Annotated in this window: 108 protein-coding genes and 2 pseudogenes; 43 read left to right on the top strand and 67 right to left on the bottom strand. The window is 64.9% G+C overall.

All coding sequences use genetic code 11. The features are described 5' to 3' along the window. Positions 1 to 311 precede the first annotated feature (311 nt). Positions 312 to 1,838, bottom strand: a complete 1,527-nt coding sequence (ltrA, locus tag L0963_RS17285; protein WP_234180809.1) for a group II intron reverse transcriptase/maturase — start codon at positions 1,836 to 1,838, stop codon at positions 312 to 314. A gap of 652 nt (positions 1,839 to 2,490) precedes the next feature. Here ltrA and traA point away from each other — a divergent pair. Both traA and L0963_RS17275 read left to right on the top strand, forming a co-directional pair. Further along, positions 2,491 to 5,376: a Ti-type conjugative transfer relaxase TraA gene (gene traA / locus L0963_RS17280; RefSeq protein WP_234180806.1), complete on the top strand. Its 2,886-nt coding sequence runs from the start codon at positions 2,491 to 2,493 to the stop codon at positions 5,374 to 5,376. Positions 5,377 to 5,386: 10 nt separating this feature from the next. Then, entirely contained in the window at positions 5,387 to 6,211 is an 825-nt protein-coding gene (locus tag L0963_RS17275) for a DUF6118 family protein (RefSeq protein ID WP_234180804.1), read from the top strand. A 237-nt stretch (positions 6,212 to 6,448) separates the two neighbouring features. Here L0963_RS17275 and L0963_RS17270 read toward each other — a convergent pair whose 3' ends face one another. The 9 genes and pseudogenes from L0963_RS17270 to L0963_RS17230 all read right to left on the bottom strand — a co-directional run bounded on the left by L0963_RS17270 (position 6,449) and on the right by L0963_RS17230 (position 13,031). Continuing rightward, entirely contained in the window at positions 6,449 to 6,697 is a 249-nt protein-coding gene (locus L0963_RS17270) for a helix-turn-helix domain-containing protein (protein WP_326490199.1), read from the bottom strand. Between the two features lie 29 nt (positions 6,698 to 6,726). Continuing rightward, positions 6,727 to 6,948: a DUF2274 domain-containing protein gene (locus tag L0963_RS17265; RefSeq protein ID WP_234180800.1), complete on the bottom strand. Its 222-nt coding sequence runs from the start codon at positions 6,946 to 6,948 to the stop codon at positions 6,727 to 6,729. Then, on the bottom strand, positions 6,945 to 7,193 hold the full coding sequence (locus L0963_RS17260; RefSeq protein WP_326490198.1) for a TrbI/VirB10 family protein: 249 nt from the start codon (positions 7,191 to 7,193) through the stop codon (positions 6,945 to 6,947). The genes L0963_RS17265 and L0963_RS17260 overlap by 4 nt, the downstream gene beginning before the upstream one ends. 232 nt (positions 7,194 to 7,425) lie before the next feature. After that, positions 7,426 to 7,992 (bottom strand): annotated as a pseudogene (locus tag L0963_RS17255) (ParB/RepB/Spo0J family partition protein); the annotation flags it as partial. 121 nt (positions 7,993 to 8,113) lie between these two features. Next, positions 8,114 to 9,307, bottom strand: a pseudogene (locus tag L0963_RS17250) (DUF932 domain-containing protein). Positions 9,308 to 9,443: 136 nt separating this feature from the next. Next, positions 9,444 to 10,205 carry an SDR family NAD(P)-dependent oxidoreductase gene (locus tag L0963_RS17245; protein WP_067185437.1) on the bottom strand — a complete coding sequence of 254 codons (762 nt, stop codon included), beginning with the start codon at positions 10,203 to 10,205 and terminating at the stop codon, positions 9,444 to 9,446. Between the two features lie 104 nt (positions 10,206 to 10,309). After that, positions 10,310 to 10,627: a 2Fe-2S iron-sulfur cluster-binding protein gene (locus L0963_RS17240; RefSeq protein ID WP_234180798.1), complete on the bottom strand. Its 318-nt coding sequence runs from the start codon at positions 10,625 to 10,627 to the stop codon at positions 10,310 to 10,312. Between the two features lie 18 nt (positions 10,628 to 10,645). Further along, positions 10,646 to 11,878, bottom strand: coding sequence for an NAD(P)/FAD-dependent oxidoreductase (locus L0963_RS17235; RefSeq protein WP_234180796.1), 1,233 nt, complete (start codon positions 11,876 to 11,878; stop codon positions 10,646 to 10,648). Between the two features lie 31 nt (positions 11,879 to 11,909). Then, positions 11,910 to 13,031, bottom strand: a complete 1,122-nt coding sequence (locus L0963_RS17230; RefSeq protein WP_067185444.1) for an LLM class flavin-dependent oxidoreductase — start codon at positions 13,029 to 13,031, stop codon at positions 11,910 to 11,912. A gap of 140 nt (positions 13,032 to 13,171) precedes the next feature. On the opposite strand from L0963_RS17230, the gene L0963_RS17225 reads away from it, so the two are divergent. Continuing rightward, positions 13,172 to 13,825, top strand: coding sequence for a TetR/AcrR family transcriptional regulator (locus tag L0963_RS17225; protein ID WP_234180794.1), 654 nt, complete (start codon positions 13,172 to 13,174; stop codon positions 13,823 to 13,825). A gap of 4 nt (positions 13,826 to 13,829) precedes the next feature. Here L0963_RS17225 and L0963_RS17220 read toward each other — a convergent pair whose 3' ends face one another. The 8 genes from L0963_RS17220 to L0963_RS17185 all read right to left on the bottom strand — a co-directional run bounded on the left by L0963_RS17220 (position 13,830) and on the right by L0963_RS17185 (position 21,005). Next, a complete protein-coding gene (locus L0963_RS17220; protein ID WP_234180793.1) occupies positions 13,830 to 14,240 on the bottom strand; it encodes a nuclear transport factor 2 family protein in 411 nt (136 codons plus the stop codon). After that, entirely contained in the window at positions 14,230 to 15,378 is a 1,149-nt protein-coding gene (gene ribB / locus L0963_RS17215; protein ID WP_067185449.1) for a 3,4-dihydroxy-2-butanone-4-phosphate synthase, read from the bottom strand. Before ribB (L0963_RS17215) ends, L0963_RS17220 begins: the two co-directional genes overlap by 11 nt. Next, positions 15,344 to 15,844 carry a flavin reductase family protein gene (locus L0963_RS17210; protein WP_234180792.1) on the bottom strand — a complete coding sequence of 167 codons (501 nt, stop codon included), beginning with the start codon at positions 15,842 to 15,844 and terminating at the stop codon, positions 15,344 to 15,346. The genes ribB (L0963_RS17215) and L0963_RS17210 overlap by 35 nt, the downstream gene beginning before the upstream one ends. Before the next feature lie 11 nt (positions 15,845 to 15,855). Further along, positions 15,856 to 16,626 (bottom strand): enoyl-CoA hydratase/isomerase family protein, encoded by a 771-nt coding sequence (locus L0963_RS17205; RefSeq protein ID WP_234180790.1) that lies wholly within the window; start codon positions 16,624 to 16,626, stop codon positions 15,856 to 15,858. A 1-nt stretch (position 16,627) separates the two neighbouring features. After that, positions 16,628 to 17,488 (bottom strand): enoyl-CoA hydratase-related protein, encoded by an 861-nt coding sequence (locus tag L0963_RS17200; RefSeq protein ID WP_067185454.1) that lies wholly within the window; start codon positions 17,486 to 17,488, stop codon positions 16,628 to 16,630. Continuing rightward, positions 17,485 to 17,928 carry a nuclear transport factor 2 family protein gene (locus L0963_RS17195; protein WP_234180788.1) on the bottom strand — a complete coding sequence of 148 codons (444 nt, stop codon included), beginning with the start codon at positions 17,926 to 17,928 and terminating at the stop codon, positions 17,485 to 17,487. The genes L0963_RS17200 and L0963_RS17195 overlap by 4 nt, the downstream gene beginning before the upstream one ends. Before the next feature lie 84 nt (positions 17,929 to 18,012). After that, on the bottom strand, positions 18,013 to 20,370 hold the full coding sequence (locus L0963_RS17190) for a TonB-dependent receptor (protein ID WP_234180786.1): 2,358 nt from the start codon (positions 20,368 to 20,370) through the stop codon (positions 18,013 to 18,015). Between the two features lie 122 nt (positions 20,371 to 20,492). Continuing rightward, entirely contained in the window at positions 20,493 to 21,005 is a 513-nt protein-coding gene (locus L0963_RS17185; protein WP_234180784.1) for a nuclear transport factor 2 family protein, read from the bottom strand. 102 nt (positions 21,006 to 21,107) lie between these two features. Here L0963_RS17185 and L0963_RS17180 point away from each other — a divergent pair, with 102 nt between their 5' ends. Beyond that, positions 21,108 to 21,755, top strand: a complete 648-nt coding sequence (locus L0963_RS17180) for a carboxymuconolactone decarboxylase family protein (protein WP_067185460.1) — start codon at positions 21,108 to 21,110, stop codon at positions 21,753 to 21,755. Here the strand turns inward: L0963_RS17180 and L0963_RS17175 are convergent, their stop codons facing one another. From L0963_RS17175 to L0963_RS17155, 5 genes are read right to left on the bottom strand one after another with little or no spacing between them, the layout of a single operon-like run. Beyond that, complete coding sequence (locus L0963_RS17175) at positions 21,756 to 22,583, bottom strand: SDR family NAD(P)-dependent oxidoreductase (RefSeq protein ID WP_234180782.1); 828 nt, start codon at positions 22,581 to 22,583, stop codon at positions 21,756 to 21,758. It lies immediately after the preceding gene. Next, the gene (locus tag L0963_RS17170; protein WP_067185461.1) at positions 22,568 to 23,815 is read right to left on the bottom strand and encodes a cytochrome P450; all 1,248 of its coding nucleotides are present in this window, start codon (positions 23,813 to 23,815) and stop codon (positions 22,568 to 22,570) included. Before L0963_RS17170 ends, L0963_RS17175 begins: the two co-directional genes overlap by 16 nt. Positions 23,816 to 23,830: 15 nt before the next feature. Beyond that, positions 23,831 to 24,916 (bottom strand): zinc-binding dehydrogenase, encoded by a 1,086-nt coding sequence (locus L0963_RS17165; protein WP_067185463.1) that lies wholly within the window; start codon positions 24,914 to 24,916, stop codon positions 23,831 to 23,833. A 53-nt stretch (positions 24,917 to 24,969) separates the two neighbouring features. Next, positions 24,970 to 26,070: an LLM class flavin-dependent oxidoreductase gene (locus tag L0963_RS17160; protein WP_234180780.1), complete on the bottom strand. Its 1,101-nt coding sequence runs from the start codon at positions 26,068 to 26,070 to the stop codon at positions 24,970 to 24,972. Between the two features lie 40 nt (positions 26,071 to 26,110). After that, positions 26,111 to 27,265 carry an LLM class flavin-dependent oxidoreductase gene (locus L0963_RS17155; RefSeq protein ID WP_067185465.1) on the bottom strand — a complete coding sequence of 385 codons (1,155 nt, stop codon included), beginning with the start codon at positions 27,263 to 27,265 and terminating at the stop codon, positions 26,111 to 26,113. 170 nt (positions 27,266 to 27,435) lie between these two features. Here L0963_RS17155 and L0963_RS17150 point away from each other — a divergent pair, with 170 nt between their 5' ends. Further along, complete coding sequence (locus tag L0963_RS17150) at positions 27,436 to 29,064, top strand: class I adenylate-forming enzyme family protein (protein ID WP_067185467.1); 1,629 nt, start codon at positions 27,436 to 27,438, stop codon at positions 29,062 to 29,064. A gap of 15 nt (positions 29,065 to 29,079) precedes the next feature. On the opposite strand, the gene L0963_RS17145 is transcribed toward L0963_RS17150, so the two are convergent. The 12 genes from L0963_RS17145 to L0963_RS17090 all read right to left on the bottom strand — a co-directional run bounded on the left by L0963_RS17145 (position 29,080) and on the right by L0963_RS17090 (position 40,092). Beyond that, on the bottom strand, positions 29,080 to 29,742 hold the full coding sequence (locus tag L0963_RS17145; protein WP_067185469.1) for a TetR/AcrR family transcriptional regulator: 663 nt from the start codon (positions 29,740 to 29,742) through the stop codon (positions 29,080 to 29,082). A 292-nt stretch (positions 29,743 to 30,034) separates the two neighbouring features. Further along, positions 30,035 to 31,204 carry a CaiB/BaiF CoA transferase family protein gene (locus L0963_RS17140; RefSeq protein WP_234180778.1) on the bottom strand — a complete coding sequence of 390 codons (1,170 nt, stop codon included), beginning with the start codon at positions 31,202 to 31,204 and terminating at the stop codon, positions 30,035 to 30,037. After that, complete coding sequence (locus L0963_RS17135) at positions 31,201 to 31,512, bottom strand: metal-sulfur cluster assembly factor (RefSeq protein WP_067185473.1); 312 nt, start codon at positions 31,510 to 31,512, stop codon at positions 31,201 to 31,203. Before L0963_RS17135 ends, L0963_RS17140 begins: the two co-directional genes overlap by 4 nt. Beyond that, on the bottom strand, positions 31,509 to 32,570 hold the full coding sequence (locus L0963_RS17130) for an amidohydrolase family protein (protein ID WP_234180775.1): 1,062 nt from the start codon (positions 32,568 to 32,570) through the stop codon (positions 31,509 to 31,511). Before L0963_RS17130 ends, L0963_RS17135 begins: the two co-directional genes overlap by 4 nt. Before the next feature lie 3 nt (positions 32,571 to 32,573). Next, entirely contained in the window at positions 32,574 to 33,374 is an 801-nt protein-coding gene (locus tag L0963_RS17125; RefSeq protein ID WP_234180773.1) for an enoyl-CoA hydratase/isomerase family protein, read from the bottom strand. 11 nt (positions 33,375 to 33,385) lie between these two features. Continuing rightward, positions 33,386 to 34,555, bottom strand: coding sequence for a thiolase family protein (locus L0963_RS19850; RefSeq protein WP_234180771.1), 1,170 nt, complete (start codon positions 34,553 to 34,555; stop codon positions 33,386 to 33,388). Continuing rightward, positions 34,552 to 36,138: a class I adenylate-forming enzyme family protein gene (locus L0963_RS17115; RefSeq protein ID WP_234180770.1), complete on the bottom strand. Its 1,587-nt coding sequence runs from the start codon at positions 36,136 to 36,138 to the stop codon at positions 34,552 to 34,554. The genes L0963_RS19850 and L0963_RS17115 overlap by 4 nt, the downstream gene beginning before the upstream one ends. Continuing rightward, positions 36,135 to 36,539, bottom strand: coding sequence for a Zn-ribbon domain-containing OB-fold protein (locus L0963_RS17110; RefSeq protein WP_234180768.1), 405 nt, complete (start codon positions 36,537 to 36,539; stop codon positions 36,135 to 36,137). The genes L0963_RS17115 and L0963_RS17110 overlap by 4 nt, the downstream gene beginning before the upstream one ends. Positions 36,540 to 36,541: 2 nt before the next feature. After that, positions 36,542 to 37,768: a thiolase family protein gene (locus L0963_RS17105; RefSeq protein WP_067185480.1), complete on the bottom strand. Its 1,227-nt coding sequence runs from the start codon at positions 37,766 to 37,768 to the stop codon at positions 36,542 to 36,544. Positions 37,769 to 37,772: 4 nt separating this feature from the next. Then, positions 37,773 to 38,246, bottom strand: a complete 474-nt coding sequence (locus tag L0963_RS17100; RefSeq protein WP_234180765.1) for a MaoC family dehydratase — start codon at positions 38,244 to 38,246, stop codon at positions 37,773 to 37,775. Between the two features lie 71 nt (positions 38,247 to 38,317). Continuing rightward, the gene (locus L0963_RS17095) at positions 38,318 to 38,947 is read right to left on the bottom strand and encodes a TetR/AcrR family transcriptional regulator (RefSeq protein ID WP_067185483.1); all 630 of its coding nucleotides are present in this window, start codon (positions 38,945 to 38,947) and stop codon (positions 38,318 to 38,320) included. Next, a complete protein-coding gene (locus tag L0963_RS17090) occupies positions 38,947 to 40,092 on the bottom strand; it encodes an acyl-CoA dehydrogenase family protein (RefSeq protein ID WP_067185485.1) in 1,146 nt (381 codons plus the stop codon). The genes L0963_RS17095 and L0963_RS17090 overlap by 1 nt, the downstream gene beginning before the upstream one ends. 101 nt (positions 40,093 to 40,193) lie before the next feature. Between L0963_RS17090 and L0963_RS17085 the strand changes: the two genes are divergently transcribed. Then, positions 40,194 to 41,888 carry a class I adenylate-forming enzyme family protein gene (locus tag L0963_RS17085; RefSeq protein WP_234180762.1) on the top strand — a complete coding sequence of 565 codons (1,695 nt, stop codon included), beginning with the start codon at positions 40,194 to 40,196 and terminating at the stop codon, positions 41,886 to 41,888. Between the two features lie 50 nt (positions 41,889 to 41,938). Here the strand turns inward: L0963_RS17085 and L0963_RS17080 are convergent, their stop codons facing one another. Both L0963_RS17080 and L0963_RS17075 read right to left on the bottom strand, forming a co-directional pair. Then, positions 41,939 to 42,718: an enoyl-CoA hydratase/isomerase family protein gene (locus L0963_RS17080; protein ID WP_234180760.1), complete on the bottom strand. Its 780-nt coding sequence runs from the start codon at positions 42,716 to 42,718 to the stop codon at positions 41,939 to 41,941. Between the two features lie 51 nt (positions 42,719 to 42,769). Continuing rightward, positions 42,770 to 43,516, bottom strand: coding sequence for a glucose 1-dehydrogenase (locus L0963_RS17075; RefSeq protein ID WP_067185491.1), 747 nt, complete (start codon positions 43,514 to 43,516; stop codon positions 42,770 to 42,772). 346 nt (positions 43,517 to 43,862) lie between these two features. On the opposite strand from L0963_RS17075, the gene L0963_RS17070 reads away from it, so the two are divergent. The 5 genes from L0963_RS17070 (at position 43,863) to L0963_RS17050 (ending at position 51,181) form a co-directional block, all read left to right on the top strand. Next, entirely contained in the window at positions 43,863 to 46,301 is a 2,439-nt protein-coding gene (locus L0963_RS17070; protein ID WP_234180758.1) for a TonB-dependent receptor, read from the top strand. A gap of 107 nt (positions 46,302 to 46,408) precedes the next feature. Continuing rightward, a complete protein-coding gene (locus L0963_RS17065) occupies positions 46,409 to 48,025 on the top strand; it encodes a spinster family MFS transporter (protein ID WP_234180756.1) in 1,617 nt (538 codons plus the stop codon). Beyond that, the gene (locus L0963_RS17060) at positions 48,022 to 48,450 is read left to right on the top strand and encodes an acyl-CoA thioesterase (RefSeq protein WP_067185496.1); all 429 of its coding nucleotides are present in this window, start codon (positions 48,022 to 48,024) and stop codon (positions 48,448 to 48,450) included. The genes L0963_RS17065 and L0963_RS17060 overlap by 4 nt, the downstream gene beginning before the upstream one ends. Continuing rightward, the gene (locus L0963_RS17055) at positions 48,447 to 50,117 is read left to right on the top strand and encodes a class I adenylate-forming enzyme family protein (RefSeq protein ID WP_234180754.1); all 1,671 of its coding nucleotides are present in this window, start codon (positions 48,447 to 48,449) and stop codon (positions 50,115 to 50,117) included. Before L0963_RS17060 ends, L0963_RS17055 begins: the two co-directional genes overlap by 4 nt. After that, on the top strand, positions 50,102 to 51,181 hold the full coding sequence (locus tag L0963_RS17050) for a zinc-dependent alcohol dehydrogenase (protein WP_067185498.1): 1,080 nt from the start codon (positions 50,102 to 50,104) through the stop codon (positions 51,179 to 51,181). Before L0963_RS17055 ends, L0963_RS17050 begins: the two co-directional genes overlap by 16 nt. 33 nt (positions 51,182 to 51,214) lie before the next feature. Here L0963_RS17050 and L0963_RS17045 read toward each other — a convergent pair whose 3' ends face one another. After that, positions 51,215 to 51,814, bottom strand: a complete 600-nt coding sequence (locus tag L0963_RS17045) for a TetR/AcrR family transcriptional regulator (protein WP_234180751.1) — start codon at positions 51,812 to 51,814, stop codon at positions 51,215 to 51,217. Positions 51,815 to 52,066: 252 nt separating this feature from the next. Between L0963_RS17045 and L0963_RS17040 the strand changes: the two genes are divergently transcribed. The 9 genes from L0963_RS17040 (at position 52,067) to L0963_RS17000 (ending at position 60,316) form a co-directional block, all read left to right on the top strand. After that, positions 52,067 to 53,224, top strand: a complete 1,158-nt coding sequence (locus L0963_RS17040; RefSeq protein WP_234180748.1) for an aromatic ring-hydroxylating oxygenase subunit alpha — start codon at positions 52,067 to 52,069, stop codon at positions 53,222 to 53,224. Between the two features lie 22 nt (positions 53,225 to 53,246). Next, positions 53,247 to 54,311, top strand: a complete 1,065-nt coding sequence (locus tag L0963_RS17035; protein WP_234180745.1) for a Gfo/Idh/MocA family protein — start codon at positions 53,247 to 53,249, stop codon at positions 54,309 to 54,311. 13 nt (positions 54,312 to 54,324) lie between these two features. Then, positions 54,325 to 54,894: a nuclear transport factor 2 family protein gene (locus L0963_RS17030; protein WP_067185504.1), complete on the top strand. Its 570-nt coding sequence runs from the start codon at positions 54,325 to 54,327 to the stop codon at positions 54,892 to 54,894. A gap of 121 nt (positions 54,895 to 55,015) precedes the next feature. Beyond that, positions 55,016 to 56,095 (top strand): LLM class flavin-dependent oxidoreductase, encoded by a 1,080-nt coding sequence (locus L0963_RS17025; RefSeq protein ID WP_234180743.1) that lies wholly within the window; start codon positions 55,016 to 55,018, stop codon positions 56,093 to 56,095. 92 nt (positions 56,096 to 56,187) lie between these two features. Continuing rightward, positions 56,188 to 57,444 (top strand): cytochrome P450, encoded by a 1,257-nt coding sequence (locus tag L0963_RS17020; protein ID WP_067185508.1) that lies wholly within the window; start codon positions 56,188 to 56,190, stop codon positions 57,442 to 57,444. A gap of 58 nt (positions 57,445 to 57,502) precedes the next feature. After that, positions 57,503 to 58,489, top strand: coding sequence for an NADPH:quinone oxidoreductase family protein (locus L0963_RS17015; RefSeq protein WP_067185509.1), 987 nt, complete (start codon positions 57,503 to 57,505; stop codon positions 58,487 to 58,489). A gap of 18 nt (positions 58,490 to 58,507) precedes the next feature. Continuing rightward, positions 58,508 to 59,029, top strand: coding sequence for a nuclear transport factor 2 family protein (locus tag L0963_RS17010; RefSeq protein ID WP_234180741.1), 522 nt, complete (start codon positions 58,508 to 58,510; stop codon positions 59,027 to 59,029). A 24-nt stretch (positions 59,030 to 59,053) separates the two neighbouring features. After that, positions 59,054 to 59,548 carry a VOC family protein gene (locus tag L0963_RS17005; protein WP_067185513.1) on the top strand — a complete coding sequence of 165 codons (495 nt, stop codon included), beginning with the start codon at positions 59,054 to 59,056 and terminating at the stop codon, positions 59,546 to 59,548. A 12-nt stretch (positions 59,549 to 59,560) separates the two neighbouring features. Then, complete coding sequence (locus tag L0963_RS17000; protein WP_234180739.1) at positions 59,561 to 60,316, top strand: alpha/beta fold hydrolase; 756 nt, start codon at positions 59,561 to 59,563, stop codon at positions 60,314 to 60,316. Here L0963_RS17000 and L0963_RS16995 read toward each other — a convergent pair. Continuing rightward, positions 60,303 to 61,091, bottom strand: a complete 789-nt coding sequence (locus L0963_RS16995) for an SDR family NAD(P)-dependent oxidoreductase (protein WP_326490197.1) — start codon at positions 61,089 to 61,091, stop codon at positions 60,303 to 60,305. The genes L0963_RS17000 and L0963_RS16995 overlap by 14 nt on opposite strands. A gap of 461 nt (positions 61,092 to 61,552) precedes the next feature. Between L0963_RS16995 and L0963_RS16990 the strand changes: the two genes are divergently transcribed. Continuing rightward, complete coding sequence (locus L0963_RS16990) at positions 61,553 to 62,269, top strand: TetR/AcrR family transcriptional regulator (protein ID WP_234180737.1); 717 nt, start codon at positions 61,553 to 61,555, stop codon at positions 62,267 to 62,269. 74 nt (positions 62,270 to 62,343) lie between these two features. On the opposite strand, the gene L0963_RS16985 is transcribed toward L0963_RS16990, so the two are convergent. The 3 genes from L0963_RS16985 to ribB (L0963_RS16975) are packed head-to-tail and all read right to left on the bottom strand — an operon-like array spanning position 62,344 to position 64,009. Beyond that, entirely contained in the window at positions 62,344 to 62,493 is a 150-nt protein-coding gene (locus L0963_RS16985) for a hypothetical protein (RefSeq protein WP_234180735.1), read from the bottom strand. A gap of 3 nt (positions 62,494 to 62,496) precedes the next feature. Next, complete coding sequence (locus L0963_RS16980) at positions 62,497 to 62,820, bottom strand: cupin domain-containing protein (protein ID WP_234180733.1); 324 nt, start codon at positions 62,818 to 62,820, stop codon at positions 62,497 to 62,499. Positions 62,821 to 62,872: 52 nt separating this feature from the next. After that, positions 62,873 to 64,009 carry a 3,4-dihydroxy-2-butanone-4-phosphate synthase gene (gene ribB, locus L0963_RS16975; RefSeq protein ID WP_234180815.1) on the bottom strand — a complete coding sequence of 379 codons (1,137 nt, stop codon included), beginning with the start codon at positions 64,007 to 64,009 and terminating at the stop codon, positions 62,873 to 62,875. Between the two features lie 171 nt (positions 64,010 to 64,180). Between ribB (L0963_RS16975) and L0963_RS16970 the strand changes: the two genes are divergently transcribed. The 4 genes from L0963_RS16970 (at position 64,181) to L0963_RS16955 (ending at position 66,966) form a co-directional block, all read left to right on the top strand. Continuing rightward, complete coding sequence (locus L0963_RS16970; RefSeq protein WP_234180731.1) at positions 64,181 to 64,720, top strand: flavin reductase family protein; 540 nt, start codon at positions 64,181 to 64,183, stop codon at positions 64,718 to 64,720. Positions 64,721 to 64,813: 93 nt separating this feature from the next. Continuing rightward, positions 64,814 to 65,497, top strand: coding sequence for a 3-oxoacid CoA-transferase subunit A (locus tag L0963_RS16965; RefSeq protein WP_234180729.1), 684 nt, complete (start codon positions 64,814 to 64,816; stop codon positions 65,495 to 65,497). A gap of 13 nt (positions 65,498 to 65,510) precedes the next feature. Further along, entirely contained in the window at positions 65,511 to 66,152 is a 642-nt protein-coding gene (locus L0963_RS16960; protein WP_442800567.1) for a 3-oxoacid CoA-transferase subunit B, read from the top strand. Positions 66,153 to 66,156: 4 nt separating this feature from the next. Then, on the top strand, positions 66,157 to 66,966 hold the full coding sequence (locus L0963_RS16955; protein WP_234180725.1) for an enoyl-CoA hydratase/isomerase family protein: 810 nt from the start codon (positions 66,157 to 66,159) through the stop codon (positions 66,964 to 66,966). A 42-nt stretch (positions 66,967 to 67,008) separates the two neighbouring features. Here the strand turns inward: L0963_RS16955 and L0963_RS16950 are convergent, their stop codons facing one another. The 8 genes from L0963_RS16950 to L0963_RS16915 form a co-directional block, all read right to left on the bottom strand. Then, positions 67,009 to 67,791 (bottom strand): enoyl-CoA hydratase-related protein, encoded by a 783-nt coding sequence (locus L0963_RS16950; RefSeq protein WP_234180723.1) that lies wholly within the window; start codon positions 67,789 to 67,791, stop codon positions 67,009 to 67,011. Continuing rightward, a complete protein-coding gene (locus tag L0963_RS16945; RefSeq protein WP_234180721.1) occupies positions 67,788 to 69,209 on the bottom strand; it encodes a 3-hydroxyacyl-CoA dehydrogenase NAD-binding domain-containing protein in 1,422 nt (473 codons plus the stop codon). The genes L0963_RS16950 and L0963_RS16945 overlap by 4 nt, the downstream gene beginning before the upstream one ends. Beyond that, positions 69,206 to 69,649: a biotin/lipoyl-containing protein gene (locus tag L0963_RS16940; RefSeq protein WP_234180719.1), complete on the bottom strand. Its 444-nt coding sequence runs from the start codon at positions 69,647 to 69,649 to the stop codon at positions 69,206 to 69,208. Before L0963_RS16940 ends, L0963_RS16945 begins: the two co-directional genes overlap by 4 nt. Beyond that, positions 69,646 to 71,013, bottom strand: coding sequence for an acetyl-CoA carboxylase biotin carboxylase subunit (locus tag L0963_RS16935; RefSeq protein ID WP_234180717.1), 1,368 nt, complete (start codon positions 71,011 to 71,013; stop codon positions 69,646 to 69,648). The genes L0963_RS16940 and L0963_RS16935 overlap by 4 nt, the downstream gene beginning before the upstream one ends. Continuing rightward, positions 71,013 to 71,531 (bottom strand): acetyl-CoA carboxylase biotin carboxyl carrier protein, encoded by a 519-nt coding sequence (gene accB, locus L0963_RS16930; RefSeq protein WP_234180715.1) that lies wholly within the window; start codon positions 71,529 to 71,531, stop codon positions 71,013 to 71,015. The genes L0963_RS16935 and accB overlap by 1 nt, the downstream gene beginning before the upstream one ends. Positions 71,532 to 71,595: 64 nt before the next feature. Further along, positions 71,596 to 74,112, bottom strand: a complete 2,517-nt coding sequence (locus tag L0963_RS16925; protein ID WP_234180713.1) for a TonB-dependent receptor — start codon at positions 74,110 to 74,112, stop codon at positions 71,596 to 71,598. A gap of 61 nt (positions 74,113 to 74,173) precedes the next feature. Continuing rightward, on the bottom strand, positions 74,174 to 74,920 hold the full coding sequence (locus tag L0963_RS16920; RefSeq protein WP_234180711.1) for a glucose 1-dehydrogenase: 747 nt from the start codon (positions 74,918 to 74,920) through the stop codon (positions 74,174 to 74,176). 2 nt (positions 74,921 to 74,922) lie between these two features. Next, complete coding sequence (locus tag L0963_RS16915; RefSeq protein ID WP_234180709.1) at positions 74,923 to 76,008, bottom strand: LLM class flavin-dependent oxidoreductase; 1,086 nt, start codon at positions 76,006 to 76,008, stop codon at positions 74,923 to 74,925. A gap of 547 nt (positions 76,009 to 76,555) precedes the next feature. On the opposite strand from L0963_RS16915, the gene L0963_RS16910 reads away from it, so the two are divergent. Next, positions 76,556 to 77,254, top strand: coding sequence for a TetR/AcrR family transcriptional regulator (locus L0963_RS16910; protein ID WP_234180706.1), 699 nt, complete (start codon positions 76,556 to 76,558; stop codon positions 77,252 to 77,254). A gap of 42 nt (positions 77,255 to 77,296) precedes the next feature. Here the strand turns inward: L0963_RS16910 and L0963_RS16905 are convergent, their stop codons facing one another. Then, on the bottom strand, positions 77,297 to 78,529 hold the full coding sequence (locus tag L0963_RS16905; protein WP_234180703.1) for a cytochrome P450: 1,233 nt from the start codon (positions 78,527 to 78,529) through the stop codon (positions 77,297 to 77,299). A gap of 167 nt (positions 78,530 to 78,696) precedes the next feature. Between L0963_RS16905 and L0963_RS16900 the strand changes: the two genes are divergently transcribed. Together L0963_RS16900 and L0963_RS16895 are read left to right on the top strand one after the other, a co-directional pair. After that, on the top strand, positions 78,697 to 79,443 hold the full coding sequence (locus tag L0963_RS16900) for an SDR family NAD(P)-dependent oxidoreductase (RefSeq protein ID WP_234180700.1): 747 nt from the start codon (positions 78,697 to 78,699) through the stop codon (positions 79,441 to 79,443). Then, a complete protein-coding gene (locus L0963_RS16895; protein WP_234180699.1) occupies positions 79,440 to 80,768 on the top strand; it encodes an MFS transporter in 1,329 nt (442 codons plus the stop codon). The genes L0963_RS16900 and L0963_RS16895 overlap by 4 nt, the downstream gene beginning before the upstream one ends. A gap of 83 nt (positions 80,769 to 80,851) precedes the next feature. Here the strand turns inward: L0963_RS16895 and L0963_RS16890 are convergent, their stop codons facing one another. Genes L0963_RS16890 through L0963_RS16850 form a run of 9 tightly spaced genes read right to left on the bottom strand, consistent with a single transcriptional unit; the run spans position 80,852 to position 90,101 of the window. Next, a complete protein-coding gene (locus tag L0963_RS16890; RefSeq protein ID WP_234180697.1) occupies positions 80,852 to 82,306 on the bottom strand; it encodes a pyruvate carboxylase in 1,455 nt (484 codons plus the stop codon). Positions 82,307 to 82,341: 35 nt separating this feature from the next. Further along, the gene (locus tag L0963_RS16885; protein ID WP_234180694.1) at positions 82,342 to 82,890 is read right to left on the bottom strand and encodes an acetyl-CoA carboxylase biotin carboxyl carrier protein; all 549 of its coding nucleotides are present in this window, start codon (positions 82,888 to 82,890) and stop codon (positions 82,342 to 82,344) included. 23 nt (positions 82,891 to 82,913) lie between these two features. Then, positions 82,914 to 84,041 (bottom strand): acyl-CoA dehydrogenase family protein, encoded by a 1,128-nt coding sequence (locus L0963_RS16880; RefSeq protein ID WP_234180692.1) that lies wholly within the window; start codon positions 84,039 to 84,041, stop codon positions 82,914 to 82,916. Between the two features lie 20 nt (positions 84,042 to 84,061). Then, the gene (locus L0963_RS16875; protein ID WP_234180690.1) at positions 84,062 to 85,252 is read right to left on the bottom strand and encodes an acyl-CoA dehydrogenase; all 1,191 of its coding nucleotides are present in this window, start codon (positions 85,250 to 85,252) and stop codon (positions 84,062 to 84,064) included. 3 nt (positions 85,253 to 85,255) lie between these two features. After that, positions 85,256 to 86,053 (bottom strand): enoyl-CoA hydratase/isomerase family protein, encoded by a 798-nt coding sequence (locus L0963_RS16870; protein WP_234180687.1) that lies wholly within the window; start codon positions 86,051 to 86,053, stop codon positions 85,256 to 85,258. 10 nt (positions 86,054 to 86,063) lie between these two features. Beyond that, positions 86,064 to 86,894, bottom strand: coding sequence for an N-acyl homoserine lactonase family protein (locus L0963_RS16865; protein ID WP_234180685.1), 831 nt, complete (start codon positions 86,892 to 86,894; stop codon positions 86,064 to 86,066). Beyond that, positions 86,891 to 87,817: an OB-fold nucleic acid binding domain-containing protein gene (locus tag L0963_RS16860; RefSeq protein ID WP_234180682.1), complete on the bottom strand. Its 927-nt coding sequence runs from the start codon at positions 87,815 to 87,817 to the stop codon at positions 86,891 to 86,893. The genes L0963_RS16865 and L0963_RS16860 overlap by 4 nt, the downstream gene beginning before the upstream one ends. Positions 87,818 to 87,828: 11 nt before the next feature. Next, positions 87,829 to 88,980, bottom strand: coding sequence for a thiolase C-terminal domain-containing protein (locus L0963_RS16855; protein ID WP_234180680.1), 1,152 nt, complete (start codon positions 88,978 to 88,980; stop codon positions 87,829 to 87,831). Between the two features lie 2 nt (positions 88,981 to 88,982). Further along, positions 88,983 to 90,101: a thiolase C-terminal domain-containing protein gene (locus L0963_RS16850; RefSeq protein WP_234180678.1), complete on the bottom strand. Its 1,119-nt coding sequence runs from the start codon at positions 90,099 to 90,101 to the stop codon at positions 88,983 to 88,985. A gap of 248 nt (positions 90,102 to 90,349) precedes the next feature. On the opposite strand from L0963_RS16850, the gene L0963_RS16845 reads away from it, so the two are divergent. The 9 genes from L0963_RS16845 to L0963_RS16805 all read left to right on the top strand — a co-directional run bounded on the left by L0963_RS16845 (position 90,350) and on the right by L0963_RS16805 (position 99,474). Then, complete coding sequence (locus L0963_RS16845) at positions 90,350 to 91,432, top strand: amidohydrolase family protein (RefSeq protein ID WP_234180675.1); 1,083 nt, start codon at positions 90,350 to 90,352, stop codon at positions 91,430 to 91,432. Further along, complete coding sequence (locus tag L0963_RS16840) at positions 91,425 to 92,954, top strand: class I adenylate-forming enzyme family protein (protein WP_234180673.1); 1,530 nt, start codon at positions 91,425 to 91,427, stop codon at positions 92,952 to 92,954. The genes L0963_RS16845 and L0963_RS16840 overlap by 8 nt, the downstream gene beginning before the upstream one ends. Next, positions 92,944 to 93,867, top strand: coding sequence for an alpha/beta fold hydrolase (locus L0963_RS16835; RefSeq protein WP_234180671.1), 924 nt, complete (start codon positions 92,944 to 92,946; stop codon positions 93,865 to 93,867). Before L0963_RS16840 ends, L0963_RS16835 begins: the two co-directional genes overlap by 11 nt. Continuing rightward, positions 93,860 to 95,065, top strand: a complete 1,206-nt coding sequence (locus L0963_RS16830) for a thiolase family protein (RefSeq protein WP_234180669.1) — start codon at positions 93,860 to 93,862, stop codon at positions 95,063 to 95,065. The genes L0963_RS16835 and L0963_RS16830 overlap by 8 nt, the downstream gene beginning before the upstream one ends. Before the next feature lie 14 nt (positions 95,066 to 95,079). Next, positions 95,080 to 96,027, top strand: a complete 948-nt coding sequence (locus tag L0963_RS16825; RefSeq protein ID WP_234180667.1) for an SDR family NAD(P)-dependent oxidoreductase — start codon at positions 95,080 to 95,082, stop codon at positions 96,025 to 96,027. 1 nt (position 96,028) lies between these two features. After that, entirely contained in the window at positions 96,029 to 97,093 is a 1,065-nt protein-coding gene (gene bioB / locus L0963_RS16820; RefSeq protein ID WP_234180665.1) for a biotin synthase BioB, read from the top strand. Positions 97,094 to 97,143: 50 nt separating this feature from the next. Beyond that, complete coding sequence (locus L0963_RS16815) at positions 97,144 to 97,935, top strand: enoyl-CoA hydratase/isomerase family protein (RefSeq protein ID WP_234180663.1); 792 nt, start codon at positions 97,144 to 97,146, stop codon at positions 97,933 to 97,935. 187 nt (positions 97,936 to 98,122) lie between these two features. Then, positions 98,123 to 98,830, top strand: a complete 708-nt coding sequence (locus L0963_RS16810) for a CoA transferase subunit A (protein WP_234180661.1) — start codon at positions 98,123 to 98,125, stop codon at positions 98,828 to 98,830. Continuing rightward, on the top strand, positions 98,830 to 99,474 hold the full coding sequence (locus tag L0963_RS16805; RefSeq protein ID WP_234180813.1) for a CoA transferase subunit B: 645 nt from the start codon (positions 98,830 to 98,832) through the stop codon (positions 99,472 to 99,474). The genes L0963_RS16810 and L0963_RS16805 overlap by 1 nt, the downstream gene beginning before the upstream one ends. A gap of 131 nt (positions 99,475 to 99,605) precedes the next feature. On the opposite strand, the gene L0963_RS16800 is transcribed toward L0963_RS16805, so the two are convergent. From L0963_RS16800 to L0963_RS16780, 5 genes are all read right to left on the bottom strand, one after another. After that, positions 99,606 to 99,923: a 2Fe-2S iron-sulfur cluster-binding protein gene (locus L0963_RS16800; RefSeq protein ID WP_234180659.1), complete on the bottom strand. Its 318-nt coding sequence runs from the start codon at positions 99,921 to 99,923 to the stop codon at positions 99,606 to 99,608. Between the two features lie 67 nt (positions 99,924 to 99,990). Continuing rightward, entirely contained in the window at positions 99,991 to 100,989 is a 999-nt protein-coding gene (locus tag L0963_RS16795; RefSeq protein ID WP_234180657.1) for an alcohol dehydrogenase catalytic domain-containing protein, read from the bottom strand. A 110-nt stretch (positions 100,990 to 101,099) separates the two neighbouring features. Beyond that, a complete protein-coding gene (locus L0963_RS16790) occupies positions 101,100 to 103,463 on the bottom strand; it encodes a membrane-bound PQQ-dependent dehydrogenase, glucose/quinate/shikimate family (protein ID WP_234180655.1) in 2,364 nt (787 codons plus the stop codon). 25 nt (positions 103,464 to 103,488) lie between these two features. Further along, positions 103,489 to 104,736, bottom strand: a complete 1,248-nt coding sequence (locus L0963_RS16785; RefSeq protein WP_234180653.1) for a cytochrome P450 — start codon at positions 104,734 to 104,736, stop codon at positions 103,489 to 103,491. 60 nt (positions 104,737 to 104,796) lie between these two features. After that, positions 104,797 to 105,174: a nuclear transport factor 2 family protein gene (locus tag L0963_RS16780; protein WP_234180652.1), complete on the bottom strand. Its 378-nt coding sequence runs from the start codon at positions 105,172 to 105,174 to the stop codon at positions 104,797 to 104,799. Positions 105,175 to 105,490: 316 nt separating this feature from the next. Here L0963_RS16780 and L0963_RS16775 point away from each other — a divergent pair, with 316 nt between their 5' ends. From L0963_RS16775 to L0963_RS16750, 6 genes are all read left to right on the top strand, one after another. Then, the gene (locus L0963_RS16775; protein WP_234180650.1) at positions 105,491 to 106,009 is read left to right on the top strand and encodes a nuclear transport factor 2 family protein; all 519 of its coding nucleotides are present in this window, start codon (positions 105,491 to 105,493) and stop codon (positions 106,007 to 106,009) included. Between the two features lie 100 nt (positions 106,010 to 106,109). Then, on the top strand, positions 106,110 to 106,883 hold the full coding sequence (locus tag L0963_RS16770) for an EthD domain-containing protein (protein ID WP_234180648.1): 774 nt from the start codon (positions 106,110 to 106,112) through the stop codon (positions 106,881 to 106,883). Positions 106,884 to 106,887: 4 nt separating this feature from the next. Continuing rightward, a complete protein-coding gene (locus tag L0963_RS16765) occupies positions 106,888 to 107,730 on the top strand; it encodes an SDR family NAD(P)-dependent oxidoreductase (RefSeq protein WP_234180647.1) in 843 nt (280 codons plus the stop codon). A gap of 35 nt (positions 107,731 to 107,765) precedes the next feature. Beyond that, positions 107,766 to 108,797 carry an NADP-dependent oxidoreductase gene (locus L0963_RS16760; RefSeq protein ID WP_234180645.1) on the top strand — a complete coding sequence of 344 codons (1,032 nt, stop codon included), beginning with the start codon at positions 107,766 to 107,768 and terminating at the stop codon, positions 108,795 to 108,797. A 223-nt stretch (positions 108,798 to 109,020) separates the two neighbouring features. Next, entirely contained in the window at positions 109,021 to 110,235 is a 1,215-nt protein-coding gene (locus L0963_RS19845; protein ID WP_234180643.1) for a cytochrome P450, read from the top strand. 84 nt (positions 110,236 to 110,319) lie between these two features. Further along, a complete protein-coding gene (locus L0963_RS16750; RefSeq protein ID WP_234180641.1) occupies positions 110,320 to 111,306 on the top strand; it encodes an NAD(P)H-dependent flavin oxidoreductase in 987 nt (328 codons plus the stop codon). Between the two features lie 115 nt (positions 111,307 to 111,421). Here the strand turns inward: L0963_RS16750 and L0963_RS16745 are convergent, their stop codons facing one another. After that, entirely contained in the window at positions 111,422 to 111,589 is a 168-nt protein-coding gene (locus L0963_RS16745) for a type IV toxin-antitoxin system AbiEi family antitoxin domain-containing protein (RefSeq protein ID WP_326490200.1), read from the bottom strand. 254 nt (positions 111,590 to 111,843) lie between these two features. Next, on the bottom strand, positions 111,844 to 112,065 hold the full coding sequence (locus L0963_RS16740) for a hypothetical protein (RefSeq protein WP_234180639.1): 222 nt from the start codon (positions 112,063 to 112,065) through the stop codon (positions 111,844 to 111,846). Between the last annotated feature and the right edge of the window lie 219 nt (positions 112,066 to 112,284).

Here is a 112,284-nt window from a genome sequence, read left to right as displayed (position 1 = left end):
CTACGCCCGCCCTCCGCCGCACGCAGCGCAAGGCCATCTTCAACAAACCAGCATCATATTATCCGAAAAGGGGGTCCCTCTTCGACGCCGATCGGGGGTCCCTTTTGAACGCCGTTTGACAATTTTATCATGGGAGGGCGCGCTTATACGTCGTGCCGACGTGCGCTTGGTGGCGTAAATGAAGAGTAGGGATGAAGCGCTCCCTCACCTTGCGGTGACGAGTCTCTTCATCCCTCTCACCGAACCGGACGTGCAAGTTTCCCTGCATCCGGCTCTCCATGCCCGCGCGCCTGACCACGCGAGGGTGGACGTCAACCCCAGTTGAGGCGACCAAATGCGTCCCAGAAGCCCGCCATGCTTTCGCGCTGATCGCGCCTCTGGACTGCATTCCATCCGTTCGGTTTCTCGATGCTGCGGTGTGGGTATCGCATCGTCCCCCCTTCCCGGAGGAGACGCAGCCGTCTGGACCCATCGGCCCATCGCAGCCGTTGCCCCCGAGCGTTGGTGGTGAAGCGATGCCGCAGCGTTCGCCACGACGTCTTTCGGTGCTTCTTCCTGAGCCAACGCCCTACGCGCTCCCATATCCATTTATCGAGCCGGGAGAAGTCCCGGCAAGCCTGTGTGGCGTAACGGTAATAGTTCCGCCACCCGAGCAGGATAGGGTTGAACTTGCCGATAACATAAGCGAGCGGGCGCCCGGTCGGGATGCCCTTCGCCATGACCTTGAGCCTGTGACGCAGGTCATTCAGCTTGCTCTTCGGGATGAAGAGGTTGCCGACCAGACGCCCCGTGCGGAGCGCCTTTGTTTGCGCCACCCGATAGCCGAGGAAGTCGAAGCCTTCCCTGACGTCGGTGACCCGGGTCTTTTCCATCGACAGCTCCATGCGAAGCTCCGTTTTCAGGAACTCCGCAAGCGCCGACTTTTCCGCTTCCGCCTGCTCCCTCGTGCCTTCGACGAGGACGACAAAGTCGTCCGCGTATCGGACCATGTAGAAGGTCGGCTTGCCGTTCGCGCGGTCAAGTGCCCGCCGGCGTGCCGCCCTCATACTTGGTTCAAGAGAGCGCATGGACCATCGCCCGTATCTCTCATCGATCGCTGTCAGGTAAATATTGGACAGCATCGGCGAGATGATCCCGCCTTGCGGCGAGCCGGTAACGGGATGACGAAGTGTCCCCTCGACCATAATGCCCGCCTTCAGGAATGCGTGGATCAGCATCAGCACCTTGCGGTCGCTGATGCGCCGTCGCACGCGCTCCATCATGACGTGGTGGTCGATTGCGGTGAAGCAGCCCTTGATGTCGCCTTCAATGACGAACCTGTAGACGGAGGATCCACGGATCGACGGATGAAGACATTTCTGGATGCGCTCCAGAGCATCATGGGTGCTGCGTCCCCTTCGGAACCCGTAAGAGGTCGGATAAAAATCCGCCTCGAAGATGGGCTCCAAAATCAGCTTCAAAGCCATTTGCACCACACGATCGATCAGCGTGGGTATGCCGAGTGGCCGGAACTGACCCGGTTTGCCGGGCTTCGGGATGAGCCGTTGCCTGACGGGTTCCGGGTGATAATTTCCGTTGCGAAGCGCCTCGCGTATTTCATCGAGGAGCCGCACGGCGCCACCGGCGCGCTGTTCGACCGAGCGCCGCGTCATCCCGTCCGTTCCCGGTGTCCGGCTGCCGCTGTTGCGGACAAGCTTTTGCCAGGCTTCGGAAAGGGTTCTGCGGTCGCATACGAGATTAAACAGATCTTCGAAGACCTTGTGCGGGTCTTCGTTGCTCCACCGATACAGCTTGCGCTGCATGTCGAGGACGAACGCGGCATTCACCGCGCCGGACATAAGCCCACCTCCTGCTTGCCTGCCATATCCACTGCCTCCCTTCGCCATGTGAACGGCTTTCCCGTTCTCGGACTACTACGAAGGCTCCGCCCCTCGTCACCACGGTCGCTGGTCGCTTCAGCCATCCGGCGTCCGAAAGCGCCGGAAGTGATGACAAGGTTCTCAGGTTCCCCCAATGATCTCTCGCTTGCTGTAGGCACCGACTATACCCCGTGTGAAGTCTGGCCTCGGCACCACGCAAACCCATGCCGGGGCTGGCGCGCGGCGAGCCGCGTGCCTCCAGTCCGCGTCAATCCACCGCAGACCAACGCTTCACCGGCCAGCGGCTTGCGCCGCAGACCGACCCGCCCACTTCCGAGTCGGCGAGTTCCATGTTTAAACGGGGCGTCCGCCATCGGTTCGGTTTCCCTTGCCATGGCAAGCTCGCTGGCCGGACCGCTCACGGGGTCGGAAGTCCCCGCCCGTCCGGCTTTGACGGGTTCTGCTGATTTATGGCTCCCCGGAAGCACCCGGTTCACCTCACCCATCTGCTTGTCGTCGCATGTTGCGTCACACGACGCGCGGGGCATCTCACCCCGCGAGATCATAAGGAGCATGAAATTGAAATACCTCCTTTCTTTCAACGTCAGAACCTGACGCACGGATTGCCGTCATGGCGATCTTCCACCTCTCTGTTAAAGTCATCAGCCGGTCGAGCGGGCGCAGCGCCGTGGCCGCCGCTGCTTATCGCGGAGCCGAGCGGCTGCATGACGAACGGCTCGGCCGCGACCATGACTTCACCAACAAGGACGGGGTCATCCATTCCGAAGTGCTGCTGCCGGAAGGCGCGCCGGAAGAATTTGCCGACCGCGAAAAGCTCTGGAATGCGGTCGAGGCCGCCGAGAAGCGCAAGGACTCGCAGCTTGCCCGCGATGTCGAATTCGCCATTCCGCGCGAGCTGACCAAGGAACAAGGCATCGAGTTGGCGCGCGAATTCGCCGAGGCCGAGTTCGTCGACAAGGGCATGATCGCCGACCTCAATGTCCATTGGGATATTGGTGCGGACGGCCAGCCCAAGCCCCACGCGCATGTCATGCTCACCATGCGCGAAGTCGGCAAAGACGGGTTCGGCCCGAAGGTGCGCGAGTGGAACATGGCTGAGCTGGTGGAGCAGTGGCGCGAGCGCTGGGCCGATCACGTCAACCAACGCCTTGCCGAACTCGATATCGATGCGCGGATCGATCACCGCAGCCTGGAGGCGCAGGGCATTGCACTGGAGCCGCAGGACAAGATCGGCCCCGCCGCATCGCGCATGGGCGTGCGCGGGCTTGAGGCCGAACGGATTGAACAACACCGCGCTGTCGCGCAGCGTAATGGCGAGCGGATCATCGCCAATCCCGCTGTCGCGCTTGATGCGATCACGCACAGCCAGGCCACTTTCACGAACCGCGACCTTGCCATGTTCGTGCATCGGCACAGCGACGGGAAAGAGCAATTCGATTTGGCCATGAGCGCGGTGCGCGGTTCGTCCGATCTGATCGCGCTGGGCAAAGACGGACGCGGCGAAGAGCGGTTCACATCGCGCCAGATGATCGAAACCGAGCAGCGGCTCGGTCGCGCTTCGGAATTGCTGGCAGAACGCGAGCGGCATCAGGTCGAAGATCGTGGCCGGGAAGGAGCGCTGGCGCGCGCAGCGGAACGTGGCCTGGCGCTATCCGGCGAGCAGCGCGCGGCGTTCGAGCATGTCACCGATAGTCGCGGCCTCAATGTTGTCGTCGGCTATGCCGGGACCGGCAAGAGCGCGATGCTGGGCGTGGCGCGCGAGGCTTGGGAAAGCGCTGGCTATACCGTTCGCGGTGTCGCCCTTTCCGGCATTGCCGCCGAGGGACTTGAGCATGGTTCCGGTATCACGTCGCGCACCATCGCCAGCCTTGATCATCAGTGGGGCCAAGGCCGCGAATTGCTCACTTCGCGCGATGTGCTGGTGATCGATGAAGCGGGCATGGTCGGCACGCGCCAGATGGAGCGCGTGCTGTCCCATGCCGCCGATGCAGGCGCGAAGGTTGTCCTGGTCGGCGACCCGCAACAGCTCCAGGCCATCGAAGCCGGGGCTGCATTCCGGTCGATCCACGAACGGCATGGCGGCGTCGAAATCAGCGAAGTGCGCCGTCAGCACGAAGGCTGGCAGCAGGATGCCACACGGCACCTTGCCACCGGGCGCACCGGCCTTGCCATTCAGGCCTATGGCGAACGCGCCATGGTCCACACCGCCGAGACGCGGGAGGCAGCGCGTGGCGAGCTGATCGAGCGTTGGAATCGCGACCGCCAGGCCAGTCCCGGCGATACGCGGATCATCCTCACCCACACCAATGACGAGGTGCGCGAACTCAATGACGCGGCGCGCGGTAGGCTGCGCGCCAGTGGTGAACTAGGCAACGACGTGGCCATCCGCGCCGAGCGGGGCGAGCGTCATTTCGCCAGCGGCGACCGCATCATGTTCCTGCGCAATGAGCGGGGTATGGGCGTCAAGAATGGCACACTCGGTACTGTAGAACAGGTGACGCCGCAGCGCATGGCGGTCCGCACCGACGATGGTCGCAGTGTCGCCTTCGACACCAAGGATTATGCGCACATCGATCACGGCTATGCAGCGACGATCCACAAGGCGCAGGGGATGACGGTGGACCGCGCCCATGTGCTGGCGACGCCGGGCATGGACAGCCACGGTGCCTATGTGGCGATGTCCCGCCACCGTGACGGCCTTGCCCTGCATTATGGCCGCGACGACTTCGCCGATCAGTCGAAACTGGTCCGCACTCTAAGCCGCGAGCGCGGCAAGGACATGGCGAGCGACTACAAGCCTGAACAACAGTTTGCCGAACGGCGCGGCATCACGTTCCGCGAGCGGATCGTGGAGATTGCGCGGCAGTTGCCGGAACGGGCGAAGTCGATCTTCGCCGGATTCCGCCCACCGGCCCAGAAACTCGAAGCTCTGCCGACCGATCAGGCAGGCTTGTCCGATCAACGCAAGGCCGTCGAACGCTACGCACGTGCTGCCGCCGACATCGGGCAGATGCGTGAACAGGGATTGCCGGTCCTGCCACACCAGCGCGACGCGCTGGAGAAAGCCGGAAAGGCGCTCGACGCGATCCGGCCCAATGGAACAGCCGACCTCGCCAGCGCCTTGCAGCGTCAGCCGGGTCTGGCGCGCGAGGCTGCCGATGGCCGCAGCCAGGGCGCGATCCGGGCCATGCAGCTTGAAGCCGCAATCCGCGTCGATCCCGCGCAGCGCGCCGACCGCTTTGTCAGCGACTGGAAGCGGCTTGGGCAGGCGCGCGAGGCCATGCAGCGCGATGGTGACACCAAGGGCGCGCAGAGGCTCACCAACCGTATGACGGATTTGGTGAAGGGGCTGGAGCGCGACGCGCAGGTCGAATCCCTGCTGCGCAGTCGCACCCGTGAGCTTGGCATCAAGACAGAACTCGGTCGCGATCTGGCCCGCGACCTTGCCGCTTCCATCTCGGTGGAGCGGAGCCGGTCAATCGGCATGGGCCTGTAGGAGAAACGCGATGGATACCGATACCGATGACGTAGAACTGCCGCTCGACCTTGAACCGGAGCCGGAGCCGGAACCCGACCCGGCCACCCTGGATACCGCTGGCGATCCCGCCGCCGAGGCTTTCGCCCGCCTGGAAGGCGAATTGGCTTTGATGCGCCGCGCGGTTCAGCACCTTGCCGCCGAGCGCGCGGACATTGTCATTCCCGACTATGGTCCGACCCTCACCGACATGGCCAAGCGGATGGGCGCGATCAGCGAGAGCCTGAAGGGCATTGCGCGCCATCCGGCATTGCAGATGACCCCTGACAGCATTGGCAATCGGATCGCTGCCGCAGCCGAAGCCGCGCGGCGCAGCGATCAGGACAGGATAAGCCAGGCCCGGAGTGACTTGAACCACGCCGCCCAGGAAATGCGGAGCGTCATCTCCAATGCGCGCACCGCTGCCGAGCAGCGGCAGCAGCTCTACCAAGTAGCGGGCGGAGCCTTGCTGGCAGGCATACTGCTTTGGTCCTTTCTTCCTGGCACCATTGCCCGTGTCATGCCGGAAAGCTGGCACTGGCCCGAACGCATGGCAGCGCGGATGGTGGGCGCATCCTCTCGCTGGGACGCAGGCGCACGGATGATGCAAAGCGACAGCCCGGAGGCATGGAATGCACTTGTGCAAGCTGCCGAAATCCAGCGCGACAACCGCGATGCCATTGACGCTTGCCGAAAGACCGCTGCAACCTCGAAGCAGGCAGTCCGATGCACCGTCAAGATTCGTCCAAGCAATCGAGAAGGGGAGACAGCAGCAACGCCAGCGGGGGCCGCGACACGATCCCAGAGAGGGGCATAACAGCCCATTCCGACCCGCACAAAATGTGGGAACGAATGTGGTTTCGATTTTCCGAAAAAGTCATTTTATCCTTTGAAAACAAAGCGATAAATGACTTGAATGGTAGCGGAGGAGGGACCCACATCGAGGCATTAACCATCTGTTTTCACATGATTTATTTTGACATCCGGTCGAAAATCGCCCCACTTTCAGCCCCCATTCGACGAATAGTTTGCGGAATACGACAGACCGTTTTTGTCAGTTCGCTTCCTGCGATGTCTCAGATGCCGTCGTTCCGCGCGGGCGACGCTGCATTCGATTTGCGGTGAGAAAGCGGCGGATACTGTCCACCATGATGACGGTCGCGCGCCCGACTTTTGCAGCCTCGATGTCCCCCGAGGCGATCAGCTCATATATGGTCGAGCGCCCCAGACCGGTCATGCGGCTGGCGTCAGGAATGCGAACACTGATCGGTTCGATCGGCGACCGGACGTCGCCGGTCGTCACAATTGCTCCGCTTCCGCGGCGGTGCATCGCTATGTTCTCCGCCGCTGCTTGCTGAACTCCCGGTCGCCGGCGATGAAGCGTTCGATCATCGGCGGGATGAGCTTCTCCGGCGCCAGCGCCGATGCGAGCCCTGTCAGCTTGGCATGGACCTCGGCATAATCCGCGAGGTCGCGCGCCAGCGCGCCCGATATCTCGAGCGTCAGCTTCACCGGTTTGTCTTCGGCGATCGGACCGAGGCGGAGCTTCGTCATCGCGCCGCCTCGATGTCGATCGGCTCGAGTATCAAATCGCGCGTGACGATGACGCGGAACGCGAAGCCCGGGCGCACTGTGAGGGTCGGGGGAACGGATAGTTCGCGCTCGACAACCCGCCTTCCCGCCTCGTTCGTGCCGTCCTGCACCCCGGCGCGCAAAGCGCGCACGAGGTCACTGTCGCCACCCGACACCAATTCGGTCCCGACGCCGAGAAGCGAAGAGATCAGCGCAGCGCGGAGCATCCGGCCCCACGCGACAATGCGGTTCCGCCGCCGCACCGAGGCCGGATTCGACCGGTCGACCGCCGTGCTCGCGCCCCGGTCGATTTATCACATGAGCGGCGAGGTTCGCGACGACTGGGAGCATAGCATCGCGGCGATCAGCGTACAGAAGCCTGAGCAGTTGGTGGGCCGTAATGTTAGATCCGTCGCCCGCGGGCGCATCGGGAAGTTGGCAAGCCCTGAATAGTGCTTGATCGCTGGCGACCGCGAAGGCGATCAGCTGTTCGAGCGTCATGCCGTCTTCGGCATAGATGTCGTGCAGCTTCGGCGAGACACCGGCGAGCTTGAGGCGCTGCTTCACGACGGCAGGCGTCACCATGAAGGTGGCGGCGATGCTCTCGATGTCGCTGCCCTGTTCGACGAGCTTCTGCATGGCGCGGAACTGGTCGAGCGGATGCAGCGGCTCGCGGTGGACATTCTCGGCGAGCGAATCCTCCTCGGCCGACACGATGTCGTCGTCGCGCACGATGCACGGGACCGGTTCGGTCTTGGCCATGCGGCGGGTCTTGACCAGCTGCTGCAGCGCGCGGAAGCGGCGCCCACCCGCGGGCACCTCGAACTTGCCCGTTTCCTGGCCATCCTCGTCGCGCTGGGCGCGAACGGTCAGGCTCTGGAGCAGGCCGCGCCGCTCGATATCGGCCGCCAGACTGTCGATCGACACCCCGGCCTTCACGCGGCGGACATTTGCCTGGCTCAGGACGAGCGCGCTGAACGGGATGTCGCGCGCGCCGCTGAGGGTGATTTTCACATGCTTCGTCATGACTTGTCTCCATGACGAGCCGCCGAAAGACTCTCTCTCGACCCCTGGCCCGTCATGGCTCCGGCGCAGCCCTCTTCCTCTTGGGAACAGGACCACGCCAGACCGACGCGCCGAGCTGGCGTCAGCGAACCGAAGCCAGCAGTTTCGCGCCCTTTCCTTCCAGCTCGAGACGCGCATCCTGATGCGGCCGGTCGCGCGCGAGCGCGTTGATGCCCTGCACAAAGTCGAAGATCGACGTCGGCGGATGGCCCTCTTCCTGGAGGACCGTCGCGATGATCTTGTCGGTCTCGCCTTTCGAGAAGCCGCGCTTGCGCAAGAAGGTCTGTCGCTCCTCGACGGTCTTGGCGACGATCGCGGTGCGCGCGGCACTGATCCCGTTCAGGAAGGACCCCGGCGACGAGGATGCGAAGCGCTCGAGCGCGGGCGAGGCTTCCTGCGCGAAGCGGCCGGCCGCGAATTTGCTGTGCCGGATGCTGATCTCCTCGAAACCTTCGGCGCCCCAGATGTTCCGGTTCATGCACACGGCGCGAAGATAGAAGGTCGCCATGCCGAGCGTCTTCGACCCGACCTCGCTGTTCCAGCAGTAGAAGCCGCGGAAGAAAAGGTCGGGGTCGCCGTTCGGGAGGCGCCCGGCTTCGATCGGGTTGGCGTCATCGACGAGGAAGAGGAACACGTCGCGGTCGCTGGCGTACAGCGTGGTCGTGTCCTTCGTCACCTCGACGAAGGGATTGTGATGCATCGTCGACCAGTCGAGCATGCCGGGGATCTTCCAGCGCGTGTCGCCGGTGCCGTTGCCCGCAATCTTCATCACGGCGGACACGAGTTCATGGTCCCAGATGCGGCCATAGTCGGGGCCGGTCACGGCGCGCAGCTCGGTGCGGCCGTCGCCGGTCTCGAGGGTCTTCACCAATTCTCCGCGATGCGACAGCAAGCCATGCTGCATGTTGATGCCGGCAAGCGCTGCAGGCAGTTGGCGCAAATAGCCAGCCGGCGCGCCCACGAGGCTGCAGAGCTGGCCGAAGGACCAATGGGTCGGCGCCACGGGCTCGCTGCGGTCGGGGAGCCTGAGCACCAGCCGCTCGGGATTGTCGGATGCGGCCTCGACATGGATCGCGCGCGTTTCGACGGTGCGAGTCGTGGCAGCGTCGGCCCGCGCGCGCACCGCTTCATAAAGGTCGGGCAGCGAGAGATAGCGCTCATCGTCGGGTCACGAGAACCATTCGGACGAGACGCGGCCGAGCCGCTGGCCGCGCGAAATATCGACCTTGTAGCCAAGCGGCTGGCCCGGCGCCGGATTTTGGGTAAGTGGGGTCATGACCTTGCTCCATGACGGACGCCGGGAGCCTCTCTCCCAACCTCTTTCCGTCACGGCTTCCGGCCGGACTCTTCCTCTTCGGACACCGAAGGTGGCCGCCGGAGCCTGCCCTCGGCAGGTCCGGTGTCTTCGGGCCCTAGCGCGGCGCCATGCGGATCGCGCCGTCGAGGCGGATCGTCTCCCCGTTGAGCATCGGATTCTCGACGATTGCGCGGACCATCTGCGCATATTCCTCGGGCTTGCCGAGGCGGCTCGGGTGCGGAACCTGCGTCCCGAGGCTGTCTTGCGCGGCCTGCGGCAAGCCCATCAGCATGGGCGTCAGGAAGATGCCGGGCGCGATGGTGACGACGCGAATGCGGTGCTGCGCAAGATCGCGCGCGACAGGAAGCGTCATGCCCGCGACGCCGGCCTTCGAGGCAGCATAGGCCGCCTGCCCTATCTGCCCGTCGAACGCCGCAACCGAAGCCGTGTTGACGATGACGCCGCGTTCTTCGCCGATTGGCTCGGCTGCCGCGAGACGCGCGGCGAACTGGGCGATGACGTTGAAGCTGCCGACGAGATTGATCTCGACCGCGCGTCGGAAGGCGGCGAGCGGATGCGGCGCATTCTCCTTGCCGACGGTCTTGATCGCCGGCGCGACGCCGGCGCAATTGACGAGGAGGCGCGTGACGCCAAGGGCCGCCTCGGCAGCATCGAGACCGGCGGCAACGCTCGCCTCGTCGGCGACATCGACCCGCGCGAACAGCCCGCCGATCGCCGCGGCATGCGCCTCGCCGACTTCTTCGTTGAGATCGAAGATCGTCACCTTCGCGCCGAGCCCCGCGAGCATCGCCGCGGTCGCGCCGCCAAGGCCCGAGGCACCGCCGGTCACCACCGCGGTCAGATTGTTCACTTCCATATCCGTCTCCGTTCAGCTGTGCGCCTGCGGCGCAAGGTCATCGCCCGCTCATGCCAAAGGGCCCGGCGGACCGACCGCAGGGCCTCATCGCCAGGCCGGGCCGCTCAATCTTCGCGTGCGATCGTAACCTTGATGCCGTCGAGCGCGTCGTCGAACGGAATCTGGCACGAGAGGCGCGACGTTTCGTTGCGGTCCTCCGAACTGTCGAGAAGATCATTTTCATCGTCGCTCATCGCCGGCAGCTTGCCGACAAAGGCGGGATCGACATGGATATGGCAGGTCGCGCACGAGCAGCAGCCGCCGCACAGCGCGAGCAGCTCGTCGAATCCGTTGTCGCGGATCACCTCCATCAAGGTCAGCCCGGCATCGGCCTCCAGCGTGTGGGCGGTCCCCTCGCGATCGACCACGGTCAAACTTGGCATGCACTAAACTCCATCTGGTTATGCGGCTGCCGCGGGCAGCAAGGATTTGAGCGGCGTTTCGGGATCGGCGAGCTGCTCGGCGGTCGCGACGAGACCGGCGGTCACGATCATGCGGCCCTGGACATAGTCCTTGGTCGCGTTGACGCAGTCGATCGCGATCACCTTGCCGGCTTTCAGATAGACGACCGAGAAGCTGCGGCTCGCGACATCGCCGCGCAGCACGGCGCGGTCGTGACCGGTCGACAGTCCGGCGGTCTGAAGCTTGAGGTCATATTGGTTCGACCAGAACCAGGGAATGGCATGATAGGGGGCTTCGTCGCCGACGATGCCCTTGGCCACGACATTGGCCTGGTCGTTGGCATTCTGGACCGATTCCAGCCGGATCACGACGCCCTCGGCATAGTCATTCTCGTGCGCGGCGCAGTCGCCGATCGCGTAGATGTCGGGGAGGCTCGTCTTGCAGAGACGGTCGACGAGAACGCCGTTCCCGCCCTCGGCGCCGGCCGCGATCAGCGGCTCGACCGCAGGAATGATGCCGATGCCCACGATGACCAGATCGGCGGGAATGATCTCGCCGTCGGCAAGCCGGACGCCGGTGACCTGCGCATCGCCCTCAAGCGCTTCGACCGACACGCCGAGGCGCAGGTCGACGCCATGTTCGCGGTGCTCTCGCTCGTAGAAGCGCGACAGGTCGGTGCCGGCGACGCGGGCGAGCACGCGGTCGAGCGCTTCCAATAGCACCACCTTCTTGCCCGCCTTGCGCAGGACCGCCGCGGCCTCGAGCCCGATATAACCGCCGCCGATGACGACAATCTGGCGCGCCGTCTCGGACGCCGCCTTCATCGCATCGGCGTCGGCGCGCGTGCGCACGCCCTGGACGCCGGGCAGATCGCCGCCGGGGATCGGCAACATGCGCGGGGAACCGCCGGTCGCCCAGACGAGCTTGCCATAGCCGATCGTCTCGCCGCGGTCGGTCGTGACCTTGTGCGCGGCGGGATCGACCGAGACGACACGCTGGCCGAGGAGCATCGCCACGCCGCGCTCGTCCCAATATTTGGCGGGGCGAAGCTGGATGCGCTCGAACTCCTTCTCGCCCGCGAAATATTCCTTCGAGAGCGGCGGGCGTTCATAGGGGAGCTCGGGCTCGTCGCCGATGATCGCGATCGTCCCCTCGAACTTCTGGGTGCGGAGCATGACGGCGACCTGCGCGCCGCCATGCCCTGCCCCCACGATCACCACATCAAAGTCCATCGCGTCCCCTGCCATCGCGCCCCTTATCCTCTCAGTTGGCCGCGCCAGGCAGCTTCACCCGGGGCGCCACTTCCTTTGCGGCGAGCTCGAGCGAATGGAACCAGGGAGCGGGATCGTCATAATAATCGTGCGATTCGATCTGGAGCGTTCCCCAGCCGCCGCATTTTTCGAAAAGATGGTTGAGCTTGTCGACCACGGTATCGGGCGAGCCGACGACGAAGACATTGTCGACGAGGAATTCGAGATCGGCGGCCAGCGGGTCGATGCCGGCATCCTTCGCGAAGCCGTCCATCATGCCGAAGCGGCGCCAGATGGGGATGAGATAGCGATTGAAGCAGAAGCCGATCGGCCCCTCCATGACGAGGCGCTTGGCCTCGGCGTCGGTGTCGGCGACGAAGACCGTCTGCGACACGGCGTGGCGCGAGCGGTCGGGGGTGAAGCCCGCCTTGATGTTCGCCTCGGAGTAAATTTCCCAGTGGCGCTTCAGCGCGTCGAGACCCGAATAGATCGAGACCGGCTTGAAGTTGCGCTCGCCGGCGAGCCGCATCGAGGGCGAATTGGCGCTGAAGCCGGTGACCGCGAACTCGGGGAAGCCGCCGCCATAGGGCGAATAATTGGCGAGCTTGTGCTGCTCGTCCTCCTCGGTCAGCGCTTCCTCCTCCTGGGGGAAGCCCGCGTCCCAATATTTGCCTTCGTAGAAGAAGGGTTCGCGCGCCCAGATCTTCTCCATGATGAAGAGGGATTCGCGCACCATGTCGTTGAGATGCTCGGTGTTCTGATCCTCTTCCTTGATGCCGTGCATATAGGAAGCGAGCGGATAGGCCCCTGCCCCGATGCCCATGAAATAGCGGCCTTCGAGGATCTGCGAGAGCCAGCCGACGGTCATCGCGAGCTTGGTCGGATTATGGTGCGGCAGGATATGCGCCATCGGCGCGAACTTGATCTTCTCGGTCTGGAGCGCGGCAGCCGCCATGATCAGCTCGGGCGCCGGGATATTCTCCCAGATCTGCGAGGCGTGTTCGGAAATCATCATCGTCGAAAAGCCCGCCTTGTCGGCGGCGATGGAGCTTTGCACCCCCCATTCGAACGTCTGACGCGCAGTGCGCCCCGGACGCATATAGGGGTGAAAGATCAGACCCGTGTCCATGCTCATAATGTCTCTCCCAGCCGGCATTAAGCCAGTCGGCTTAAATTGACCTTTTGAGGCATCGGGGTCAAGAAGAATCAACATAGGCGTTGATAAAATCTGCGCGGGTCGGTTGACCTGCCTGCGCGAGCGAGCCACACCGGGCCATGATCAATGCCGCCATTGCCCAGACGATCCCGACGCCGCCCGGCGAGGCGAAGCGCGCGCTCATCCATGCGGCCGAGACGATTTTCGCGCGCGACGGTATCGAGGGCGCCTCGCTGCGCGAGATCGCCGCCGCCGCGGGGCAGCGCAATCACCATGCCGTCCAATATCATTTCGGCACCCGCGAGGCGCTGGTGCAGGCGGTTTTCAGCTACCGGATGTGGCAGATGGAAGCCGGGCGCGTCGTCATGCTCGGCGACCGGCCCGACGAGGCGATCGATCTCAGGACGCTGATCGGCACGGTCTTCCTGCCGCAGATCGAGCTCATCGATGCGCATGGCGACTATGCCTATGCGGCCTTCCTCAGCCAGTATCTGATGCGCCATGAAGGGCGCGGCTATGGTAATTTCGGCGAGGATTTGCCGCCCGCGCTCGCGCGCACGCTGATGCTGCTGCGCGCTCATATGCCCGCGATGCCCGACACTGCGGCGCAGCGCCGCCTGATCACCGCCTGCTTCATGTTCCTCAACATATTGGTGATCCATTCGCGCGGGATGATGGGACAGTCGGAGAAGCTCGAGCTGATGCTCGACGATACGATCGGCCAGATCGAAGCGGCGCTGGCCGCTCCTTATGCCGGCGACGCCGCCGGCTGAGCCGTCAGGCGAAGAAAATCTCCTTCGCATGCTGCGTGTCCATATATTCGCGCACTTCCTGCACGCGCCCGCCGCGCACCTCGACGAGAAAATGATAGTGCGGCGTGTACACCCGGCCATCGAGCAGTTCGGCGCGGCCCTCGGCCTCGACCGCGACATGATCGCCCTCGGCAATCATGCTTTTGGGCTCGATCCGCAGGCACCCGTCCTTGTAGATTTGCGTCGCGCCGGCGAGCAACGGCCCGAAACTCGCCTTGTCATAGCGCCCCGACATGCCGTCGAGCCGCCCCGATACCCACCAGCCGCCGTCGTCGGCCATCGCATCGAGGATCGCCGGGACATCGCCGCTCGAGAAAGTCTCGAAGAAGCGGCGCACCACTTCCTTGTTCGCGGCGAGGCCCGCCTCAGCCGTCATCGCTCGCCACGATGGGCTGGCGGCCGACGATCTCGAGGCCGAAGCCTTCGAGGGCGGCCATCTTGCGGTTGCTGGAGGTGAGCAGCGTCATGCGTCCGACGCCGACATCGCGCAGGATCTGCGCCCCGAAACCATAGTCGCGGTCGCTTGCACGCTCGGCATATTCGCGCCGCCCTCCGCCGACGCGGCGCGAGATCGACTGCGGATCGGGGTCCTGGATGAACACCGCGACCGCCGGGCCGTCATGCGCGGCGAGCTGCTTCAAGGCCGCCGGCACATAATCGGGATGGGCGTTGCGATAGCCGAGCAGATCGGCGGTGAGATCGAACTGGTGGACGCGCACGAGCGTGTCGCTGTCGGGCTTGATCGTGCCGCGGGTGAGCGCGACATGCTCGCCGCCGTCGACCTTGTCGCGATAGACATGGATGGTGAAATCGTCGCCATAATGGCTGACGAACGGCCCCGAGGCGACGCGCTCGACGAGCATTTCGGACTTGCGCCGGAAGGCGATGAGGTCGGCGATCGTGCCGATCTTCATGCCATGTTTTTCAGCAAAGGGAATGAGGTCGGCGAGGCGCGCCATCGAGCCGTCGTCGTTCATCACTTCGCAAATGACCGCCGCCGGGATGAGCCCCGCAAGATTGGAAATATCGACCGCCGCCTCGGTGTGGCCGGCGCGCACGAGCACGCCGCCGTCGCGCGCGACGAGCGGGAAGACATGGCCCGGCGAGACGATGTCGCGCTTCGGATCGCGCGAGTTGATCGCCACCGACACGGTGTGGGCGCGGTCATAGGCCGAGATGCCCGTCGTCACCCCTTCGCGCGCCTCGATCGAGACGGTGAAGGCGGTGCCATGGCCCGAGCGATTGTTCTGCGACATCTGCTCGAGTTCGAGGAAACGCGCGCGCTCGGCAGTGATGGTGAGGCAGATGAGGCCGCGGGCGTGCGTCGCCATCTGGTTGATACGGTCGGGCGTCGCAAATTGCGCGGGGATGATGATGTCGCCTTCATTCTCCCGGTCGTCGGCATCGACGAGGATGAAGGGCTTCCCGTTGCGGGCTTCGGCAATGATGTCCGCGATGGGCGATATCGCCGTCACCGGGTCATGCCTGGGTTTCGATACAGGCTGCAAGGTCATGATAGCCTCCGCGGAAAAAGAGCAACGGGGTGCCGGTGTCGCGCATCTCGAGCGCCTGCACGGCGCCGACAACGAGAAGATGGTCGCCGATCTCGGTCACCGACGCAATCGAGCATTCGATCCAGGCGAGCACATCGTCGAGGAGCGGCAGGCCGGCGGGCGTGGTGCCGCAATCGATCCCGGCGAACTTGTCCTCGCCCTTGGCGGCGAAGCGGCTCGAATGATGCTTCTGGTCGGCAGCGAGGATGTTGGCGCAGAAATGCCCGGTCGCTTCCATCTGGGGCCAGCTCGTCGACTTCTTGTCCGGAAAGAAGCCGACGAGCGGCGGATCGAGCGAGATCGAGGTGAAGCTTCCGACGACCATCGCGTGCCGTGCGCCGTCGTGCGTCGCAGTGACGACGCAGACGCCGGTCGGATAGCATCCAAGAACATTGCGAAAGTGGCGGGGATCGATCGGCGTGGTCATGGGTCGGTCCCTCAGCGCCCCGTCCAGACGGGCTTGCGCCGCTCGGCGCTGGCCACCTCGCCCTCGCGCTTGTCGGCCGTCGACGCATATTGCTCGATCGACTCGAAGCGGCTCATCAGCGCGACCTCGAGCGGATGCCCCAACCGCGCATTCGCGGCTTCCTTCGCGGCCTGGTTCGCGAGCGGCGATGCCGCCGTGACCTTTTCGGCCCATTTCTGCGCGGTGTCGGCGAGATCGGCGAAGGCGACGACTTCGTTCACGAGGCCGTAGCGTTCGGCGACGTCGGCCTTGATGCGGTCGCCGGTGAGGATCATCGCCATGCCGATGCGGTAAGGCAGCTGGCGCACGGCGCGGTGGACGACGCCGCACTCGCCGATGATGCCGACCTTTGTTTCGGGAAGTCCGAACTGCGCTGTATCGGCAGCGACAATGATATCGGCGCACATGGCAAGCTCGAAACCGCCGCCGACGCAGAAGCCCTGCACGGCGGCCACGAGCGGCTTCTTCAGCGTCACCATCGGACCGCCGATGCCGGTCAAGCCGCCGGCGAGCGCCATGCGCGACTTGCGTTCGGCACCGCGCGAGACATCCGCCCCGATGCAAAAGCCCTTCTCGCCTTCGGCCGAAAGGATCGCGCACCAGATGTTGGGATCCTCGTTGATCGCGGTCCATGCCTCGAACAGGAGGTCGTCCATTTCGGGGGTGATCGCGTTGAGCCCCTGCGGACGATTGAGCCGTACATGGGCGATATTGCCCGTTACCGAATATTCGACATCAGCCATCTTATTCCCCGTTTTCTTTTCTGATCGGTTTGAGCGGCGTCGTCGGCTCGCGCCGGTATTCCGCAATAAGGTCTTTCATCCCGATCTCGGCTGCGCGCGCCTTCACCGCCTTCACGGCGTCGGCCTGATGGAGCAGCGCATCCATGTCCGCGACATGGGCGGCTGCCTGGCGAAAGCCCTGCGCCTCGGCGGCGCGGTTGATCGAGAGTTTCTTGATGCGCAGCACCTCGGGCGGCGTCAGCGCGATCCGGTCGGCCAGCCCTTCGACCGAGGCGACAAGATCCTCGGCGGGAACCGCATGATTGGCCCAGCCCCATTCGACCGCGGTGCGCCCGTCGATCGAATTGCCCGGAACGAAGGACAATTCCTTCGCCCGCTTCGGGCCGACCAAGGTCGACCAGATGGGCGCGAGATAGCCGCCGCCGATCGGGATTGCGGGCTCGCCGATGCGGGCATCCTCCGCCACCACGGTGATGTCCGCAAAGACGCACATTTGCGTCGCGCCCGCGATGCAATAGCCATGGACCGCAGCGATCACCGGCTTGGGATGATCCCAGATGGCGATCCACCGGTCGAGATTGCGCTGGAGCCGGTCGCGATCTGCAATCGGGTCGAGGCTGGTGCCGCCGCCGAGCTTGCCGACCTGATCGAGGTCGAAGCCCGCGCAGAAGCCCTTGCCTTCGGCGCGAATGCCGATCACGGGGCCGCCATTGTCCTTGAGATATTCGAGCGCTTCGGAAAACTCCTCCAACATCGCCGCCGACAGCGCATTGGCGCGGTCAGGGCGATTGAGAACGATCCAGCTGATACTGCCGGCGTGATCGATCCGGATTTCGGTGAATCGATCGGTCGGCGATGTCACGCAACGCGCTCCGTCGGGTTCGCCGTCTTCACATGATAGTCGGTGCCCATCGTCGTCTTGAGGACGCGAACCTTGAACTTCCAGACGCCGTCCTCTTTCACGACCACGTCATGATATTGGCCGTAAAGGATGCCGTCGGGGCGGTCCTTGGCGTAGCGGTGGATGGCGAGCACGACCGCGCGGACGGTGGCTTCGGTATCGCTGACAAAATCGACGCAGATGTTCGAGACATGGTGACTGGTCGCCTTGAAGAAGGTGCCGATTCCATCAAGCGTCTTCTTATAGGCTTCAATCCCCGTCGCGCCAAAATTCGGCGCATAGTCGACGACGCAGTCGTCGGTGAACATCTCGGCCATCTTGTCCGGCATGTTCATGTCGAGATAATAGGCATAGTCGAACAGGATGCGTTCGATCGCCTGCGTCTCGACAAGGCGGCTCAATGTCTGTTCATTATTCACTAGCGGTCTTCCTACAGGTCTAAAAATGCCGGAGGGAACCGCAGCCCCCTCCGAGTTTGCCCAATTTTACCGGTATTTGAACGACAGGGTGGCGCCATAGGTCGCCGGCCGGCCCGCGTAGCGTGCGACGGTGTCGTAGTAGCTCGCGACGTTCGTCCAATAATATTCGTTGCCGACATTCTTGCCCCAGATCGAGAACTGCCAGCGGTCGTCCTGGCTCTTCACGCCTGCGCGAAGGTCGAGCAGTGTATAGTCGCCGATCTCGTAGCCCGGCGCGTTGCCGATGATCGCGGTCGTGCTGCTGCGATGAGTGAGATCGGCGCCGACGAAGGCCGCCATGCTGCTCGAGACCGGGAATTCATAGTTGAAGCCCGCGCCCACCGAATATTTCGGCGAGTAAGGGAAAGGCGCTCCCGAGAAGTCGTCGAACACGCCGGCGCCGCTGAAGCCCTGGAACTCCTTGATCTTCGAGTCGACGTAAACGAGGTTCGCATAGACGTTGAGCCCGTCGGTCGGCTGCGCGTTGAGTTCGACTTCGAAGCCCTTCACGTCCGAGGTCGGGATGTTCACGAGCGCATCGAGGACGCCGAACACGGGATCGAGAAGCTTCGAGCGGAGCTGCTTGTTCTTATAGTCGTAATAGAAGGCCGCAGCGTTCGCCTGGAGGCTGCCGTCGAGCAGGGTCGCCTTGACGCCGAGCTCGTAGGACAGGAGCGATTCCTGCTTCACGCCGGTAAGCTGCGCGGTGGTAGCGGCCGCCGACGACGGGAAGCTGCCCGCCTTGTAGCCCTTGGTCACGTTGGCGTAGAGCAAGGTGTCGCGGTTGGGTTTCCAGTCGAGACCCGCTTTGAACGAGATATTGTCCTCGTTGAGCGTGCCGGCGAACTCGCCCGGCAGATAGGTCGGCGCCGCGCCGTTGATCCCCGTCACATCGATCGTCAGACACTGATCGGAGTCGAAGGTCATGCCCGACGGCGGCAATCCGTTCTGCGCGCGGAGCAGGTCGCTGATGCCGGTGAAGATCACGCCATGCGGCTGGCCGGCAAGGCTGAAGAAGCAGGACGTCGCGCTGCGCTCGGACTTGGTATAGCGGATGCCGGCCTTCGCGGTGATCTGACCGAAGTCGATTTCGCCGTTTGCAAAGCCGGCGTAATTCTTGATCGTCTGCTGGCTCTGATAGCCCGAACGGGTAATGCCGAGCGCCGCGGCGACCGTCGAGTCCGGATAGGTCAGGATGTAATAATCGTCGCCCTTGTCGCGCGAATAGTTGCCGCCGATGACCCAGCGGAAGTCCGAGCTGCCCGAGTTGGCGAGACGCAGTTCCTGCGAGAAGGTGCGGACCTTGCCGGTGAACTCGGCGACGTCGAAATCCTGCAGCGTCACGCCGTCGCCGTCATAGGGCATGTCCTGATTATAATGGACATAGGAGGTCAGCGAGGTGAGCGTGACATTGTCGAAAATGTCGAGATCGATGCGGCCGACGGCCTGCCAGAACTTGTTGTTCGAGCTCGGGTTGATCGACTCGGTGAAGTCGGCCGCGCGCGGACGCTCGGGTGCCTTCGGGTAATTTTCGACCGCGGTCGGCACGCCCGGGATGTTCGGACGATAGAGGATATATTGCACGGCCTGCGGATCGCTCTTGTCGACCCAGCCATTGACGTTGAGCTGAACGCGCAGCGTTTCGGTCGGGTTGATGTCGACGAGCAGGCGCGCGGCATAGGTCTCGGTCTTGCCGGTCGTCGCGTCGTTCGTATAACCCTTCTGCCAGTCGCCCGAATGGATCGCCTTACCCGAAAGGCGAACGCCGATCTTGTCGGACAGCGGGCCGCTCACATAGGCTTCACCCTGGATCGTGTCGAAGCGGCCGTAGCTGATGCTGCCGCCGGCCTCGAAGCTGTCGGTCGGCTTGGCGGCGATATAGTTGATCGCACCGCCGGTCGCATTATTGCCGAACAAGGTGCCCTGCGGACCCTTCAGCACTTCGACACGCTCGAGGTCATAGGCCAAATTGTTGGTGAGCACCGGGAAGGCGAGCGGCGCTTCGTCGAGATAGACCGACACCGCGGGATAGGCGGCAAGCGTCGTTTCGTAGAAGCCGACGCCGCGCAGCGTATAGACCGGCGTGTTCGAGCCGCTGTTGGTGTAGGAGAGGCCCGGGACGGCATTGGCGAGATCGGCGAGGCTGTTGATCTGGCGGTCTTCGATCATCGAACCGCTGATCGCCTGCACCGTGACGCCGACGTCGTTGATGTTCTGCTCGCGCTTCTGCGCGGTCACGACGATCGCATTGTCGTCATAGCTCGTTTCTTCGGTGGGCGGGGGCGGCGTCGTCTGGGCGACGGCCGGGCTAGCCGCAGCGATGGCCATCAGCACGGCTCCGCTGCCAAGCAGCGTGGACCGGAAGCGCATTTTCTCCTGGGTCATCATGTCTCTCCTCCCAATATGCCGGCCGTGCTCTTCGGCGCGTCGGCGGTTCATTCTATATCAACAACTACGTTGACGATTTAGGCGCACGAAAGCGGGTCGTTGGTATTAAGCTCCGAAAATCAGGTCAGTTTACGTGGCAGATCCGATGGAGCGGGCTCGGCGCCCGGCCAACGAACATTGAGCGGCGTCGACAGCGAGCTGCCCGCCTGGTCCCAGGTGCCGACATGGATCGCGCGCATTTCGCGGCTCTCGATCTGCCAGCGATCGTCTATGCGGCGGTAGGCGTCGATATAGCGCACCGCGGCATAGACCGTGTCGTCTCCCATCCCGAGTTCGAGATGCGCGGCGATGAGGCCGGTGGCCCGGTCGTCGCCCTGGAATTCGATCTGGACATAATTGGGGGTGTGAACGGTCTGCTTCATGCCGGCACGGGCCGCGCGCAGAAATTCGATCACCTTGTCGCGGCCCGAACCACCGTCGAACCCCGACGCCACGAAGCGCGCGTCGGGTGCGAAGCAGGCGGCCATGGTGTCGTAGTCATCGTCGTCGGTCGCACGGAAATAGGCAATCACCAGGTCGTGCAATTCCGCACGATCCTCGAGCTTCCTGATCCGTTCTTCCAGCGTCGCCAAGACGACCCCCTCCATCTATTGTTATGGACTCTAGATAGCCGCTTGGAAGCGCCAGTCAACACTAAAGTTGACAGCTTTCGACGAAGCGTTAGGGTGCCTCGCATGACGAACCTCGAAGACCTGGAAGCCTTGGCTGTCGTAGCGTTAAATGGCGCTGCCGACGGCGCGCCGCTCGACGAACTTTCCACCGCGCTGATCCAGCTTGGATGCTGCGTTTCGGTCTGTTCGCTCGACCGCGCCGCGATCGATCAGAGCATCGAAAAGGCCTTCGCCGCCGGTGCCACATTCGAGCAGGTGCAGGAGGTGATCGCGCTCATTTCGGGACTCGGCGTGCACAGCCTGATGGTGAGTTCGGTCCCCGTTCTCGAGGCCGCGCGCCGGCACGGGCGAATCGAGACGACGATGGATGCCGAGCGCGTCGCCCTGTGGGATCGCTACGTCGGCGACGATCCGTTCTGGAAGGGGTTCGAGGCCGAGGTGCCGGGCTTCCTGCAATCGATGCTCATTCTCTCGCCCGACATTTTCGAGGGCTTCTTCACCTATTGCGCGATCCCGTGGAAGAGCGGCAAGGTCCGTGCCGTCACCAAGGAATTGATCGCGATGGCGAGCGACGCGACGCCCTCGCATCGCTTCGTCCCCGGCTTCAAGGTGCATCTGCGCAATGCGATCGCGCTCGGTGCGAGCAAGACGATGGTGCGCGAGACTTTGAGGATCGCTGCCCGGACCCCCAAGCACAGCGGCACGCCCTGATCAGGCAGCCTGTCCGCGCCAGGCGAGCGCGCCGCCGTCGATGAGATAGGCGGCGCCGGTGATGAAGGACGCATCGTCGCTCGCAAGAAACACCGCGAGTTTCGCGACTTCCTCGGGCTCGCCGAGCCGCGGCAGCAGATGCGCGCCGCGCAGGCTCGCCTCGACCGCGGCGCCATCGTCGGCGGCATCGATATAATTCTGGAGCATCGGGGTACGGATCGCGCCCGGGCAATAGCAGTTCACGCGGATGCCATATTTCGCAAGGTCGGTGGCGCTCGCCTTGGTGAGCATCGCGACCCCGCCCTTCGACGCGCAATAGGCGCCCGCCATCGGATAAGAGACGAGCGCGCCGGTCGAGGCGACATTCACGATCGCGGGTGCTTTCGATCCCTTCAGATAGGGCACCGCAAATTTGGTGCAGAGCCAGACCGCCTTGAGATTGATGTCGTGGACCATGTCCCACACCGCCTCGTCGAGATCCTCGATCGAGGTTTCCGAGGTCAGGTCGGTTTCGTGAACGGCGGCATTGGCGTGGACGACATCGATGCCGCCGAAGGTCGCGGCCGCCTGATCCATCAGCGCCTGGATCGACGCCGAATTGCGCAGGTCCACCGCGATGAATTTCGCGGTGCCGCCCTCGGCCTCGATCATCGCGACGGTCTCGTTGCCGCTATGGGCATTGATGTCGGCGACGACGACCTTCGCGCCCTCGCGCGCCATGGCGATCGCCGAGGCGCGGCCCATGCCCTGCCCGCTGCCGGTGACGACGCAGACGCGGCCCGCGAGCCGCGGCCCCATGCCACCGCCGGCGGTCAACGCACCGGCCATTCGAGCGGCACATTCTCGACCGCAGCGACGATGCCCGAGTGATAGACGGGGTTGGCGCCATCCTTGAGCTTGAAGTCGGGGATGCGCTTGATCCATTCCTGGAGCGTCACCGTCGCCTCGAGGCGCGCAAGATGCAGACCCGCGCAGCGGTGCGGACCGCCGCCGAAGGTCGAATGCTGCGGCGCGCGGCGATCCCAGTCGAGTTCCCAGGGATTGCTGTTGTCGGCCTCGTCGAGCCCGTGCAGCGCGGTGGGCAGCAGGATCATGTCGCCGCGCTTCAGTTCGACGCCGCGATAGACCTGGTCGACCGCGACCATGCGCGCTTCGGACACGACGGGGAAGCGGCGGAACAGTTCCTCGACGCCGCGGCGCAGCTTCAGATCGTCGTCCCTGATCTCGGCGACCTTCTCGGGGTGGCGCGCGAGATAGATCATGAAGAAGCTCAGGAAATTGACCACCGTATCGAGGCCGCCGAGCAGCAACAGCGAGATCAGGCCGAGCGCCTTTTCATGCTCGATCGGTTCGCCGTCGATCGTGCCATTGACCATGATCGAGATGAGGTCGTCGCCGGTCCCGCCGGTGCGGGCGCGGATGATCGGCTCGACATAGGCGAAGAAGCCATTGTTGCCGGCCTCGAGCGTCGCCGCCATCTCCTCGGGGGTGTTGCCGGCGGGGCGGGTCATGTCGACCGCGAACTTCGAGAGCTTGGGCACGTCGGACATCGGCAGGTCGGCGAGCGTCATGAAGACGACGACGGGGAAGATATTGGCATAGTCGCGCGCGAAGTCGCATTCGCCCTTGGCGACGAGCGGCTCGATCAGCTTGATCGCCGCTTCGCGCACCTGCTCCTCGACGTTGCGGATTTTCGCAAGCTTGAGGCCGGAATCGAGGAGCTTGCGGTACGGGGTGTGCTCGGGCGGATCCATCCGCGTCGGCACCATCTGATATTTCTCGCCCGCTTCCTTGGGGAGGAAGATGACCTCGCTCGAAAAGAGCGGCGGATTTTCATAGACTTCCTTGACGATATGACCGCGCGTCGCGATCCAGTGTCCGCCCGTCAGCGGGGTCCAGACGAGCTCGGGCATGTCGGGGGTCTGGAGTGCCTTCCAGGCTTCATGATAGCCCTCTTCGATGCCGTCGAGCGCATACATGTCGATCTCGCGCACGAGTTCGGCGGGGATATGGTCGGGCCGCGGGGCGCGAACGCGGTCGTCCTGGATACTCGAAGCCATTGATACTCTCCTGGTTCAGCTCTTTTCGGGGTCGATGATCGCCTTGATCACCTCCCCGGCCTTGGTCGCCTCGAGCGCCGCCACCGCTCCTTCGATCCCGAAACGGTGGGTCACGAGATCGGCGAGCGGCACATCGTTCTGCAGGCGCGCCGCGAGGTGGAGCGCCTGGTGATAATGTTTGGGCTTGGGGAAGGTCGCCCCGGCGATGGTGAGATTCTTCGTCGTCAGATCGCGCGGGCTGATCGGCTGCTCGCCGATCGCGCCCCAGAGACCGAGAATGATATAGCGACCATGATTGCCCGCGAGCGAAACGCCTTCGGGAAAAGCGGGCAGCACGCCTGCCGCCTCGACGACGACATTCGGCCCGTTCGCACCGCAGAGCTCGTAGATCTGGCGGCGGCGTTCCTCGGGGCTCGATTTCAGCGACACCGTCGCCGTCGCGCCGAGCGATTTCGCGACCGCGAGGCGGCTGTCATGCATGTCGATCGCAATGACCTCGCGCGCGCCCATTTGCGCGGCGACGAGGATCGCGGCGAGCCCGACGGGCCCCGCGCCCTGCACCACGACGGTCTCGCCGAGACGCACCGGGCCGCAGCGATCGAAGCCGCGCAGCGCGGTCGGAAGGGCGCAGCCGAGCGAGATCACCGCCTCGACCGAAGCCCCTTCGGGAAGCTTGAAGAAGGCAAGGCCGTTGGGGAGCCAGGCGTAGTCGGCATAGCTTCCCCAATTGGGCTTTTCGGCATGCTCGAAGAATTGCGAATTCTCGCACGGCGTCTCGTCGAGCACGGTGCAGCTGTGGCAGCGGTGGCAGAGCGCGATCGGCGCCCAATAGACGAGGTCGCCGACCTTCACCGTTTCGCCGGCATAATCGGTCGACACGCCGGGCCCGAGCTTCTCGACGCGCCCGACGCCTTCATGGCCGAGGATGATCGGAAAGGGCATCACCCCTGCCCCGCCGTCGGCGATATGGACATCGCTTCCGCAGACGCCGCCGGCGACGATGCGCACGAGCGCCCCGCCGGCCTCGGGATCGACGATCGGGACCTCCCAGGTCTCGATCCGGTTCGGCTCGACCAATACGCAGGCTTTGCCTGTGCTCATCTTATCTCTCCCGGCGCCGTGGAGCGGAGGGGCGCCTGCCCCCGGAGACGGGCTCAGATCGACATGCGCACTTTCGGGCAAACCTCGGTGGCCAGGCGGCGGATCGACTCTTCCCAGGGCTTGGGATCGTCGAGGCTGTCATGCTGGTTGGCCACGATCTGGCCCCAGCCGCCGCATTTGTCGGCGAGGATTTCAAGCTTCTCGATCACCGTTTCGGGCGAGCCGCAGAGCACGACATGCTCGGCGAGGAAATCCTCGTCGATATTGTCGGGAGTGATGTCGACGCCGCTATCCTCGATGATGCCGTTGAACAGGCCGAACTTGACGTAGATTTCCTTCAGATATTCCTTCCACGTCCGCATCATGCCGCTCTTGAGGAAGAGCCGTTTCGCCTCGGCATCGGTATCGGCGATGAACACGTCGCGGCAGACGCGGAAGCGCTTGCGGTCGGGGGTGAAGCCATTGGCCTCCATCGCGCGGGCCCAGGTGTCCCAATGCGCCTTCATCTGCGGCGTGCCGCCGAAGAAGGAAATCGGGCTGTAGTTGCGCGAGCCTGCGAACTCCATCGACTTGCTGTTCATCGACAGCGCGGTCACCGCGATCTCGAGATTGTCGCGCCCGCCATAGGGATTGTTGTCGGCGATGATCACGTCATATTCGGGCATGGTGTCGGGGCCCGGGAAACCGGCCTGGAACCATTCGCCCTTCTCCTTGAAGGGCTTTTGTTCCCACACGCGCTCCATCAGGCGCAGCGCCTCGAGCTGGCGCGGCGGCAGCGGGCCGATACCGTCGAAGCCGTGGAGAATGGCGTCGGTGTGGTGGCCGCCCGGCGCGACGCCGAGGAAGTAGCGGCCTTCCATCACCTGGCTGAGCCAGCCGATGCGGATCGCGAGGGTCGCCGGGTCGTGATAGGGGAGGAGATGCGCCATCGGCGCGAAGCGGATATTCTTGGTCGTCTGCGCGCAGGCCGCGATCACCGCCTCGGGCATCGGGATATTCTCCCAGCCGAGCGTATAATGTTCGCCGATCATGAAATCGGCATAGCCTGCTTCGTCGGCAATCCGCGCGATATCGAGCGCCCAGTCGAACACCTGGCGCGGCGTCCGGCTCGGCGGATTGTAGGGGGTCATGAAGATCCCGCACTGCATCGACATTCTCTCTCTCCTCAAATTCTGTTTTTTGCTTGTGCGGCGATCAGGTCCAGGTGCCGTCGGCGTCCTTGGTCGAGAAGCGCGGCGCGACCTTGGCGATAAACTGCTCAAGCTCTTCCTGGTTCGCCTCGGGTTCGAGATGGCCCTGGCCGAACATCAGGAACAGTTCGTCGAAGCCGAGCTTGTCATGCGCCTTGCCGATCTTGTCGGCAATCTCGTCGGCGGTGCCGATGAGGACGTTGGGCGGGCGCTGGCCGAGCGGAATGAACCATTCGTCCCAGAACCACATATGCTCGGCCATGAGCTCGGCGGCGCGGTCCTTGCTGTCGGTGAGCATCAGGAAGCCGCCCCATGCCGAGGCCTGGGTGTTGGTGACCTCGCGGCCGACCTTCGCGGCCGAGGCGATGTAGCGGTTGTTCAGCATTTCGCAGAATTCGATATTGTCCGAGAGGACGATCAGCTTGCCGCCTTCCTCGGCCCAGAAGTCGATCGTGCGGCCCGAGGCGGCGAAGCCGCCGTAGATCGGGGGGTGCGGATCCTGGTAGCAGCGCGGCGCGATGCCGATCTGGCGAACGATGCCATTCTCGTCCTGGCCCTTGCCATATTTGGCGTAGGCGGGGTGGCCGCCCGAGCCGCCCTCCGGCGGGAACTGCCAATTTTCGCCCTTGTGGTCGAACACATCGTTCGTCCAGGCCTTCTTCACGACGCGCACGCCCTCCTCGAAGAGCGAACGGTTGCGGGCGTCCTGCTGGTCGCGCGCCTTCACATTGTCGGGGGTGGTGGCGCCGACGCCTTCCTTGATGCCATAGGCATCGACCCAGCGCGCATGATAGCCGCGCGTGAAGCCGCAATAGAGGCGGCCCTGGAGCATATGGTCGAGAGTCGCGATTTCCTCGGCGACGCGGACCGGATTGTGGGTGGTCATGGTGTAACCCATGATCCCCGCCTTCAGGCGCTTCGAGTGCTGGCCGACGAACTGGCTGAACATGCCCGGATGGTTGTTCGCCTCGAAGCCCTCGATCTGCAGGTGATGCTCGGGCTGGCAATAGCCATAATAGCCGAGCTCGTCGGCGAGCTTCACATAGCCGCGCACCTCTTCGAGAAAGCGCTGATACAGCTCGGGACGCTGGCCCGCCATGCCCTGTTCGATCTCCTTGCGACGACCGACCACGCCTGTTTGCATCAGGTGAAACTTCATCTTCCGGCTCCTCCGCCCAATCAATTCTTGTTTATCAACACATGCGTTGATAGATAGGGGGCACCCCCCTTGTCAATGACCATTTGTAGGCGGCAAGGTGGGCGACACAAAAGACCGGGAAACAACGCGCAGGCGCGAAGGCGACCCCCGCGCACAGGAGAGGATGACGAATGACGGCGTTCACGCAATGGACCGAAGTGGCACCGATTGCCGACTTGCTGATTCGCGGCGCGGCCCGCCATCCCGATCGCAAGGTGATCGCCTTCCCCGACGCATCGCTGACCTATGGCGAGCTGCTCGGCCGCGCGGCCGACGTCGCTCGCGGGCTCGCGGGACTCGGGATCACGCCGCGCTCGCATGTCGGTCTCCTTTGCAACAATGGCCCCGAGATGGTCGCGGGCTTCTTCGGCATCCTGCTCGCCAATTGTGTCGCTGTGCCGCTCAATGCGCGCCACAAGGCGCATGAGCTGCAATATATTATCGCCAACGCCGATCTCTGCGCGATCCTGACGGCCGCGGCGGACACCAGCTATCTCGATTTCCGCGAGGTGCTGGCCACCGCCCTCCCCTCGGTCGGCGCGGCGGCCGATGCGCAGGCGCTCCATCTCGAAGAAGCGCCGCTGCTCCGCCACCTCATCCTCCTGTCGGGCGACAAGCAGGCGGGCTTCCTCGGCGCCGCCGATCTCGCGGCCGCCGCTGAGCCGGTGAGCGAGGCCGAGATCGACCATCGCCGCCGCTCGACGCGGATCTGCGACAATGCGGTGATCATCTATACCTCGGGCACCACCGCCAATCCCAAGGGCTGCATGCTCTCGCACGAGTCGATGACCCGGGGTCCGGTGTTCCGTGCCCAGAACCGCTTCCGCTCGGCCGACCATGAAGTGACATGGGGCGGCGGCCCGCTCTTCCACATCGGATCGCTGGCGCCCTTCATCGGCTCGGTCGGCTGCGCCGGCACCTATATCACCGACGTCTTCTTCGATCCCGGCCGCGCGCTGAAGCTGATGGAACGCGAAGGCGTCACCGCGGCCTGGCCGTGGTTCCCGGCGATCCTGCAGCCACTCTTCGACCATCCCGAGTTCGATCCCGCGAAGCTCGACAAATTGCGCTCGGTGCTGCTGATCGGCCCCGAGAGCCTCGTCGAGCGGGCGATGACCTTGCTGCCGCAGACCGAGTTCATGCAGGCGTGCGGGATGACCGAGACCGCTGGCATCTTCGCGCTGATGGATGAAGGCGAGTCGCGTTTCAATCGCGCCAACTGCCAGGGCAAGGCGGTCCCCGGCGTCGAGGTCCGGATCGTCGATCCCGAGACGGGCGAAGATCTCCCGCCCGATTCGGTCGGCGAGATTCTGGTGCGCGGCTATTGCGTGATGTCGGGCTATTATCGCGACCCGGTGAAGACCGCCGAGGCGCTCGACGAGGATGGCTGGCTCCACACCGGCGATCTCTACAAAAGGTGCGGCGAAGGCCGGCTGACGTTCAACGGCCGCGCCAAGGATATGCTCAAAGTGGGCGGCGAGAATGTCGCGGCGATCGAGGTCGAGGCCTATCTCGCAAGCCATCCCGCGGTGCGGATCGCCGAGGTGGTGGGTAAACCCGACCCGCGCCTCGACGAGGTGCCGGTGGCCTTCGTCGAATTGCGCCCCGGCATGACCGCCGGTGCCGACGAGCTGATCGACTTCTGCAAGGGCAAGATCGCGAGCTACAAGGTACCGCGCGCGGTCTATTTCATGACCGCCGAGGAGTGGCCGATGTCGGCGACGAAGGTCAACAAGCGGGCGCTGCGCGAGCGGCTCTGATCAGGACAGGCGGGCTCAGGCCTTTTTCGCGTCGAGCCCGCCGAAGAAAATCTTGCAGAAGCTGTCGGCGATTTCCTCGGCCGAGTGCGGCCCGCCCGGCTGATACCAGCGGTGGGTCCAGTTGAGCATTCCGAAGATCGCGTTCGCCGCGATCGACACGGCGATGTCGTCGCGCAGCTCGCCCTTCTTCATCAGCTCCGAAATGAGACTCAGCACGATCCGCTCATAGGTCCGCGTCTGGGTGATGATCTGCTGCGCCCAGTCGCTCTTCTCGCTCGCGATGCGCTCCATCTCTTCCTGGATGTAGACATACATGTGCGGATAATAACGGTCGTAGGCGAGCATCAGCTGGATGATCACGGCGCGCAGCCGGTCCTTGGCATCGCGGCTGAGGTCCGCAGCGATGCGTTCGCATTCGGCGATATTGGCGTCGACGCTGAGGCGGACGCACTCGCGGAACAACTCCTCCTTGCTGCCGAAATAATAATAGACCGTCGCGCGGTCCATGCCGGCCTTGTGGCCGATCTCGGCGAGGGTGGTGGCGCGAAAGCCATTGGCCTTGAACTGGCGGCCCGCGATCTCGACCAGTTCCTCGCGCTTCGCCATATAGTCGCTATTGCCGTCGACGAGAGCCGACTTGCGGCGACGCGAGATATTACTCGCTGGTGCTTTTGTCATAAGTCTTGCCTAGCTGAACGCCCACAGCCGATCCAAACAGCTTGGGCGGACGTTCGTCAACTGGAACTAGGCTGGTCCGACACCGGTTGCCGTCGCAGCGCGGTGCCGGGCAAGCCGGCGAATATGACAGCGATCGACTTCCTCTCGACCGGGCGCGACAAGTGCGGTAAAGGGTCGCCTCGCGCTGTCCTCACCCGATCATGCGGCGGGGAATATGATTTGTCAACGCTAACGTTGACTGGCCCGCGCGGCCGCCCCGCCACCACTCCCAAGCTGCCTCCGCACGGACTGTCTACCCGGCTGCGGGCCAGTCCTTCGCCGCGCCGAGCGCCGCGCGGATCGCATCGCTGTGCGCGCCGAGCGCCGGCGGCGCAGCGCGCACGCCCGCGCCGGCGCGGTCGATCGGGAGCCGGAGCTGGCTGAGCGGCGCCGTACCGGTCTCGCCGGGGAGATCGACGAATAGCCCCCGTTCGCTCACCTCGGGAAGCGCGATCGCCTCGCCGACGCCGTTGACCCGCCCGCACGAGATGCCGGCCTCGCCCAATATGTCGAGCCATTCGGCGACGCTCCGCCCGGCAATGCGCGCCGCGATCAGCGCATCGAGGTCGGTGCGGTTGGCAATGCGGTCGGGGATGGTCGCAAAGCGCGCTTCCTCGCCGAGCGGCGGCAGGCCGAGCGCGGCGCACAGCCGCGGGAACTGCGGCTCGCTCGCCGTCGCGATCATCAGCTCGCCGTCTGAAGCGCGAAAGACGCCATAGGGCGCGGCGCTGGGCGCGCCGGAGCCCAGCTTCTCGGGCTCGTTCCCGGTCGCAAGATAACCGAGCAGCTGGTGGTTCATGAGGTTGAAGGCGGTGTCGATCAGCGCCGGGCGGACATGCTCGCCGCCGCCGCCCGCGGCGCGGCGCGCGAGCGCCGCCATCATGCCCATTGCCGCCCACATGCCGGTCCCGAGGTCGAGCACCGAGGGCGCAATGCGCACCGTCGGATCGCCCGCGCTCCCGGTGAAGCTCATGAGCCCGCTGACCGCCTGGACGAGCGCATCATAGCCGGGCATCCGGCTGCCCACCGGCCCGTCGCCGAAGGCCGATACCGAGCAGAGGATGATGTCGGGATTGCGGCTGCGGAACGCCTCATAGGTGAAGCCGAGCTTCTCGCCGACGCCGGGCGGAAAGCTCTCGACGACGACATCGGCGTTCGCGGCAAGATCGAGCAGCAGCGCCCGGTCGGCGGGATCGCGAAGGTCGAGGAGCAGGCTGCGCTTGTTGCGGTTGACCGCGAGGAAGACCGTCGCGGTGCCGTCATGCGTCGGCGGCAGGCCGCGCGTATCGTCGCCCGCGGGGGACCGCTCGACCTTGATCACGTCGGCGCCCATGTCGCCGAGGATCATCGCCGAGAAGGGCCCGGCGATGTTGGTCGCAAGGTCGAGGACACGAAGCCCCTTGTAGGTCTCGTCGAACCTCATGAGGCGCGCCGCTGCACACGGTCGTCGGTCCAGAGCTTGTCGAGCACCTGGCGAACCTCGACCCCCGTCACCCCGTCGAGCGGGGTCAGCGCATCGGCGATGAAGCGCGTCATCGACATATAATGGACGCAGCCCGTGTCGGTCAGGCAGAGCGCGACCGAGACCTTGCCGTCGGCCGAAATCGTGACATCGTCGATCAGGCCCATTTCGACGATGGTCATCGGGCTCTGCATCGAGATGCTGCACGGCTCGGGTATCTCGCCGAGCCGCGCCATGATGTCGCGCAGGAGATGGCCATGGTCGCTCATTCGCGCAGCAGACTCCAGGGCTGCGGTACGCCTTCGGCGCGGATCGCAGAAAATTCGTCGGCCGCGATGCGCGGCAGCAGCGCGTCGACATCGAAATCGTGCAGCTTCGCCGAATTGAGCCCCATGATATTGTCGCGGTCTTGCTGCGTCAGCTGGCGGATGCCGAACTCGGCGACATGCTCGGGCGCGAATTCGAAGCCGCGAAAGGCCTCGATCAGCGGCAGCGGATGCGCGAGATTGTTGCCGCTCGCGAAGAGCAGGCGCTCGGAGCCGACCTCGGTGATGAGGCGGCCGAGGATCTTGGCGAACACGCGCGGCTTCACGAGGATGTAGGAGAAAACCGTCTCGAGCGTCAGATAGAGATTGGGGTGGCGCTGGAGCAGCGCGATCGTCTCGTCGAGGAAGGCGGCGCCGCCATGCACCATCTCGAAACGGATGTCGGGGAAGCGCGACAGCGGCGAGGCGAAATCGTCGATGCCGAACGCCTCGCGCGGCGCGGGTTCGAGCCACAGCGCCTTGTGGACCGCGACGCGGTTGATCCCCGCCTTTTGGATATATTCGAGAAAGGGCGTCGCCCAATCCTCGCCGTCGAGCCGCCAGCCCTGGCCGATATTGTCGTAGAAGAAGGCGGGATAGAGCTTGACCCCGTCGATGCCATATTCGTCGATCTGGCGCCTGATCTCGTCGATCGCGCTCGCAACGATCGGCGTGCCGACGGTCCCGTACATCTTGACCCGGTCGGGATAGGCATTGCGAAAGGCGACGCATTTCTCGGGCAAGGTGATCGGGCCGAGCCCGAAGCCGAGGTTGGGGAGCGAGTGCAGCACCGCAAAATCGGCCGGGCTCTCGGCGAATTCGGCGCGCCCGATCACGTCGAAGCTCAGGTCGCGATAAAATTCGTCGGGCTGCAGGACGAAATGGCTGTTCGCCTCGTCGAACGACAATTTGTGCGACGCATAGACCGCCTCGACCTGCGGCATCGCCGCCGGGTTCTGGTTCTCGGGCGACATGTTCCAGGGATGCACGACGGCATCGATGATAAGCTGGCCGTCAAGCACCGGTCATTTGTCCTGATTGTAGCGCGGCGCGCGCTTCTCGATCGCGGCGGCGACCCCTTCGCGCAGATCGTCGCTGTAGGTCAGCGCCGCCACTCCCCAGAAGCTCGCGTTCATCGATCCCTGCAGATCCATGTGCCAGCTCTGGCGCAGCTGCTGCTTGGTGGCCTCGAGCGCGAGGCGCGGCCGCTCGGCAATCCGCGCGGCGAGCGCGACCGCCTCGGCGACGAGCGCCTCGGGTTCGACCACCCGGTTGACGAGCCCGACCGCGAGCGCCCGCTCGGCGTCGAAGATATCGCCGGTGAGCGCCATCTCGGCCGCCATGCCGCTGCCGACGAGCCTGGGGAGGAAATAGGTGCCGCCATTGCCCGGATTGAGCCCGAGCTTGATATAGGTTTCGCCAAGCTTGGCGTGGGTCGAAGCCAGGCGGATGTCGCAGGCGAGCGCGAGGTCGAGCCCGCCCGCGGTGGCGCCGCCGTTGATCGCTGCGACCACCGGCAGCCGGCTCGACACGAGGCGCTGGGTCGCCGGCCAGAGCACGCGGGCATTATAGGGTTCCTGCGCGGCGTGATGCTGTTCGGCGAGATATTTCTGGAACTCGACGAGATCGGCGCCGGCGCAGAACTGCTTGCCCGCCCCCGTCACGACGAGAACGCGTACCGAGAAATCGGCCTCGAGCTCGTCGAGCGCGTGCATGAGGTCGGCCGCCATTTCGGGGACCACCCCATTGCCGCGGTCGGGCCGGTTGAGGGTGATCAGCGCCACCCCGTCGGCGGGCCGCTCGAGCTTGATCGTGTCATAGTCCATGAAGCGTCTTCCTAATCCAGCCGCTCGAGGATGGTGACTATCGCGAGCGCATAGGCGCCGTCCAGCCACCCGCCGCCATTGACCGCCATCGCGATACGCGCATTTTCAACCTGGCGCGCCCCGGCCTCGCCGCGCAGCTGGGTCACGATCTCGTGAAGCTGGGCGCAGCCGGTCGCGCCGAGCGGATGTCCGCGGCTGAGGAGCCCGCCGCTGACATTGACAGGGCGGGCGCCGCCGAGCGCGGTCGCGCCGCTGCGCAGCAGCTCGAAGCCCTGCCCTTCGCCGCACAGCCCGATCTCCTGATATTGGAGCAGTTCGGCGGGCGCCGCGGCGTCGTGAAGCTCGATCACATCGCAATCCGCCGCCCCGAGGCCCGCGGCCTCGAACGCGCCTTGCGCCGAGTCGAAGACCGGCCGCCCTTTCGCACCGGAAGCATTGCGGCACGCGCGCACCGCGACGAGCGGAATGCCGCGCCGACGCGCTTCCTCTTCGGAACAGACGATGATCGCCGCGGCGCCGTCGGTGACCGGCGAACACATGGCGAGGGTGAGCGGCGGCACGATCATGCGGCCGCCGAGCACCTCCTCGACCGTCTGCGGGGCGCGCAGATAGGCGAGCGGGTTGAGCGCGGCATGGTCGCGGTTCTTCACCGCGACGCGCGCGAAGTCGGCGGGCTCGGCGCCATAGGTGTCGAGATAGGAACGCGCGACCTCGGCATAATAGTCCATGAGGATCGAGTTGGCACTCATCGAGCCGGGTTCGACCTCGCCGATATCCTCGATATCGGTCGACCCGCGCAGCGCGTTGAAGGCGCGGCTGCGGTCGGGATGGCTCATCTGCTCGGCGCCGACCGCAAGCGCGCAGTCGATCGAGCCGCTCGCGACCGCCTCGATCGCGAGCAGGAAGGCCGAGCCCCCCGAGGCACAGGCATTTTCCACATTGATGAGCGGCAGCGCGCCGAGCGGATGGTTGCGGAAAGCGACCTGCCCCCGGATCATCACCTGCTGGGTCACCGTGCCGGCGATCGCATTGCCATAATAGACGCGCTCGACGCTGTCGCTGTCCATGCCCGCCGAGCGCAGCGCGAGATCGGCCGCTTCGAGCGACATGTCGCGAACACCGCGGCCCGTCTGCTTGCCGAACTGGGTCATGCCGACCCCGGCGATGATGACGCGCCTCACCGGCCGCCCGCCTGCGCCGCGGCACCGCCGCCGATCCGGCCGCTATGCCCCTGCCAATATTGGTCGCGCACTTCGCGCCGCAGGATCTTGCCATAGCCGCTCACCGGCAGCGCCTCGACGAAATCGACCGCCTTCGGCTTCTTGTAGCCCGCCATATGTTCGCCGCAGAAGTCGATGATCTCCTTCGCCGTGATCGTCTCGCCCTCCTTGGGGACGACGACGGCGTGGACCGCCTCGCCCCAATAATCGTCGGGGATGCCGAACACGACGCAGTTCGCGACCTTGGGGTGGAGGATGATGACTTCCTCGACCTCGCGCGGATAGACATTGTTGCCGCCCGAGATGACCATGTCCTTCGCGCGGTCGAGCAGGAAGAGATAGCCCTGCTCGTCGAAATAGCCGATGTCGCCGGTGTGGAGCCAGCCGCCGCGCAGCGCCTCGGCGCTCGCCTCGGGATTGGCCCAATAGCCCGGCATCACGACGTCGCCGCGCGCGACCACTTCGCCCGCTTCGCCCGGCGGCAGGGGATTGTCATTCTGGTCGACGCAATGCGCCTCGACGTCGGTCCGCACCTGCCCCGCCGATCCGATGCGCGGATCGTCGGCGGCGAGCAGCCGCGCATGCGCCGCGGCGCTGAGGCCGGTGATGGTGATCGGCGCCTCGCCCTGCCCGTAGAGCTGGACGAAGACCGGGCCGAAGGTCGCCATCGCCTGCTTAAGCTGCTCGACATAGATGGGCGCGCCGCCGTAGCAGATCGCGCTCAGCGAGGAGATATCGTAGCGCCCCGGCACATAATCCTCGAGCAGCTTCACGATCTGGGTCGGCGCCATGAAGGCGATATGCGAGACCTTGAGACGCTCGACCGTCGCCAGCAAAGCGTCGACGTCGAAGCTCGCGCTGTCGCTGATCGCATTGACCGCGCCGCGCGCGACCGTCGGGAGTGCGACGATCCCGCTGCCGTGCGACATCGGCGCGCAGTGCAGCACCATTTCGCCGGGCTGGATATTGTGGAGGTCGGCGAGATAATTCATGATCACGGTGCGGACCATGCGGTGGTTCCACATCGCGCCCTTGGGCTTGCCGGTCGTGCCCGAGGTGTAGAAGAGCCAGCAGAGATCCTCGGGCGCCGCCTCGACCGCCGCGCCGAGCGCATTCGCCTCGTCGAGCAGGATCGAATAGGCCTCCGCGCTGCCGGCCGCATCGGGGCTGATCCGCCGCACGCCCTCGAAGAGCGCGGCATTCGCCGCGATCCCCGCTTCATATTCGCCGCCATGGATCAGGATCCGCGCGCCGCTATTCTCGACGATATAGGCCATCTCGCGCGGATGAAGCCGCGCGTTCACCGGCACCACGACGAGGCCGGCGGCGAAGCAGCCGAAGATGACCTCCATGATGCGCGGCGAATTGGCGAGGCAGAAGGCGACCCGGTCGCCCGGGTTGCAGCCAAGCGCGACGAGATTGCCGCCGACCGCAAGCGCGCGCTTGTGGAAGTCGCGGTAGCTGATCCGCTCGTCGCCATGGATCAGCGCGAGGCCGTCGCCCTGCTGGCGCGCCGACTTCTCCAGGAAGGCGAAGCTGTTCATGACCCGGCGCGGCGGAAGGTCGCGCAGGGGCGCCGCGCGATGTGCGCCGCATCCTTGGCGACGAACTCGACCCGGTCGTCGCACTGATAGGAGGACCAGTCCTCGGGGGCGTCGGGCTCGAGGCGGACCGCGATCTGGACGCCCTCGTCGAGCTTCACCACGCCGATCGCATAGGGAAGATCTTCCTCATGGCCTTCGGGCGCACCCTGGCGCAGCACGCAGAAGCTGTGGAGCGTGCCGGCGCCGCCGCTCGCCGCCCAGCCGAGATTCTCGGACTGGCAGTGCGGACAGGCGTAGCGCGGCCACATATTGGGTTTGCCGCAATCGCCGCATTGCTGGATCAGGAGCTCGCCCTTGGCGAGGCCTTCGCGAAATTCGGTTACGATGACAGGAAGGGTCATGATCAGGCTCCGAGGCTGGTGCGTTCGAGCAGGAGAATCTGGGCGTCCATGTAGCTGCCGCCCGAGCCGCCGATGATGGCGCGCTGGCAGCCGTCGACCTGGCGCTTGTCGGGGGCGCGGTGGAGGAGCTGGCGGATGCCCTCGACGAGCAGCGCGGTGCCGCCGCCGACCCCGGTGTGGCCCGCCGAGAGCAGGCCGCCGTTGGTATTCATGGGGAGCTTGCCGCCCGGATCGCCATGGCCGGCCGCGAACCAGCGGGCGCCCTCGCCCTTCTCGCAAATGCCCATACCCTCGATCGCGATCGCGGTGACCGCGGCATAGCTGTCGTAGATCTGCGCGATATCGGCGTCGCCCGGACCCCAGCCCGATTGCGCCCAGGCGCGTTCGGCGGCGAGCGGCCAGCCGAGGACCGCCTGATCGGGCTCCTGGCTGAGGCAATAATGGCTGACGCAGCCGCCCGAGCCCGCGACGCGGACCGCATGGCCGATGCCGCGCTTCTTCGCATTTTCGGTGCTGGTGACGACGAAGGCGCAGGCGCCATCGGCCATCGGCGGGCATTCATAGCTGTGCAGCGGGTCGGCGACCATGCGCGAGGCGAGGATCTGCTCGACCGTCAGCGGCTTGGTGTAGAACATCGCATTTTCATTGAGATTGGCCCAGTTGCGCAAGGTGACGCAGATCGAGGCCATTTCGGCGGCGGTGCTGCCCGATGCGTGCATATAGCGCCGCGTGATCATCGCGCCGATCGCGTTGAACTGGATGCCGGTCGGCAGCTCCCATTCGCCGGGGATGCCGTTCTTCGAGAGCATCGTGATCATCTCGTTGAGATCGGCCGAGCCCCAGCGTTCGCACTGGAGGACGAGCACATTCTGCGCATGGCCCGCGGTGATCAGGCCATGCGCCGCGCGCACCGCATTGTCGCTCGTCGAGCCGCCCGAATGGACCATGTAGCTTGCCTTGCAGCTGCCATGGATGCCGAGCTCCTCGACCATGCGCGAGAAAACGAGATCGGCCTGGTCGGCTGCCGAGTGCAGGTTCGGGATGAGGATGATCGTGTCGATGTCGCGCGGAACCATAGCGGCATCCTTGAGCGCGAGCAGCGCGACCTTGGTCAGCGCCTGGATGAACCCGCGCTCGGGAAATTTCCCGGTCGGGATCTCGCCGACGCCCACGAACACGGGGTCGTTGGCATCGCCCGCCGCCACATGCATCTTCCAGTTTTCCGCCATATCCTCAGCCCTCGCTTGGCCGGCGCTTCGCCAGCATCGTTTGCAAAAATGTCATCACTTCCTCGCCGTCCTGGTTGCGGACCGAATAGGTCACGCCGAGCGTGCCATATTTGGGTCCGGTCGCCTCGTGACGGCTGACCGTCGCGAGGACGTGAAGCGTGTCGCCCGCGAACACGGGCTTGGTGGCCTTGAGGCCGGTGATCTCGATGAGCGCGGCGATCGCATCGCCATAAAAGCCGCTCAGCCCGACGAGTCCGACCGCGAGCGAGAAGGTCAGCGGGCCGTGCGCGATGCGCTTGCCGAACCGGCTCGTCGCCATGAAGGCCTCGTCGGTGTGGAGCTGATAATGGTCGCCGGTGAGCCCGGCATAATTGGTGATGTCGCCGATATCGACCGTGCGGCCGCGCGTCGTCATCGAGTCGCCGGGCTCGAAGTCTTCGAAGAATTTGGGTTCCGGATCGATAAAATGTCGTGCCATGTTCACTTCCAAACAATCATTTGTTTTAGCTATGCCAGCGCCTCGCGGCTGTCAATCCCGCGCGGTCGATTTCAGGGGTCGGCGAGGATTCCGCCAAGCAGGGTATCGGCCATCAGCTCGCCGACCTCGGCGGGCGAGAGCCGGCCGTCCGGCGAGAACCACTCGGGAGTCCAGTTGAGCGCGCCGAGCATGGTGAGCACGACGACGCGCCGGTTGAGATCGGCGCGCAAGCGTCCCTCGCGAACCCCCTCCTCGACGACCTTCACGAACATGCGCTCATATTCACGCCGCTGCTCGACCGCGCCCGGCAGATTGTCGGGACCAAGGAAGCGCCACTGGTGGAAGACGACGAGTGAGCGCTCGGGATTGTCGGCGACGACCTCGAGATGTGCGACGATCATGCGGCGCAGCCGCGCGACGGGATCGCCCTCGCCATTGGCGTGCGGCTCGACCGCGGCGAGGAAGCGGCGGATGCCGTCGGCGACGATCGCGACGAGCAACGCATCCTTGCTATCGATATGCGCATAGAGGCTGCCCGGCAGCACGCCGACGGCGTTGCCGATGTCGCGCATCGAGGTGCCGGTGAAGCCCTGCTTGCCGAAAAGATGCATCGCGGCATTGAGGATCGAGCCGCGCGGCCCCGCGCCGTCGCCGCCGGCCGCTTCCGCGATCGCTGCGCCTGCGGGGCCGTCGCTCGCCATCAGCGGCCGAGCCCCATCGACTTGGCGACGATGCTACGGAGGATCTCGTTGGTGCCGCCGCCGACCATGCCATGCTTCGCCTCGCGGAAGTAGCGCTCCATGTCATATTCGGGGAGCTGCGCATAACCGCCGAGCGCCTGCATGCCGTTGGTCGCGATCTCGAACAGGGTCTGCGACGAGATGAGCTTCGCCTGTGCGACGAGCGCTGAGGATTTTTCGCCGCGCGCCATCGAAGAGGCCGCCGCATAGACGAGATAGAAGGCCGCCGAGAGGCGCGCGCGATCTTCGGCCATGCGATGTTTCAGCACCTGGAACTCGGCGAGCTTCTTGCCGAAGGCCGAGCGCTCGGAGAGATATTTCACCGTATCGTCGAGCGCGGTCTGGGCATTGCCGATCTGCGAGGCGGCGATCGAGAGCCGTTCGAAATCGAGATGCTCGCCGATATATTGCCAGCCCTTGTTGACCTCGCCGAGCAGCGCGTCCTTGGGCAGGCGCATATTGTCCATGAAGAGCGAGGTGGTGCCGAGCGAGCGGCGCACGAGCGTGTCCATCTTCTGGACCTCAAGCCCCGGCGTGTCGTTCGGCACGAGCAGCACGCTGAAATCATAGCGCCCCTCGCCGGTGCGCAGCATCATCGCGATGCAGCTGTTCGGGTGATGCGCGCCCGAGCACCAGACCTTGTTGCCGTTCACGACCCACTCGTCGCCTTCGAGGCGCGCGGTCGAGCGCGCCCCCGCGGCGTCGGAGCCCGACTGCGGCTCGCTGATCGAGATGCAGAATTTGGCCTCGCCGCGCAGGAAGGGCTCGAGATAGCGCTGGCGCTGCGCCTCGGTGCCATGTTTCGAGACATTGGTGGCGGTGAACATCGAGGTCATGATGCACGCCGCGGTGTCGAGGCTGTCCTTGCCGATTGCCTCGCAGAAGATCGCGAACATGACGGGATCGCGGTCCATCCCGAGTCCGCCATGCTCTTCGGGGATCAGGAGCCCGAGCCAGCCCTGCGCCGCCATCTCGCGATAGAGGGCTTCCGGGAACTCGCGATTCTGGTCATGATAGCGCAGTTTTTCGCGCGGAAATTCGCGATCCATGAAGCTGAAGACGACATCGCGCCACATCCGCTGCTCGTCGTTGAATGAATAGTCCATGCCGCCTCTCCTCGAACCAAAATCGCTCGCAACCGCTAAAGCCATTGCCATTAAACAAACGTTTGTTAAGATGATTCGAAGCAACGGTCAATGATAAGAGGATGACGAAGGTGAAACTTGCCGAAGAGCGCCGCACCGCGCTTGCCGCGCGCTTCCCGCGCTGGGAGCCGCTGACGCTGAGTGCACTGGCCGATCGGGTCACGGCCGAATATCCCGACCGCCCGCTGATCGTCACGGGCGACCGCGAGCTGACCTATTCCGACGTCCAGGCTCGGAGCCGCCAGCTGGCGTCGGGGCTGATCGCGGCGGGCCTCGCGCCCGGCAAGCATGTGGCGCTGATCATGGCGAACTATCCCGAATATGCGGTGGCGAAGCTCGCGATCGCGCGCGCCGGTGCCGTCTGCATTCCCGTGAACTTCCTGCTGAGGGGCCGCGAACTCGCTTATGTCCTCGGTCAGTCGGAGGCGGCGATGCTGATCACGATGGATAGCTTTCGCGGACATGATTATCTTGCCGACCTCGCCGCGATGGCAAGCGACCTTCCCCGCCTTCGCGAAACCTTCGCTTTCGAGACCGGGGCGGCCGGCGACGCAGCGGGGCTCGAACAACTCGCCGCGCGCGCCACGGTCGGCAGCGATGCCGAACTTGCGCGGCGCGAAGCCGCGTTCGACGGCCACGCATTGTCGGACATCATCTACACCTCGGGGACGACGGGCCGCTCGAAGGGGGTCATGCTGACGCACGACATGATCCTGCGCGCCGCCTATTCGTCGGCACTCACCCGTTCGTTCGAGGACCGGCGGCGGATCCAGTTCGCGATGCCGATGTATCATGTGTTCGGCTATGTCGAATGCTTCGTCGCCGCGATGATCGTCGCGGGCTCCTTCGTTCCGCATGTGCTGTTCGACCCCGACGAGATGCTCGACTGGGCCGAGCGCCTGCAGAGCAACGACATCGTCAGCGTGCCGATGATGACCCACCGCCTGCTCGACAGGGCGCGCGTGCGCGGCTTTCACGCACCGGCGCTGCGTGCCTATTTCAACAGCGGCGGGGTCAATGTCCCGACCGTCTGGAACGATATCCATGACGTGTTCGGCGTCCGCGAGATCCATACCGGCTACGGAATGACCGAGACCACCGCCTCCGCGGTCTGCACCCATACCGAAGATGACGAGAGCTGGTTCCTGCGTTCGAACGGCCGCATCAAGCTCGCGGGCGTCGCCGGCGATCCGGTACTCGGAGGCCGCATCGCCGAATATCGGGCGGTCGACCCGCAGACGGGCGAGGCGATGCCGGACGGGGAAAGCGGCGAACTCCAGGTCCGCGGTCCGGTTGTCACGCGCGGATATTTCAACAAGCCCGAAGAGACCGCCGAGGCGTTCACCGCGGACGGCTGGCTGCGCACCGGCGACATCGGCCATCTCACCGAGGGCGGCTGGCTCACGCTCACCGGGCGGATCAAGGAAAGCTACCGCTGCGGCGGCGAAATGGTCATGCCGCGCGAGATCGAGGAGCTGTTCGACAATCATCCGGGTATCGCGCAGGCCCTCGTCGTCGGAGTCCCCGATCCCAAGATGGGCGAAGTCGGCTGCCTTTGCCTCGTGCCCGAAAGCGCCGCACGCCTCGAAACAGAGACGCTGATCCGGTTTTGCGCCGAGCGGCTCGCGCGCTTCAAGGTTCCGAAGCATGTCCTGTGGCTGGCGGCAGAGGAGATCCCGATGACGGTCACCGGGCGCCCGCAGAAATTCCTGCTCGCCAAGATTGCCGCCGACCGCGTGAAGGAGACGGCGGGCTGACCGGGCCGCCGCCTCCCTCCGGCCTGGCCGCGCAAGGCGGACCGCCGCCCTTATGACTTGTCCATGCCGGCGAGCAGATCGATCGCCGCCAGCGCCTCGAGGCCAAGCCCGAGGCTGAGGCCTTCCTGCATCAGCCTCTTGTAGCGCTGGGTGAGCAGCACCCGCGAATAGCGCAGCGCAAGGTCGGTCTTCGCCGCGAACTGGGCGGCAATCGCCAACGCCCGGTCCACCACCTCCCCTTCCGGCAACAGCTCGCCGACGACGCCGGCCGCGAGCGCGTCGGCGGCCGAGAGCTCCTGGCCCATCAGGAGGAAATAGCGTCCGCGGTTGGGGCCGAGGACGTGGGTCCAGACGACATGCGCGCCGTCGCCGGGAACGATGCCGCCCATGAAATGCGGCGCGTCCTGGAACAGCGCCGTCTCGGACGCGATCACAATATCGGCGAGGACGGGGATTTCGGGATGGATGCGCGCGGGCCCGTTGATCGCGCTGATCACCGGGACCTCGATAGCGAGCAGATTGTCGAGCAGCTTGCGCCCGTCGTAGAATGTGTGGTCCCACTCGGACGGGTTCGACAGGCTGAAACTCGCGAAGTCGATCGTCTCGCACCAGACGCCGTCGGTTCCGGTCATCACGATCACGCGGTTGCCGCGATCGGCGCCGACCTCGGCGAAGCAATAGCCGAGCTCCTCATGGCTTTCCTCGGACCAGACGAACGGACCGCCGCCGGTGTGGAAGCGCATCAACAGCACGCCCGACTCGTCGCGGCTCAATGCGATATTGTTGTAGCGGTCGCTGTAGCTGTCGAAACGCGGCGAAAGTCGGCTCATGGCAACGTCCCTTCGTTGAGTGGGCCGCGCCGTCGCCGGCGCGGCCGCGGGTCAGAGCGCGGTCATGCCGCCGTCGATGATATGCTCGGCGCCGGTGATGAAGGAGGATTCATCCGACGCGAGGAAGATCGCGAGGTTCGAGACTTCCTCGACTTCGGCAAGGCGGCCGAGCGGGATCATCTTGGTGGCCTCGCCGCCGCCCTCGTCGGTCGCCGCGGCCATCATCGGCGTCTTGATATAGCCGGGGTGGATCGAGTTGCAGCGGATGTTCTGGCGGCCGAACTCGACCGCGACCTGTTTGGTCATGCCGCGCACCGCGAACTTGCTCGCGACATAGGCCAGATTGGGCGCGCCGTAGATGGCGACGATGCCCGCGATCGACGAGATGTTGACGATCGAACCGCCGCCCGCCTTCTGCATCGAGGGGATCACCGCCTGCATGCCGAGATAGACGCCGAGCTGGTTGACGTTGCACACCGCCTCGAAATCGCCTTGCGCGAAATCGAGCGTGCCGCCGATCTTGCCGAGTACCCCGGCATTGTTGACGAGGATGGTGACGGTTCCGAACGCGGCCTCGCCGCGCGCGACGACGTCGCGCCAGCCGGCGGCATCGGCGACATCGTGATGGATATAGAGGGCGCTGTCGCCGAGGCTGTCCGCCAGCGCTTCGCCCGCGCTGTCGTTGAGGTCGGTCAGGATGACCTTGGCCCCTTCGCGAACGAAGGCCTGGGCGTGCGACGTGCCCATCCCCTGCGAGGCGCCCGTGATGATCGCGACCTTGCCGCTCAGCCTGCCCATATCTCTTCTCCCAATGATTATCGAACCGGCCATTTTCGCGGAGTCGCAAAACAACCATTCGTTTTTTCATAGTCAACAACCTTGTTGATAGCAACTCTCGCGGCCGAACGCCAGCGCTCATGCGCATCCTTAGACGCCCGCTTCCTGCGTCATTATTGCCGGAAATCAGCGGATTATGACGACAAGGATGCTGCGAACGACAAGGCCCAAAACCGGTCGCCGTCGCCAAAACCGATCCAGCTTGACCTTCGGCGAGAATCGACTAAACAAACGATTGTTTGTGGACGTAGATCCGCGGTGGGAGAGGATTGTGATGAGAAACTTGCGTCTATGGCTTGCCGCTAGCGTGGCCCTCGGGGCGATCCAGCCCGCCCTCGCTCAGGAAGCCGCACCGGCTCCCGACGCTCCCGCAGCCGCCGAAACCGAAGACAGCGGTTCGGGCGACATCGTCGTCACCGCGCGCCGCAAGGACGAGCGGCTGATGGACGTGCCGGTGGTCGTGTCGGCGCTCAGCGCCGAGACCATCTCGCAATATAATTCCAACTCGCTCACCGCGATCGGCGAACTCACCCCGACCGTCATCGTCGGCGCCTATCGCGCCAATGGCGGCGGCACGATAGCGATCCGCGGCATCAGCTCGCCCGCCAACCAGACGGGTTTCGAGCAGGCCGTGTCGGTCGCGATCGACGGCGTCCAGACGAGCAACGGCCGCATTGCCCAGCTCGGCTTCTTCGACATCGAACAGGTCGAAGTCCTCAAGGGACCGCAGGCGCTCTTCTTCGGCAAGAACAGCCCGGCGGGCGTGATCTCGATCCGCACCGCGGGGCCCGGCAATGATTTCGAAGCGGGTGTGCGCGGTTCCTATGAGTTTGTCGCCGACGAAGCGACGATCGACGCCTTCATCTCGGGTCCGCTCACCGACCGCATCGGCGCGCGCCTTGCCATCCGTTACCGCAACCAGGACGGTTTCCTGCGCAACACCGCCGGACCGCTCACCAACCCCTTCTACAATCCGGCGACGGGCGCGCCGGCTGCGGCCGCCGCCTTCCCCGGCGCGTCGGACCGGCGTCCGGGCGAAGAGGAAATCATCGGCCGCGTCACGCTCGCCTTCGAGCCGACCGACAATTTCAAGGGCACGCTGCGCGTCTTCGGCGCGCATTCGACCGACTCCGGCGCCGGCGTCGCGACCCAGAATATCGGGCCCTGCACCGGCCCCAATCCGCGCGTGTCGGGGATCGCCGATCCTTATGGCGAGTGCGTGATCGACAATCGCACGACGGTCGGCGACCTGCCCTCGGTGGTCGCCGAGACCTTCCGCGGCACCGACTCGAACGGGCCGCAGAAGGGCGAACTCAACGCGATCGTCTCCTCGCTGTCGCTCGAATGGGATTTCGGGTCGATCTCGGTCGCCTCGCTCACCGGCTACAACAAGATGGGCTATGACACCTTCTCGGGCCTCGACCAGACGACCTATTCGCAGCTCGCCCAGGCCGAGAATCTCGACGCCAAGGAGTTCAGCCAGGAACTGCGCCTGTCGAGCCAGTTCGACGGACCGCTCAACTTCGTCGTCGGCGCCTATTACCAGAACACCTCGCTCAGTTCCTATTCGGACACGATGCTGAGCCTCGGCAATTATAACGCCGCCGCGGGCCGCTACACCTCGTTCGAGACGCTCGCCAAGCAGAAGGGCAACACCTATTCGGCGTTCGGCCAGCTGCTCTGGGACATCACCCCCGAACTTGAACTCGCGGGCGGAGCGCGCTGGACGCGCGAGACCAAGAAGTTCGACAAGTTCAATCTCTACGGCATCGGGGCCTTCAACAATGCGGCGACCGTCTATCCGGGATCGGACACGCCGGGTCATCTGAAGGGCGATTTCGAGGACGAGAATGTCTCGCCCGAAGTCACGCTGAACTGGCGCCCGGACTCGAACCACACGATCTTCGCCGCCTATCGGACCGGCTTCAAGTCGGGGGGCTTCGGCCTCACCAACCCGCTGTCGACCGCCACACGGATCGGCGACGTCGACTTCGGCTCGGAAAAGGCGCGCGGCTTCGAACTCGGCGCCCGCCTGATCGGGCTTGACGGCCGGCTCAACATGAGCGCGGCGCTGTTCAACTATAAATTCTCGGATCTTCAGGTGAATACCTATGATCCCGCGCGCATTTCCTACACGATCAACAATGCGGGCGCGGTCAAGCAGCGCGGCTTCGAACTCGACGCCAATTTCCGCGTTACCCCCGAGCTGACCATCCATGGCGCGGTCGCCTATGTGCGCAATCGCTTCAACGACTTCACCGGCCAATGCTATTCCTATACCTTCCCGACCGGCACGACGCGCGCCACCGCGGTGCCGCCGCCGAACTGTTCGTTCGTCAACACCACGGCGCTCACGCTCCAGCAGGTCTATGATGGCCGCGCGCCTGCCCGTTCGCCCGACTGGGCGGGCAATGCGGGCGCCAAGCTCGCCCTGCCCGTCTCGAACGATCACGAGATCCGGATCACCGGCGACGCCTATTACAGCGGCAGCTATTTCGCCGCCGATACGCTGGCACCGCCGACCGAGCAGAAGAGCTTCTGGCGCCTCAACGCCAGCATCACCTTCGCCGAGGTCGACGACCGCTGGACGGTGGGGCTGATCGGGCGCAACCTCACCAACAAATATTATCTGCTCTATGCCGCCGACCGCACCGGCGGCGCCGGGGTCCCGGGTATGATCGGCGAACAGCGCGGCGTCGTCTCGCGCGGCCGCGAAGTGTCGCTGCAGGCAAGCTTCCACTTCTAGCGGGAGCAAGACGGTCCGCCTGGGGGCTGGCGGACCGTCTTCGACAAGCGGGGGACAGATACGCAAGCTGCGGCACGGGCACCGCGGCATCGATGGGATAATAAGATATGGCCACCAGCGCCGCCGTGCTGAAAGATGTTCCCCGCGAAGGCGGCCTTTATCGCTGGTATGTCCTCGGCGTCCTGATGCTCATCTATGCGATGAACTTCATCGACCGCCAGATCGTCACCATCCTCGCGCCCTATCTGAAAGCCGACCTCGATCTCACCGACGCGCAGATCGGTCTCCTCTACGGCACCGCCTTCGCGATGTTCTATGCCCTGTTCGGCATCCCGCTCGCGAAACTCGCCGACGGCTGGAGCCGGGTGAAGACGCTGTCGATCGGGCTCGCCTTCTGGTCGTCGATGACGGCGCTTTCGGGCCTATCGAGCAATTTCGTCCAGCTCGGCGCCGCGCGGCTCGGGGTCGGGATCGGCGAGGCCAGCGGCTCGCCTGCCGCGGTGTCGCTCCTTGCCGACTATTTCCCCAAGCGCATCCGCGCCTCGGTCTTCGCGCTCTACACGACGGGCATGTATCTCGGGCTTGGCCTGTCGCTGATGATCGGCGGCTATGTCGTCGCGACCTGGCCCGGCAGCTTCGGGCTCGCGGGCTGGCAGGCGGCTTTCATCATTGTCGGCCTGCCCGGCATCCTGCTCGGTGCGATCGTCTATCTCACGATCCGCGAGCCGGTCCGCGGCGCGCTCGACGGACTGCCGCAGCCCTGCAGCCCGCATCCGTTCCGCGACGTGTTCGTCGAGGCGGCGACGATGTTCCCGCCATGGAGCGTCGGCTCGCTGAAGAAGCTCGGCGCAAGCCCGGCGCTCGTTCGCGCCAATCTCGGCGCCCTCGCTTTCGTGACCCTCATGATCGCCCTTCTGACCCTGGGCTCGGAAGCGATCCTGCCGCCCGACCGCCGCCCGGTCGTCTTTTCGATCGGCGATTTCGACGTCACGAGCAGCCTCATCCAGTGGCTCGCGATCGGGATCGGCGCCTATGCGGCGACAAGCTGGATCCAGGCCATTCGCCTCCGCGATCCGATCGCGTTCGCGCTCACCGTCGGCGCGCCCGCCTATCGCACCATGGCCGCGGCGGGCGGCATTCTCGGTATCTACACCTATGCGATCGGCGCCTTCGTCTTCCTCTATGGCTCGCAATTCCTGGCCATGGGCCCCGAAGCGGGATTCACGCTCGGCGCGATTTCGGCAATCGCCGGTGCGAGCGGGACCGCGATCGGCGGCACGCTCGGCGACATCATCAAGCGCCGTTATCCAGCGGGCCGCATGTATCTCCTGTTCGCGGCGCTGCTCGGGTTCACCGCACTGACCTTCGTCCAATTCAACACCGGCGACCGCCAGACCTTCTTCGTCACCTATTTCTTCGCGCTGTTGCTGCTCACCGCCTGGCCACCGATCATGCTCGCGACCGCGCAGGATCTTGTCATTCCGCGCCTTCGCGGCGTCGCGTTCGCGGTGCAGACGCTCGCGAGCAGCCTCGTCGGGCTTGGTCTCGGTCCCTATATGGTCGGGCTGATCAGCGACGCGACGGGCGATCTTAGGCTCGCGATCCTCTCGCTCTTCGCGCTGATGCCGGTCCTGCTCCTGCTCGTCTGGCGCTGCGCGCGCGTTCTCCCCGAGAGCGAGCGGACGGTCGTCGAGCGCGCGCGGGCCGCAGGAGAGGCGCTGTGACCGCGCCCGAAAGGATCGAGGATTATCCAGTCCGGATCAGCGAGAAGGTGCGCTACAGCGATACCGACCGGCAGGGCCATGTGAACAATGTGCTGTTCGCCTTCTTCTTCGAGGCGGGCCGTGTCGATGTCCTCTTCATGCGCGGGAGCTCGCCCCCCGATCACTGCGCCTATGTGCTCGCGCGCTCGACGATCGACTTTCTCGACGAGCTGCACTGGCCGGGCGATGTCGAGATCGGGACGCGGATCGAGAAGCTCGGCGGCAGCTCGATCAGCATCCGGCAGGTCCTGTTCCAGGGCGGGCGCTGCGCCGCGACCTCGGACAGCGTGATGGTGCAGGTCGACCGGCCGAGCCGCAAGGCCTGTCCGCTTTCCGACGAGGCGCGCACGATCCTCGGGCAAATGGCCGCCCCGGCGGCCGCATGAGGCTCGCGGCGCCCGAGATCCGGCGTGCCGCGCTCGAAGCGCGCCATGGCCCCTGGGCCTATCGCAGCCTCGCCGCCCTGTTCGAGGAAGTGGCCGCAGACTATCCCGAGCGGCCGTTCGTGATGACCGCCACCGCGGTCGAGACCTATGGCGCCATGCTCGACCGGTCGCGGCGCACCGCCGCGATGCTCGCCGCCCACGGGATCGGGGCCGGAGACCATGTCGCGATCCTGCTACCCAATGGCATCGCCTTCGTCGCGGTGAAGCTTGCCATCGCGCGCCTCGGCGCGGTCGCGGTGCCGCTCAACTTCAACCTGCAGCGGGACGAACTCGCTTATGTGATCGGCCAGTCGGATGCGCGGGCGCTCGTCGCGATCGACGGATTTCGCGGCCGCGACTATATCGCCGATCTCGAGGCGATCCTTCGCCCCGGCTTCCCGGTCTTCGTCGATTGCGCCGCAGGCGCGCTGCACCGCTGGCACGCGCTGGACGACTGGGAGCGCCACGCGCCGGCGCGCGGAGCGATCGCGGCGCGCCCCGCCGATCTCTCCGATATCATCTACACCTCGGGAACCACGGGCTCGCCCAAAGGCGTGATGCTGACCCACGATATGGTTCTGCGCACCGCTTATGCCAGCGCGCGCGTGCGCGCTTTCGAGGATGGAAGGCGCCTGATCTTCGCCGCGCCCATGTATCATGTGCACGGGCTCGTCGAATGCCTCGTCGCCGCGCTGTTCGCGGGCGGCGCGGTCATCCCGCAGGACCGTTTCGATGCCGCCGAGCTGCTCGCGCTCGCGGTGCGCCACGAGGCGAACGAGATCAGCGGCGTTCCGACGCTGACCGAGAAGCTGCTCGATGCCGCGCGCGGGACGGACTTCGTCTGCCCAAGCCTCGCCTGCGTCTTCAGCACCGGCGGCATGCACCGCGAGACGATCTGGGAGGAGTTTCGCTCCATCTTGGGGGCGCGCGAGATCGTCACCGGCTATGGAATGACCGAGACCACCGCCTCGACGACCTGCACGCTCCCCGAAGAACCGATCGCGCGCGTCATGACGGGGAACGGGCGGTTCAAGGATGCAGGCGCGGCCGCCCCTCCGGGCAGTCCCTGGCTCGCCGAATATCGGGTCGTCGACGCCGAGAGCGGCGGCGAGCTGCCACCCGGCACCAATGGCGAACTCCTCGTCCGCGGCCCCGGCGTGACGCATGGCTATTACAAAAAGCCCGAAGAGACCGCCGCGGCCTTCGCGTCCGACGGCTGGCTGCGGGTCGGCGACATCGGACGCGTCGATGCCAAGGGCTATCTCACCCTCGCCGGCCGCTCGAAGGACGTCTATCGCTGCGGCGGCGAGACGGTGATGCCGCGCGAGATCGAGGCGCTGCTCGAAACGCATGGCCAGGTGCGCGAGGCGCATGTCGTCGCGATTGCCGACGACCGCATGGGCGAGGTCGGCTGCGCCTGCGTCGTCGCGACCGAAGTCCCGCCCTCTGCGGCGGCGCTGATCGCGCTCTGCGAAAGCAAGCTCGCGCGCTTCAAGGTGCCGCGCCATATCCTCTTCTTCGAGGCGGGAGAGATCCCGGTCACGCCGACCGGCCGCGCGAAGAAATTCCAGCTCGCCGAAATGGCGCGCGAACGGCTCGGCCTGGAGGCGACATGCGCGCAGTCGTAAGCCACGGCAAAAAAGACTTCCGGATCGAGAGCCGCGCCGATCCGCGCCCCGGCACGGGCGAGGTGCTGGTGCGGCCGCTGTTCAATGGCCTCTGTTTCACCGACAAGCATCTCTTCGACGGCCATGTCGAGCGTGCCGCCGACATCGTCATCGGCCATGAGTTCAGCGCCGAGATCGTGGCGCTCGGCGATAGGGTCGACGACTGGAGGCCGGGCGACCACGTCTCGGTCGACCCGCGCATCCGCTGCGGGACCTGCCTCGCCTGCCGCGCCGGTCTCGAGACGCTCTGTCCCGATGGCGGCTTCCTTGGGGTTCGCGGCGCCGACGGCGGCCTGGCCGATCTCTGCGTCGCACCCGCTTATGGTCTCTACCGACTGCCGGAGGCCGTCTCGCCGCTCCAGGCTGCCTGCGTCGAGGCCGCCTGCTGCGCGACGCGCGCGCTGCGCTCGGGCGCGATCGTGCCGGGTGACAATGTCGTCCTGCTCGGTCTCGACGACTATAATCTCTTCGTGGCGCAGTGGCTGAAAGCCCAGGGCGGGCTCGTGATCGGCGTCGACGGCGCGTCGGTCCGCCGCGAGGCGGCGCGCGGTTTCGGCGCCGCCACCTGCCTCGATCCTTCCAGCGATAATATCGTCCGCGCGGTGCGCGCCGCGATGCCGTTCGGCGCCGATGTCGTCGTCGTGGCGCTCGAGGATTATGCACCCGCGGCCACCGACTATCTGGCGCTGGCGCACCGTCTCGCGCGCATCCAGGGTACCGTGATCCTGATCCGCGCCTATGGCGCCGAGCCCTTCGCGCGCATCCAGCCTTCGACTGCCTGGCTCAAGGAGCTGACGATCCGCCACTTCGGCAATTTCTTCGGCAATGAGCCCGCGCGCGGCGGGCGCGATCGCGGCGACTGGCAGGTGACGCTCGACGCGATCGGCCGCGGCATCCTCGCCGCGCCGCCGCCGCAGACCGAGCTGGTCCCCTTCAGCGCCCTCAAGACCGCCGGCGATATCGGCGCGCTGTTCGACGGGCTTCCCGGATCGGCGGCGAAGATCGTCGTCGATATGGCGGACTAGGCCATGACGATCGCGCGCTTGCCGTTCGCGGTGTCAGCCTTTGAACATCAGGCTGCGCAGCAGCATGTTCGCCATCATGTCGCCGATTTCGGCGGGACTCGCCGTCCCCTTCGGCGAATACCATTCGGGGGTCCAGTTGAGCGCGCCGAGGATCGTCAGCACCGCGATCCTCACATTCAGGCTCTGATCGAACACACCCTCGGCGATGCCGTCCTCGAGGATGCGAATGAAGGCCCGCTCATAGCGCTGACGCTTGGCGATCGCCGCCTCGCGATAATCGTCGCCGAGAAAGCGCCACTGATGGAAGACGACGAGCGAGCGCTCGGGATTCTCGGTGACGACGATGATATGCGCGCGGATCGCATCGCGCAGCCGCATGCCCGCCGATCCCTCGGCCGCGGCGATCGGCTCGACCGATTCGAGGAAATGATTGATCCCGGTCTCGACGATCTCGACGAGCAGCGTCTCCTTGCTGTCGATATGCGCATAGAGGCTCCCGGGCAGGACGCCGAAGGCCTTGGCGATATCGCGCATCGAGGTGCCCGTATAACCCTGGCTGCCGAACAGCCGGACGGCGATGTCGAGGATCGACGACCGCGGCGTCGATGGGGATATTGCTGGAGCCGTGCCCATGGGAAGTATCTGTTGCCTAATCCTGGTCGCGCCCCGATGTCGGAGGCACGCAATTGCCGTACATCCGTTCCGATTACTACCGAAGGCGCCCCAACGGCAAGCCGCGCGCGCAAAGCGATTTCAATCGCACCCGCGCGCGTTGGCGGCCGCCACTTCCGTGCTAGGGTGAACGGGTTGCCGAAGGCCTTATTGTGTCCTCGGCCCGATCGCGCTATGCGAATAAAACAACTGTTTGTTTGAGGATCGATGACAATGGCCAGCACGAGCGAAAGCGCGACCGAGGAGCAGCATCTCGCAAGCGAGGCCGCGCGGGCCTTCCCCACCCCGGCCGAGGAGCAATATCCGCTGCCGCCAAGCGTGGTCGATGCCAAAAACTATACCGATCCGGCGCTGTTCGACCGCGAAATGAAGGCGGTCTTCCACAAGAGCTGGTTCCCCGCCTGCCCGTCGGTCGATCTCAAGGAGCCGCGCGACTATGTGGTTTGGGACCGGCTCGGCCAGTCGATCGTCATCTCGCGGCTCGACGACGGCTCGGTCTCGGCGTGGCACAATGTCTGCCAGCATCGCGGCGCGCGGCTGCTCAAGGAGTCGGGCTCGTGCAAGGGCGGCCGCTTCGCCTGCCCCTGGCACGGTTTCCAATATGATCTCAGCGGCAAGGTGAAGATGGTGCCGCTCAAGGGCTCGTTCGAGGCCGAACGGCTCGAGGACCTCCGCGCGCCCGCGGTGCGGGTCAAGGAATGGGGCAGTTTTGTGTGGATCTGCCTCTCCGACGAGGTGCCCGACCTTCTTCCCTATCTGGGGACGATCGGCGAGGAACTGAGCTTCTACGGTCTCGAGAATTTCGAGACGCGCTACCGCTTCACGCTCGAGCTCAACGCGAACTGGAAGATGGTCGTCGATGCCTTCAACGAGACCTGGCACGTCCCCTTCACCCATCCGCGCACCCTCGGCAAGCTCGTCCACTGGCGCGACGCGCATTTGCGCATAGCCAATCCCCATAGCTGGATGACGCTGCCGCTCGAAGGCTTCACCGACCGGATGGGCGATGTCGACCACCGGCTGAAGAACATCTGCCACTATCTCGCTTTCCCGAACACGATCTTCAGCTGCTTCCCGACCCATTTGCAGAGCTGGAACATCTGGCCGGTCAGTGTCGACAAGACCTTGTTCACCGCCTGGGGCGTCGTCGGTCCGACCCCCGAGGGTCTGCGCGACGAGGAATGGCAGGCGCAGAATGACCGCGACTGGAAGCATTTCTGCGCGGTCTCGGCCGAAGATGCCGAGGTCCTCAACGACTGGGGCACCGTGTCGCAGTCGCTCGGCGCGAGCCAATATATGTTCAACACCGCCGAGAGCCGGCTGACCGCCTTCCATGCCGAGGTCGCGCGCCGCGTCGCCCTCGAACAGTGATGGCCGCGCGCGAGTATCGGCAATGAGCCGCATCGGCGTCGGCATTATCGGGCTCAGCGCCGGCGCAGGCTGGGCGGCGCGCTCGCATCTCCCCGCGCTGCGCGCGCTCGGCGACCGGTTCGCGATCACCGCGGTCGCGGGCTCGTCGCCCGAGCGCTCGCGCGCCGCTGCGAGCGACTATGCTATCCCCTTTGCGGCGGATTCGGCCGATGCGCTGGCCGCGCACGCCGACGTCGACCTCGTCGTCGTCGCGGTGAAGGTCCCCGAGCACCGCCGGCTCGTCGAAGCGGCGCTTGCCGCGGGCAAGGCGGTGCTGTGCGAATGGCCGCTCGCGGTCGATGCCGCCGAGGCCGATCGTCTCGCCCGCGCCGCGGCAGACGCCCGCATAAAGACCTTCGTCGGGCTCCAGGCGCGCGGCACGGCAGCGGTGCAGCGCCTTGCCCAGCTGATAGCCGACGGCGCGATCGGCGATATCCTCGCCTCGAACATCAGCGCGGCGGTCGGTGTGCCATGGGCCGGCGTCACCGACAGCAGCCGCACCTATCTCAATCGCACCGCCTCGGGTGCGACGATGCTCACCATTCCCTTCGGCCATTGTCTCGATGCCATGACCTTGGTGCTCGGCGATTATGCGCGGTCGAGCGCCGAGCTTGTCACGCGCCGCACCGAGACGCTCGTCAAGGACGAGGGGGTGATGATCCCGACCGATGTCGCCGACCAGATCATGGTCGCGGGCCGCCTCGCGAGCGGCGCCGCCGCCTCGCTCCACTACCGTGGCGGTCTGTCGGCGGCGGGCAATTTCCGCTGGGAGATCAACGGCACCAAGGGGGATATCCTCGTCACCGGCGGCGATGGCCATCTGCAATATGGGCTGGTCGAGATCGCGCTCGCAAAGACCGGCAAGGCTCTCGCGCCGCTCGCCCTTCCCGCCGACCCGCTGCCGCCGCATGCGCGCGCGATCGCCGCGCAATATCGGGCGATCCACGCCGCGCTTGCGGGCGCGCCCTCTACCGTTCCGGACTTCGCCCATGCCGCCGCGCTGCACCACAAGCTCGGCGCGATCGCCGCCAAGGGCACCGCCAGCTGACAGGAGCCGACATATGGACACCGACTTCGAGACGATGGTTCGCACCCTCTGGGACCGGCAGCAGATCCACGATTGCCTCATGACCTATTCGCGCGCGGTCGACCGTCTCGACCGCGAACTCCTGCTTTCGGTCTATCATGACGATGCGATCGACGATCATGGCGTCTTCGTCGGCAGCCCGGTCGAGTTCGCCGACTGGGTGATCGACATGCACAGCCGCGCGCATCTCTCGCATCAGCATTGCCAGTTCAATTCGACGATCGAGCTCGACGGCGACACCGCCCATGCCGAGACCTATTATATGTTCGTCGGCCTCAACCGCGCCGGCACTCCGCTTGCCAGGTCGGGCGGGCGTTATATCGACCGCCTCGAAAAGCGCGACGGCCGCTGGGCCATCGCCGCGCGCCTCTGCTTGCGCGACTGGGCGCCGCTCACCGAGATTCCGGAAACGCTCGACCAATCGACCCTGACCGTCGTCGCGCTCGACGAAGCGACGCGGGCGCGGATGCGCGCCGGACCGCAGCCCGCGCGCGATCGCTCGGACCCCAGCTACGCGCGCCCGCTCCCCATCTCGCTGCCTTGAAATTATCTGTCAGCACCGGTGTTGACGCTCCACCCAAGCCCCGTTATCAACACTCTCGTTGACTACGCGAACACAAGCTCTCGCGAGTCCCGACACGATGCCTGGAGAGAGGATCAGCGGCATGGACTGCGGAATATTTCATACCCCCTATAATTTGCCGAACCGGTCGCCCAAGCAGCTCTTCGAATGGTCGCTCGACATGGCGCGGACCGCCGACGAGGCCGGTTTTCGCGACTTCCTGATCGGCGAGCATTTCACGCTGGCCCGCGAAAATATCCCCTGCCCCGATTCGGTGATCGCGGCGGCGGCGACGATGACCGAAACGCTGCGCTTCGCGCCGATGGCGCATCTCCTGCCCTATCACGATCCCGCCACCCTCGCGGTGCGCGTCGCCTGGCTGAGCCGTGTTCTCGAGGATCGCTATTATCTCGGCGTCGCGCCGGGGGGCCACCACACCGACGCCATCCTCCACGGCTATGACGGCATCGCACCGTTGCCGCCGCGCCAGCTCGAAGCGCTCCACCTGATGGAACGCGTCTGGAAGAACGAGCCGTTCCAGGAGATCGGCGAATATTTTCAGGCGGGTTTCCCGGGACCCGACAATATGCCCGGCTATCATGTCGAGATCGCGGATTCGACGCCCTGGCCGGGCATGGAGATTGCGGTGACCGGTCTCTCGGCCAATTCGAACTCGATGAAGTTCGCGGGAGAGCGCAACTATACGCCGATCGCCTTCTTCGGCGGCACCGAGCAGATGCGCCTCCATTATGAAACCTGGGCCGCGGCGATGGAATCGAAGGGCCACACGCCCGAGCGCAAGCGTTTCTCGATCTGCCGCGAGGTCTTCGTCGCCGATACCGACGCCGAGGCAAAACGCCTCGCGCTCAAGAGCGGCATGGCCGAGAGCTGGGAGCATTATCTCTTCCCCATCTACAAGAAGTTCAATCTCTTCCCCGGCATCATCGCGGACTCGGGCAAGGATCTCTCGCCCGACGACCTCGACATGGATTTCCTTGCCGATCATGTCTGGCTCTGCGGCTCGCCCGAAACGGTGGCCGAGAAGATTGCTTGGGTGGTCGAGAAGGCCGGCAGCTTTGGCCAGCTATGCGTCAATTCGCACGACAGCATCGACGATCCCGAGCCGACCCGCGAGTCGCTCCGCCGGTTGTCGCAGGAGGTGATGCCGCTGCTCGACAAATAAGGGGGGACCCGGCGGGGCCGCGAGGTCCCGCCGCGGTTTTTGGCCCGCAAGACGGCTTGCTGCGGCAGGCCAGGTAATTGGGAGACGCCGAGATGGCAACCGAAGCACCCGCAACCGACGACCGTGCACGCACCGAACGGCCGCCGCACGTCCCGGCCGACCGGGTCTATGAGATCGACATGTACAAGCCCGACGGCATCGAGACCGAGGGCTATCTCAAATCGTGGAAGACGCTGCAGGACAAGGATTTGCCGGGCCTCGTCTGGTCGCCGTTCAACGGCGGCCACTGGGTCGCGACGCGCGGCGCGCTGATCAGCGAAATCTACAAGGATCCCGAGCGCTTTTCGAGCCAGGTTCTCTTCATCCCGAAAGCCGCTGGCGAGGCCTATTCGATGGTCCCCTCGAAGATGGATCCGCCCGAGCATCGCTCGTACCGCGAAGTCGTCGACCGCGGCCTCAACCTTCGTTCGATCCGCGAACGCGAGCCGCAGGTCCGTGCGATCGCGGTCGAGCTGCTCGATTCCTTCGCGAAGCGCGGCCATTGCGATTTCGGGAAGGACTTTTCGGACGAGTTCCCGATCCGCGTCTTCATGGCGATCGCCGACCTGCCAATGGCCGACGCCCCGAAGCTCCGCGCCTTCGCCTCGGGCATGACGCGTCCCGGCGGCAACACGCCCGAGGAAATGGCCGCCAATCTCGACCGCGCGAACAAGAGCTTCTTCGACTATGTCGAAGTGCTGATCCAGGAGCGCCGCGGCAAGGGCGGCACCGACATCATCAGCCTGTGCATCCACAGCGAAATCGACGGCAAGCCGATGCCGCACCAGAAATTGCTCGGCATGATCTCGCTGCTCCTGCTCGCAGGTCTCGATTCGGTCACCAACTTCATGAACATGATGATGGATTTCCTCGCGCGGCACCCCGGCACCGTCCGCCAGCTCGCCGACAATCCGGCCGACATCAAGCGTGCGGTGGAGGAGATGTTCCGCCGCTTCCCGCTCGTGGCCGCGGCGCGGATGATCGCGCGCGACATCGAACTCGACGGTGTCGAACTCAAGGCGGGCGAAATGGTGCTCCTGCCGACCGCGCTCTCGGGCCTCGACGAGCGGCAGAATCCCGATCCCTGGAAGCTCGACGTCAAGCGCGGCCGCCCTGCCCATTCGACCTTCGGCGAAGGACCGCACCGCTGCGCAGGCCTGCATCTCGCGCGGCTCGAGACGACGATCCTTCTCGAGGAATGGATCCAGCGCATTCCCGAATTCCGTGCGAAGGCCGGATCCGAGCCGCATTATGAATCGGGCGTCGTCGCCTCGGTCGAGAATATTCATCTCGAATGGGATGTCGCTTGACGGGCCTTCCTCCCCAGCCCGCGAACGACGATCGCTCACCCCGGCCGCGCGGCCTGCCATGAAGGCGGTGATCTGCGAGGCCTATGGCCCGCCGAGCGAGCTCAAGGTCGCCGAAATGACGCCCGCACCGCTTGCCCCCGACTGCGTGCGGGTGCGGGTCGCCGCCGCGGGCATCAATTTCCCCGACACGCTGATCATCAAGGGCGGCTACCAGCTTCGCCCCGACTTCCCCTTCGCGCCGGGGTTCGAAGTGGCGGGGAGCATCGTCGAATGCGGCGCCGACGTTCGTGACCTGGCGCCCGGCGATTATGTCGTCGGGCTTACCGCCGCAGGTTATGGCGGCTTCGCCGAATATGCCGACGTCCGCGCCGCCGAGGCGGTTCGCGTCCCCGACAGCATCGACGAGATAACTGCCGCCGCCATCTATACCGCCTATGGCACCGCCTATCACGCCCTCGTCCAACGCGGCGGCGTGAAAGCGGGCGACTGGGTGGTGGTGCTGGGCGCGACGGGCGGCGTCGGTCTCGCCGCAGTCGATATCGCCTCGGCGCTCGGCGCCAAGGTCGTCGCGGTCGGCTCTTCGGAAGAGAAGCTAGCGCTCGCCAGCAAGGCGGGGGCGTCGGCGACGCTCGTCTACCGCGAGGGACAGCTGTCTGCCGATGTCCGCGCAGCGACCGGCGGCGCCGCCGACATCTGCATCGACCTCGTCGGCGGATCGGCCTTCACCGAAATGACGCGCGCGATGGCTTGGGAGGGCCGGCTCCTCGTCATTGGCTTCACCAGCGGCGAAATCCCGTCGCTCGCGGTCAACCTGCTTCTGCTCAAGGGCTTTTCGGCGGTCGGCGTCTATTGGGGCCGGTTCGCCGAGCGCGATCCCGAGGGCAACGCACGCAACTTCGCGCATCTCTGGGAGCTGCTCGCGTCCCGGCAAATCGCGCCGCACATCCATCGCGTGTTGCCGATGGAGCGGGCGGCCGAAGCGCTCGACGAGCTTCTGGCCCGCAAGGTCGCCGGCAAACTCGTCCTCGCGCCGTTTGGCACCTGACAGGTTGAAAGGCGAACTATGGCCGATCTCGACGAACTTCTCGCCAAGCAGGATATCATCGAAGTCCTGCATATGTACTGCCGCGGAGTCGATCGCCTCGACGAGGAACTCGTACGCGGTATCTACCATGAGGATGCGTATGACGATCACGGCTACTGGAAGGGCCGCGGCTGGGATTTCGCGCCCTTCGTGGTTGGCCGGCTGCGCGAGGCGAACGACTGGACGACACATTCGATCACCAATGCCCTGATCGAACTGCGCGGCGACAAGGCGCTTTGCGAGTCCCAGGTGATGGTGCATCTGAAGCGACGCGGCGCGGGTCCTGTGCTCGTGGACGTGATGGGGGCGCGCTATGTCGACCGTTTCTCGCGCCGCGACGGGGTTTGGAAGATCGACGAGCGCACCGTGGTGCTCGATTGGCACAAGGTCGAGAGCTGGGGCGCCGAGAGCGCGCCGATCCCGCTCGATGATTTCACCACGGGTCAGCGCGACCGCGGCGACGCAATTTATATCATGCAGGAAAAGTTGACGCTGCGCTGAGCAGCGGCCCACGAGGAGAGAAAGATGATCATCGGCGTCCATCACACCGCGATCTCGACACATGATATCGAGGCACTCTCGGCCTGGTATATCGAGATGTTCGGGCTCGAGAAGCTGTGCGACGACGGCTGGTCCGACGCTCCGGAACTCGACAAGATTGTCGGCCTCGACAATTCCGCGGCACGCTTCATGCTTCTGAGCGGCGGCAATCATTGCATCGAGCTGTTCGAGTTCAGTTCGCCCGAGCGCGGCGAGCACACGCCGAGCCGCCCCGTCTGCAAGCCGGGCTTCACGCACATCTGCTTCGCGGTCGACGACATCGTCGCGGAGCATGCGCGGCTCAGCGCCGCAGGCATGGAATTTTTCTCGGCTCCGACGGTAGCCGGCGGGCGTCCGCTCGTTGCGACCTACGGCCGCGACCCCGACGGAAATGTTGTCGAGCTGCTGCAAGTGATCGACGATGGTCCATTCGCGTTCCCGACGACGCAGCCGCAGTGGAAGGTCGGGCGGAAGGACTGAGAGGAAAGAGCCATGACCGCAATCCGGCCCGAAAAAGACGTCGACATCATCTTGGTGCACGGGCTGTTTATCGGCCCATGGGCATGGGACCGGGTACGCGAACATCTGCCCGACGAGTTCACCGTCCATACGCCCGAACTGCCGTTTCAATCGCTTGCCTCCGACGCCGCGCTGGTACGCGGCCAGGTCGCATCATCGGTTGCTGCCGGTCGCGCCGTCCTGCTCATCGGCCATAGCTATGGCGGGATGGTGATTTCCGAGGCCGGCCATGACGCGACCCATCTTGCGTATCTCGCCGCGCTCGCTCCTGAGCCCGGGCAGACCACCGCCGACGTCGCGGCTGGCTGCGTAACCGATCTGTGCAATGCCGCTATGATCCCGTCCGACGACGGCCAGACGATCAGCATCGACCCGGAGCAAGCGCCGGCAGCCTGGTACCATCTCAGCAGTTCCGAGGACGCGGCGGCGAGCATTGCCCGTCACCGTTCGGCGCAGGCCTCGATTTTCGGCGAGGCGGTCGCGCGCCCAGCCTGGCTCGAGCGCCCGTCGACCTATATTCAGTGCACAGAGGATCGCGCAGTCGATCCAGGATATCAGAGCAGCATGAGCCGAAGGATGGTCACCTTGGCCAGCGTGAGCGGTGACCACTCCGCTTTTATCTCGGTGCCTTCCAAGGTCGCCGCTGTCATCGAGATGCTCGCAAGGTCCTGCGGTGCGAGTAGCATCGGCCGCTCGCCGGGCCAGGAGAAGCGTCTCACTCCGCCATAAGCCCGGCATCGATCAGATGATCGCTGGCGGTGATGTAGGACGCAGCGTCTGACGCCAGGAAAAGGACGAGCTCCGATACCTCGCCCGGCTCACCGATCCGCCTGAGCATCGTCATCTGCTCGCGAAGCCCCCGCTGTGACCCCACCGCGGTAGCCATCGGCGTTTCGATAAAGCCCGGAAGCACTGCGTTGGCGCGGATCCCATGTTTCCCATATTGCCCCGCGACGAGCTTCGTCATGCCGCGCACGGCAAACTTGCTTGCGACATATGCCAGGTTGGGCGCGCCGCGCGGGACGCCCGTACCCGCAACCGAAGAGATGTTGACGATCGATCCTATGCCGGCGCGCAGCATCGAGGGTATGACGCTGCGCATACCGTAGAAGACACCCGTCTGGTTTATTGCGATGATGCGGTCCCAATCCTCGTCGGACAGGTCCGCGGTCATCGCGGAAGGACCGAGAACCCCGGCGTTGTTCACCGCTATCGTTATCGGACCGAAGCGGGCCTCGCTTTCGCCCACAACTCGGGTCCAGTCATCCCTGCTGGCGACATCATGTTTGAGAAACAAGGCGTCGCTTCCGAGCTCAGCCGCTAAAGCCTCCCCCTCGTCTTCGAGCATGTCGGTTAGGACCACCCGTGACCCCTCGGACACGAACAGGCGGGCATGCGCTGCACCCATCCCACGCGCTCCACCCGTTATGAGCGACACCTTGCCTGCCAAGCGATCCATCGAGAACACTCCTGAAACGAACATTTGTTTGTTCAAATGATGCACGCCATCGTGCCCTCACGCAAGGTCGCTTGTCTCAATATTCTCGTGTCTTCACGAGGCGGTACGTGCCGAACCCGACGCGCTCCAGAATGCCCTCCTCGCACATCATCGTCATGTCATGGCGGGGCACGCCGATGCCTACAAAATCCTTCGCCCGAACTGATTATCGGGAGGCCGCGCGTTCTGTACAACGCTCTCGAGGAAGATTTGTGACACTCTCTCGTCGGCGATTTTGAGGTCTGCGGAGAGCGACTTTTCTGGCGTAGCTGATCCTCAATGACGCCAAATTCTATCGGAAACGCTCGCCGGAACATCTTCAGACGCGGCATAGCGATCATGGCCGAACACCAACCGATTATCGCTCTTTCTTGCCGGTTTTCGGCTTGTCGAGATCAGAATAGACGTGCAGAGATACGGTTCATTCTTCGGTAAAAAACTGTATAAAGATCGGATTTGGAGGCGGCATGCCCAGGGCAAGCAAATTAGCGACCGAGAGCGTCAATGTGGTCGAGATTGACAATGACTGGGACCTTCTGCTCGAAAAAATAGCGGATCGTTCGCGCCGCCACACCGAACGAAAGCAGGATCGAAGCAAGCGGACCGAACAGCAGATCCTGACCGCAGCCCTGCGCGTGTTCTCACGCGACGGGATTTCCCGCTCGAGAATCGCCGATATCGCGGCAGAATCAGGCATTTCGACCTCGACGCTCTATGAATATTACAAAAGCAAGGAGGATCTGGCCTATGACCTGCCTCTCAAAAATCTCTCGGCCTTCTTCGAATCCTATCGGAATGCGCTGACAGGCGAGGAAAGCGCGCGCGAACGTCTGATAATTTATCTGACGATGTCCGCCGATTATGCCCGAGAACATGCGGATTGGGCACGCCTATTCTACCTTGAAATCTGGCCAAGCGTTCTGGTTGTCGACACCGAACTACAAACCAGCATCAACGACTTCGCGAGGCCGGTACTCAAACTGCTTGAAGAAGGGATTGCGGAAGGTTGGGTATCGCCGAAGCAGGATATCTATGAGACGGCAGCGCTGATAATCGGCGGCTCAAACCAGCTCATCATCACTTGGCTATTGTACCGGAAACCCAAGAATTTGACAAAGGCGGGATCCGAGATGGCCGAACGAATGGTACGACTGCTGGAAGCCGAAACCAAAATCGACATCTAGTCACGCCACAAGACCCTCATCGCTGACAGAAGTGGCATTGCGAGCACGGCCTGTCAGGTTCGCCGCAGTCTGCTTTAGCGGATGAACTTTCGGACATAATCTTTGCCGAGGCCGACCTGTTCGAAATGAGCCGCGGCCTGCTCGATCCGCGTGAAGACGTCGGCATAGCCCGTCGCCTTGCCGTCCTCATCGAGCTCGATCAGCGTTCCCGTGATCCAGAACAAGGTTTACGAGAAGCCGTCGCCGGTCAGCGTGTGGATATCGCCCGGCGCCTCGAAGACATAGCTCCCTTCCTCGGCGCGCCAGTCGCGCTCGAGATAATGCCAGGTTCCGCGAATGACATAGCCGTGCACCGGCGACGGATGCGCGTGGCGGCTGATGAAGCCGTGCATGTCGATGCGAACGACGTTCGTCCAGGCGCCGCGCACGGTGTCGAAGAGGAGCGGCCGCATCCAGACGTCCGCCGTTGCGGCGGGTACCCAGTGGCGGGGATCCCCGGACACTGCCGTCTCGACGATCTCGGCCGGGCTCCACGGGCTGACTTCCACCATCGCCCTCATCTCCTCATCAGCCATTCGCCGGCGCCGCGGCGCGTCACAGCGATCAGACGATCGGGCGCTGCTCGACGATGGACAGGCCATAGCCTTCGAGCGCCACCAGCGACTGCGGCGCATTGGTCAGCAGGATCATGTCGTGCACGCCGAGCTCGGCGAGGATCTGGGCGCCGCCGCCATAGTCGCGAAGCTCGAGGCTGCGCGCGATATCGCGCCGAACGGGATCGCTCGACGGGACGAGCGCGCGGCTCACATAATCGTTCACGAAGCGGTTGATCATGACGATGACCCCGCTCCCCGCCGCGCCGATCATCTCCATCGACTTTTCGACGAGGTGCGTGCGGTCGGAGGCCTCGGCGAAGACATCGTGCATGATCGACAGGAGGTGCATGCGCACGAGCGTCGGCTTGGCCGGATCGATCTCGCCTTTCACGAGCGCCAGCGTTTCCTCGCCGGTCGACTCGTTCACGAAGGCAATCGCTTTCCACTCGCCGCCAAATTCGCTCACGACCTTGCGTTCGCCGATGCGCTTCATCATCCGGTCGTGCTTGCGGCGATAGGCGATGAGGTCGCGGATCGTGCCGATCTTCATCTCGTGCTTGGCCGCGAACTCGACGAGATCGTCGAGCCGCGCCATGCTGCCGTCGGCCTTCATCACTTCGCAAATCACTGCCGACGGGTTGAGGCCCGCGAGACGGGCCACGTCGACCGACGCCTCGGTATGTCCGGCACGCACGAGGACGCCGCCGTCGCGCGCAACGAGCGGGAAGACATGACCCGGAGTCACGATGTCGGCAGAGCCGCGCGAGGCATCGATCGCCACCGCGATCGTACGTGCCCGGTCGGCGGCGCTGATTCCGGTGGTCACGCCTTCGCGCGCCTCGATCGATACGGTGAAGGCCGTTTCGTGCCGCGTCCGGTTCTTGTTCGACATCATCTCGAGCCCGAGCTGCTCGCAGCGCTGCTTCTGCATCGCGAGGCAAATCAGGCCGCGGCCATGCTTGGCCATGAAATTGATCGCATCGGGAGTCGCCATCTGCGCCGGGATGATGAGGTCGCCTTCATTTTCGCGGTCTTCATCGTCGACCAGAATGAACATGCGGCCGTTGCGCGCCTCGTCGATGATTTCCTCGACCGTCGCTATCGCGAGCTTGGCCATGTCGCTCTCCCCTCGTGCCGCGATCATGGAATCCGCTGTTCCCACATTACCCATGATCACGCTCCTTCGAGTCCCACAGAAATCCAATGATCTATCGAATTATCTACGCCTAGGAATCAATTTTGCCAAGAGATACCTTGAACAATTCGCAGACGGTGTTATCAATATCCGATCTTTCATCGGTTTTGGAGCTCTCACTTGGCCGATAGCGCCGTCCCTTTGCAGGCCGACTGCTGCCCCGACGATCACCGGGCCAATTTCGTCGCGCAAATGCGCGTGGTGCCCGGCCCCGTCGCGCTGATCTGCTCCGCCGACGGCGACAAGCGGACGGGCATGGCCGCCACCGCCTGGAACTCGCTGTGCGCCGAGCCGCCGATGCTGCTCGTCTGCGTGAACCGCTCGGCGAGCGCGAACGAGATGATCGTCTCTTCGGGGCGGTTCAGCGTGAACCTTCTCTCCACCGACGATGTCGAGACGGTCGCGATCTTCTCGGCGCAGCGCGGCCTTTCGGGCGCCGCGCGATTCCTCGACGGGCAATGGGACACGGGCGAGCTTGGCCAGCCGATGCTGAAGGGCGCGGTCGCGGTCTTCGAATGCGAGCTCGAGGCCAGGCACAGCCATGGCACGCACGATATCTTCATCGGGCGGGTGCGGCATATGACGAAGACCGTGGGCGCCGAGCCCTTGCTCTATATGGACGGCGGATATTGTACGCCCGCGCCGCTGGCGGCGGGGTGAAAGGATAAGCATAAGGACGGGCACAAGGCACGCGCGAGACGGCCGGCCGCGATCGGGATCGAGTGATGTTGGGCAATTCAAAGGACAGGACAGATGATTGACAAGCTGGCCGCTTCCGCCGCCGAGGCCGTATCGGGCCTGCACGATGGCGCGGCGATCATGATCAGCGGCTTCGGCGAGGCGGGCGTTCCCGCCGAACTCATCGACGCCGTCGTCGATCATGGCGCCACCGACCTCACGATCATCAGCAACAATGCCGGCACCGGTGAGGTCGGCATCGCCGCGCTCATCAAGGCGAACCGGGTGCGCAAGGTCATCTGCTCCTATCCGCGCATGGCGAACTCGGTGCATTTCGAGGCGCGCTACCGTGCGGGGGATCTCGAGCTCGAACTCGTCCCGCAAGGCAATCTCGCCTGCCGCATCCAGGCCGCGGGCTCGGGTCTCGGCGCGGTCTTCACGCCGACGGGCTATGGAACGATGCTCGCCGAGGGCAAGGAAACGCGCGAGATCGACGGGCGCCAATATGTGCTCGAATATCCGATCCACGCCGATTTCGCGCTGGTGAAAGCTTGGGCCGCCGATCGCTGGGGCAACCTCGTCTACCGCAAGGCAGCACGCAACTTCGGGCCGATCATGGCGATGGCGGCGAAAAACACGATCGTGCAGGTCGACCAAGTCGATGCGCTGGGGACGCTCGACCCCGAGATCGTCGTGACCCCCGGTATTTTCGTCAATCGCATCGTCGCGATCCCGACCCGCTCGGCGGCGGCGGCCTGAAGGAGATATGGACATGCAGCGGATGGATCGCGAAACCCTCGCGGCGCGCGTCGCCAAGGACATTCCCGAAGGCGCCTATGTCAATCTCGGCATCGGGCTGCCGACGAAGGTCGCCAATTTCCTCCCCACCGAGGGCGACTTCTTCCTGCACAGCGAGAATGGCATTCTCGGCATGGGGCCGGCGCCCGCCGAGGATGATATCGACTGGGATCTCATCAACGCCGGCAAGCAGCCGGTCACGCTCCTCACCGGCGGCTGCTTCTTCCACCATGGCGACAGCTTCTCGATGATGCGCGGCGGCCATATCGATATCTGCGTGATGGGCGCGTACCAGGTGTCCGAAAAAGGTGATCTCGCCAACTGGCACACCGGCGCGCCCGACGCGATCCCGGCGGTCGGCGGCGCGATGGATCTCGCGGTCGGCGCAAAGCAGGTCTTCGTGATGATGGACCTCCTGTCGAAGACCGGCGAGAGCAAGCTCGTCAAGGAGTGCAGCTATCCGCTGACCGGTCTCGGCTGCATTTCGCGGCTCTATACCGACCTTGCCATCTTCGACCTCGGTCCCGACGGCGCGAAGGTCGTCGAGATGGTGGGCGGCCTCGATCTCGCAGAGCTCAGAAAGCTCACCGGCCTCGAACTCGAAATGGCCGCCTGACGCGGTGGCGGCGACGCCGGAACCGCTCGTCTTCGGGGCGTTCGCGCTCGACTGCCGCGCCGACGGCGTCGCGATCGCCACCTTTTCGCGGCCGCCGGTCAATGCCTTCTCGATCGCCGAATATCGCGCGCTCGGCGATCTCATCGCCCATGTCGAGGGCGACGCGGCGATCCGCGTGCTTGTCCTCGCCGCCCCCGACGATGCGCGGGCCTGGTGCGGCGGCGCGGATCTCCACGATTTCGAGGGCATCACCAAGGCTGCGCGCGCCGAGCGCTATGCGTTCATCAACAGCGTACTGCCGCGCTTTCATGCGCTCGACCGGCCGACGATCGCGGCGATCAACAAGCCAGCGATCGGGCTCGGCATGGTGCTCGCGAGCCTCTGCGACTTTCGCGTCGCCGCCGCGTCGGCGGCGTTCGCGGTGCCCGAGATCAATTTCGGCCTGCTCAGTGGCGGCGCCGGCCGCTTTTCCGCGCTGCGGCTCCCCGAGCCGAAGCTGCGCGAGATGCTCTACACCGGGGCGCGCTTCAGCGCAGCGGACCTCGCGCCGACGGGTTTCTTCAACTATGTCGTCGAGGAGAGCGAAGTTCTCCCCCGCGCGCTCGCGCTGGCGGAGCAGCTCGCGGCGAAGGATCCCGCAGCGATGCAGGCGCGCAAGCGCGACACGCTCGAGCTCGAAGGCACGGCGTGGCTCGCCGCCTATGAACGCTCGCAGCGCGCCTCGGGCGATCTCGTCGAAAATGAAGCGAGCCGGAGCGGCGTCCAGGACGCACTCAAGTCGCGGAGCGGTTCCGACCGGCCGCCTGTCGGCTGACCAGCCACGTTCCGGCTGACCGGCCCGATGCCGGCCGAAGCCTTAGCGACCCTGCCAGACGGCGGGGCGCTTCTCGAGGAAAGCGGTCACGCCTTCGACCTTGTCGGCGGTGCCGAACAGGCCCGCGAAGGCCTGGCGCTCCATCGCGAGATGCGCGGTCTGGTGGCTCTCGAACCCTGCGCGGACGAGCGCCTTGCCCTGCTGCATGGCGAGCGGCGCGCGCGCCGCAATCTTCTCGGCGAGCTCCAGTGCCGCGGCGACGGCATTGCCGTCGCCCACGACATCGGTGACGAGTCCCGCGTGCAAGGCTTCGGCGGCGGTCAAGGCTTCGCCGAGCAGCACCATCTTCATCGCGCGGCCGCGCCCGACGAGGCGCGGCAAGGTCGCGGTTCCGCCGGCGCCGGGGATGATCCCGAGATTGGTTTCGGGTTGGCCGAACTTTGCCGAAGCACCGCTCACGACAAGATCGCAGCACATGACGAGCTCGTTGCCGGCGCCGAGCGACCAGCCCTCGACCGCGGCGATCAGCGGCTTCGAAAAGCCGCGAATGCGCGCCCAGATCGCGGGCCGCGGATCGTTCATCGCCCCCGCGGTATCGCGCGAGGCAAGCTCGCCGATATCGGCGCCGGCCGCGAAGACCTTCTCGTTTCCGGTCACGATCACCGCGCGCACGGCGGGATCGGCGGCCGCCGCGTCGAGCGCATCGGCGATGCGGCCGAGCAGGTCGGTCGCGAGCGCATTGCGTTTTTCGGGCCGGTTGAGACGGAGGAGGAGCACATGCTCGGTGCGCCGCTCCGCGGTCAGGCTTGCATCGGCTTCGCTCACGTCCAGTTCCTCATATATTGCGACGGGCGATACATCGCCTCGCCGGTTTCGTCGGCGATCGCCGCGAGCGCGCTGCGCACGCGGCCGCGGCCGTAAAGATCGGCCCAGGCAAAGGGGCCGACGGGATAATTGGCGCCGAAGCGCATCGCGGCGTCGATGCCCTCCTCGCCCGCGACATGCTCGAACACGGCATCGGCGGCGGCGTTGGCGATCTGCGCGAGCGTGCGGCAGACGATCAGCCCCGGGCGATCGGCGATGCGGATCGCGGCGCGCCCGAGCGCGCTGGCAAGATCGATCACGACCTCCGCCGCTGCACCGTCCGACGCCGCAAAGAGGATCGGCCCCTCATTCTCGGCGAGCGTCCAGTCGATCAGCGCGACGGGCGTGCCGGTTTCGGCCGCGATTGCGCTTGCCGGGCGCCCGGCGGTGATGCCGATCGACGCGCCGCCGACGGCGAGGAGGTCGCCGGGCGCCGAGCGAAGCAGGGTCTCGGCTTCGGCGCGGCCTTGTCCGTCCGGAACCGCGCGCGGCACCGCATCGACGCTCGCGGGCGTCGGAGCACCGTCCGAATAATCATAGATGCCGCGCCCCGTCTTGCGCCCATACCAGCCGGCGTCGACGAGCGCCGCCTGCGCGCGCTGGGGCACGAAGCGGGTGCGTCCGAAATAGGCGTCATGGACCGAGCGGGCGACGGTGAAATTGACGTCCTGTCCGATGAAGTCGGTCAGTTCGAGCGGCCCCATGCGAAAGCCGGCGGCGCGCACCGCGGCGTCGATCGCACCGGCGCTCGCCGCCTGCTCCTGGAGCGCCGTGAAGGCCTCGGCATAGAAAGGGCGCGCAACACGATTGACGATGAAGCCCGGCACATCGGCGACGGGCACCGCGACCTTGCCCCACGCCTTGGCCGCCACCGTGACGGTGTCGGTCGCGGCCGCATCGGTTGCCGGACCCGAGACGATCTCGACCAGCTTCATTGCGCCGGGCGGGTTGAAGAAATGCATGCCGATAAAGCGTTCGGGCCGCGCCAGCGGCTTTGCCAGGCCGGCGATCGGCAGCGAGGAGGTGTTGCTCGCAAGGACCGTATCGGGGCCGACGATCGCCTCGAGCTTCGCGAACAGCTCAGCCTTGATCGGGGCATTTTCGACGATCGCCTCGATCACCAGCTCGCTGTCGCCAAGCGTGTCCAGATCCTCGGTGCAGATGATGCGCGCGAGGGTCGCCGCCGCATCGGCGGCATCGAGGCGCCCCTTGGCGACGAGTCCGTCGAGCGCCTTGCCCGTGCGCCCCCGTGCGGCGGCCAGCGCGTCGGCGGACAGATCGAACAGGCGCACCGTCGCACCGCTTTGCGCGGCGATCAGCGCTATCCCCGATCCCATCGCACCGGCGCCGCACACGGCGACCCGCGAAACTGCCGTCATTCGCTTTCTTCCCGGAGGCGGACGAGGATCGTGCCATGTTCGACGAGCGCGCCCGGCGATACGCAGACTTCGGCAACGACGCCCGCGGCGGCCGCAAGGAACGGCTCCTCTTCGTCGAGAACCGAGAGACGCGCGAGTTCGGCGCCCGCTGCCACACGGTCGCCGACCGCGAGGACCGTCACCAAGGTCGCGACATGCGGCGCCGCGATATCGCGCAGCGCGCCGGTTACCCCGGGATCGAAGTCATCGTCCGCACCCTCGGACGCCGCTTCATACTCCGCGGCGAGCAGCGGATTGGGGCCGCCGCCTTCGCGCGCGATAAAAATCTCGCCGCGCGCATCGATCACATGGGTTTCGGTCCAGTCGCCCTCGAGGAAGCTCCCCATCAGCGCGCGCAGGTCGTCGATCGCGGCGGCGAACGGGTCTTTGACGTCGCTCATGCCGCGGCCTTTCCAAAGTCGGGAAGCACGACCTGCTCGAGCCAGCGTGTGTGGATCCGGTTCTCGACAAAATCGGGATGGGTGATGATCGCGCGCTGCAGCGGGAGCGTCGTCGGCACGCCCTCGATCGCAAATTCGTCGATCGCGGCGACGAGCCTCGCGATCGCGTCGCTGCGGTCGCGGCCGTGCGCGATCAGCTTGCCGACCATGCTGTCATAATAGGGCGGGATCATCGCCCCGGCGGACATATGGCTGTCGAGGCGAATGCCCTCGCCCGTCGGCGGCTCCCAGCGCGTGATGCGCCCCGGGCTCGGCATGAAGTCGCGCGCGGCATCCTCGGCGTTGATACGCAGCTCGATCGCATGACCCGACAGCTTGATGTCGTCCTGCGCGACCGAAAGGCCCGCGCCGCCGGCGATGCGGATCTGCTCCTGGACGAGATCGAAGCCCGAGATCATCTCGCTCACCGGATGCTCGACCTGGATGCGGGCGTTGACCTCGATGAAGTAGAATTCCTGGCGCTGGACGTCGAAGAGGAACTCCGCGGTGCCCGCGTTGCGATAATTGACGCTCGCGGCGAGGTCGACCGCCGACTGGTGAAGCTGCGCGCGCAGCGCGTCGGACATGGCGGCGCAGGGCGCCTCCTCGATCAGCTTCTGGTAGCGGCGCTGGACCGAGCAGTCGCGCTCGCCGAAATGAAGGACGCTGCCCTTGCCGTCGCCCATCAGCTGGACTTCGACATGGCGCGCCTCGGGGACGAAGCGCTCCATGAAAAGCGTGCCGTCGCCGAAGGCCGCGACGGCCTCGGCCGAGGCGCGGTGAAAGCCCGCCTCGGCATCGTCGCCATTATGCGCGATGACCATGCCGCGGCCGCCGCCGCCCGCCGAGGCCTTGAGGAGCACCGGATAGCCGATGCGGTCGCCCTCGCGGCGCGCGTCGGCGGCGCTCGCGATACATTCGCTTCCCGGCACGAGCGGGACACCCGCGGCGCCCGCCATCGCGCGCGCCTGGAGCTTGTCGCCGAGCGCGTCGATCATGTCGGGCTCGGGGCCGACGAAGGCGATGTCGTGCTGGTTGCAGAGGCGCGGGAGGATCGAGCGCTCCGACAGGAAGCCATAGCCCGGATGGAGCCCGTCGCATCCGCTTTCGCGCGCGGCATGGACGATGAGGCGGGGATCGAGATAGGATTTGGCGGCCGCCGCCGGCCCCACGACGATCGCGCGGTCGGCAAGACGCGCGGCGGCGCTGTCGCGGTCGGCCTCGGACACCGCAACGACCGTCTCGATATCGAGTGCCTGCGCGGCGCGAACGACCCGAAGGGCGATCTCGCCGCGATTGGCGACAAAGAGGCGCTTGATCGCCATCAGCCTTCCACCACCACGAAGAGCGGCTGGCCGCCCTCGACCATGACGCCGTCCTCGACGAGGATGCTGTGGATGCGGCCGGCCTTGTCGGATGCGAGCGCGGTGAAAAGCTTCATCACCTCGATGAGGCAAAGCTCGTCGCCCACCGCGATCGTGTCGCCGACCTCGACATAGGGTGCCGAGCCGGGCTTGGGCGAGCGATAGAAAGTGCCGATATTGGGGGCGGTGATGATCACGCCGCCGGGCGGCAGCGCGCCCGCCGGATCGGCGGCCGCTGCAGCAGGCGCCGTGGCGGTAGGGGCGGCAACCGGGGCGGCCGCCGGAGGCCGGGCCGCAGGTGCCGGCGCCGCTCCGCCCGCCTGCCCGTCCCGGCGAACCGCCATCCGGCCCGCCGGCGATGCGTCGCGAGAAAGATAGATTTCGATGTCGCCGCGCCGGATATGCACTTCCCGAAGCGACGAACGCTCGAACTCCTGAAGCAGGAAAGTCAGTTTCTCGGGAAATTCGCCGGAGCTCATTCTTGTCGTCCTGAAAAGAGTACGGGGTCGCCAGCGATGACGACCCCGCACGCTGGGAGAGCATTTAATATTTGAACTGGACCGATACGCCGTAGATCGCAGGCTTACCACGGTAGCGGACGAGCGTGTCAAGATAGGTCGAAACCGCCGTGATATAGGACTCGTTGGTCACGTTGCGGCCGAAGACCGAGACGCGCCAGCGATCGTCTTCCGCGGCAATCCCGGCGCGCAGATCGAGCGTGGTGTATGACGGGATGACGAAATCGTCGGCGCGCAGCACCGCGGTTTCGAACGTCGCATTCTGCTTGCCCTGATAAACGAGCGTCCCGCCGACGAAGGCCTTCATGTCGCTCGACAGGTTGGCCTCGTACTGCGCGTCGAAATTGGCGCTGAACTTGGGCGTATAAGGCAGCTTCGAACCCTTGAAGTTGCCCGTGAAACCCTGAGCGTTATAGATGGCCAGACCATCGGGGGTTGCCGAATAGTCGTCGGTGACCTTGCTCTTGAGATAGGTCGCGCCCGCCGAGAAATTGAGGCCGTCGACCGGTTCGGCGGTGAATTCGCCCTCGAGGCCCCAGATATAGGATCCGGGAACGTTCAGCATCTTCTCGAGCAGGCCGAACACCGTATCCTGGATACGGCCGCGGACCTGCTTGTCCGAATAGTCGTAGTAGAAAGCGGCGCCATTGAGCTGAACGCGGCGGTCGCCCAGCGGTGCCTTGAAGCCCGCTTCATAGGCAATCACCTTCTCCTGCGTCGCCGGCGAGTATTGGTTGACGCGTGAGGCGCCGATCGCAGAGAAGATGCCGGCCTTGTAGCCCTGGCTCACCGTCGCATAGAGCAAGGTCCCGCCGTCGAACTTGTAGTTCGCGCCGATACGGAAGGAGACATTGTCCTGGTCGAGGCTGCTCGCCACGGGGACAAGCGTCGATTGCGCCGTCCCGAGCAGAAGGTCGCCCGTCGTCGGGAAGCACTGGCCGGGCAGGATCGTGATCGGAACGCTGTTGAGCGCCGAGCCGAAGACGAGCGCCGTGCCCTGCGCCGTATCTTCCGGCGGATCATTGTAGCAGTAGAGCGCATCGAGCTCATTCTTCGTATAGCGAATGCCGCCCTGTACGGTGAAGTTCGAGCCCAGCTCGGCTTCGATGTTGCCGAACAGGCCGAAGGTCTTCTGCTTCGAGTTGTAATTGTTGCGCGTCAGCGTGATGAGGTCGGAGTTTGCCGAATAATCGCCGAGGAAGAAGAAGTTGTTCTGCTCGGTCTTGATGTTGTCGAAGCTTCCGCCGACGATCCAGTTCACCGCGCCCATGTCGCCGGCGATGCGAAGTTCCTGGTTGAACGACTTCACATAACCGTCGAGCGGCACGTCGACGACGCGGGCGGTCGTGCCGTCGAGGTCCTGCGCATATTCGATATTCTTCTTCGCATAAGCGGTCGTCGAGGTGATCGTGACCGTGTCGCTCACCGAGAAATCCGAGCGCAAGGCGAACTGGTAATAATCATTGTCCGACTTGCCGAGCAGGCCGTCGCCCCAGTCCGCACCGCGGGCGCTATCGCTGATCGGCGTTCCGAGCAGCGCGTTGGCACCGGCGCGTACCCCGGCATTGGGGCTCGACAGGCGGCCGGCGACGACGGTCTGGCGGCCGAGGAAGGAGGCGTCATAGCCCGGGCTCGTCGGCGTGGTCAGCTCGGCGTAGCGCGCCGCATCGACATAGCCATAGGGGTTGCCCGAGGCGGTCAGCGCAGCCTGCGTGCCGTAGATATTGAGGTTGGTGCCGGCATATTGCGAGGCCAGCGGATCCGAGCGATCGCGCGCGCCGGTGGCGGTGAACAGGAATTTCACCGCGCTCAAGGGTTCGAACTCGAGCGAGAAACGGCCCATCAGCTTGCGCTCTTTGCCATTTTCGTCGTCGGGCCGCGAGAAGCTGCGCTGATAGGCTCCACCGGTCACGCCTTTGACGGCAAGGCGGGCGCGCAGCGTATCGGTCAGCGGGCCGCTCACATGGCCTGACAGTTCGAAGCGATCGAAGCGTTCATAGGACGCAAAACCGCCCACTTCGAAGGTGTCGGTCGGCTTGCCGACGATATAGTTGATCGCGCCGCCGGTCGAGCTCTGGCCGAACAGGGTGCCCTGCGGCCCTTTCAGCACTTCGAGGCGCTGGATGTCGAGGTCGAGGCCGTCCGACATGAGCGGGACGTTGCGCGGAACTTCGTCGGTGTAGATCGACACCGACGGCGCGGCGCCGAAGGTCGCGTCATAGAGGCCAATACCGCGAAGCGTGTAGACCGGGGTCGAATAGATCGACTGGGTGAAGGTGAAACCCGGGACGAGCTTGGCGAGATCCTCGGGACCCTTGATGCCGCGCTCGCCGAGGCTTTCGCCGGTCGCCGCAGTGATGGTGAGACCAACGTCGTTCAGCGCCTGCTCGCGCTTGTTCGCGGTGACGATGATCTCGTTGTTCGAGGCTTCGGTTTCCGTATCGGCCGGAGGTGCCGCCGGCGCCGTCTGCGCCGCGACCGGCACAGCTGCCAGCATCGCCACCAGCATGGCGGACGAAGCGAGGAATCTATTGGTTTTCATATCAGGCACCTCCCATTTTGCGACCGCCCTGCCGTGCAGCGTCGATCGCCCGTTTTTTTGACTATCCAGCGATCATGGCTCCATCGACGACATGTTCTGCGCCGCTCACGAAGCTTGATTCGTCCGAAGCGAGGAACAGCACCACCCGCGACACTTCATCGGGCTGGGCCAGTCTTCCCAGGGGAATGAGGTCGGCGGCTCCGCCGCCTTTTTCGTCTGTCGCGGCGACCATCATCGGCGTCAGAATATATCCCGGGTGAACCGAGTTCACCCGGACGCCGGCGTGGCCGTATTGCGCCGCGATGAGCTTGCTCATCCCGCGAACGGCGAATTTGGTCGAGCAATAGGCCGCATTGGACGATGCGCGCGTCCCCAGCATGCCCGCGATCGATGAGATGTTGACGATCGAGCCGCCGCCGTTGGCGATCATGTCCGGCAGCACGGCCTTCATTCCGAGGAAGACGCCGAGTTCGTTGACGCGAAAGACGTCGGTGAATTCCTCGGCGGTGAACTCGAGGATCGATTTCACCGGGCCGATGATGCCGGCATTGTTCACCAGCACCGAGACGGGACCGAATTTCGCATTGGCCAGCGCGACGACGCGGTCCCAGCCTTCGGGGCTTGCAACGTCGTGCGGCGCGAACACCGCGGCGTCGCCCAGTTCGCGCGTGATCCTCTCGCCATCGTCGGAGTTGATGTCGGTCAGGACCACGCGCGCGCCCTCGGCGGCAAAGAGACGGGCATGCGCCTCGCCCATACCCTGGGCGGCCCCCGTCACGATCGCCACTTTTCCGCCGAGACGTCCCATGGTCAGGCCGCTTCCGTCGCGCCCGTGGCGATCTTCGGTGCGACTTCCTCCGCCAGCAGCTTCATCGAATGCTCCCAGGGTTCGGGATTGTCGATATAGTCGTGGCTGTAGATGAGGAGCGTGCCGAAGGGCCCGCCGAGTTCGCTCATCCAGTGATCGAGCTTCTGGCGCACGGTCTCGACCGACCCGACGATCCAGACATGTTCCGCGAGATAGGCGGCATCGACATCGGCGGGATCGACATTCGGATCGTGGAGCAGGCCCTTGAGCACGCCGAAGCGTTCGTAGGTCGGCTTGATATAGGCCTTCCATGCGTCGCCGATGCCGCCTTCGATCGCGAGCTTGCGCGCTTCCTCGTCGGTTTCGGCGACGATGACGTCACGCACGACGCGATGGGCCGAGCGGTCCGACGTGCGGCCCGCTTCGCTCATCTTGTCGCGATAGGTCTCGAAATGGCTCTTCAGGAATTCATTGCCGGCATAGACCGAGGCCGGGATGAAGCCGTGCGTCCCGGCAAAGGCGATCGACGGCGACGGCGCGGACAGGCCGGTCATCGCCATATGGATATCCCCGCCCCAGGGCCGGACGTCACGCAGCTTCTTCTTGGGGTCGGCCTCGGGATAGCCGGCGTTCCAATATTTGCCTTCGACACTGAAGGGCTCGGCCTTCCATACCTTCTCCATGATGTCGATCGCCTCGAGCATCATGTCGTGGTTCTTCGACATGTCGGTGATGCCGCGCAGCGCCGCATCGGTCGGATAGGCGCCGGTCGCGACGCCGAGCATGTAGCGGCCCTCGAGGATCTGACTCAGCCAGGCCGTCTGGACGGCGAGCGTCGCGGGGTGATGATAGGGCAGCAGGTGCGCGAGCGGACCGAATTTGATGTTCTCGGTCTGGAGCGCGGCCGCGGCAATGACGAGTTCGGGGCTGGGGATCGATTCCCAGTCGAGCGTACCATGCTCGCCGACCCAATATTCGGTGAACCCGACCTTGTCCGCATGCACGGCCTGGCGGATCGCCCATTCGAAAACCTGCTTGGGTTTGCGCTCCGGCCGGAGAAAGGGCGTCTGAAACATACCGATTTTCATGTTGGATACCTCGTTCCTAAAGGGTCAGCGCGATGGGGCGGACCCGATGCTTCAATAGCCCGGCCACGCATTCGCCGCATGGCTTTGCGATGCGGCCGACCGCGGGGCAGCACCCATCCAGGCGTGCGATGATTTTTCGGAGAGCGAACAAGGAGGGAGCGGCGCGAAAGCGCGCGGCAGACGCCGGATCGGCGTGCGTGCTCCGGCCTTAAGGCTGAAGCGGTGTCCAGCGGTTGCCGTGACGAATGCCATTTGCCGATTCTCCCAAAAGCCGCCGCACAGCTTCTTTCGGCTGGTGCGGCATCAATCTCCTACGCCGACCGTCACCTAGCGTCAAATAAAATCGACCATTCGTCGGAAAACTTCATTTGCGTTGCAAAAATGCGACTCTCCTTCTCTCGCCTCACCTGCCCTCTCACATCCTAGAAAATGCCAGCATATCGTAGCGATTATCGCCTCAAGACAGCGCCAGATAATCGCCGATTGACCATGGCGCGGCGCTGGTCCAAACTCGAACAATAAACGGTTTTAGAAAGTCGGGTTGATCATGAGTGTCCAGGACATCGCCGCCGCGGCCGTCACGGCAGCAGGATGGGAGAAACTCCTCGAGGAGATATTGGCGCGAGCGACTCGGGACACCGAGCGCAAGCAGGACCGCAGCCGGCGAACCGAGCAGCAGATCTTCAACGCGGCTTTGCGGGTTTTTGCGCGCGACGGCCTGTCCAGATCGAAGATATCGGACATCGCGGCGGAGGCCGGGATCTCGACCTCGACCTTCTACGAATATTATAAGAGCAAGGAGGATCTCGCCTACGACGTCCCCATGTTCTACCTCGCCGACTTCTTCGAAAGCTATCGCGCCGCCGCGCCCGCCTCGATGAGCGCGCGCGAGCGGCTGCTCCTCTATCTTACCATGTCGGCGGACTATGCCCGCGAGCATGCCGAGTGGGCGCGCCTCCTCTATCTCGAGATCTGGCCGAGCGTTTTCGTCAGCGAGACCGAGCTCCAATACACGATCAACGACTTTGCGAAGATCGTCCAGTTCCTGGTCGAGATCGGCAAGGTCGAGGGTTGGGTCGATCCGACGCGCAACAAATATGATACCGCGGCGATCATCATCGGCGGCTCGAACCAGCTCATCATCACCTGGCTGCTCTACCGAAAGCCGCGCAACCTCACCAAGGCCGGCGCGGAAATCGGCGAGCGCATCATCCGGCTCCTCGAATGCGAACGCCGGGCGACCTGAACGCGGTCCGGTCGTCGCGGCGCGAGCCGGGCGCCCCGGTCGTCAAACGTCCCAGACGAGCGTGAAGGGCTTCACGCTGCCGACGATCCCGTTGGTGTAGGCGAGCGGGCGATCCTCGCCGAGCCGGAACTCGGGGATGCGTGCAAACCATTCCTGCAGCACGATCTTCATTTCCATGCGCGCAAGATGCGCGCCGGGACAGGTGTGCGAGCCCTTGCCGAACGTCGAATGCTTGCGCCCGGGCCGCTGGAGCCTGAAGTCCAGCGGGTCGGCGTTCATGCCTGTGTCCATCGAGACGACGATCGTCGACGACATCACCATGTCGCCCTGGCGGAGCGTCACGCCGTCGAACTCGACATCGGCCCGCACTTCGCGCGACGAGGTGACGACCGGAAAGCGGCGGAAGAATTCGAGCAGCGCATCGTTGATGAGCGCGGGGTCGGACGCGATCGCGCGGCGGAGCTTCGTGTCGCGCGCGAGATAGGAGAAGGTGAAGCCAAGCATGTTGACGACGGTATCGAGCCCGCCGACGAGAACCTGGGTGCAGATGTTCAGCGCCTCGATCTCGCTGAGCTCGCGTCCCTCGATCTGCCCCTTCACCATGCGCGAGATCATGTCCTCGCCGTCGCCGTTCCGCCGCGCCGCGATCACGGGCGTGAGATATTCGCGGAACGCCTCGAGAACTTCGGGGTAGGTCATCGACCCGTCGGGCCGGGTGAACTGGTCGGCGAGATGCTTGAGCTTCGGCAGATCGGCGAGCGGCAGGTCGACGAGCATCATGAAGATCGTCACCGGAAGCTGCTCCGCGAAATCCTCGACGAAGTCGCAGTGGCCGCGATCCTTGAAGCCGTCGATCAGCTCGGCGGAGAGATCGACGATCGCCTGCTCGATCGGCTTGAGCGGCTTGGGTCCGAGATTCTCGTTGAGCAGGGTCCGGAAAGGCCGGTGCTCGGGCGGGTCGAGCGACAGCGGGATGAGGCGATAGGCCTCGCCCGCCGCTTTGGGTACGAGAACCGTGTTATTCGAGAAGCGCTCGGGCTCGGACATGACGATGTCCGATAGCTCGGCGGTGAGCGCGATCCAGTGGCCGTCATTGTGCGGCGTCCACATCAGCCGGTGCGGCGCCTGCTCCATGATCGCGCGCCAGAAGGCGTGAAAATCCATGCCGTCCGGAATCTCGCGATAGATATCGAAGTCGAAGACCCTGTCCGCCGGGACATTCTCCGGCCGCGGCAGGGCGAGCACATCTTTCGTGTCGAACGCGCCAACTTCCATTCGAGCTCTCCCAGGCACCGGACCGATCCCCTCTCCTAGCCGATACCAGGCCGAAGAAAAAGACTGTTTGTCGGATTTATCCTTGGACACGCCTCATTTTCCGCATATATTGCGCGCAATCATCAAAAATATCCGATGTTATATCGGAAAAATACGGAAGAGGTGTCATGAGGCTCAATCAAAAGGTCGCAATCATTACCGGCGCCGCGCAGGGCATGGGAGCCGAGCACGCCCGCCGTTTCGTCGCCGAGGGCGCCAAGACGGTCTTCACCGACATCAATGCCGAGGCCGGCGCCGCGCTCGAAGCCGAGCTCGGCGAAGCGTCGCTCTTCGTGCGGCACGACGTCGGCAGCGAAGCCGACTGGGCGGCGGTGGTCGCGGCGGCCGAAGCGAAATTCGGGCCGGTTTCGGTGCTCGTGAACAATGCCGGGATCATCGGTCCGGTCGCTAAGGCCGCCGATCTTTCGGCGGCGGACTTCGAGACGGTGTGCCGTGTCAACCAGACCTCGGTTTTCCTCGGCACCAAGCATGTCCTCCCCTCGATGGTGCGCGCGGGAGGCGGCTCGATCGTCAACATCTCGTCGATTTCGGGGATCGTCGCCATCTATGGCACGCCGAACGTCGCTTATGCCGCGAGCAAATTCGCGGTGCGCGGCATCACGAAGCAGGTCGCGATCGAATATGGCGAGCATGGCATTCGCGCCAATTCGGTGCATCCAGGCTATATCCGCACCCCGATGATGACCGAGGCGCTCGACGCCGACCAGATCAAGGTCGCGAGCGGGTCGGTCCCGATCAAGCGTGTCGGCGAAGTCGAGGATGTGTCGAACCTCGTCGTCTTCCTCGCGTCGGACGAGTCGGGCTTCATCACCGGCAGCGAATATATCATCGACGGCGGCCTCACCGCGCTATGACGGCCGCGGCCGAGCAGGCCGCAGCGACGGCGGCGCCCGCGCAGGCCGCGGCGCCGGCGCCGTCCGCCCTCGCCTCCGAGCGGGCGGCGGGTGAATGGCGGAAGAGCTGGCATCTCGTCCTGCTCACCGCGATCGCGCTCACCTGTTCGCCCGCGACGCTCCCCGTCTATACGATCGGCGTGCTCACCGGCCCCTTGCACGACGCTTTCGGCTGGGGCCGCGGCACGATCCAGGCCGCGATCCTTTTCAGCACCGGGCTCGGAATGGTCGGCGGACCGCTTGCCGGCTGGATGATCGAGCGGCTCGGGCTTCGGCGATCGGTGCTGCTCGGCGTCACCGGGCTTTCGGCCGCCGTCGCGGCCTGCGCGTCGATCACCGGCGCAGCCTGGCAGCTCTATCTCTTCTACGGGCTGATGGCGCTGCTCGGGGCGGGAACCGGCGCCGTCTCCTGGACCTATCTCATCGTCGACCGCTTCGAGAAGACGCGCGGCCTCGCGCTCGGCATTGCGCTGTCGGGCACGGGCATCGCCGCGATGCTGATGCCGCGCATCGCCGCCTTCGGCCTCGACCAGGGCGGCTGGCAGGCGAGCTATCTCATTCTCGGCGCCTATGGGCTTTTCTTCATTCTCCCGCTCTGCGCGCTCCTGCTGCCGCGGCGGGTGCTGCATGCGCCGGGCGGCGGCGATCGAGCGGCGGCGTTGCCCGCATCCGGCGTGACGCTCCGCGCCGCGCTGCGGCGGCGACATTTCTGGCTGCTGGGCGCGGCGACCTTCTGCATCTACGTCGCGGTCGGCGGCCTCATTCCGACGATCGTTCCCGCGCTCACCGACGCCGGGCTCTCGACCGACGAGGCGGTCTCGATCATGGGCTTCTTCGGGCTCGCGATCATCGTCGGGCGCATCCTCATCGGCTCGCTCGTCGATCATATTTGGGCGCCCGCGGTCGCGGCCTGCGTCCTCGTCCCGGCCGCGGCCGCCTGCTTCGCCTTCCAGCTCCCCCTGTCCTTCGGCGCCTATGCGCTCGCCGCGATGCTCATCGGCATGGCCACGGGCATGGAACTCGACATGCTGGGTTTTCTCGCGACGCGCTATTTCGGGCTCGCGCATTTTGCGCCCATCTACGGACGTCTCTACATGTTCGTCTCGATCGGCGCGGGCTCGGCGCCGCTCGCCTTCGGCAGCGCCTATGACTGGACCGGAAGCTATGCGCTCCCGATCTCGCTGGCGGCAGGGTTGCTCCTCGCGGGCGCCGCGGGACTTCTCGCGCTCGGACGCTATCCCGACCAGGGCTTCCCGGACCGCGAAGACGCAGCGCAGCCGGTCTGAGGCGAAGGCGCGCGGCATCCTGATCGGACGGCGCGCAGTGCCCGCGGGGCGTGAATGCGCGTCCCGCTTGAGCCAAAAGCGCCTCAGCGCTTGAGGCTGACCTCCATCGTGCCCGTCTTGACCTCGACGAGCGGTAGCGCCGCCACGCTCATCAGCTTGCGGACCTGCTCGAGTTCGGGCGAGGAGAGCAGCGGATAGTCGCGGCGCACGGGACCTGCCGCGCGCATCTTGTCGATATCGGCCTGCGGCACCGTCGCGCGGTAGATGAGCTCGTCCTCGTCGTCGGTGCCATATTGTTTCTTGAGCTCGTCGAGATCGGGATCGGCGGGCGGGTTGGCAAGCACCTCGGCGGCGCGCGCGCTGTTCATGATCCGGTCCATCACGTCGGGATCGACGGGCGCGACGGTGTCGCCGTAGAAGCCCGCCGCATATTGGACGACCTCGTCGGGCACGGTTCCGTAGCGCTTGCCGGTGACGATATTGAGCACCGCCTGGATGCCGACGAGCTGGCTGAAGGGGGTCGCCATGCCGGGATAACCGAGATCGCGCCGCACCGCGGCGACCTCGTCGAGCACGTCCGACAATTTGTCGGTCATATTGTGCATCTCGAGCTGCGCCTTGAAGGTGCCCATCATCCCGCCCGGGATCTGATGCTCCTCGGAGAAGGCGTCATATTCGGCATATTGATCGACGAGGAAGCCCGCCGATTTGCCGACTGCGCGGAAATGATCGGCGACCGGCTGGAACAGGCTCTTGTCGAGCGAATGGCTGTGGCCCTTGATCTCGATATTACGCACCATGATCTCGGTCGAGGGGACCGACGGACCGTTCGCCATCGGGCGGCTCGCGGTGTGAAGCACCGAGACGCCGAGGTCGACGGCATCGAGATAGGCCTTGGCCGACATGCCGAGAAGATTATTGGCGTGAAATTCGATCGGCTTGCCGTTCGCCGCGGCGACGATCCCGGGGAGGAGCCCGATCAGCCTCTCCTTCTCGAGCACCCCGGCAGTGTCGTAGAGCAGGATGCTGTCGACGTCGGGGCTCGCGGCGAGCTGTCGGGTCTTTTCGGCAAAATATTCATTGGTGTGGACGGGCGAGAGCGCGAACATCACGGCGCCCGCGACATGCGCATTGGATTCCTTCGCGACCTTCGCGAGGCGTAGCATATTGTCCATGCCGAACAGCACGTCGTAGATCCAGAAGGAGCGCACGCCATGCGCGCAGAGCCGGCGAACCCAGAGGTCCATCAGCGCGCGCGGACTGACGCTGAAGGTGACATTCGCATTGGCGCGCAGGCCCGCCCGAACCGGCGTATCGGGCATCGAGGCGACGAGCAGGTCGAGGCCTTCCCAGTAATTTTCCTGGCAATAGCGGGTGAGCACGTCGAGCATGCCGCCACCCGTCAGGTCGATCGTCTTGAAACCCGTCTTGTCGAGCAGCGGCGACACCGGAAGCGCCATTCCGGCGCGCATGCGAAGCCCCCAGAGGCTCTGCTGCCCGTCGCGCATGGTTTCGTCGAGAAATTCGATATGAGCCATTTCGTCCTAAACTCCAGGAATCGCGTCGGCCGCCATCAGTCGGCCTCGATATAGATGAGCGGCTGCCCGCCTTCGACGAGCTGCGCGTCCTCGGCGGCGATATGCCGCACGGTGCCTGCGATGTCGGTGCGCACCGAGGTGAATAATTTCATGACTTCGATGAGGCAGACTTCCGTGCCCGCGGCGATCGCCTGCCCGACCTCGACAAAGGCGGGCGAGCCGGGCTTGGGCGAGCGGTAGAAGGTCCCGAGGTTGGGCGCGATCACTGCGGTCCAGGCGGGATCGATCGCAGGCGCGGACGCCGCAGCGCTCGGCGTCGCACCCCCCTCACCCCTGCCGGCCTTGCCTGCGCCGCCATTGCCGGCAGTTACCGTCCCGCGCGGCGGCGCAGCAGCGGCCGTCCCCGCGCGGGACAGGCCAGCATGCGGCGGCGCGGCGCGCGGCGAAGCCGGGCGCTCGCCGCTATCGGCATCGGTCGAAAGGCGGAGGCTGAGCTCCGGCCCCCGAACCATAAGCTCGCGCAGCTCCCCTTTCCGGAACAGCTCGACGATGATCTCGAGGTCGCGGGTGGTGCGTTCATCCATGACCGGCCGGCCCTCTCATCATCTCAGGCCGCGGCGCGGCTGGCGGTCCCGGCTTCGCCGCGCATGGCGAGCGCGGCGGCAAGAACGCGCGCATAGTGCCACGACGGCGTGCCGATTGCATGCTCCAGAATTTTCGCGCGGCGCAGGAAGCGATGGAGGCCAAGCTCCCATGTAAAGCCCATGCCGCCGTGGATCTGGATCGCGTCGTTGCAGGCATCGCGCGCGATCTCGGTGCAATAGGCCTTGGCCGACGAGGCGCTGCGCGACCGATCGTCCATGCCTTCCGAACAGGACCAGAAGGCGTAATAAGCGGTTGCCCGTCCCGCCTCGACCGCGACGGCGGTATCGGCGCAGCGATGCTTGATCGACTGGAAGGCGCCGATGACCTGTCCGAATTGCTCGCGCGTCTTGGCGTAGTCGACCGCGACATCGTGCATGCGGCCCGCGATGCCGATCGCGAGGCCGGCGTGGACGGTCGAGGCGAGATCGAGCAGCGCCTCGAGCGCCGCTTCGCCGCGATCGGCGCCGAGCAGGCTCGTCGCCTCGAGCGGCACGGCGTCGAAGCTGACCGCGGCCAGACCCGCCGAGGGATCGAGCGATTCATGATGACGCACCCCGACCCCCGCTGCCGTCCGTTCGACCAGCACGAGCAAGGGTCTGCCGCGATCCTGCGCGGTCACGAGAAAGAGATCGGCGTCGGCGGCACCGGAAACGGCAATCTTCGTGCCGCTGAGCGCACCGCTGCGCATCTGGGTGGCGCAGCGCGTCGGGTCCTCGGCGCCGCTCTCGGCGATGGCGAGCGCCGCGCGCACCTCGCCGGCCGCCAGCGGCCCGAGCCAGCGCGCGCGCTGCTCGCTGTTCCCGAAGCGCGCGATGACTTCGGTCACGAGAAGCGTGCTCGCGACGACCGGCGGCGCGAGCCCTGCGCCCAGCGCCTCGATCGCAAGCGCGCAATCGACGAGCGTGAGACCGACGCCGCCGTCTGCCTCGGGAACGAGCAGCGAGAAGAGTCCGAGCGCGGCGAGCGCGTCCCAAGCGTCGCCATCGGCGGCGCGGTCGAGATCGGGACCCGCGAGTGCGGGATAATCGGCGAGAACATTGCCGACGGTCTCAGCGAGGTTCTGCTGCTCCTCGTTGAATGCGAAGTCCATGTCCCTCTCCCTTTCGCCGTCTAGCGCGGCAGGCCGAGCAGTCGCTCGCCGATGATATTTCGCTGGATCTCCGAGGAGCCCGAATAGATGCTGAAGGCCTTCGACTGGAGATAGCTCAGCTGGAACTTGCCGCCGGCATCCGCGAGCGGGTCATTGTCCGAGAGAACCGCCTCGGGCGACAATATGTCGAGCGCATTCTCGTACATCCGCTGCGCGGCATGGCTCCAGTAGAGTTTGACGACCGAAGCATCGGAGCCGCGTTCGCCGCCATTTTTGTACCGGCTGAAGCTGCGAAGCGCGATGAGGCGCATCGCCTCGACCTCGGTGATCGAGCGGCCAAGCTTCTCCTGCACGCGCGGATCGTCGATCGCGACGCCGCCGTTCGAGGGTTTCGACGCCGCGACGTCGATGAGCTTTTCGAGTTCCTGCTTGAAGCGGATCTGGCGCCCAAGGCAGTCCTCGGGACCGCGCTCATAGGCGAGCGTCGTCATCGCGATGCGCCAGCCCTCGTTGATGCCGCCGACGATATTCTCCGCCGGGACCTCGACATCGTCGAAGAAGGTCTCGTTGAACTCGCTCTCGCCCGAGATCTGCCGCAGCGGCCGGATCGAGATGCCCGGGCTGCTCATGTCGATGAGGAGAAAGCTCAGACCCTTGTGCTTGGGAAGATCGCCGTCGGTGCGCACGAGCGCGAAGCACCACTGCGAATATTGGGCGAAGCTCGTCCAGATCTTCTGGCCGTTGACGATGAACTTGTCGCCCCTGAGTTCGGCGCGGGTGCGCACCGAGGCGAGGTCCGATCCGGCATTGGGTTCGGAGAAGCCCTGGCACCAGATTTCGTCCGAGGAGATGATCTTGGGGAGGAAGCGCTTTTTCTGCTCTTCGGTGCCATGCCGCAGGATCGTCGGGCCGGCGAGATTCTGCCCGATGATATTGAGGCTTTCGGGGGCCCGGGCGCGCGCCATCTCCTCGGCAAAGATCGCCCGCTCGGTCAGCGTCGCGCCATGTCCGCCATATTCGACGGGCCAGTTGATGCCGGTCCAGCCGCCGGAGTGGAGCTTGCGGTCCCAGTCGGCGCGGAAGAGATAGCGCTCCTCCTCATCCTCGGGTTCGAAGACCGTCTCGCCCCAGCCCGCGGGAAGCGCGTCGGCAAGCCATGCACGCAGGCGCTGGCGAAACTCCTCCTCGGCGGGGCTGTAGCTGAAGTCCATGGTTCAGCCCCGCTTCGCGGCAGCGGCGAAATCCGGCGCGCGCTTCTCGCGGAAGGCCTGGACGCCCTCTTCATATTCGGGGGTGAGATAGGCGATGGTCTGCGCATAGCCTTCATATTCGAGCATCTGGTCGAGCGTCGCGTTGGTCGACTTGTCGAGCAGATTCTTGGTCATGGCGAGCGCCGTCGGCGAACCCGCCGCGATTTTCGAGGCGATCGCGCGGGCCTCGGCGATCAGCGTGTCGTGCGGGACGACATGGTTGACGATGCCCATGACCTGCGCCTCGGCGGCGGGCACCTTGCGCGCGGTGAAGCAAAGCTCCTTCGCCTTGTTGATGCCGATGACGCGGCCGAGCAGGTAGAGACCGCCGAGATCGGGAACGAGGCCCACCTTGGCGAAGGCCTGCATGAAGCTCGCCTGGTCGCTCGCGATGATGAAGTCGCACGCCAGCGCGATGTTGAAGCCGGCCCCGGCGGCGGCACCGTTGACCGCGGCGATGACGGGCTTCTCGAGCCGGAAGAGCGGTTCGACGATATTGCGCAGGATGCCGCGGTGGCGCGTGCGGCGCTGTAGCGGGGTCATGTCGTCCTTGCGCGCCTTGAGGTCGGCGCCGGCGCAAAAGCCGCGCCCGGCGCCGGTCAGGATGACGCAGCCGACATCGGGATCGGCGGCAACGCGCGCCAGCGCGTCCTCGAGCTCGGCATAGAGCTCGTCGGTCGTCGCGTTCATCGCGTCGGGACGGTTGAGCGTGATCGTCGCGATCCGCTCGCTCACTTCGTAGAGGATATTCTCGTAAGACATGGCGGACCTTTCAGAAGCTGGACATGTCCGGCGGCACGTGCGCCAGATCGCCTTCGGTCGATTCCGGAATGGCGAACCATTCCTCGGGGATTTTCTTCGGGATGCGGAAATCATGCGCGGGAACGACGATGTCGGAGGCGAGCTGGACCCGGCGCATCGCGGCCTGCCAGTCGCGCTCGCTTTCGCTCCGGATATTCCCGGTGATGAAGGCGTCGGACAGCGAGCGCTGCGGATAGTCCGTCGCGCGGGCATCGGCCGGAAACCAGTAGCGATAATGATCGCCGAGGTCGGAGGCGATCGCGACGATCCCCTTCGATGTCCGGATCAGGGGCACCTGCATCCCGGGCGTGTGGCTCGGGACCTTGAGGACGCGGAAGCCGTCGAACAGCTCGGCGTCCCCATCGAGGGTGCGGATCTGGCCCGGCCGGCGGCGCGCCACCAGATTGCCGATCGTCGACTGCCAGTAGAAGACCCGCTGCGACGGCACCGGATCGGCCGCATGCGAAAGCTCGTCGCGCTGGATGACGACGCAGGCGTCGGGGAACAGGTCGAGATTCTCGGCATGGTCGAAATGGCCATGGGTGAGGACGACATGGTCGATATCGGCCGGCGTCAGCCCCTCGCCCGCGAGCAACTCGGTGAGCTTGGCATGACCCCCGCCCCATCCCTTGACCTTGAGGCGCTTGGTGATGTGCTCGATCTCGGCCATGCCGGAATCGATGAGCACATTGCGCGTTCCGTCGCGCGCGAGCCAGACATGCACCGGGTCGCGCTGGATGGCCCCGCCATGCGGCAGGTAGAGCTCACCGATGAGCAGCGAGTCGATGCGCCACTCGGTCACTCGTCGATAACCTCGAAGCGTTCGATGTCGGCCATCGAACCCTTCCGTTCGCCGGTGGTCCAGATGGCACGGACACGCGTACCGGGCTTGATCTTCTCCTTCGCCTCTTCGAGGCTGTCGATGTCGATCATGTGAATGAGGCGCGTCGATGCGCCGTCGAGAACGATTTCGGCATAGACATAGGGCGGCTCGCGGGTCTGCCCGACGAACTCCATGTTGATGATCGAGCAGCCGCGGATCGTGCCGGTGTCGGCGCAGGCTTTCCAGGTGCCGGTGCGCTTGTGCGTGATGTCGTCGACTTCGCGCGGCGGGAGCAAGGCATCGTCGCCGTTCGAGGTGCGGACCCCGATGACGCGCCCGAACTCCTTGATCTCGTCGAACATGCGCCCGTAATAGGGGCCGTAGGCATGCTCATAGGGCAGCGCGAGCGAATATTTCACCGAACCGAGCGGTTCCTCGGTCTCGGCAAGCGGCGAGACGGTTCCGACCGGAGCATCGGCCGCGACGCGAAAACCCCTGATCGCGGTGATCGCCTCCGACGCCTCGTCTTCCCAGACCGCTTCCAGCCGCTGCCCGATCTTGAAGTCGCCGAGATCGCCGATCAGGCGGTGGGCAAATTCATTGTCGCAGCCGTCGAGACGGAGGAGCCCGATCACCTGGCCGTCGACACGCGTGAAGCCCGTCAGTTCGCCGGTGTGCGGCACTTCGACGAAGTTCTCCATCGGGTCGCTGTTGATCGCGGAGAAGTCCTGCGCCGGCGCGACGATCGAGCCGTCGGGAAAGCGCGAACCGACGATGCGGCGGTTCTTGGCCTCGGCAAGGAAGGTCCCTGCAGCGCGGCCCGGCGTGAGCGTGTAGGGCAGCGCGATCTGCGCATTGAAGACCGGAAGTTCAATCGGCATCGTTTCGGGTGCTGAATACATGTCGTCGTCCCCTATGCGCTCAGGACCGCGCAGCCGCGCAGGTTGGCCCAGCCGCCGCCGGACTGGACCAGTGCGAGCTTCGCATCCTTGATCTGATGGCTTTCATTCTTGCCCATGACCTGGGTCGCGGCCTCGATGAGGCGGATCACGCCGACCGCGCCGATGGGATTGGCGCCCATGCAGCCGCCCGACGGATTGACCGGAATATCGCCGTCGAGCTGCGTCGCGCCCGAGGCGATGAGCTCGGCGGCCTGTCCCGGCGGACAAAGGCCGAGGCTCTCATAATAGTTGAGCTCGAAGCAGGAATAGGGCTCCTGCACCTCGACCACGTCGAACTGGCGGCGCGGATTGGTGATGCCGGCCGAACGGTAGACCGCGCGCGCGGCGAGTGCGAGCGGCTCGGAAATCATCAGCGAGCGCTCGGGGGCGTTATCGGCTTCGCAATAATAGGCCATGCCCTGGATCCATGCCGGGCGATCGGTCGACTTGTGGGCGACCTTTTCGGTGGCGAGGACGATCGCGGCAGCGCCGTCCGAGATCGGCGGAACGTCGAGAAGCTTGATCGGCCAGCACAAGGGCTTCGAGGCGAGCACCTCGTCGACGGTCACTTCCTTCTTCATATGGGCATAGGGATTGGCGATGGCATTCATGCGGTTCTTCACCGAGACCATCGCGGCAGCTTCCTCGGTATGACCGAGCACGTCCATGCGCGCGCGCCAGTAGGCGGCCGAGAAGCCCATGATCCCGACCGCGAACTCGCGGCCCCAGAAGGGGTCGTAGAGCGTCGAGATCGAATATTGCAGCGGCCCCTCGGAGAGCTTGTCATAGGCGACGACGAGCGTCCGGTCGGCATAACCGCCCGCGACCTGATAATAGCCGGCCAGCGCGCCGGCGAAGCCCGCGCCGCCGCCGCTGGTCACGCGCAGGAGCGGCTTGCCCTGCGCCCCGATCGCGTTCGCAACCCAGAGCTCGGGATGGTTCACGGCGCCGAACAGCACCGGACCCGTCGCGACGACGATCGTGTCGATGTCCTCGATCGTGAGCTTCGCGTCGGCGAGGGCGCGGTCGACCGCTTCGCGGACGAGACCCGCCTGGCTGACGTCGGTGCGGCGACGCGAGTGGTGGGTCTGGCCGACCCCGACGATTCCTACATGTCTGGTCATTGTCACACCTCGAGGCTGAATACGCAGTTGCTCTGCATCGCGACGCCCGTGCTGCCATGGACGACCGCCTTGCTCGGCGAGCCGCCGCCGTAGAGCTGCGGCTCGCGCAGCTGTCGGACGGCTTCGGCGAGCCGGAACATGCCGGTCGCCATGATGGGATCGGCGGGCAGCGCGCCCCCCGAGCGGTTGACGGCGACCTTGCCGCCCCGGGCCGCCGAAAGACCGTCGCCCTGCTTGGCGAGGCCAAGCGCCTCGATCGCCATGAGTTCGGAGACGACCGACGAGGCACTGACCTCGACAATATCGGCCGAGGACGCGTCCCAGCCCGACGCGCGCGCCGACATGGCGGCGGCATTTTCGAGCGCGCGGAGCCGGCCGCGGTCGCGGTCGGCATAAGCGTGGCAATCGGTATTCGATCCCATGCCCGTGACGAAGACGGGCGTTCCGCCGCTCCGCCGTGCGGCATCCTCGCTCGCGATCAGGATCGCGACGGCGCCGTCCATCGGGCGCGCCAGCATGAGTTCGGTGAGCGGCGCGGCGGCCTCGGACGCCGCGAGCACGGCGTCGAGATCGGGAAGCTCGTCGATTGCGACGCGTCCACCCGCTTTCGCGTCGGCCCAGCGGGCAACCACCAGCTCGGCGAGATCGCGCTCGCTGAGCTTGCCGCCCGACAGATAATGCTGCGCCTGGATGCCGGCGGCGGCGCGCTGGTTGAAGCCGACGGGGCGCTGGTAGAAGGGCTCGACCTGCGAGGCCCAGTAATTTTCGACCACCGACTCGGACGGCTTGGAATAAGCGACGAGAAGGCCGACCGACGCAGCCCCCGAGCGGATCTTGTTGACCCCGTAGAGCGCCGAGAACAGCCCGTCCTCCTCGACCCGCGCCTCTTCCTTGTGGTGCGCCCCGAGCGCGCCGAGAAAGCCGCAGTTCGAGATCGAGCGTCCGTCGAGAACGTCGCTGCCCGAGTCGATGACGAAATCGACATCGTCGATCGAGAAGCCCGATCCCTTGAACACCGAGGTTACGACCGACGAGATCAGGTCGATGTGCTGCGCGTCGCGCCAAGCGGGCCGCAGCTCCGCTTGCGCAGTCGCGACCACTGCCACCTTCTTCAGAGCCATCCATGGCCTCCCATGCGTTGCGTTTCGTGAGCCTGGCGTCCGGTGATGTCCGGTTCGTCGGCTGTGCAGTGTCGGTTTATGGCCGGGAAAATTTTCCGTCAACCCATATTCGACGTTTCATCGGATTTGGAGATTCGCGCTGCGGAGTCGATTAATGCGCGGTTTCCTAGGAATCATGCGCAATCAACATAGGGCTTGCAATCCGAGTATATCCGAAACAATATCGGAAGCGGGAGAAGGAGAAGACCGTGAGCCTCGATGTTTCAGGCCAATTTCGCTATCCGTCGCCGGACCTTGCCTGGCTGTCGCAGCGCGTCGAAGAGGTTCTCGAACCCGCGCTTCCCATCGTCGACGCGCATCATCACCTGTGGGAGGAAGGCGGATCGCCTTATCTTCTCGCTGAAATGCGCGCCGATGTGGACGACGGCCACCGGATCGACGCGACCGTCTTCGTCCAGGCCCATTATGGCTATCGCACCGGCGGGCCGGCCCATCTGGCGCCGGTCGGCGAGACCGAAAAAGTCGCCGCGATCGCCCGCGCGGCGCGCGAAGCCGGTTGCGCGACTCGCATCGCCGGCGCAATCGTCGCCTATGCCGATCTCATGTCGGGGCCGCTGCTCGCCGAGACGCTCGACGCGCATGCCGCCGCCGCGGTCGGTGCGCTGCGCGGCATTCGTCACTCGGTGTCGCGCGATGAAAATTTCCCCGACGGCATCGTATTGCGCCCGGCCCCCGCGGGACTGCTCGCGGATCCCGCCTATCGTGCGGGGCTTGCCGAGCTCGGCCGCCGCGGCCTCTCCTATGACGCAATGCTCTATCATGCCCAGATACCCGAGCTTGCCGCCGCGGCGGATGCGGTGCCGGACACATCGATCATTCTCGATCATCTCGGCTGCATCCTCGGCGTCGGCCCCTATGAGGGCCAGGGGAAGGCGTTGTTCGCCAGCTGGCGCGACGACATGCGGCGACTCGCCGATTGCCCGAACGTCGCGGTCAAGATCGGCGGCTTCGGCATGATCATTTGCGGCGCGCGCTGGCACGAACGTGCGCTGCCGCCGTCGTCGGAGGAGCTTGCCGAGGCCTGGCGGCCCTATGTCGAGACCTGCACCGAGCTGTTCGGCGCCGAACGCTGCATGTTCGAGAGCAATTTCCCGGTCGACAAGGCGATGTACAGCTACCGCACGCTCTGGAACGCCTTCAAGCGGATCACGCAGGACTGGCCGGACGCTGACCGCGCGATGCTCTTTTCGGGGACGGCGCGGCGTCTATACCGGCTGGATCAAGAGCTGCCGGCGAGCGCGCGGCCCATCAGCGAGGCGGCCGATGCTTAACAGGGCGAATGCACTTTTTGCGCGCGAGGCGAACAGCCCCGACAAGATCGCAATCCGCTTCGAAGGCGGCGCGACGACCTTCGCGGCGCTGGCGCGGCAGGTCCGGGACATGGCGGGCGCGCTCGCGGCGCTCGGCGTTGCGCGTGGCGTCCATGTCGGGCTCCTCCTCCCCGCATCGCCCGAGTTCATCGTCGTCGAGCAGGCGCTCTTCGCGCTCGGCGCGCCGATCACCCCGGTCAACATCCTCTACCGCCCCGCCGAGATCGCGCATGCCGTCGATTGCTGCGATCTCGCCTTCATCGTCACCACCGAGGCGCTGGCCAGCGCCGCGTCGGCCGCGCTTCCGGCGGGCTGCCGGCTCCTTCTGCTCGATACGGTGGCGGATGGGGCCGCAGGCGCCTCGATCCCCGCGGCGCTCGCCGCCTCGCGGCCGCTTGTCGATCTCGCCGTGGTCGGCGCCGACGATCCGGTTTTCCATCTCCTGACGAGCGCCACGACGGGCAAGGCGAAGGGCGTGATCCTAACCGCCGGAAATGTTGCGGCAAATTACGACCGGACGCCGGCGTGGCTCGGCCTCGATGCGAACGACGTCATCCTTTGCGCGCTGCCGCTCTACAATACTTTCGGGCTCAACCAGTGCATCAACGCGATGCTCGTCACTGGCGCAACGCTGGTGCTGCTCCCGCGCTTCGATGCGGCGCGCTGCATCGAGGCGATTGCCGAGTTCGGCTGCACGTTCCTGCCGGCCGTCCCGACCATGCTCCAGAAGATCTTCGATCATCCCGGGGCGAGCGGATCCCGTCTCCAGTCGCTGCGCCGGATCATGACCGGCGGCGCCCCTGTGCCGACAGCCCTCCTCCAGCGCATCATCGCGGCCGCGCCGTCGGTCGAGGTGCTCACCGGCTATGGACTGACCGAAGGCACGGCGCTCGTGACGCTGACCGAGGTGCGGCTTAATGCCGACGGCGAGCTCGAACGCGGCCGCACGATCGGCCGCGTGCTCGACGGCATGGAGCTCGCGATCGTCGATGACGCCGGCAATCGCTGCCCCGCCGGTACCTCGGGCGAGATCGTCGTCGCCGGACCCAATCTGATGGCGGGCTATTACAAGGCGCCGGACGATACCGCCGCGGCGCTCCGCGGCGGCTGGCTCTATACGGGCGACATCGGCTATATCGACGAAGAAGGCTATTCCTACATCGTCGACCGCAAGAAGGACGTCATCATTCGCGGCGGCCAGAACATCTATCCGGTCGACATCGAGGAAATACTCTACCAGGCGCCGGGCGTCGCCGAGGTCGCTGTCGTCGGCCGCGAGGACGAGATGATGGGCGAAGTCCCGATCGCCTTCGTCTCCGGCACGGCTGCGCTCGCGGCCGACGCGCTGCTCGATCACTGCCGCGAACATCTCGCGAAGTACAAGGTGCCGGCCGACATCGAGATCTTGCCCGAACTGCCCAAGGGGCCGACGGGCAAGATCCTTCGCCGGGCGCTGCGCGACAAGGCCCGCCATGCCGCCTGAACCGCCCGCCAGCAGCGCGCGCTCGCGCTTCGTGTCGCTTGGCGGCTCGCGCCGTCACCTGCTCGAATGGGGCGAGACCGGCGCGCCTGTCGTCATCCTCCAGCACGGCATGCGCGACCACGCGCATAGCTGGACCTGGCTCGCCGAGTCGCTGAAGGACCGCTATCATGTGATCGCGCCGGACCTTCGCGGTCATGGCGACAGCGACTGGTCGAGCGACGGCAATTATGCGCTGGCAAGTTTCGTCATCGATCTCGCTGCGATCGCCGACCTATGCGGTCTGCGCGATTTTTCGCTCGTCGGCCATTCGCTCGGCGGCCAGATAGCGCTTCGCTACACGGCCGCCTTTCCCGAGCGCGTGCGCGCGCTCCTCGCCATCGAGGGCGTCGAACTCCCCATGATCCGGCAGGAGCGCGAGAAGCCGGTGCCCTATCCCGTGCGTCTGCGCGAATGGGCGGCGAACGAGATGATGCGGCGCCTGCAGTCGCCGCGCTATTATCCGGACATCGCACGCGCCGCCGCGCGCATGCAGGAGGCGAACCCCGAGATCGACGCGGCGACGGTCGCCTATCTCACGGCGACGGGCGTGGTTGCCGAAGCCGATCGCGGCTTTCGCTGGAAATATGACAATGGCTGCCGCTACCGCCCGCCCGAGGACCAGCGCGGCGCGGACCTCGACGACATGCTGTCAGCGATCAAATGCCCCGCCCTTCTCGCTTATGGCGACGGGAGCTGGATCGCGCCCCCGCCCCCGGCCCGCCTCGCCCGCCTCGCCCGGCACCGCGTCATCACCTTCGGCGGCGCGAGCCACTGGCTCCACCACCAGCGCCGCCCCGAATTCAACGAGCTTGTCGGCCGGTTTCTTGCCGATCCCTCGTCAACTCTCGCCAATGAAAGAGACCATTATGCGTGAAGCAGCGATCATCTCCACCGCGCGGACGCCCGTCGCCAAGGCCTTCAAGGGCGCCCTCAATGACACCGACGCCCCGGCCTTCATGGGACACGCCATGAAGGCGGCGGTCGAGCGGGCGGGCATCGATCCCGCCCGCATCGACGATGTGCTGGTCGGCGTCGGGACGCAGTGGGGCACACAAGGCGGCAACCTTGCGCGCACCGCCATTTTCGCCGCGGGCCTCCCGCTTTCCATCCCGGGAACGACACTCGACCGCAAATGCGGCTCGGGCCTCACGACGCTCGCTTATGCGGCGCGCGGGATCATGGCGGGCGATCTCGATGTCGCGCTGAGCGGCGGCGCCGAGTCGATCAGTCATACGCGCAATGCGCACCACCCGACCTTTCGCGCGCAGCCGCAAGCGGTGCTCGACCAGCAGCCGCACGCCTATATGGCGATGATCGAGACGGCGGAAATCGTTGCCGAGAAATATGGCGTAAGCCGCGAGGCGCAGGACGAAGTCTCGGCGCTCAGCCACCAGCGCGCCGCAGCCGCCGTCGCCGCCGGCCGGCTCGCCGAAGAGATCGCGCCGATGACCGTCACCAAGAATCTTGTTGCCAAGGACGGCAGCGTGACCGGCCAGGAAACCTTCCTCTTCGAACTCGACGAAGGCATCCGCGCCGACACCACCGCCGAAGGACTCGCCGGGCTGCGTCCGGTCTGGAAGGATGGATCGGTGATCAAGGAAGGCCGCCACGTCACGGCGGGCAATGCGAGCCAGCTTTCGGACGGCGCCGCGGCGCAGGTGCTGATGGACCGCGCCACCGCCGAGGCGGAGGGCAAGGAGATCCTCGGCATCTTCCGCGGCTTCCAGTCGGCGGGTTGCACGCCCGACGAAATGGGGATCGGACCGGTGTTCGCGATCCCCAAGCTCCTCGCGCGCGCCGGGCTCAATGTCGAGGATATCGGCCTGTGGGAAATCAACGAGGCCTTTGCGAGCCAATATCTTTACTGCCGCGACGAGCTCGGGATCGATCCCGAGAAGATCAACGTCAACGGCGGTGCGATCGCGCTCGGCCACCCCTTCGGCATGACCGGCGCACGGCTTTCAGGCGCGGTTCTGCTCGAGGCGCGCCGCCGCGGCGTGCGCTACGCGGTCGTCTCGATGTGCGTCGCGGGGGGCATGGGATCGGCCGGGCTCTTCGAAATCCCGCAATGATCTGGGACCGGAAAATGAGCCTTCGCTTCGACGATGACGTCGTGATCGTGACCGGCGCCGGGCGCGGCCTCGGGCGCGAATATGCGTTTGCCTTCGCGGCGCGCGGCGCCGCGGTGCTCGTCAACGACCCGGGCGGCCCGGAGGGCGGGCCCGGAACTGGCCCTGGCGTCGCCGAAGAGGTCGCCGCCGAAATCCGCGCGGCAGGCGGCCGCGCGGTGGCCGACGAGACGCCCGTGGGCACCCGCGATGCCGCCGAGGCGATCGTCGCGAAGGCGATTGCTGCTTTCGGCAAGCTCAGCATCCTCGTGAACAATGCGGGCATCATCAGCTTCGCCACGCTCACCGAGATCGGCGAGGCCGACTGGCGCGCGATGCAAACCGTGACGCTCGACGGCGTCTTCCATCTTTGCGCCGCCGCCTGGCCGCATCTGGCCGCTGCCGGCCACGGCCGCATCGTCAACACGACCTCGAATGCCGGCTTTGCCGGCAACGAGGGCCTCGGCGCCTATGGCGCCGCGAAGCTGGCGGTCGCGGGTCTTACCAAATGCCTCGCGCAGGAGGTCGGCGACAGCGGGATCACCGTCAACGCCGTTGCCCCGATGGCGATTACGCGGATGAACCGCGATGCCTTCTTCGACAGCAAGGAAGGCGGCGGCGAGGACTGGCAAGGCGATATCCGCCGCGGCGCGGTGCCGATGGGTCCGCCGTCGATCGTGGCGCCCGCGGTCCTCTGGCTCGCGCATCGCGACACGAACATCAACGGCGAAATCTTCTCCAGTTCTTCGGGCAAGGTGGCGCGCGTCGGTTTCGTCGTCGGCGAAGGCTATTTCGATCCCGATCATGGCCCCGAGGATCTGGTGGCGCATGCCGACGAAATCCGGAGGCTCGGCGATTATCTCGACCCCGCCTCCACTCTCGACGAACTCGCGGCGATTCCGCCGCTATTTGCAGGAGCCTCTTGAGATGGCCCCCGAAGACGCACCGCGCATCGACTGGACGCGCGAAGAGATTGCCGCGCTGTTCGACCTTCCCTTCGACGAATTGATGTGGCGCGCCCAGGACATGCATCGCCGCCATCATGCGCGCGGCGAAATCCAGCTTTGTACGCTGCTCAGCATCAAGACCGGGGGCTGCGTCGAGGATTGCGGCTATTGCTCGCAGTCGAAACATGCCGACAGCGGCCTCAAGGCGACCAAGCTGATGGACGTGCGCGCGGTGCTGCAGGCCGCGGCGCAGGCGAAGGATTCGGGCTCGAAGCGCTTCTGCATGGGGGCAGCATGGCGCAACCCGAAGGACCGCGACATGCCTGCGATCGTCGAAATGGTCGAAGGCGTGCGCCAGATGGGCATGGAAACCTGCATGACGCTGGGCATGCTGAGCAAGAGCCAGGCGCAGCAACTCGCGACAGCCGGTCTCGACTATTATAATCACAATATCGACACGAGCCCCGAAAATTACGGCAATGTCATCACCACCCGGACCTACCAGGACCGGCTCGACACGCTCGAAGAGGTCCGTCAGGCGGGCATCAATGTCTGTTCGGGCGGCATCGTCGGCATGGGCGAGACGCGAGGCGATCGGGTCGGCTTCATCCACACGCTCGCGACGCTTCCCGAACATCCGGGCAGCGTGCCGGTCAACGCGCTGGTGCCCGTGAAGGGCACCGTGCTCGGCGACATGCTCGCGGATACGCCGCTCGCGAAGATCGACGATATCGAATTCGTCCGCACGATCGCGGTCGCACGCATCACGATGCCGATGAGCATGGTTCGCCTGTCGGCGGGCCGTGAAAGCATGTCCGAGGCGGTGCAGGCGCTCTGCTTCATGGCGGGTGCGAACAGTATTTTCACCGGCGACAAATTGCTCGCCACGGGCAATCGCGGCGATAGCGCGGACGCCGCCCTCCTCGCGAAACTGGGCCTGAGGCCGATGGAGAGCGAAGAGCCGATGCGCGTTCCACCCGAGGCGTCCCAAACGGTCGACATCCGGCACGTCTTGGCAGCGGAAATCTTCATGCCGTTTCCCTGACGGCTCGCACATCGGCCAGATCCCCTCCCGACCCACACAGAGAATGATTCATGGCGACACGGCATGTTTTTGGAGCCTTCACTCTCGAAGTGAATGACAATGGCGTTTGCGTCGCGACCTTCTCGCGGCCACCGGTCAACGCGGTTTCGCTCTCCGTTTATGAAGACATCGGCCACCTGGCCGATCATGTCGCGACGGATTCGCAGATCCGCGTGATTGTCATCAGCGCTCCCGATGACGCCCGCGCCTGGTGCGGCGGCGCCGACCTGAACGAGTTCAAAGGCATGACCGCAGCGAAGCGAAAGGAGCGTTACCAGTTCATCAACGAACAGCTACCCCGCTTTCATCGCATCGACCGGCCGATGATTGCTGCCATCCGGGGTGCCGCGATCGGGGTCGGCGTGATGCTCGCGGGAATGTGCGACATGCGCGTGGTCAGTGAGGACTCGCGGTTTGCCTGCCCGGAAGTCGACTATGGGCTGGTTGGCGGAAGCGCCGGCCTCTTTGCTACCCTTCGAATGCCGGAGGCCAAGGTTCGCGAGATGGTCTACACGGGCCGCGCGTTCACGGCGCGCGAGCTGGAGTCGACAGGCTTGTTCAACTATGTCGTCCCGCGCGCTGCCGTGCTGCCCCTCGCCCTCGATATGGCTGCGAAAATCGCAGAGAAGAGCATGCCGACGCTCCGCGCCCGCAAGCAGGCATCGCTCTCCTGGGAAGGCTCCGAATGGATGGACGCCTATCTGGAATCGCAAGACATGTCGTCTACGCTCGTCGAGCAGCCTGAAAGCGAGGCGGCGGTGATTGCCGCGCTGAAACGAGGCTCCCGCCGCGCGGCGAGCTAGCCAAATCGTCAGCCGAGCATGCTCCTTCCCGCTGAAAGGCTAAAATGCAAATTTCCGGCGAAACATCGGACAAGGATTACAGCTTAGGCAATGGTTTATTGGAGATATTTACCGATGTTTTGTCGGATATTGACGGGAAACACGTCTTACGCTACGGACGGCGCACAATTATCACAGGGCCCATGCGATGAAAAAAATCTACCCCGACGCCGCCGCCGCCCTCGAAGGCCTGCTGTTCGACGGCATGCATATCTGCGCGGGCGGCTTCGGCCTCTGCGGCATTCCCGAGCGGCTGATCGATGCGATCCGCGATGCAGGCACAACGGATATCACGATCGCCAGCAACAATGCCGGGATCGACGGCGAAGGCCTCGGAAAGCTGCTCCGCACGAAGCAGGTCAAGAAGATGATCAGTTCCTATGTCGGCGAGAACAAGGAGTTCGAGCGGCAATATCTGGCGGGCGAGCTCGAGGTCGAATTCTGTCCCCAGGGCACGCTCGCCGAACGCTGCCGCGCCGGCGGAGCGGGCATCCCCGGCTTCTACACCAAGACCGGCGTCGGCACGCTCGTCGCCGAGGGCAAGGAAGTGAAGAGCTTCGACGGGCAGGATTATATTCTCGAACGCGGCATCTTCGCCGATCTTGCGATCATCAAGGCGTGGAAGGCCGACGAGAGCGGCAATCTCATCTTCCGCAAGACCGCGCGCAACTTCAACCAGCCGATGGCGACCGCGGCGAAAATCTGCGTCGCCGAGGTCGAGGAAATCGTGCCGACCGGCAGCCTCGATCCCGACGCCATCCACCTGCCCGGCATTTATGTGAAGCGCATGATCGTCGGCGCGCCCTACGACAAGAAGATCGAGTTCCGAACTGTTCGGCAACGGGAGACGGCATGATGGCCTGGACGCGCGATGACATGGCGGCGCGCGCCGCGAAGGAACTGCAGGACGGCTATTATGTCAATCTCGGCATCGGCATACCGACGCTGGTCGCGAACCATATTCCCGCGGGGATGATGGTCACGCTCCAATCCGAGAACGGCATGCTCGGCATCGGCCCCTTTCCCTATGAGGGCGACGAGGATCCGGACCTCATCAACGCCGGCAAGCAGACGATCAGCGAAGTGCCGCAGTCGGCTTACTTCAGCTCGGCGGACAGCTTTGCGATGATCCGCGGCGGGCATATCGACCTCACCGTGCTGGGCGCGATGGAGATCGCCGAGAATGGTGACATCGCCAACTGGATGATCCCGGGCAAGATGATCAAGGGCATGGGCGGCGCGATGGACCTGGTCGCCGGGGTCAAGAAGATCATCGTCGTGATGGAGCACAACGCCAAGGACGGCAGCCCGAAGTTCATCCCGGCGTGCACGCTGCCGCTGACCGGCAAGAATGTCGTTGACATGATCATCACCGACCTCGCGGTGTTCAAACGCGACGATCATGAGAGCCCGTTCACGCTGATTGAACTCGCCCCCGGCATCACCGAAGAGGAAGTTGCTTCCAAGACGACGGCTCAATTCAAGGTCGGCGTGAGATAGCGGACGAAGCCGCAATGCTCAGCGGCTTCACATGGTAAAATAGCCTCTCGCCGGCGGCTTATAGTCGGCGGCAATCACTCACCGTCGGACGAATTTCTTCGCTCGCCAAGCCGTCCTCGGCGCTGCCACGATCAATCTTCGGCGGCTAGGGTGACACGCAATCCGTCGAGATCCGCGTGAAATGGCAATTGGCATGAAAGGCGCGAATGCGCGTCGCGATCGTTAGAGCTATCGAGAAGGTCGTTTTCGTCCTCGCCGATGGGCCCTAGAAATCTCGTAAACTCCTCATCGACATGTACGTGACAGGTCGCGCAGGAGCAGCACCCGCCGCAGAGCGCCAGCAGTTCGTCGAGCCCGTTGTCGCGAATGATTTCCATCACGCTCAACCCAGGCTCCGCTTCGAACTCGTGCTCGGTTCCGGAGCGGTCGGTCACAATCAGTTTCGGCATTTTCTTTTCCTGTCATATTTGAGGGCCGTCCGCTCGCACGGGCAGCGTCCCTCTTGAAGATATCGTCTCAATCGAAAGTGACGACGGCGCGGCCGTTGAGCGAGCCGTCTCGAAGTCGCGACAGGGCGGTCTCGACGTCGCCGAAGGCAAAGGACTCATAATCGATGATCAGCCTGCCTTCGGCCGCTAGCCGGCATGTCTCGCGCAGGTCCGCCAACGTGCTGCCGAGCGATATGGCGAATTGGCACGTTGTGGCGAGCCGGCCCCACCCTACCGCGAGCGATCCGCCCTCAAGCCCTACGAGGACGATCCGGCCATGCGCACGCGATACGGCGGCAGCGAGAGCGAGCGTCGCGTCGGTGCCCACGAGATCGATCACGGCATCGGCCCCGCGCCCGCCGCTCAGATCGAAGATTGCCTCGGCGGTCCTGTCACCACCGACAAAGCCATGGTCAGCTCCGTATCGCCGCGCGTCTGCCAGCCTGCTTTCGGTCCGATCGACCGCGAAAACGGTCGCGCATGTAAGCAGCTTCAAAAACTGGATCGCATAGGCGCCGAGACCGCCCACTCCGATAACGAGCGCGGTCGACCCCGGCTTGAGCCGGTCGAGCACAGACTTGACCGCGCGGTAGGACGTGACGCCCGCGTCGGTCAGCGGAGCGATCAATACCGGATCGAGATCGCCGAGCGGCACCAGTTCGCGGCGCGGAACCACCATATATTCGGCGAGGCCACCGTCGATCCCCACGCCGCGGGTCATGCCGATCGGTCCGCGCGAGAAGGTCGCGCACGACTGTTCATGCCCCTCGTGGCAAAATTCACAGTTGCCGCAATGGTGCATATTGTGAACCGCGACATTGTCGCCGGGCTTGAGGTCGGTAACGCCCTCACCGCAATATTCGGCCTGCCCGGCATTCTCATGGCCCAGCGTAAAACCCGCCGACAATGCGGCGGCATAAGGCGCGCTTCCCGGCCGGCTGCCGATGATATCGAGGTCCGAACGGCAGAGCCCCGCGCCGCGCATGCGGATGAGCACCTCGCCGGGTCCGGGAATGGGAACCGGCACGTCGACAAATTCCGCCGGGCGTCCCCATTCGACTATTCGATAGGCTCGCATCGCAGCTTGCATCTCCCTAGCCGTCCCGCCCGCTCAACCCGATCGATGCGGCACCGCGATCAGTTCGATTTCGGCAGGGCATAGGCCATGACATAGTCGCCCGCCCCCGAGGACAGGGGGGCATTGCCGCCCGCGGCGATCACCACGAACTGCCGCCCGCTCTTCTTGCTGATGTAGGTCATCGGGGTTGCATGGCCGCCCGCCGGAAGCGGTACGCGCCACACCAGCTTGCCGCTGTTCAGATCGAACGCCCGGAACGCGCGTTCCTGCGTGGCAGCGATGAAAATCAATCCAGAGCGGGTGGTAACCGCGCCGCCGGTGTTGGGTACGCCCATGGGCAGCGGCAGATGGGTTCGCGTGTTGAATGGCCCACTGTCGGAAGCGGTCCCAAGCGGCTTCTTCCACTTCATCTTGCCGGTCTTGAGGTCGACCACGCCGATCTTGCCAAACGGCGGCTGGGTGCAGGGAACATTGAGCGGCGAGAGGAAGGGTCCGGTCAGAAGCGCGAACGGCGTTCCCTCCTGCGCGACCGGCTGACCAACATGCGCGCCGCCGGTCAGCGAGCGCTTGTAGCCCTTGGCGTCGGCTTCGGCGCGCGACACCATCGTCGTGTAATTGGCCATCCGGCTCCAGTTGACGATCGCCAGCTTGCGCTCCGGATCGACCGAAATGCCGCCCCAGTTTACGCCGCCGAGAAAGCTCGGATAGGTGATCGACGAACGCGGATAGCCGGGAGGGGTGAACATGCCCTCATAGCGCGCCTGGCTGAACTTGATCCGGCACCAGAGCTGGTCGAGCGGAGTCAGGCCCCACATCGACTGCGGCGTCAGAACCGTGTTGTCGAAGGCTGGCAGGGTCGGCGAGAAAGGCTGCGTCGGAGACAGGAAGTCGCCCGGCGCCGCACCTTGCGGCACCGGCCGCTCTTCCACCGGCCGGATCGGCTTGCCCGTCCGCCGGTCGAGCATGAAGAATTGGCCGCTCTTCGACGTCTGGAGCAAGGCGGGGAGCATTTCTCCGCCGACCGGGATGTCGATCAAAGTGGGCTGCGGCGAAACGTCATAGTCCCACACGTCATGATGGACGATCTGGAAGGACCAGCGTGCCTCGCCGCTCTCGATATCGAGAGCCACGACCGAGCTGCTGTACTGTTCCGAACCCTTCGACCGATGCGCGCCCCAATAATCGGGGGTCGAATTGCCGGTGGGCAGGTAGACGAGGCCGAGCTCCTCGTCGCCGCTCATCGGGGCCCAGCTGTTGGCGGTCCCCGGCGAATAGGTCTCGCCCGGCCCCGGCTCGTCATGCTCGTGCGGGCGATCCATGTCCCACGCCCAGGCGAACTCCCCTGTCGTTGCGTCGAACGCGCGGATTACCCCAGACGGCTCGCCGACATATTGGCCGTCGGTCACCCACCCGCCGAGCACGACCCTTCCGCGAACGATCGTGGGCGCGGAAGTGATATAATAATAGCCCTTGATGATCTTGCCGAACCCCCGCGTCAGGTCGACCGAACCATTGGTGCCGAAGGCGGGACAGGGCTTTCCGTCGTCGGCGTCGATGGCGATCAGGCGCGCATCGGTGGTGGCCGTAATAATGCGCCGCGCGCAAGGGCCAGTCGCTTCCGGAGGCGCGAAATAGCTCACCCCGCGGCAGGTGCCGGCGTCAGGTGCATCGACGTTCGGGTCATATTGCCAGCGCCGCGCCCCTGTTTCGGGATCGAGCGCAATGACGACATTGGTTGGCGTACAGAGATAGACGGTGTCGTTCACCATGAGCGGCGTCGCTTGGAAGCCGAGGCCATTTCCGGCGATCACACCGGTGCGATAGGTCCAGGCCGGCGCAAGACGCGCCACGTTGCCCTGATTGATCTGCGACAGCGGAGAAAAGCGCGTCCCGCCAATCGTGTTGCCATAATGCGCCCATTCCCCCGACCCGTCGCTGCCTTGGACGACTTGCTGGGGCGCGGTCTGGAGCTGGTTGACCTGCCAGAGCCACACGCCGAATGCGACGAGACCAACGGCCACGACTCCGATAACCAGGGCACGAAACCGCCGCAGCCAGGGCCAGCACACCCAGAGCCCGAGCACGATCGGGGCGACAAGGCGGCTTTGCAGGCGCCACGGGTCGCTGCCGCTTTCCCATATTGCCCAGACCAACGTCAGGCCGAGAAAGATCGCGTATACAATGACATCGCGCCGGTCGCCCTTGAAAGCCAACCAGGAAGTCGCAGCGACAGCGATACCGGCTGCAAGATAATAGAAAGAGCCGCCAAGCAGCGCGAGCTGGGCGCCGCCGACAATCAGCAGCAAAGCGATCACTGCGAGCACGGCCGAGAGCACGAACCGCCGGCGAGGCTTCAAAGCTGCCGTCCCGCCGTTATCGATCGGCCCCTCGCCAGGTGGCGAAGTTGGCGACAGCCCGGTCATTGCTGATCTCCAGCGATGCGGCGGCTCAAACGTCCCACTCCAGTTCGAATGGGCTGACGGCCGAGACGATACCGCTCAGGTAGGACAGGCCTTCGCCCTCGACGAGGCGGAACTCGGGAATCCGGGCTAGCCATTCCCTGAGGATGATCTTGAGCTCGAGCCGCGCGAGCGGCGCGCCGGGGCAAACATGGATGCCCTTGCCGAAAATGTAGAAGTGCCGCTTTGGCCGCTCGAGACGGAACTCGAGCGCGTCGTCGTTGCTATCCTCGCTCATCGCGACGAGGATCGTCGAACCCATGATCATGTCGCGGGCTTTCAGCTTCACACCGCCGAATTCGGTGTCCTTCGCGACTTCGCGTGCATTCGACACGAGCGGAAAGCGCCTCAGAAATTCGGGGATCGCGTCTTCGAGCAGCGAAGGATCGCTCGCAAGCTTGCGCCGCAGGTCGGCATTGGTCGCGAGATAGGAGAAGATGAACCCGAGCAGATTCACCACCGTATCGAGTCCCGCGATCAGGACCTGGATGCACATATTCTCGGCTTCTTCGTCCGTTATCGGACGGTCGAAGATCTTCCCGTTCATCATCTCGGTGATGAGATCGGTGCCCTCCTTGCCGCGGCGTGCGCGGATGACCGGTCCGATATATTCGCTGAACTGGCGCTCCACCTCGGGATGGGTGATCGATCCGTCGGGCCGGGTGAACTGATCGGCCAGATATTTGAGCTTGGGCAGATCTTCCTCGGGCAGGTCGACCACCCGCATGAATATGCGGACGGGCAGCTGCTCGGCAAACTCGGTCGTGAAGTTGCACCGGCCGCGCGCACGGAAACTTTCGATGAGCGCGGCGGTCAACTCCTCGACATCCTCGGTCATGCGCGCGATCGACTTGGCACCGAGATTGCCATTCAGGATCCGGCGAAACTCGAAATGGTTCGGGGGATCAAGCGGCAGCGGAAGATATTTGGAGTAGGTCTCTCCCATCGGTTCGCGCGGGACCATGACAACCTTGGTCGAGAAAGTGTCCCATTCGGACAAGACCGATTCCGTGAGCTCCGGGGTCATCGCGATCCAGTGTCCGCCGTTGCGCGGGGTCCACATGACCGGATGCTTCGCGTTCGCCTGCATCTCGAACCACATCCGCTGCGGGCACATGCCGGCCGGCGGAGACTGGTAAACGTCGAAATCGATAACGCGATCTTTCGGCACATGGTCCGGACGAGGTGCGAGCGCCAGCTCGCCGGGGTTCGCATCAAGCGGCGCTGAGGTTTCCATGCGCTTCCTCCTTGGGACTAAGGGGTATCGTCGCGCGGCCGACGCTCGCCGGCCGGGCCGTCAGCCGTGATCCTTCCAGTCGACCAGGATGCCGGCGTCGTCGAACTTCATGACCGAGCAGAGGCGGAGGCGGAGTGCCTCGTCCTTGGCCGCGAAACCCGGCAGGTCCTGCTGCGCGGTCCCGCCCCAATATCCCTCGCGCACGACGACATTGCCGACGACATGCACGCCCTCGGCAGGCTCGAACCGCCGGTCGGGCATCAAGTCGTCACCGAACGCCTTCATCAGCGCGATCAGGTCATCGGCATTCTCGAAGGAGGCGCCGCGATTGAAGTGCGCCATCTTGAGGTCGGGGGCGACCGCGGCCCTCAGCCGATCGAAATCCTTGGCATTATAGGCCTCGATGATGCCTTCGGCACGGGCCGCGAAATCGGTCATCTTCACTCTCCCAACTGGATCGGTCTCCGAAACCGGGATCTTGGAGCGGCGGTGGCTCCGAATGTTCGAAGGCCACTTCGTCCGAGGATCTGGCATCCGCGAGTCTCAATCTCTATTTCCGATAAAACGTCGATTATCGTTGACATAGGTATATGTCGCTTCTAATTTCGTCAAGCACGATAAAACTGGCAGAAAACTTGCGATAAGCTGCCGCTCGGTCGCTAGCCGAGCAGGCGCACGAGAGGGCGCTACCGATATGACGGCGGCTGATAAATACGACGAATTATCGATTCCTGCATGGGCGCATCGAGTCGGAATGCTCGAGCTTGGATCGGCGGTGCCGCCGGCCGAGCGCTGCGAAGCGAGTGATCGCGCCGCCATCGGCGAACGCATCGCCCGATATTGCTGGGCCTATGACGAGAGGCGGATCGAGCTGCTGGGCGACTGCTTCACGTCCGACGCGATTTGGGAAGGCAATGTGCTCGGCGAAATCCCGATCGGCCCTCTCGAAGGGCGCGAGGCGATCGTCGCATGGCTATCCAAATTCTGGCCGCATCAGAAGGATCAGCGCCGCCACATGATCCTCAATACGATCGTCGAGGCGCTGCAGGGCGACGAGGCGGTGACCTTGAGCTATCTGCTCTTGATGGCTTCGACCGGCGACGCGGTCTCGATGGAGTCGATGGGGTTCTACAAGGTCGCCTATCGCCGCGAGGGTTCGAACTGGCGCATCGCGAGATTGACCGCAGGCTTCGACAAGCCCTTCTGGCCGGGCAAGCTCGAAACGATGAGCGATCGAGGCCGTGCCCGCCACGGCGTGTTCGAGCGCACATGACCAGGCACAACAAACAATTTGCAGACCGCAGCGCCGGTCGTCTTCGGCCGCCTTCGCTCCAGCGCCGGAGCCGCGGCTAGCCATGATCCGCCTCGTCCATATGCTGCGCCGCGCGCCGGGGCTTTCGGCCAGCGAGTTCGCCGATATCTGGCGTGAGGCGAACGGCCCACTGGTCGCATCGGTCCAGACCGATCTCGATATCGTCCGCTATCTGCAGATCCATCCGGATCCCGCCCGGCAAGGCATCGACACCATGGCCGCCGAGGCACGGGGCGGCATGCTCCAGCCGTTCGACGGGATTGCCGAATATTGGTGGAAGTCGGCGGACGCCCTGGGCGCCGCGCTGTCGAGCACGGCGGGCGCATCCGCTGCCGAACTACTGGTGACCAGCGAAAGACGGTTCGTCGATCTCGCAGCTTCACCCCTGTGGATGGCGACCGAATATCCCCAGGTTGCGACCTCCCTCACCCGTCCGGTAGCGCGCACGCGAAGCAATGTGATGCGCCTCCACTTCGCGTTGCGACCGCCCGAGCACCTCGGCGAGACGGAAGCCAGGCGATATTGGCTGGAGGAGCATGGGCCATTGATCCGGTCGCATTCGCCGGCACGCGGGCTCATCGCCTATAATCAGGTGCACCGCCGCGATCACCCGCTGGCATCGGCCTTCACAACGCCGCGCGGCACGACCGCGCCCCCCTTCCTCGGCCACGCCGAGTCCTGGTTCGAGCGACCCGCGGGCACCAGGCCCCTCGCCGAAACCCAGGCCGCGATGGATGCCGCGATCGAGGACGAGCGGCAGTTCATCGATTTCAGCGCTTCGACCATCCTGGTCGGAAAGGAATTCGTCTTCGTCGATCGGGAATGGGCTCAGTAAAACTATGAACAAGCTGGATGGCATGGTCGCTTTGGTAACGGGCGCGGCGCGCAAACGCGGGATCGGCCGCGCGATAGCGCTTCGGCTCGCCGAAGACGGGGCGGATGTGGCGGTCACCGCGATTGCGCGCGACCCGTCCGAGTTCCCGGCGCATGAACGCGACGAAGGATGGCAGGGCGCAGAATCGGTCGCCGAGGAAATTCGCGCCATGGGACGACGCGCGATCGCGATCGACCTCGACGTGACGAGCGACGAGCAGGTCGCGGATGCGATTGCGCGCACCACGGCCGAGCTCGGCGACCTCACCGGTCTCGTCAACAATGCCGGGATCGCCAGCGAAGCGGCCGCCGCGTCGATCGCCGACATGGATGACGCGCTCTGGTATTCGACGATCGATATCAATCTCAACGGCGTCTATCGCATGTGCAAGGTCGGTGTGCGCGCGATGCTGGCGCACGGGCGCCCGTCGGCGCTGGTCAATATCTCGTCGCTGGCGGGGCGGTTCGGCTTCGCCAATTATGGCGGCTATTGCGCCAGCAAGTTCGGGGTGATTGGCCTCACCCAGCAATTGGCCGCGGAGGTCGCGAGCCAGGGGATCAGGGTCAATTGCATCTGCCCCGGCTCGATCGATACCGACATGCTCGACGGCACCATGTCGCGCAAGGCGAAGGTCGCGGGCATGGAGTTCGCCGATTATAAGGCGAGCTACAACCAGACGATCATCCCGATGGGACGCAGGGGCCTTGCATCCGAACAGGCATCGGTGGCCTCCTTCCTGCTGGGCCCCGATGCGAGCTACGTCACCGGGCAGACGATCAATGTATGCGGTGGCTACCGAATGGACTGACGGGCGGCGGCAGGCCCGGACATAGGACAGCGAAAATGAGAAACCGGCAATGGCTCCTCGCCCGTCGCCCGGACGGACTCTGCGTTCCGGACGACTTCCTGTATCGCGACGAACCCTATGCCGCGCCCGACCTTCGCGAAGGCGAAATCCTGATCCGGAATTTGGCCTTCCTCTGCGCACCGACCATCCGCAACTGGATGGACGAGAGCACGGGCAATTTCATGCCTTCGATCGCGCTTGGCGAGCCGGTTCGCGATCCCTCCGCCGCGCGCGTGATTGCGTCGGCGAACCCCGACTTTCCCGCCGGAAGCCGGGTATGCACGATCGCGAACTGGCAGGATTTCGAGGTGGTGGCGCCGACGCGCGCGCTCATCCGCCCGATCCCCGATGGATTCAGCTTCATCGATGCGCTGGGCCCCGTCGGCATGAACGCGCTGACCGCCTATTTCGGTCTCATCGAGATCGGCAAGCCGAAAACAGGCGAGACCCTGCTGGTGTCCGGTGCGGCGGGTTCGGTCGGGAGCGTGGCCGCCCAGATTGGCAAGATCCTCGGCTGCCGCGTGATTGGCATCGCCGGCGGCACCGACAAATGCACCTGGCTCGTCGAGCAGGGATGCGTCGATCAGTGCATCGACTACAAGTGCGACGATATTGCGCAGCAGATTGCCGCCCTCTGTCCGCAAGGCGTCGACATCTATTTCGACAATGTCGGCGGCGCGATGCTGCAGGCGGCCGTCGACAATATGGCGCGGCACGGGCGCGTCGTGCTGTGCGGCCAGATCTCGGGCTATAACGATGGGGCAACCGAAAACCGCCTCGGGAACCTCATGCGCCTTGTCTATGGCAGCATCCGTATGGAGGGCTTTCTGGCCTCCAACTTCATCGCGCAATTCCCCGAGGCGATGTCCCGCCTCGCTCGATGGATCGAGGAAGGCCGCCTGCTTCACCGCGAAGATGTTCGCGCCGGGATCGAGGTGCTGCCAATGTCGCTGAACGCGCTGTTCGATGGCTCGAATCAGGGCACGCTGATCGTGCAGATTTCGGACGACGCGAGTCAGTCGGCCTGACCGGGCCACCTCATTAAAAATGCGATTCTATCCGATTATTTCTCGGAGTATGACGATAATCGAGACTGGGTAAAGTTGCGACGATGCGAGCACGTTCTATAACCCTACTGTAAATAGAGCATTTTTATTGCGAGGCGCGGCGCAACAGATAATGCGAATTGACATTTATCCGAAAATATGTCGATTATTTGCCATCCGAAGCGAGATAGATGGGAGAGCGCAAGTGAGCGCAGAAGTGTTGGAATCGGCGCGTCCGTCGCACGTTCCGGCCGACCGCGAGGTCGACTTTGATATCTATAATCCTTGCACGCTCGAGGCCGACTTGCATCAGGCCTGGATGCGCATGCGCGACAGCATGCCGCATGGCATCGCCTGGACCCCGCACAACGAAGGCCACTGGATTGCCCTCGCCCCCGAACTGGTCTCGGCGGTTCTCTCCGACAGCACGCGCTTTTCCAACCGGATCGTCCTGGTGCCGAAGTCGACCTCGGGCGAGGCCTATAGCGAGTTCATCCCGCTCTCGCTCGACCCGCCGCGTCACAGGCCCTTCCGAAAAGTCCTCGACGAACAGTTGAAGGTCGGCGCCGTCAATGCGCTCGAGGGCAGTATTCGTGAACTCACCGTGTCGCTGATCGAGGCGTTTCTTGCGAACAAGCGCTGCAACTTTACGCACGAGTTCGCCGAACATCTCCCGCTGCAGGTCTTCATGAAGCTCGTGGACCTGCCGCTCGAGAATCTTCCCGAGCTCAAACATCTCGCCGACCAGTTCACCCGTCCCGACGGATCGGTGACCCCCGCCGAGGCGACGGCCCAGTTCCAGAAATATCTCGCTCCCATCCTTGCCGAACGGAAGGGCTCGGGGCGAACCGACCTTCTCACGCACATTGCGGACGCCCAGATCGAGGGCCGCGACATCACCGAGGATGAGGCCGTCAACCTGGCCGGCCAGGCCATGGTCGGTGGGCTTGATACGGTCGTGAACTTCATGAGCTTCGCGATGTTCACGCTGGCGGGCATGCCCGAGCTGCAAGCCGAGATCGTCAAGGACCCCGGCCGGATCCCGAAACTGGTCAACGAGCTGATCCGCCGGCTTCCGATCATTTCATCGGGCCGCGAAGTCATCAGCGATGTCGAGGTCGACGGCGTGACGCTCGCGAAGGGCGATATCGTGATCGCACCGACCGAACTTTACGCACTCAACGAGAGCGTGAATGCCTGCCCCTTCGAGGTCGATCTCGACCGCGCGGTCAAGAAGCAGGTCACCTTCGGCGCGGGCCCGCATATTTGCCCGGGCCAGTTCCTCGCCCGGCTCGAGATCAAGATCCTTCTCGAAGAATGGTTTGCGCGCATTCCGAGTTTCCGGCTCGAGCCCGGGCAGGACATCAAGCATCTCGGCGGCGTCACGGCAGGAACAACCTCCTTCTGGCTGGAATGGTAGCATTTACGGCTCGCCAAGGCCGCACCGTCTCGCGGGATCGGCCTGCAGGCGCGCGCCGGGCTGGACCGGTATAGAAAGAAGAAGATGGCGCTGACCACGCGGATTACCGAACTGCTCGGGATCGAGCATCCGATCGTGCAGGGCGGCATGCAGATCGTCGGCGTGCCCGAACTCGCGTCGGCGGTGTCGAACGCCGGCGGGCTCGGCATGCTGACCGCCCTCACCTTTCCTTCGGCCGCAGCGCTGCGCGAGGCGATCGAGCGCTGCAAGGCGATGACGTCCAAGCCGTTCGCCGTGAATATCTCGGTCTTTCCGACGATGAACCCGCCTGACTATCCGGCGATCGTCGACGCAATTGCCGACGCCGGCATCACCATCGTCGAGACAGCAGGAACGCCGGCCGTACGCGAGGTGTGGGAAATGCTGCACGCGCGCCGTATCACGATCATCCACAAATGCACCTCGGTGCGCCATGCGCTCTCGTCGGAGCGGCTCGGCGTGCACGCGGTGTCGATCGACGGGTTCGAATGCGCCGGGCATCCCGGCGAAGACGACATACCGGGACTGGTCCTGATCCCCGCGGCTGCGGACAAGGTGACGGTACCACTGCTCGCAAGCGGCGGCATCGCCGATGGACGCGGGCTGGTCGCCGCGCTCGCTTTGGGCGCCGACGGCGTCAACATGGGCACCCGCTTTTGCGCGACGCAGGAGGCGCAGATCCATCCCAACGTCAAACAGGCCTATCTCGACAATGACGAGCGCGGCACGGTCCTGCTGTTTCGCAAATTGAACAATACCGCGCGTGTCGGACGCAATCGGGTGGCCGAAGACGTCGTCCGCCGGTTGAATGAGCCCGACTCCACCTTCGCGGACGTGGCCGAATTGGTCGCCGGCGCGAAGGGCCGCGAGTTGCTCTCTAACGGCGATCTCGACCACGGCGTCTACTGGGCAAGCATGGCGCAGGGCCTGATCCACGATCTGCCCACCTGCCGTGACCTCGTCGATCGGATCATGGCCGATGCCGATGCGATCATCGCGAGCCGCCTCTCGGGGATGCGGGCGTCCGTCTGACTGAGACTAGGTCATTAGAAGCCATCCCCGCGCCCTGCGTTGCCCGGCGCCCGCGCACATTCCCTTTCTCGAACCGAAACGGAGCGCTTGATTTGCCGTCGTCGAGCCCTCCGCGTCACGCCTTCTGTGCGAGGCGATAGAGACCGAAGCCCACCCGCTCGAGAATACCCTCCTCGCACATCAGCGCCATGTAGTGACGGGGCACGCCGATGGCCTCAAAATCCTTCGTCCGAACTGTTAATCGGGAGGCCGCGAGTTCTGCAGCCCGGTCCCGAAGAGAGATTTGGACCGATTTTTTTGTAACAGTTTTGGGGTCCGGAAAGGCCGACTTTTTTTTGGCGTAACCTCTTGAAGTTCCGGGGCTTCTATATCATCTACCCAGTGGTGCCCTCTGCTATCCACCGTGGGGATCCACGCCGGTACAGCCGGCGGCACCAATTCGGCGAAAACCATGCTGATCGCAGCCCTGAAGCAGCAGGATTTTTTTCCGCACCCATTCTACCCGAGGCTTCGGAACGCCGCGATCGCCGCTGGGTCCTACCCGCCTGACCTCGACGCATCGTCGAGCAACTCGTCGATGACGTCGCCGAAATAGGCATGAAAGAGGTCGATCTCCTCCCGAGTGACTTCGATGTGTTCGGGAAGGTCGTCGGAGACGGTCCAGACAAGGTCGGCATCCCGTCCGACACCTTGTTCTGCGACAAATTGTTCCTCGTAGCGATAATTTGCGTTGGGGGCGGTTGGCTTTGGTTTGGTCACAGGCGTCCTCCTTTGGACGCGCCATCCACCACCACCTTGGCGCTATCAGCGTGCAAGGTTTACCACTGCAGGCAACGATATCGCAATGGGCAAGCGTCGTTAGCGTCCGCGCTCGTGGTGTAATTTCCGGTGTAGGCGATGGTGTATTCCGGGGTGGGGCATGCCCCACCCCGGAATGCGGCGTCGCTGGTGGCCACCGGGTTCATCGTTATGGTGGAG

Source organism: Sphingopyxis sp. NFH-91 (assembly GCF_021401285.1).
In the GTDB taxonomy this organism is placed as follows: Bacteria; Pseudomonadota; Alphaproteobacteria; order Sphingomonadales; family Sphingomonadaceae; genus Sphingopyxis; species Sphingopyxis terrae_A.
Note: the sequence above shows the minus strand (reverse complement) of the source record. Positions and strands in the feature narration are given on the sequence as shown.

Coding starts and splice junctions, on each gene's coding strand:
- ltrA (WP_234180809.1), bottom strand. CDS start 1,838: ATGTCCGGCGCGGTGAATGCCGCGTTCGTCCTCGACATGCAGCGCAAG.
- traA (WP_234180806.1), top strand. CDS start 2,491: ATGGCGATCTTCCACCTCTCTGTTAAAGTCATCAGCCGGTCGAGCGGG.
- L0963_RS17275 (WP_234180804.1), top strand. CDS start 5,387: ATGGATACCGATACCGATGACGTAGAACTGCCGCTCGACCTTGAACCG.
- L0963_RS17265 (WP_234180800.1), bottom strand. CDS start 6,948: ATGACGAAGCTCCGCCTCGGTCCGATCGCCGAAGACAAACCGGTGAAG.
- L0963_RS17260 (WP_326490198.1), bottom strand. CDS start 7,193: ATGCTCCGCGCTGCGCTGATCTCTTCGCTTCTCGGCGTCGGGACCGAA.
- L0963_RS17245 (WP_067185437.1), bottom strand. CDS start 10,205: ATGGAAGTGAACAATCTGACCGCGGTGGTGACCGGCGGTGCCTCGGGC.
- L0963_RS17240 (WP_234180798.1), bottom strand. CDS start 10,627: ATGCCAAGTTTGACCGTGGTCGATCGCGAGGGGACCGCCCACACGCTG.
- L0963_RS17235 (WP_234180796.1), bottom strand. CDS start 11,878: ATGGACTTTGATGTGGTGATCGTGGGGGCAGGGCATGGCGGCGCGCAG.
- L0963_RS17230 (WP_067185444.1), bottom strand. CDS start 13,031: ATGAGCATGGACACGGGTCTGATCTTTCACCCCTATATGCGTCCGGGG.
- L0963_RS17225 (WP_234180794.1), top strand. CDS start 13,172: ATGATCAATGCCGCCATTGCCCAGACGATCCCGACGCCGCCCGGCGAG.
- L0963_RS17220 (WP_234180793.1), bottom strand. CDS start 14,240: ATGACGGCTGAGGCGGGCCTCGCCGCGAACAAGGAAGTGGTGCGCCGC.
- ribB (WP_067185449.1), bottom strand. CDS start 15,378: ATGACCTTGCAGCCTGTATCGAAACCCAGGCATGACCCGGTGACGGCG.
- L0963_RS17210 (WP_234180792.1), bottom strand. CDS start 15,844: ATGACCACGCCGATCGATCCCCGCCACTTTCGCAATGTTCTTGGATGC.
- L0963_RS17205 (WP_234180790.1), bottom strand. CDS start 16,626: ATGGCTGATGTCGAATATTCGGTAACGGGCAATATCGCCCATGTACGG.
- L0963_RS17190 (WP_234180786.1), bottom strand. CDS start 20,370: ATGACCCAGGAGAAAATGCGCTTCCGGTCCACGCTGCTTGGCAGCGGA.
- L0963_RS17180 (WP_067185460.1), top strand. CDS start 21,108: ATGACGAACCTCGAAGACCTGGAAGCCTTGGCTGTCGTAGCGTTAAAT.
- L0963_RS17175 (WP_234180782.1), bottom strand. CDS start 22,583: ATGGCCGGTGCGTTGACCGCCGGCGGTGGCATGGGGCCGCGGCTCGCG.
- L0963_RS17170 (WP_067185461.1), bottom strand. CDS start 23,815: ATGGCTTCGAGTATCCAGGACGACCGCGTTCGCGCCCCGCGGCCCGAC.
- L0963_RS17165 (WP_067185463.1), bottom strand. CDS start 24,916: ATGAGCACAGGCAAAGCCTGCGTATTGGTCGAGCCGAACCGGATCGAG.
- L0963_RS17160 (WP_234180780.1), bottom strand. CDS start 26,070: ATGTCGATGCAGTGCGGGATCTTCATGACCCCCTACAATCCGCCGAGC.
- L0963_RS17155 (WP_067185465.1), bottom strand. CDS start 27,265: ATGAAGTTTCACCTGATGCAAACAGGCGTGGTCGGTCGTCGCAAGGAG.
- L0963_RS17150 (WP_067185467.1), top strand. CDS start 27,436: ATGACGGCGTTCACGCAATGGACCGAAGTGGCACCGATTGCCGACTTG.
- L0963_RS17145 (WP_067185469.1), bottom strand. CDS start 29,742: ATGACAAAAGCACCAGCGAGTAATATCTCGCGTCGCCGCAAGTCGGCT.
- L0963_RS17140 (WP_234180778.1), bottom strand. CDS start 31,204: ATGAGGTTCGACGAGACCTACAAGGGGCTTCGTGTCCTCGACCTTGCG.
- L0963_RS17135 (WP_067185473.1), bottom strand. CDS start 31,512: ATGAGCGACCATGGCCATCTCCTGCGCGACATCATGGCGCGGCTCGGC.
- L0963_RS17125 (WP_234180773.1), bottom strand. CDS start 33,374: ATGGACTATGACACGATCAAGCTCGAGCGGCCCGCCGACGGGGTGGCG.
- L0963_RS17115 (WP_234180770.1), bottom strand. CDS start 36,138: ATGAACAGCTTCGCCTTCCTGGAGAAGTCGGCGCGCCAGCAGGGCGAC.
- L0963_RS17110 (WP_234180768.1), bottom strand. CDS start 36,539: ATGACCCTTCCTGTCATCGTAACCGAATTTCGCGAAGGCCTCGCCAAG.
- L0963_RS17105 (WP_067185480.1), bottom strand. CDS start 37,768: ATGGCGGAAAACTGGAAGATGCATGTGGCGGCGGGCGATGCCAACGAC.
- L0963_RS17100 (WP_234180765.1), bottom strand. CDS start 38,246: ATGGCACGACATTTTATCGATCCGGAACCCAAATTCTTCGAAGACTTC.
- L0963_RS17095 (WP_067185483.1), bottom strand. CDS start 38,947: ATGGCGAGCGACGGCCCCGCAGGCGCAGCGATCGCGGAAGCGGCCGGC.
- L0963_RS17090 (WP_067185485.1), bottom strand. CDS start 40,092: ATGGACTATTCATTCAACGACGAGCAGCGGATGTGGCGCGATGTCGTC.
- L0963_RS17085 (WP_234180762.1), top strand. CDS start 40,194: ATGACGAAGGTGAAACTTGCCGAAGAGCGCCGCACCGCGCTTGCCGCG.
- L0963_RS17080 (WP_234180760.1), bottom strand. CDS start 42,718: ATGAGCCGACTTTCGCCGCGTTTCGACAGCTACAGCGACCGCTACAAC.
- L0963_RS17075 (WP_067185491.1), bottom strand. CDS start 43,516: ATGGGCAGGCTGAGCGGCAAGGTCGCGATCATCACGGGCGCCTCGCAG.
- L0963_RS17065 (WP_234180756.1), top strand. CDS start 46,409: ATGGCCACCAGCGCCGCCGTGCTGAAAGATGTTCCCCGCGAAGGCGGC.
- L0963_RS17055 (WP_234180754.1), top strand. CDS start 48,447: ATGAGGCTCGCGGCGCCCGAGATCCGGCGTGCCGCGCTCGAAGCGCGC.
- L0963_RS17050 (WP_067185498.1), top strand. CDS start 50,102: ATGCGCGCAGTCGTAAGCCACGGCAAAAAAGACTTCCGGATCGAGAGC.
- L0963_RS17045 (WP_234180751.1), bottom strand. CDS start 51,814: ATGGGCACGGCTCCAGCAATATCCCCATCGACGCCGCGGTCGTCGATC.
- L0963_RS17040 (WP_234180748.1), top strand. CDS start 52,067: ATGGCCAGCACGAGCGAAAGCGCGACCGAGGAGCAGCATCTCGCAAGC.
- L0963_RS17035 (WP_234180745.1), top strand. CDS start 53,247: ATGAGCCGCATCGGCGTCGGCATTATCGGGCTCAGCGCCGGCGCAGGC.
- L0963_RS17030 (WP_067185504.1), top strand. CDS start 54,325: ATGGACACCGACTTCGAGACGATGGTTCGCACCCTCTGGGACCGGCAG.
- L0963_RS17025 (WP_234180743.1), top strand. CDS start 55,016: ATGGACTGCGGAATATTTCATACCCCCTATAATTTGCCGAACCGGTCG.
- L0963_RS17020 (WP_067185508.1), top strand. CDS start 56,188: ATGGCAACCGAAGCACCCGCAACCGACGACCGTGCACGCACCGAACGG.
- L0963_RS17015 (WP_067185509.1), top strand. CDS start 57,503: ATGAAGGCGGTGATCTGCGAGGCCTATGGCCCGCCGAGCGAGCTCAAG.
- L0963_RS17010 (WP_234180741.1), top strand. CDS start 58,508: ATGGCCGATCTCGACGAACTTCTCGCCAAGCAGGATATCATCGAAGTC.
- L0963_RS17005 (WP_067185513.1), top strand. CDS start 59,054: ATGATCATCGGCGTCCATCACACCGCGATCTCGACACATGATATCGAG.
- L0963_RS17000 (WP_234180739.1), top strand. CDS start 59,561: ATGACCGCAATCCGGCCCGAAAAAGACGTCGACATCATCTTGGTGCAC.
- L0963_RS16990 (WP_234180737.1), top strand. CDS start 61,553: ATGCCCAGGGCAAGCAAATTAGCGACCGAGAGCGTCAATGTGGTCGAG.
- L0963_RS16980 (WP_234180733.1), bottom strand. CDS start 62,820: ATGGTGGAAGTCAGCCCGTGGAGCCCGGCCGAGATCGTCGAGACGGCA.
- ribB (WP_234180815.1), bottom strand. CDS start 64,009: ATGATCGCGGCACGAGGGGAGAGCGACATGGCCAAGCTCGCGATAGCG.
- L0963_RS16965 (WP_234180729.1), top strand. CDS start 64,814: ATGATTGACAAGCTGGCCGCTTCCGCCGCCGAGGCCGTATCGGGCCTG.
- L0963_RS16960 (WP_442800567.1), top strand. CDS start 65,511: ATGCAGCGGATGGATCGCGAAACCCTCGCGGCGCGCGTCGCCAAGGAC.
- L0963_RS16945 (WP_234180721.1), bottom strand. CDS start 69,209: ATGACGGCAGTTTCGCGGGTCGCCGTGTGCGGCGCCGGTGCGATGGGA.
- L0963_RS16940 (WP_234180719.1), bottom strand. CDS start 69,649: ATGAGCGACGTCAAAGACCCGTTCGCCGCCGCGATCGACGACCTGCGC.
- L0963_RS16935 (WP_234180717.1), bottom strand. CDS start 71,013: ATGGCGATCAAGCGCCTCTTTGTCGCCAATCGCGGCGAGATCGCCCTT.
- accB (WP_234180715.1), bottom strand. CDS start 71,531: ATGAGCTCCGGCGAATTTCCCGAGAAACTGACTTTCCTGCTTCAGGAG.
- L0963_RS16925 (WP_234180713.1), bottom strand. CDS start 74,112: ATGAAAACCAATAGATTCCTCGCTTCGTCCGCCATGCTGGTGGCGATG.
- L0963_RS16920 (WP_234180711.1), bottom strand. CDS start 74,920: ATGGGACGTCTCGGCGGAAAAGTGGCGATCGTGACGGGGGCCGCCCAG.
- L0963_RS16915 (WP_234180709.1), bottom strand. CDS start 76,008: ATGAAAATCGGTATGTTTCAGACGCCCTTTCTCCGGCCGGAGCGCAAA.
- L0963_RS16910 (WP_234180706.1), top strand. CDS start 76,556: ATGAGTGTCCAGGACATCGCCGCCGCGGCCGTCACGGCAGCAGGATGG.
- L0963_RS16905 (WP_234180703.1), bottom strand. CDS start 78,529: ATGGAAGTTGGCGCGTTCGACACGAAAGATGTGCTCGCCCTGCCGCGG.
- L0963_RS16900 (WP_234180700.1), top strand. CDS start 78,697: ATGAGGCTCAATCAAAAGGTCGCAATCATTACCGGCGCCGCGCAGGGC.
- L0963_RS16895 (WP_234180699.1), top strand. CDS start 79,440: ATGACGGCCGCGGCCGAGCAGGCCGCAGCGACGGCGGCGCCCGCGCAG.
- L0963_RS16890 (WP_234180697.1), bottom strand. CDS start 82,306: ATGGCTCATATCGAATTTCTCGACGAAACCATGCGCGACGGGCAGCAG.
- L0963_RS16885 (WP_234180694.1), bottom strand. CDS start 82,890: ATGGATGAACGCACCACCCGCGACCTCGAGATCATCGTCGAGCTGTTC.
- L0963_RS16880 (WP_234180692.1), bottom strand. CDS start 84,041: ATGGACTTCGCATTCAACGAGGAGCAGCAGAACCTCGCTGAGACCGTC.
- L0963_RS16875 (WP_234180690.1), bottom strand. CDS start 85,252: ATGGACTTCAGCTACAGCCCCGCCGAGGAGGAGTTTCGCCAGCGCCTG.
- L0963_RS16870 (WP_234180687.1), bottom strand. CDS start 86,053: ATGTCTTACGAGAATATCCTCTACGAAGTGAGCGAGCGGATCGCGACG.
- L0963_RS16860 (WP_234180682.1), bottom strand. CDS start 87,817: ATGTATTCAGCACCCGAAACGATGCCGATTGAACTTCCGGTCTTCAAT.
- L0963_RS16855 (WP_234180680.1), bottom strand. CDS start 88,980: ATGACCAGACATGTAGGAATCGTCGGGGTCGGCCAGACCCACCACTCG.
- L0963_RS16850 (WP_234180678.1), bottom strand. CDS start 90,101: ATGGCTCTGAAGAAGGTGGCAGTGGTCGCGACTGCGCAAGCGGAGCTG.
- L0963_RS16840 (WP_234180673.1), top strand. CDS start 91,425: ATGCTTAACAGGGCGAATGCACTTTTTGCGCGCGAGGCGAACAGCCCC.
- L0963_RS16835 (WP_234180671.1), top strand. CDS start 92,944: ATGCCGCCTGAACCGCCCGCCAGCAGCGCGCGCTCGCGCTTCGTGTCG.
- L0963_RS16830 (WP_234180669.1), top strand. CDS start 93,860: ATGCGTGAAGCAGCGATCATCTCCACCGCGCGGACGCCCGTCGCCAAG.
- L0963_RS16825 (WP_234180667.1), top strand. CDS start 95,080: ATGAGCCTTCGCTTCGACGATGACGTCGTGATCGTGACCGGCGCCGGG.
- bioB (WP_234180665.1), top strand. CDS start 96,029: ATGGCCCCCGAAGACGCACCGCGCATCGACTGGACGCGCGAAGAGATT.
- L0963_RS16815 (WP_234180663.1), top strand. CDS start 97,144: ATGGCGACACGGCATGTTTTTGGAGCCTTCACTCTCGAAGTGAATGAC.
- L0963_RS16810 (WP_234180661.1), top strand. CDS start 98,123: ATGAAAAAAATCTACCCCGACGCCGCCGCCGCCCTCGAAGGCCTGCTG.
- L0963_RS16805 (WP_234180813.1), top strand. CDS start 98,830: ATGGCCTGGACGCGCGATGACATGGCGGCGCGCGCCGCGAAGGAACTG.
- L0963_RS16800 (WP_234180659.1), bottom strand. CDS start 99,923: ATGCCGAAACTGATTGTGACCGACCGCTCCGGAACCGAGCACGAGTTC.
- L0963_RS16790 (WP_234180655.1), bottom strand. CDS start 103,463: ATGACCGGGCTGTCGCCAACTTCGCCACCTGGCGAGGGGCCGATCGAT.
- L0963_RS16785 (WP_234180653.1), bottom strand. CDS start 104,736: ATGGAAACCTCAGCGCCGCTTGATGCGAACCCCGGCGAGCTGGCGCTC.
- L0963_RS16780 (WP_234180652.1), bottom strand. CDS start 105,174: ATGACCGATTTCGCGGCCCGTGCCGAAGGCATCATCGAGGCCTATAAT.
- L0963_RS16775 (WP_234180650.1), top strand. CDS start 105,491: ATGCTCGAGCTTGGATCGGCGGTGCCGCCGGCCGAGCGCTGCGAAGCG.
- L0963_RS16770 (WP_234180648.1), top strand. CDS start 106,110: ATGCTGCGCCGCGCGCCGGGGCTTTCGGCCAGCGAGTTCGCCGATATC.
- L0963_RS16765 (WP_234180647.1), top strand. CDS start 106,888: ATGAACAAGCTGGATGGCATGGTCGCTTTGGTAACGGGCGCGGCGCGC.
- L0963_RS16760 (WP_234180645.1), top strand. CDS start 107,766: ATGAGAAACCGGCAATGGCTCCTCGCCCGTCGCCCGGACGGACTCTGC.
- L0963_RS16750 (WP_234180641.1), top strand. CDS start 110,320: ATGGCGCTGACCACGCGGATTACCGAACTGCTCGGGATCGAGCATCCG.